Genomic DNA, 115,343 nt, shown 5'->3' with positions numbered 1-115,343 from the left:
CAGCGCGCTCACCCGCGCCTCCAGGTCGCTCAGCTCACCCTTCTCCGCACGCGCGTGGTAGGCGTCGGCGATCGCCATCGCCGCCGTCACGTGCTGCTCGAGCGTGTCCGCCAATGCACGCATCTGCACGCCGCGGCTCTCGATGCCCGCCATGATCGTCTGCGCCAACAGGCCGGCCACGACCACCGTCGTCACCATCCATACGCGCGTGTTCAGCCGCGTGCGGCCGAACCATTTTTCCACTGCCGACATACCCGTCACCCTCGATTTCCCCGTGCAGGATTTATCGGCGGTGGGGTGCAAGACTTTACGAGGGGTATGTGAAGACGCTCAGGGGGCGGTCAGGGTGTGCCGCCCCGATCCCAGCACCTTCTCCGGCAACCCCGGCAGGGCCACCACCGCCTCGGTGCCCACCGGCACCACGATGTCCGCCTCGACCTTCCCCGCCACCTTGCGCCATGCCACGGAGGCTTCGCCGTAGGGCGTCATGACCGCCGCCGACGCCCGGTCCAGGAAGGCCGTGAGGGTTGGCCGCACCTCGAAACGGCGCCATCCCGGCGCGAGTGGCCGGAGGCCCGCCACGTCGCCGTACAGCCAGTCGTCGATCGTGCCCAGGAAGTAATGGCCCCGCGAGCGCGAGGCCAGCTTCCAGTGTTCCCAGAGGCTGGTGGCGCCGTTGGCGCGCCAGAAGCCCCAGCTCGGGAAGGTGGTCTGGGTGGCGATGGCCCAGGCTTCGTCCGCGTGGCCGGTGGCGGTCAACACCGGCAGGATCGGCTTGGTCGCCAGCGCGCCGGTATCGAGATGGTCGCCACGCGCCTTCGCATCGGCCGCCACGCCGGCCGCCACGCGTGCCTCGAGGTCCTCTGGCACGAGGCCGAAGTCCAGGGCCAGCAGGTTGTGCGCCTGTCGATAGCCACGGTCGCCTTCGCCGCGATAGCGGGCGGCCGCGCGATCGAGGAAACGCTCGTTGAACGCCGCCCGCACCTTCTCCGCGCGGGCATCGAACGTGGCGGCGCCGGACGCATCGTCGACAAGTCGCAGCATCGCCGCCGTCGCACGCTCCATCCCGTACAGATAGGCCGTGGCGGCGACGCGCTTGTCCTCCGGCGCGTTCTCGCCGCCCGGATCGGTCTCCGGACTGACCCAGTCGCCCAGTTCCGTGTCGGCGATGCCACCGGGCGAACGCGCATCCTCCATCGCCACGTAGCGCGCGATGCCCTGGACGTGCTCCTCTATCGGCCGCCGGTCTCCCGCATACATCCACAGCCACCACGGGATGAACACATAGGCCGAATGCCAGGTAGGCGCGCGTACGTCGCCCCAGCCGGGGTTGGGTGCGATGAGCAGCGGCGCGCCTTGCGCGTTGCGTGCATCGGCGATGTCGCGCAGCCACTTCGCCAGCAGGCGATCCGCATCGAAGTTGCGCAGGAACATCTCCGCGCCCAGCATGCCGTCGCCCGTCCAGCCGTTCTTCTCGTACATCGGCGTGTCGGTCGGTATGCCGTGCAGGTTGTTCAGCATGGTGTCGACGGCGGCCCGGTGTATCCAGTTCAACAACGGATTATCGCTGTCGAAGCGGCCGGTCACCGCGACGTCGGTATGCACCACCTGCGCGGCGACCGCGCTGGCAGCCGGCTTGCCGCCAGGCCAGCCCTGGACCTGCACGTAGCGAAAGCCCTTGTACGAAAAACGCGGATGCCAGCGGACCCGGCCGCCGTCGAGTGTCAGGCGGTCGGTCTGGAATCCCCGCTTGAAATAATGGTGCTCATCGCGCGCGTCGACGGTACCGTCGGGCAGCAACTTCTCTCCGTAACGCGCGACGATCGTCGTGCCTGTCGGGCCGGTCACGTCGAAGCTCGCCCATCCCGCCATCACGCGGGGAAATGCGAACACGTAAGTACCCGGCACCGGCTCGGTGACGGCCGTGGCGGCGACGGTGTCCACCACGCGGATCGGCTGCTCGGTCTGTGCAACGAGCTTTCCCGCCGGCGCCGGCAATGCTGTCGCGGGGGACCATGTGCGTGGTGCGGCGAGACGCGCATCGAATGCCTCGCCGCCATACAGGTCGTCCGATCGCGTCGGCCCATCGGCCACGCGCCAGCTCGTATCGCTGACGATATTTTCGATACGGCCATCGGCATGGCGGATGCGTAGCAATGCGCGCATCCGTGGACGGCCATGCCACGGTGCCCGCTCCCAATGCCATACGTTCGGGTTGGTGAGCCCGTAGAAGCCGCGCCCGAGTTCGGCGCCGAGCGTGTGTTCGCCGGGCGCGAGGATAACGTCGTTCGCGACCACCTCCACGCGCTTTCCGTAGTCGGTGAAGCCCGGACCGAGCACGGCATCGCTTACCGGCTTGCCGTCGATCGTCATGTCGGCATAGCCACCGGCGGCGATGTACAGCGTGGCACGCGCCACGTCGCCGTCGACACGGAACGTCTTCCGCAGCAAGGGCGCGGGAAGCGTGTCGTCGCCCTTGCCGATCCAGCGCGCCCCGTGCCAGCCGGCTTCGTCCAGCGCGGTATCGAAGCGCGAGGCCACGCTGGCATCGCCGTCGGAGGTGTGGACGTCCGCGCGCCACTCGTAGCGTTCGCCGGGGGCCAGCGGGGGGCCGGCGTATTCGATGTCGAACGGACGTGCGCCGACGACGTCGCCACTGTCCCAGACCGTCGTGCCCCGGTGCGTCACGACGATGCGATAGCCCGTCTGCACGGTGCCATCGGTATCGCTGCGCACGATCCACGAGAAACGTGGCCTGGCCACGTCGACGTACCCCGGCGTATCGGTGCGTTCGACGCGGGGCGTGGTGAGGCTGACGGCGGCGTTCGCGAGCGGCGCGGTGAACAGCAGGACGCAGGCGAGATGGGAGCGAACGGGCAACGGACCTTCCTTACCGCGGAGGACACACGGGAGCATATCGGCCGGCCGTGCTTACATCCATCTAACGCATCAAGGTTTATCCCTTCCCCACCTCGAATTCCCCGGAGCCATGTCATGAAGACCCTACTCGCCGGCATCACCCTCGCCACCGCCATCGCCGCGACACCTGCGGCGGCGGTGCAACTCGACAGCCTGAAGGGCATGATGGGTGGCGGTGGCAGTTCCCTCGCTTCCGGCAGCGTGGGCAACGCCGCGGGCATCCTGCAGTACTGCATGAGCAACAACTACCTCGGTGGCGAAAGCGGCGCCGCGGGGGTGAAGGATCAGCTGCTGGGCAAGCTCGGCGGCCAGTCCGCCCAGGCCACGCCCGCCCCCACGCAGGACCCGGGCTACCTCGACGGCGCGAAGGGCCTGCTGAAGTCCAGCGACGGCAAGACCCTCGACCTCTCCGGCGGCGGCTCCAGTGCGGCCGGCACCGGCGACCTCAAGGCCCAGCTCACCCGCAAGGCCTGCGATGCGGTGCTGAAGCAAGGCAAGAAGATGGTCGGCATGGGTAAGTGACATGACGCACCGTATCGCCGACAGGGTCGGCTCCCACCAGGGCATGCATGCCTCCAGGCCATGGTGGGGGCCGACCCTGCCGGCGATGCTCCTAGCGGTCCGCGATCCGCCCGATCGCGTCCATCAGGTCGGCCACGCCATACGGCTTCACGATGATCCGCGTACGTGCATCGCATTCGACACCGTTGGCCGTATGGTCACCCGTGGCATAAATCACCGGCAGGCCGGGTTGCGTCTCGCGCAACCGCTCGGCCAGGTCCACCCCGTTCATCCCGGGTAGCCCGACATCGGCGAGAAGGACGTCGATCGGCTCGATGGCATGCACACGCAAGGCCTCGTTGCCGTCGCCGGCCTCGAAAGCGATATGGCCCCGGCTTTCGAGCATCTCGCAAATGGACATCCGTATCAGGGCGTCATCCTCGACGACCAGTACACGCAGCGAGGCCGGGGGTGCGAGCACCGTCCCCGGCACCGCCATCGGCACCGGCGCGATCTCGGCCGCCGGGCGCGGTACCCGTGCCGCCAGCACTTGGCGTACGCGCCGGGCCAACTGTTCCTTCGTGTATGGCTTGCTCAACAATTCCACACCTTCGTCGAGGCGGCCACCGTGCACGATGGCGTTCTCGGTATAGCCCGAGGTGAACATCACGGCGATCCCGGGCTGCCGTTCCATCGCCTTGCGCGCCAGTTCCGGGCTGCGCAGCGGACCGGGCATCACCACGTCGGTGAAGATCAGGTCGATCGCGATGCCGCTCTCCACGATCGACAGTGCACTCTCCGCATCGCGCGCCTTCAACACGCGGTAGCCAAGATCGCCGAGCATGCCGACCACCGTCTCGCGCACCGCGTCGTCGTCCTCGACCACCAGGATCGTCTCGTCACCGCCGCGCACGGCTTCTTCGTCGAGATCGACCAGGCGATCTTCGCTCTGCACGCAGCGCGGCAGGTAAATTTTCACCGTGGTGCCCTCGCCGGGCTCGCTGTAGATCTTCACGTGTCCGCCGGATTGCTTGACGAAGCCGTAGACCATCGAGAGCCCGAGGCCGGTGCCGCGCCCCTCGGGCTTGGTGGTGAAGAAGGGTTCGAACACCTGGTCGATGATTTCCGGGGGAATGCCTCCGCCGGTATCGGAAACGGCGATCATCACGTACTGGCCAGGACGCAAGTCGCCGTGCGCGGCGGCGTAGGCGCTGTCCAGCAACGCGTTGCCGGCCTCGATGGTGAGCCTGCCCCGCCCGTCCATCGCATCCCGGGCGTTGAGCGCCAGGTTGAGCAGCGCATTCTCCACGTTGCCCGGATCGACCAGCGTGTTCCACAGGCCGCCGGCGACGACGGTTTCGATCTCGACCGTCTCCCCGAGCGCGCGGCGCAGGAGTTCGTCCATGTCACGGATGAATCGCCCGACATTCACGACCTTCGGTGCCAGCGGCTGGCGCCGTCCGAAGGCAAGCAGTTGCGCAGCCAGCTTGCTGCCGCGGGTCACGCCGGCCATCGCATTGGCGAGGCGCCGTTCCGCACGGGCATTGCCGGTGACATCGGATGCGAGAAGCTGCAGATTCCCACTGATCACCTGCAGAAGGTTGTTGAAATCGTGGGCGACGCCGCCGGTCAGCTTGCCGATCGCGTCCATCTTCTGCGCCTGGCGCAGCTGGTCCTGGGTCAGGTCGAGCGCGAGACCATGGCCGCCGGCCGCGCTGCGCCAGCCCTGGTCCTCGCCGGCGGCGGGCTGCATGGACACGACGGCCGTGCCGTCCCACCGCTCCATCGACACCCGCCAGGACGATCCATCGACCGATCCGAGTTCCGTGGTTCGCATTCCACGGGCGACCATCTTCGGCAACTCCGCCTCGAACCAGCCTCGGCCTGCCGGGTTCCAGATGGACAGGAACTCGCCATCAGGCAGGCGTGCCCTGGCCCAGGCATTGGCGTACAAGAGTTCACCCGTGGGAGAAAGGGCGACCAAGCCGTAAGGCGCGGCGTCGAACGCCCGGGCGATCAATTCATTGTCCTGCAACGCGAATGGTGAGGGCATCGAACCTCAGTGATCCGGGATGGGGAGCGGAGTTTATCGTCGCGGGCTCATGCACTTTGTGTAGACCGTCGTCACAATTCGTGAACGGGTCGGGACTTACGCGATTTACACCATATCTTGTGTTGACCGGCCGCGCCATCGCCTATATCGTGTGTCCCGTTGGTGTCCGGAGAGGCGCGACTGCCCGTCGGACTTAATAGGGAATCCGGTGCGAATCCGGAACTGCCCCGCAGCGGTAAGTGGAAACGATCCCGTTCTATGCACTGGTCCTCGGCGACTGGGAAGCGACGGGTAGGCCGGGCCTCCAAGGCCCTCGTCCACGAGTCCGAAGACCTGCCAACAATCGGTGCCTGATCGGCACCGATTGTGGTGACGGCTTCCGCGGGGAAGCGCGTCGCGGACCGGAGCCGCCTCGGGCGCGCTCCGTCCCGGCCTTTCCCGTATTGCCTGGCCACTTCGAGCCCCGTCCGAGGGAACGGGAGTTTGAACCAGGCCTTGGGGCACGCCACACATGACCACGATGGATTCCGCAGCGCGCGAGCGCACCGAGACGGCCGACCCGGCCGCCACCCCCTCCGCAGCAACCGACAAGGCGCCCGCCGCCGGTTACAAGAACGAAGCACCGCCGGCCTTCACCCTCACCCCGCCGCACAACCCCGGCCAGATGCGCGTCACCAAGCGCAACGGTGGCCAGGAGGTCGTCGACGTCAACAAGATCGTGCGCGCGGTGACCCGCAGCGCCGACGGCCTGTACGCGGTCGATCCGATGCGCGTGGCGCTGAAGACGATCGGCGGCCTGTACGACGGCGCCACCACCCAGGAACTCGACCAGCTGTCGATCCGCACCGCCGCGGCGCTCACCGCCGAGGAACCGGAATATGGCCAGCTTGCCGCGCGACTGCTCGCGGCGTTCATCGACAAGGAAGTATCCGGGCAGGACATCCAGTCGTTTTCGCAGTCGATTTCCACGGGCTTCGAACTGGGCATCCTCAACGAGCGCCTGCGCGACTTCGTGCAGGTGAACGCGCGCAAGCTCAACGACGCCATCGACACCACCGCCTCGCGCCGCTTCGAATACTTCGGCCTGCGTACGGTCTATGACCGTTACCTGTTGCGCCACCCGACGAAACGCTTCGTCATCGAGACGCCGCAATACTTTTTCATGCGGATCGCCTGCGCGCTGGGCGGCAACGACGTGGCCGAGACGCTGGAGCTGTACCGCATGCTCTCGTCGCTGGAATACCTGGCCAGTTCGCCCACGCTGTTCAATGCCGGCACGGCGCACGAGCAGCTGTCATCGTGCTTCCTGCTCGATTCGCCGCAGGATGCGTTGGAATCCATCTACGCCAAGTATGGCGACGTCGCCCAGCTATCGAAGTTCGCCGGCGGCATCGGCCTCGCCTATTCGCGCATCCGCTCGCGCGGCTCGCTGATCAAGGGCACCAATGGTCACTCGAACGGCCTCGTCCCGTGGCTGAAGACGCTGGACGCCTCCGTCGCGGCCGTGAACCAGGGCGGCAAACGCAAGGGCGCGGCCTGTGTGTACCTGGAATCGTGGCACGCCGACATCGAGGAATTCCTCGAACTGCGCGAGAACACCGGTGACGATGCACGCCGCACGCATAACCTCAATCTCGCCAACTGGGTGCCGGATCTCTTCATGCGCCGCGTGGAGACGGACGGCGACTGGTCGCTGTTCGATCCGAAGATCGTGCCGCACTTCGTCGATACCTGGGGCGCCACCTTCGACGCGGCCTATGAAAGGGCCGAGGCCGACGGCCTGGCGGTGAAGACGATCAAGGCGCGCGAACTCTACGCGCGCATGCTTCGCTCGCTCGCGCAGACCGGCAACGGCTGGATGACCTTCAAGGATCGTTCGAACGCGACCAGCAACCAGACCGCGCGTCCCGGGAACGTCATCCACCTCTCGAATCTCTGCACCGAGATCCTCGAGGTGACCTCGGAAGGCGAGACGGCGGTGTGCAACCTCGGCTCGATCAACCTCGCCCGCCATGTGGTGGACGGCCAGTTCGACTACGAGAAGCTGTCGACCACCGTACGCACGGCCGTACGCCAGTTGAACCGCGTGATCGACCTCAACTTCTATCCGATCGCCTCGGCGAAGACGGCGAACGTGAAGTGGCGCCCGGTCGGTCTGGGCGTGATGGGCTTGCAGGACGTCTTCTTCAAGCTGCGCCTGCCGTTCGATTCCGACGAGGCCCGCGCGCTGTCCACGCGTATCGCGGAGGAGATCTATTTCCACGCGCTATCGATGTCCAACGAGATCGCGGAGCGCGACGGCCCGCATCCCGGCTTCGAGGAAAGCCGCGCGGCCAACGGCGAGCTGCAGTTCGACTACTGGCCGGCGGCCACGCCGACCGGCAAAGATGGCCGCTGGGCGGAACTGCGCGAGAAAATCAAGGCCAAAGGCCTGCGCAACTCGCTGCTGATCGCCATCGCGCCCACCGCGACGATCGCCTCGATCGCCGGTTGCTACGAATGCATCGAGCCGCAGGTGTCCAACCTGTTCAAACGCGAGACGCTGTCGGGCGACTTCCTCGTGGTGAATCGCTACCTCGTCGACGAGCTGAAGACGCTGGGCCTGTGGACCACCGAAATCCGCGACCAGATCAAGCTGGCCGAAGGGTCGGTGCAGGGTATCGCGGCCATCCCTGCGGAACTGCGCGCGGTGTATCGCACCACCTGGGAGCTGCCGCAGAAGGCCTTGATCGATCTTGCCGCCGCCCGCGGCGCCTACATCGACCAGAGCCAGTCGCTGAACCTGTTCATGGAAAACCCGAACATCGGGCAGCTTTCCTCGATGTACATGTACGCATGGAAGTCGGGCATCAAGACCACGTATTACCTGCGCTCGCGTCCGGCCACGCGCATCGCGAAGACCACGGTGAGTTCGTCATCCGCTTCCCTGCCGACGCCCGCCGCACCGGTCGCCGATGCGCAGGAGCAGGCCGAGGCCGCGGTGTTCTGCTCGCTCGAGAACCCCGAGTACTGCGAAGCCTGCCAGTAAAAGAAAGTCCATGTGGGAGCCGATTCATCGGCGAAAAGCCAACGGAGCGGTTTGGCCGAAACGCCCATCGCCGCTGAAGCGGCTCCCACGGAAGCTGCTCACATTCCCCGAGGTACCCGATGTCCGCTTCACCGATCACCCGCGATACCCACATCCTCGATCCCGGTTTCGAACTGACACTGCGGCCGATGAAGTATCCGCAGTTCTACGAGATGTATCGCGCCGCCATCCGCAATACCTGGACGGTGGAGGAAGTGGATTTCTCGCTCGACGTGACCGACCTGAAGGCCAAGATGTCCGACGCGGATCGCCACCTGATCCATCGCCTCGTCGCCTTCTTCGCCACGGGCGACACCATCGTGTCGAACAACCTCGTGCTGAACCTCTACCAGCACGTGAATTCGCCCGAGGCGCGCATGTTCCTCTCGCGCCAGCTGTACGAGGAAGCGCTTCACGTGCAGTTCTACCTCACGCTGCTGGATACCTACATTCCGGAGCCGTCGGAACGGAACAAGGCTTTCGCCGCGATCGAGAGCATTCCCTCGATCCGGCAGAAGGGTGAGTTCTGCTTCAAGTGGATCGACTCCATCCAGGACCTCAACCGGCTGGAGACGCGCGAGCACCGCCGCCAGTTCCTGCTCAACCTGATCTGTTTCGCCGCGTGCATCGAAGGCCTGTTCTTCTTCGCCGCCTTCGCTTACGTGTATTACCTGCGTTCGCGCGGCCTGCTGCACGGCCTGGCCTCGGGTACCAACTGGGTGTTCCGCGACGAGTCCGGGCACATGGCGTTCGCCTTCGAGGTGGTGCGCACGGTGCGCGAGCAGGAGCCCGACCTCTTCGACGAGGACATGCGCCAGCAGGTGGAGGCGATGCTGGAAGACGCCATCGCATGCGAAACGCAGTTCGCGGCGGACGTGCTCTCCGGTGGCGTGGCCGGGCTCTCCGTGAACGACATGCGCCAGTACCTGGAGTACTGCGCCGACCAACGCCTGGTGCAGCTCGACATGCCGAAGAAGTACGGCGCGAAGAACCCCTTCGACTTCATGGATCTGCAGGACGTGCAGGAACTGACGAACTTCTTCGAGCGGCGCGTATCGTCGTACCAGGTGGGCGTGCAGGGCGAGGTGGCGTTCGATCAGTCGTTCTAGAGGCATCGGCCGCTCCAGAAGCATCGCCGACAGGGTCGGCTCCCACCCAAGCACCGCAGCGCCGCTCTGGTGGGAGCCGACCCTGTCGGCGATGTTCTGGACCCTGTCCGCGATAGCATGGTCGCCTCACCTCCCAAGGCAGCCCCAACATGACCCCCATCGACCGCCCCACCGAGGCCCGCGTCCTCGAGATCGTCTTCCCGGACCACACCAACCACCTCGGCACGCTCTTCGGCGGCCAGGCGCTGGCATGGATGGACAAGGCCGCCTTCCTCGCCGCCTCGCGTTATTCACGTCAGATCGTGGTCACCGCTCGCTCCGAGCAAGTGGACTTCCACGTACCCGTGCGCAAGGGCCAGATGGTGGAATTGATCGCCACGGTCGTATCGGTGGGCCGCACCTCGATGAAGATCGACGTGGCGATGTATACCGAGGACCTGATCTCCGGCGAGCGTGAACTGTGCACTCGCGGCACCTTCACCATGATCGCGCTGGACAGCAATCACAAACCGACCCCGGTGCAGCCGCTGCCGGCGACCTGAGCCACGCTTCCACCCCGGCGGCACGATCCCAACGGCACCCCCACGGCATGGGCTAACGCTCAAGCTTCCGGTAGATCGTGCTACGGCTGATGCCGAGACGACGGGCCGCGGCGGCCACGTTGCCGCGACATTGGGCGATGGCCTGATCGATGGCCTGCTGTTCGATGATATCGAGGCGGCCTTCCGTCGGCACGGCGGCCGGCCGGGACTGGACGGGTGCGCGCAGCTCCGCGGGAAGATCCACGATGCCCAGCACGCGGCCGGCGTCCGCCATGACCATCATGCTGCGCAACACACCCACGAGCTGCCGCAGGTTGCCCGGCCATGGCAGGGATGCCATATGCTCCACCAGGTCGTCCGAAAGGCGCACACCGGCCTCGTCGCCGTCGATCGCGAGCCACATCGCGCGAATCGTGGCGATCACGCTGGCATGGTCGCGCAAGGCCGGCAGGCACATCGTGGCCTGAGCGATGCGGTAGTAGAGATCCGCGCGAAAGGTTCCCGCCGCCACCGCGAGGGTGAGATCCTGGTGCGTGGCGGCGATCACCGCGATGTCGACCGCGCACGGGCGCCCGCCACCCAAAGGGGTGACCTCGCGCTCCTGCAATACGCGAAGGAAGCGGCTTTGCAGAGTGAGCGGCATGTCGCCGAGTTCATCCAGGAAGAGCACGCCGCCGTCCGCATCGCGGAGCAGGCCCGCCGCGCCTTCCTTGCGAGCGCCGGTGAACGCGCCCGCCTGGTAGCCAAACAGTTCGGCTTCGATCAGTCCCTCGGGCAAGGCCGCGCAGTTCACCGCGACGAACGGCCCCGTGGCGCGCGCGCTGCGCCGGTGCAGTTCGCGCGCCACGCGTTCCTTGCCGGTGCCGGTCTCGCCTTGCAGCAAGGTGGGGATATCGGCATCGAGCAGACGAACATGACGCTCGATGGCCTGTGCGATCTCCGGGGCGAACACCGAAACCGCGTTGCGTGCCGGCTTCGCACGCGGCTGTCGCACCGGCACGCTCACCCGGGTCGATGCCTCACGGCGCGCGTGAAGCAGTTCACCCGTCTGGCAACGCATGCCGACCGTATCGCCCGGGCGCGGCAACGCCGAAGCGAACAGGTCGTCGTAGCGGGTCCGACCAAGCTCGTTCCAATCCAGACCGAGCAGGCGCAAGGCCTGCCGATTGGCCGCCACCAGCTTATGGTTCTCGAACACCACCATGCCTTCGCGCGGCGTGCCGAGCAACTCGGGGTCGTGTTGGAAGCGCACGATTTCCGCACCCGGAAACTGACGCTCGAACAAACGGTACTCGATTTGTTCAACCGCAAGCTGGACCATGCCAAGCGCGTGCAGGTGACGGATGGAAGCCTCGCCGGACAAGTCGAGGACACCGACAACAGCGCCACGGGGGTCGAAGATCGGCGACGCCGAACAGCTGAGCATGCCGTGAGGGCGATAGAAGTGTTCCTGCCCACGCACCTCCACCGCACGTCGCTCGACGATCGCGGTCCCGATGGCATTGGTGCCGGTGGCCGCCTCGCTCCACGGCACGCCCGGCTTCAACGCCACGCGTGCGGCCTTGGTCAGGAACTCCGCGTCGCCCAGCGCGTCCAGGATCAGGCCATCCGCGGCGGTGAGGATGACGATGCTACCCGCCTGGTTCGCACTGGCGTATAGCGACTCCAGCTCGGGCCGGCACAGTCGCCTCAGCTCCTCGTGACGTTCCTGCCGTTCCGACAGGGCATGACGCTCCATCGGCATGAGAACCGGCCGCGCCGCCGCATCGAGACCGCTCTCGGCGCAACGACGCCACGACGCCAGGATGTTTTCCGGTACCAGGCCATGCGGCGCCACCCCTCCATCGAAGAAGCGGCGGCGGGCAACGGTAATCGCTTCGGAGGAAGACAACTGGCGCATGGTCGATGTCCCTGTTCGATGTGTCGCAATTTGCGACACCTGTCGCGGCGGATGTCCCGATTCAAAGCACGTTCGTGTCGTCGCCGCAACACGACGTTCGGCGAGCCACGTGCTGCAGCGCAACGGCCGATCTTCCGGCCATTCTGGAAAGCATGCCAGGCGCCCCGAACGCAGCGCAGCATGGCTCGACGGGGAACGTCTTCTGGCATGTCCCGTGCTCCTCCGGTGACAACAGTCCGTCCCCGAATGGAGAACCACCCATGACCAAGCTCGAACAACAACACCTCGCCGTGCAGGTCCCCTTCAAGCAGCGCTACGGCAACTACATCGGCGGTCGCTGGGTGGAGCCCAGGAGTGGCAGGTACTTCGACAACATCACACCGATCACTGGCAAGGCCTTCTGCGAGATTCCCCGTTCCGATGCCGCCGACATCGACGCCGCACTGGACGCCGCGCACGCCGCGAAGGATGGCTGGGGCCGCACACCCGTGGCCGAGCGCGCTCGCGTCCTCAACCTGATCGCCGACCGCATGGAGCAGAACATCGACCTCCTTGCCCATGCCGAGACCTGGGACAACGGCAAGCCGATCCGCGAGACGATGGCTGCCGATGTACCGCTGGCGATCGACCATTTCCGCTACTTCGCCGGCTGCATCCGTGCGCAGGAAGGTACCCTGGGCGAGATCGACGGCGACACCGTCGCCTACCAGTTCCACGAACCGCTTGGCGTCGTCGGCCAGATCATTCCGTGGAACTTCCCGCTGCTGATGGCCGCCTGGAAGATGGCGCCCGCGCTGGCCGCCGGCAATTGCGTCGTGCTCAAGCCCGCCGAACAGACCCCGGCCAGCATCCTGGTCTGGGCGGAACTGGTCGGCGACCTGCTGCCGCCCGGCGTACTCAACATCGTCAACGGTTTCGGCCTGGAAGCGGGCAAGCCGCTCGCCTCGTCCAACCGCATCGCCAAGATCGCCTTCACGGGCGAGACGACCACCGGCCGGTTGATCATGCAGTACGCCAGCCAGAACCTGATTCCGGTGACGCTGGAACTCGGCGGAAAGTCGCCGAACATCTTCTTCGCGGACGTCGCGGCGGAAGACGACGATTTCTTCGACAAGGCGATCGAAGGCTTCGTGTTGTTCGCGCTCAACCAGGGCGAGGTCTGCACCTGTCCCAGCCGTGCGCTGATCCATGCATCGATCTATGACCGTTTCATGGAGCGGGCGCTCGAACGTGTCGCGGCGATCAAGGCGGGCAATCCGTTGGATCCTACGACGATGATCGGTGCGCAAGCGTCCAGCGAGCAGTTGGAGAAAATCCTCTCCTACATGGACATCGGCAAGCAGGAGGGCGCGAAGGTGCTCGCCGGCGGTGCGCGAGCGAACCTCGGTGGAGAACTCGCGGGCGGTTACTACGTGCAGCCAACCGTCTTTGTTGGCCACAACAAGATGCGCGTCTTCCAGGAGGAAATCTTCGGTCCAGTCGTCGCCGTAACCACCTTCGACACCGACGAAGAAGCCTTGTCCATCGCCAACGATACGCTCTACGGTCTTGGCGCGGGGGTTTGGACGCGCGACGGCAACCGTGCCTATCGCTTCGGCCGAGGTATCCAGGCCGGCCGCGTCTGGACCAACTGCTATCACGCCTACCCCGCGCATGCGGCCTTCGGCGGCTACAAGCAGTCGGGCATCGGCCGTGAAACGCACCGCATGATGCTCGACCACTACCAACAGACGAAGAACCTCCTGGTCAGTTACTCGCCGAAGAAGCTGGGCTTCTTCTGAAGTGTGGCGCATGCGTCCGTTCGGGGCCTGCGCCGCGACCGCATTGGCGACCTCCGTCGCCAATGCGGTCGATCGGGTATCGGTGAACCTCCCGGTGGTCACCGTGGTCGCCGTGGCGCCCGGCCTCTACGAATCGCGCGATGCGAGGACGATTCCCTACGACACGCGTTGGCTGGATCGACACGACACGGACCCGACGCGTTCCACCGGGTTGGCGGATGCACTGGATCGCGACATCCCCGGCATCTCGCTCAATGCCGTGCAAGGCAACCCCTGGCAGCCGGACCTGCAGTACCGCGGGTATACGGCATCACCCCTGCTCGGAACGCCGCAGGGCCTGGCCATCTACCAGGATGGCGTGCGCGTCAACGAAGTCTTCGGCGACACCGTGAACTGGGACCTCATACCATCCCGTGCCGTGGACGGCGCGACCCTGAGCGCCGGCGCCAGTCCCGTGTTCGGCCAGAACGCCCTCGGCGGAGCGATCGACCTGCGCACGAAAACCGGCTTCAGCGCACCGGGTACGCGGATAGGCCGTGAGACAGGCTCGTTCGGACGTGAAACCTCGTTCCTGGAAAGCGGCGGCAACGATGGCGGTCTGGGCTACTACGTGCTCGGCGACCGCATGGACGAACGCGGCTGGCGCGATCTCTCTCCCTCGCATGCGCGCCACTCACTGGGTGCCTTCAGCTTCCGCGGCGACAGGCTCGACCTCGACCTGCATCTCGCCCAAGCCCGGACGGATCTCACCGGAAACGGCGCCTCGCCCGCGGAACTGCTGCGCCAGCGACGCGCCGCCATATTCACCGCGCCCGACGAGACATCGAACCGGCTCAGCCAGGCCAGCCTGACTGGCACCTGGCGCCTCACCGACAGGTCCTCGCTCATCGTGACGGCCTTCACCCGCCGCGTCCGCACACGTTCCTACAACGGTGACACCAGCGAGTACGCGGCATGCAACGACGACGCGTCGATCCTCTGCGGGGAAGACGGCCGAGACGCCATTCTCGATGCGCGGGGCACTCCTGTCTCTTCCCGCTATGACGCCATCGCCAACCTCGGCATGCGGCGCCAGCGGGCACGGGGTGGCAGCGCCGTGCTCCACGGCGCCACCCGTCTCTTCGGCCGTGACAACACGTTCTTCCTTGGTGTCGACGAGCGTCGCGGTTCCGTCGGTTACACCTCCGAACAGCGCGTCGGGCTCCTCGACGAGGCCCGCCACGTCGCCGCCGACGGTCCTGCGATTCCCAGCGAGGCCGTTGCCGTGCACGCGACGACGCGCGATCGGGCCGCCTTCGTGAGCGATAGGCTGCGCCTGTCGTCCGACTGGACGCTCGATCTCGCCGCCCGCTTCAATCGGACGCGGGTTTCCATCGCCGACCGCAGCGGAAGGAATCGCGCGCTGGATGGCGGTCACACCTTCTCCCGCTTCAATCCCTCCGTGGGGCTCAGCTGGTTACTCTCCCGCCGGGTCTCGGCGTTCGCCAGCTACAGCGAGTCGACACGCGCACCCACTCCCGTCGAACTGACCTGTGCCGACGAGGAAGCGCCATGCAGGTTGCCCAACGACTTCGTCTCCGATCCGCCGCTGAAGCAGGTGGTCGCCCGCAGTGTCGAGGCCGGCCTGCGAGGCGGTGGCGCGGTGCTGCATTGGGACGCCTCCCTGTATCGGAGCACCAGCGCGCACGATATCGTTTTCCAGACCACGGGTGGCGGCCTCTCGAATCGAGGCTTCTTCGCCAACGTGGGCGATACGCGACGAGAAGGCGTCCAGGCATCGTTACGCGGTCGCTGGGCCGGTATCGACTGGCATATGGCCTATGCGTACCTGCGCGCACGTTTCCTTTCCGGCTTCGACCAGATCAGCGCCCATCATCCCGACGCCGACGCCGATGGCGTCGTCACGGTGAAGCGTGGCGACGATATTCCCGGCTTGCCCAGGCACATGCTCAAGGTCGGCGCGGACTGGTCACCGACACCGGTCGTAACGTTCGGCATCGATGGGCGCTTCAGTTCCGGCCAGTACTTGCGTGGGGACGAGATCAACGCCCTGGGCAAGACCGGCGGGTATGCGCTGTTCGACCTCGACGCACACTGGCAAGTCACCCCGCGGGTACAAATCTCGGCGCGCGTCGAGAACCTGCTCGATCGCCGCTACGTCAGCTTCGGCGTTCTCGGCAATCCATCGTCCGTACTTCCCGGGCTGAACGACCCTCGATTCCTCGGCCCCGGCGCACCACGCGCCGGATGGCTGTCCATCACGCTGTCCCTGTAATCCCACGCACCAGGAGCCCGCCATGTCGCCCATGCGAAACAGACACCTTACCGCCCTGCTGTTCGCCCTTTTGGTGAACTCGACGGGAGCGTTCGCCGCGGGCGACTATAAACCGGTGACCGATGCCCGGTTGAAGCAGGCCGCGCAGGACGACGGGTGGCTGATGTATCGCCGGGACTACACCAGTTCCGGCTTCGCCCCCTTCGACACGATCAATACCGGCAACGTAGCCAACCTGAAGACCGTGTGGGATTACAAGACCGGCTTCGACATGGGCCACGAGGCACCGCCGATCGTCAACGGCGACTATCTGTTCGTGACCACCCCGAAGAACCAGTTGATCGCCTTCCAGGCCAGCACAGGCAAGCAGCTGTGGAAGTACGAACACGACCTGTCCAATACCGGCCTGAAGACGATCTGCTGCGACGTGGTCAATCGCGGCGTCGCGCTTTACGGCGACAAGGTCTACATGGCCACGCTGGATAACCGCGTGGTCGCCCTCGATGCGAAGACCGGCAAGGTCGCCTGGAACGAACAGCTCAATGCACCGGACGTCGGCTATGCGATGACGCTGGCCCCGCTGGTGGTCAAGGGTATGGTGATCGTCGGCGTCTCGGGCGGCGAGTACGGCGCACGCGGTTTCGTGGCCGCGCTGGACGCGGAGACCGGCAAACAGGTGTGGAAGCGGCACACGATCCCCGCGCCGAATGAACCTGGCGGCGACACCTGGCCGGAAGGTGCCTACAAGACCGGCGGTGGCGCGGCATGGCTCACCGGTAGCTACGACGCCGACACCGATACCCTGTTTTGGGGCGTGGGCAACCCCGGCCCGTGGTTGGCCACACTTCGCCCGGGCGACAATCTCTATACCGATTCGGTTATCGCGATCGAACCGAAGACCGGCAAGATCAAATGGCATTACCAGTACACGCCCAACGACAGCTGGGACTACGACGGCACGAATGAAACCGTGCTCACCGACATCGACTACAACGGCGTGAAGCACAAGGCGTTGGTCACCGCCAGCCGCAACGGCTGGTTCTATGCCATCGACCGCACCGACGGCAAGCTCATCTATGCGGAGAAGTTCGCCCATGCCACGTCGGTGAGCGGATTCAAGGACGGCAAGCCACAGACGGACCCCGCGATGCGGCCCGATGTGGGCAAGGAGGTGTTCACCTGCCCGAGTTTCCTCGGCGGCAAGAACTGGTGGCCGATCTCGGTCGACCCGCAGACGCACATGGCCTATGTGCCCACGCTGCACACTTGCATGACGATGAAGGGCGCCACGGTGAACTACAAGGCCGGCTTGCCCTTCCTCGGCGAGACCTTCAAGGTCGTCGCCGATCCGGACAACAAGGACACGTGGGGTTCGGTGCAAGCGATCGACATCGATACCGGCAAACAGGTCTGGCGCCATCCGTCCGAGTTGCCGTGGAACGGCGGCATGTTGAGCACGGCCGGCGGTCTGCTGTTCTCTGGTTCCGCCGACGGCTACCTGTATGCCTTCGACGCGAAGACCGGCAAGGTACTTTGGAAGAGCCCGCAGATGAGTTCCGGAGTGCTCGGCGTACCGAGCACCTGGAAGGTCGACGGCAAGCAGTATGTCGCCGTCTACGCCGGCTGGGGCGGCGGCGTGCCGATCTGGGGCGGCGACATGGCCAAGGATCCGCGTGTGAAGAACATACCCCTCGGCGGCCATCTCTACGTGTTTTCGCTGTGAGGAGACTGGCCATGACGATCCGATCGACCCGATTCGCGCTCGCCGTGCTCTGCCTGTTCGGTGGCGGCATCCAAGCTGCCGACCTGACGTTGTGCGTGGATCGTTCCAGCCCGATGGCGCGGACCGATGTCGCCGTGGCGCAAGCCGTGGCAAGCCAGGAACACAGCCGCGCGAAAATCCATTTCTTCGACGGCAGCGGCGACGACGAGGGTTTCGACCTCAAGGAGTTCAACGCACTGGCCAAGGCTTCCTGCGACCTCGTGCTGGGGTTTCCCGTCGACGCCGATGCCCCCGGTCTCCCGGAAGGACTGAAGGCGACGGTACCGTATGGGCATACCGGTTTCGTGTTGGTGCTTCCCACCGCCAGCCACGCGACGTCGCTCGACAACCTCACCAGGGGAACGCGCGTCGCCGTAACCTACCAGACCACGCCGAACCTGTTCTTCGCCGGACATCCTGCGATCACGTCGGATGTCCACCTCACCGACGCCGAAGGACTCGCCGCGCTGGAGAAGGGCAAGGTGGGGGCCGCGATGCTCTGGGGGCCGGCCGTGGCGAAGCATCTGGCGGCAACTCGGGAAACCACGCGTTTTCGCACCCTGGAGCTGACCGAAGCACATGCCCGCTTCGACCTGGTCGCGCTCTACGATGACGACCACATCGAGGCGGCACACCGGTTCGAGAAGGCCGTCGACGCACTGGACGCCGACGGGCGACTCGGCAAGCTGCTCGCGCCGATGGCGATGGCCGGTGCGGCGAGGCGGATACCCGACCACCGCAACGCGCTCTGGCGCTCGCCACGCAGAACGCCTCCGGGCGCGATCTGCGCCTCGGGCGGCGGCAGGCCGCCTGCGCTATTCACCATCGCGCAGGCCGACGCCGGTGCGGCGAAGTACTCCGACAACTGTGCGCAATGCCACGGTCCGGCACTCGAAGGCCGGGCAGGACCGGCTCTGAAGGGCAAGCATTTCGCCAACCCAGCGGCCAACTTCCACGTGGGTGACATTTTCACCATCGTCTCGCAGAACATGCCTGCCACGCAGCCGGCCAGCCTGCCGCCGGACGACTACGTCGAGATCATGGCCTTCCTGCTGCGCGAGAACGGTTATCCCGCGGGCAATACCAAGCTCACCTTCGACGAGGCGAAGCAATCGACGGTGCCTCTGGTCTCCGACGCCGACTGAAGCCAATGAGCATCGACAAGGTCACCATCACACCGGCCGCCGTCGCTCTGATCAAACGGCTGCGCGAGCGGCACGGCGATGTGCTGTTCCACCAGAGCGGCGGTTGCGGCGACGGTTCCTCGCCGATGGGCGATTCTGAGGACCGCATGTTGACTTAGAGCGCACTCGAAGGCGTACGCTCTTCGAATGCCCCATTCGATGACCATCGCCGAGGCCGCCCTCGCCACCGGCCTGACCACCCACACGCTGCGCTACTACGAGCAGATCGGCCTGATCGACCCGGTGCCTCGGCGCAGCGGCCAGCGCGTCTACGGCGAAGCCGAGATGCGCCTCATCGACTTCGTGCTGCGCCTGCGCGGCACCGGCATGTCGATGCGCGACATCCAGGAATACGTGCGCTTGCGCCGACAGGGCGAGACCCCCGAGAGCATCCGCCTGCGTGGCGACTTGCTCGCGCGGCACGCCGCCTACATGCGCGGCCAGTTGACCGAACTGTCCGAAACGATCACGCGGCTGGACGAGAAGATCGCCCTGTACCGCTCGATCTACCCTGATGAACCCATCCCCCTCCCCGCCGAACCGCCCGTGACACGGGTGACGCCGGGGAACGCCCCCTCGAAACGAAGGAGACACGCATGATCACCCGCAAACTGGGAACGCACGGCCCCGAGGTCTCGATCCTCGGCCTCGGCTGCATGGGCATGAGCGAGTTCTACGGTATCGGCGACGAGAAGGAATCGGTCGCCACGCTGGAACGCGCACTGGAGCTGGGCATCACCTTCTGGGATACCTCCGACGCGTACGGCCCGCATACCAACGAGGAACTGCTCGGCCGTACGCTCGCCGGCCGTCGCGACAAGGTGTTCCTGGCCACCAAGTTCGGTATCGTCCGCGACCCGAACGACCCGATGAAGCGTGGCATCAGCGGCCGTCCGGAATACGTTCGCCAGTCGGTCGAAGGCAGCCTTCGCCGGTTGAAGACCGATTACATCGATCTCTACTACCAGCACCGCGTCGACCGCGCGGTACCGATCGAGGAGACCGTCGGCGCGATGGCCGACCTCGTGAAGGAAGGCAAGGTGCGCCACCTCGGCCTGTCCGAGGCTTCGGCAGAATCGATCCGCAAGGCGGCGAAAGTGCATCCGATCACCGCCCTGCAGAGCGAATACTCGCTGTGGACACGCGATCCGGAAACCACCGGCACGCTTGCCGCCTGCCGCGAGAACGGCATCGCCCTGGTGGCCTATAGCCCGCTCGGCCGCGGCTTCCTCACCGGCGCGATCACCCGGCCCGAAGACTTCGCCGAGGACGACTATCGCCGCGTCAATCCGCGCTTCACCGGCGAGAACTTCGCGAAGAACCTGGCCATCGTGGAGAAGGTGAAGAAGTTCGCCGCCGACAAGGGCTGCACCCCAGGCCAGCTCGCGCTCGCCTGGGTGATCGCCAAGGGCGGCGACATCGTGCCGATCCCGGGCACCAAGCGGGTGAAGTACCTGGAGGAGAACGCCGGCGCGGTGGAGGTGAAACTCGGTCCGGCCGAGGTGGCCGAGATCGACGCGGTGTTCCCGCCGGACTCGGCCGTGGGCGACCGCTACGCCTCCAACATGATGGGCTCCATCAACGCCTAAGTGCTTGGCTTATAATGGCGGTTTGTGTCAGCAGCAAACCGCCATGTCGTCCCCCGATCATTCGCCGCTGGGCAAGGCCACCGTCTACGCCGACCGCTACGACGCCAGCCTGCTCTTCCCGATTCCGCGCCAGGGCAAGCGTGACGAGATCGGCGTATCCGCCGACGCCCTGCCTTTCCATGGTGTCGACATCTGGAACGGTTATGAACTGTCCTGGCTGGATGCGCGCGGCAAGCCCGTCGTGGCCGTGGCGGAGTTCCGTTTCCCGGCCTCCACGCCGAATATCGTCGAGTCGAAATCCTTCAAGCTCTACCTGAACGGCTTCGCCCAGGAACGCATGGCCGATGACGCGCAGGTGCGCGCCACGCTGGTCCGCGACCTGTCGGCCGCGTCCGGCGGCCCCGTGGACGTGGTGTTACGGGCGCCGAACGACCTGGACGGCACCCCGCTGGGCGAGCCGGAGGGCATCCTGCTGGACACGCAGGCGCTGGATTTCGACAGCTACGGCCCGCCGCGTCCGGATTTCCTCGGCACGCACGACGGGGACGTGCGCGAGGTGCTCGTGTCGCACCTTTTGCGCTCCAATTGCCCGGTGACCGGGCAACCCGATTGGGGCAGCGTACAGATCGCCTACACGGGCTCGCCGATCGACCGGGCGGGGCTGCTGCGCTACCTCGTTTCCTTCCGCAGCCACACGGAATTCCATGAGCAATGCGTGGAGCGTATCTTCATGGATCTCCGTGCCCGCTGTGCGCCGCGCGAGCTCTCGGTCTATGCCCGCTACACGCGTCGCGGCGGCCTGGACATCAACCCGTTCCGCGGCACCGACCCGGCCGCCGTGCCCACCAACCCGCGCGGTGCGCGCCAATGATGAATGGCGCATTCATGCGTTCTTCATTGGTCTTGCCTTTAGTTGTGTAGCCTGTACCCTGCGGCGGCCAAGGGGATCCACCTTGACGCCCCTTTCGTTTCGAACCTGACACGCCACTCCCGGAATCCAGACATGAAGCTTTCCTTCCGCTCGTCCGCCCTCTGCACGGCCATCGTCGCCGGCCTGCTGGTCCTCACCGCCTGCGGCAAGAAGGAAGAGCAGCAGAACACCGCCCCAGCCGCCGCCTCGTCGGCTCCGGCCGCACCCGCCACCGCTCCGGCACCCGCCGCCCCGGCCCCCGCGACGACCGCCGCTGCCGCGCCCGCCGCCCAGCCGGCGGCCGCCCCGGCCACCCCGGCCGCCGTCGCCGAGTCGCTGAAGGTCGGTTCGGTCACCCTGGGCAGCACCGTGGGCGCGGACAAGAAGGTCGCCAAGGCGAAAACCGCCTTCGCCCCGACCGACAAGACCATCTACGCCTCGGTCGCCACCGAGGGCAGCACCGCCGGCGCCACGCTCAACGCGAAGTGGACCTACCAGGACGGCGACACCACCACGACCGTCAGCGACATCAGCCAGTCGATCAGTACCGATGGCCCGGCCGTCACCACGTTCAAGATCCAGAATCCGAACGAGTGGCCGGAAGGCAAGTACAAGGTCACCGTCTCGCTCAACGGCCAGGCCGTCGGCAACGAGGCGTTCGAGGTCAAGAAGAAGTAAGTCTTCCAAGATCCGGTGAACAAGAAAGGGCGCGACCTCGGTCGCGCCCTTTTCGTTTCCGGTGGGAGCCGACCCTGTCGGCGATGGGTGCTTGCAGCGACCAGGCCCGCTGCCGCGGGATCGCCGACAGGGTCGGCTCCCACCAGAGCGGACAAGGTAGGCTGCTGCAAGGCCGGCTCCCCCATCGGCGAATCTAGCCAGCCAGCAGCCCGTTCAACGTCCCGTACCCGATGTCCTTCGGCTTCGTCCCCAGGAACTCCGCGGCCATCCGCCCCGCCGTCGCATACGCCTCCAGTGACAGCGCGATACCCGCGCTGAGCCGCCGCGCACCCGCCCCGAACAGTTCCTCCCGCGACGGCAAGCCCGGTACCAGCATCACGTTCAACGGCATCGGCCGGAGCGCCGTCGCCACGCGGCGGATGTCATCCAACGCCGCGATACCCGGCACGAACATGCCGTCGGCACCCGCCTCCCGATAGAGGCCCGCACGCCGGAGCGTTTCCTCGACGGCCGCGTCGCCGGACGCCATGCCGCGCAAGTAGACATCCGTGCGTGCGTTGATGAAGAGGTCGCGCCCACCCAGCCGGGCGCGGATCGCACGGAGCTTGTCGGCCAGCGATGTGGGCGCCTTGCTGCCATCCTCGATGTTGATCCCCGCCACGCCAGTGTCGACCAGCGAGGAAACGAAGTCCGCCACCTGCGCGGGGTCGTCGGAACACCCTTCCTCGATATCCACAGTCAGCGGAACGGTTACCACCCTCGCTATGCGGCGGATGGCGGCGAGCATCTCGGCCACGGGCAACCGATCGCCATCGGGCCAGCCGCAGGACCACGCGACACCCGCACTGGTGGTGGCAACGGCCGGCGCACCGGCATGCTGTACGACGGCAGCGCTGGCACCATCCCAAGCGTTGGCGAGTACCAGCAAGGAGGCGCCGGCGTGCAGGTCACGGAAGGTCTGAGCGTTCATGCATCGGGTTCCCGCGGAGAAAGTGACGACACGATCCACCACCGAGGCGTGGACCGCAACGCCTTTTTGCCGTGTACAGGACGCCAAGGCCCGGTGAGCCGCCACCTCACTCCCCACAGACACCGCTTTCAACATCGCGATGCTCGAATGGCACCACCCTGGCACGGCGACGAGCGCCGCGCGGGCATCACCCGATCGAGGAACCGCCATGAACGAAGACACCTTCAAGGGCAAGTGGAAGCAGTTGAGCGGCAAGATGAAGGAACAGTGGGGCAAGCTGACCGATGACGATCTGAAGGTTGCCGAAGGCAATAGCGAATACCTCGCGGGCAAGGTCCAGGAACGCTATGGCGTGGCGAAGGACGAAGCGGAACGGCAGGTAAAGGATTTCCGCGACCGTATCGGTCGCACGCACTGAGCCCCTCCTTTTCCCCATTCGCCAGAGGAGACAAGCCATGCTTCATTGGGCCGTCATTTTCTTCGTCATCGCGCTGATCGCCGCCGTCTTCGGTTTCACCGGCATCGCCGCGGGCGCCGCCAGCATCGCGAAGATCCTGTTCGTGGTCTTCCTGATCCTGTTCATCCTTTCGCTGCTTTTCGGAGGCCTGCGTCGCGGCCCGAGGGTATAGCGAAGGCAAGACCCGCAGGACGGAACACACGCCCCGGTCCCGGCCCGGGGCGTTTTTCATCGCATGACGCGGTGCACGCGGCAGGCCTATGATCGTCCTTCCCCAGGAGTCCGGCCATGGCGACCGCCACGCTTTCCTTTCTCGATGCCATCCCGCGCGTAACGCTGCTGGACGGTGCGACGCCCATCCAGCGGTTGATCCGCATCGAGGAGGCTCTCGACCTTCCGGCGCGACGTATCCGGCTTTACGCGAAACGTGACGACCACATGGCGCTCGGCGGTGGCGGCAACAAGCTACGCAAGCTCGAATACCACCTCGGGCAAGCGCATACGGCCGGCGCGGATACGATCGTCAGCGTTGGCGGTTTGCAATCGAACCATGCGCGCCTCACCGCGGCCGCCGCTGCGAGGCATGGGCTTGCCTGCGAACTGTTCCTTGCGCGGCTTGTCCCGAAGGACGACGTCGACTACGAGAAGAACGGCAACGTGCTGCTGAACGACCTGTTTGGCGCGCGCACCGTATTCTTGCCGCAAGGGACCGACGCCCTGGCCCTCGCCGAGGCGCGTGCCGACGAGTTGCGTGCGAAAGGCCATTCGGTGGCCGTGATCCCGACAGGTGGATCGACGCCACTGGGTGCGCTCGGCTACGCGCGCTGCGCGCGCGAGATAGCGGAACAGGAAAGCGCGATGGACATGCGCTTCGACCGCATTATCGTGCCGAACGGGAGTGCCGGTACGCAAGCCGGGCTCGTGGCGGGTTTTGCGGCGATGGGCCGTCGGCCGGATCGTGTGAAGGGCTATGCGGTGCTGAAGCCGAGGGATGCCGCGCGGCCGGCCACGCTCGACCTGGCGAGGGAAGCGCTGCACCTGCTCGAGTCGGACGCGACACTCCACGCCGACGATATCGAGATAGACGATACGCAGCTGGGCGCCGGTTATGGCGTACCCACCGAGGACATGAAGAAGGCGGTGCGCCTCATGGCGAGCCGCGAGGGCATACTGCTCGATCCGGTGTATTCGGGGAAGGCGTTCGCGGGATTGCTGCACGACCTACGCGAAGGGCTTGTGCGGAATGGTGAGACTGTACTTTTTGTTGCGACGGGTGGCATGCCTGGGCTCTTTGCGTACCGGGCGGATCTAGCCGGGTAGCACCTTCCTGCCGTGGTGGAAGCCGCCCCTGTCGGCGATGGGGGGTACCTCACCACCCATCGCCGACAGGGTCGGCTCCCACCGAGCGTGGTTGACCTACCGCGCAGGTGTACCCGACGATCAGGTCAGGTGGTGCTTCAGGAAGGCGCGGGTGCGTGCATTCGCCGTTTCCGCGTCCGCCGCGTCGTAATGGTCGCCCTGGGGGCGGGCAAAAGCGTGGTTTCTTCCGTCGTAGACGTGGATCTCCACGTTGGGGCGGGAAGCCAGCACTTGCTTGATCTTCGCCTGTGCGTCCTTGGTCATGAATTCATCGTCGCCGGCGAGGTGCATCAGCAACGGCGTCGTCATGTTCGCGCCGCGCTCGACGAATTCCTCCGTACGGCCACCGTAGTATTCCACGGCTGCATCGACCTTGCCGCGCGCGGCGGTGAGAAACGACAACAGACCGCCGAGGCAGAAACCCATCACGCCCGCCTTGCCTGTCGATGCCGGTAGCGCACGCGCGGCCGCGATCGTCGCTTCGATGTCTTCTTCGGCCTTGGTGAGGTCGAGCTTCATGTAGTACCCCACCGCCGTCTTCCAGTCGGCCTCGCTATGTTCGGACAGAAGGATGCCGGGTTCGAAGCGCCAGAACAGGTCGGGCGCCACGGCGATGAAACCGTCGCGAGCCAGGCCATCGGCGATCGCGCGGATGCCCTCGGTGATACCGAAGATTTCCTGGACCACGACGACGACCGGCGCGGGTGTGGTGGCGGGCGTGGCGACGTAGGCGTCGAACGAACCATCCGGCGTTTTCACAGTGAGGGTGTGGGACACGATGGGACTCCGTCAGGGCAGCAGGGCGCGAACGTCGCGCCAGTAATGAGGGACGTTAGCAGGCGGCGCCCGACAGGGTCTTAGACAGAAGTGCCCTCGCCCCATCCGCGGTTATCGCGCGCCAGGCAGCACCACCGTCGCGACCAGGCCGCCCCCTTCGCGGTTGGCCAGGGTCAGGTTGCCGCCAATGGAGCGCATGAGTTGGGTGGCGATGGCCAAGCCCAGGCCCGCGCCACCCGTATCCCGGTTGCGCGAGGCTTCCAGGCGGTAGAACGGTTGCAGCACCTCGTCGAGTTCGTCCTCGGGAATACCCGGCCCCCGATCCGATACGGTGATGTAGAGACCATCACGAGCATCCTGCGAACCGCCGATTTCGGCAGACCCACCATACTTGATCGCATTGTCGACCAGGTTACCGAGGACACGACGCAAGGCCCTGGGCCGCGCCAGGCAAACACCGTGGATGCCACCAACCAGCGTCACCGGCTGGCCCGAGTCCTGATAATCGAAGACGAGGCTCTCGATAAAAGCCGCGGGATCGATGCGTACGGGAGCCTCTTCACCGCCGTGCGCGCTACGCGCATAGGCCACGCCTTCACGCACGAGATGCTCCATCTCGCGCAGGTCGTCGAGGATCCTGTCGCGGGCGGAGCTGTCGCCGAGGGACTCGGCGCGCAGGCGCATCCGCGTGATCGGTGTCTGCAAGTCGTGGGAGATGGAAGCAAGGATATGCAGGCGTTCCTTCAGGTAGCGCCCGATCCTGTCCTGCATGGCGTTGAACGCCACCGCCGCATGCGCGACCTCGGTCGGCCCATCCTCCGCGAGGCGTGGATTGTCGACCGCCGGGGTCAGGCCCTCGGCCGCACGCGCCAACCGCGCCAGCGGTCGCGTCGCCTGGCGCACGGCGATCCACGCGCAAGCCAGCAATACCACCACCTGCACGATGAGCACGAAGGGCAGCCAGTCCGCCACGGGCACGCCGCGCGGGGTGACCTCGAGCGTCAAGGGCGAACCATCGTGCAGGGTGAGATGCACCTGGTAGCGCTCCGGCGAGACCGACGTGGTTGCGCCGTGGACCTGGAAAGCTGGACCGACCTCCTTCGCGATCAGGCCGGTCACGTCGCGTGAGCGGGCCGAGACCAGTGGCCTGCCTTGGTCACCCGGCCCGAGAATGAAACGGTAATTGTCCCTTTGCAGCCGGGGCAACCACTGCGGACGTTCCGCCGCGGGCAGGCGATCGAGCACGGCCACCGACGTACCGACATCGTGCTCGAGCGTGTTCAGCATCACCGTCGTGGCACTCTGGTAACGCTCGTAGAACATCGATCCGAACGACAGGCCTTGCGCGAGCAACAGGCCGGTGAAGATGATGACGTAGATCCGGGAGGCCATGCTTCGCGGCCACCAGCGCGGCATGCGGGAGGCCTCGGCGGTGTTCATGACGCATCTCCATGCACGGTCACCGGCATGCAGAACACGTAGCCTTCGCTGCGTACGGTCTTGATATAAGCCTGCTCCTTCGCATCGTCCTTCAGACGCTGGCGAAGGCGGCTCACCATCAGGTCGATCGAGCGGTCGAACAGCTCCGCGTCACGGCCCTGCGTGAGGTTCAACAGTTGGTCGCGAGAAAGGACGCGCTGAGGATGGTCGAGCAGCACGCGCAGCAGGCGGAACTCCGCGCCGCTCAGCGAGACCACGGTGCCGTCGTCGTCGAGCAGGTGGCGTGCCGTGGTGTCGAGACGCCAGCGGCCGAACGAGATCGTCTCGCTGGATTCGGTGATGCGCAGGTTCGGCGGCAACATCCTCGTACGCCGGATCACCGCCTTGATACGCGCCAGCAGTTCGCGCGGCGAGAACGGCTTCACCACATAGTCGTCGGCGCCCATTTCCAGGCCGATGATGCGGTCGGTCTCGTCATCGCGGGCCGTGAGCAGGAGGATCGGCACCGCCCGGTGCTTGCCGCTGCGCAGGTTGCGGCAGAGCACGAGGCCGTCGTCGCCCGGCATCATGATGTCGAGCACGATGAGGTCGAAGGCCGAGGTGTCCAGCTGCGCCATCATCTCGCGGCCGTCCGCGGCGGCGGTGGCACGCAAGCCATTCTTGCGCAGGTAGTCGACGACACCCGTGCGGATGCCGTGATCGTCGTCGACGACGAGGATGTGATCGGTATGTTCCATGCGGAAAGTTCTCTCGATGGCGGTTTGCTGCGCGACGTCGGTCACATCATGCCTTTTCCAGGAGCTGGCGGACGCGCACCTCGGTCTCGTCGTAGTTTCCCTCGCCGAAATGGCTGTAGACCACCCGGCCATCGCGGTCGATCAGGTACAACGCCGGCCAGAAGCGGTTTCCATAAGCGTTCCATGTCTGGTAGCCGTTATCCATGGCCACCGGCCAGGTGATGCCATAGCGCGCGATCGCTGCCTTGACGTTGGCGGGATCTCGCTCCTCGTCGTACTCCGGCGTGTGCACACCGACTACCACGAGCCCGTCCTTGGCGTATTTGTCGTAAAGCGCCTTGGTGTGTGGCAGCACATGCAGGCAGTTGATGCATTCGTGCGTCCAGAACTCCACCAGCACCACCTTGCCGCGCAGGCCGGCGATGGTTAATGGCTGTGAATTGAACCAGTGGTCGATACCGGCGAAATCCGGGGCCGGAGCCTTGGCGGCGGAATCCTGGGCGAGCGCGGTGGAGGACCCGTTACCCGGCCATGCCGCGACGAGAGCGGCACCGATGGCCAGGGTGGCGAGGGCAAGGCGGATGGGGCGCATGGGGAATACCTCGTGGTGGCAACGGGGACCCGGTAGAGGTACCGGGCATGGTCGTATTGGACGCCCGCCGTTTATCCCGCACGTGTCCCCCACCCCGCCTTTTTGTATCGGCATGTACAAGCCGCGGACGGGTCGCCCAAAACCGCCGTGCGATCGCTTTGTATCCGAATGTGTCGAGGCGTCGCCGCGACACGGTTCGATGCACTTCCGCCGGCATCGGGACACAGCCCGGATACGCCCTCGCGGTTTCCTATGACCACCCCACAACGGAAACCAAGACCATGGCCCAGATCGAGAACGTCCTGTATACCGGCAAGACCCACACCACCGGCGGCCGCGACGGCGAATCACGCAGCTCCGACGATCGCCTCAACGTGAAGCTTTCCTCACCCGGTGGCCCGGGCACCGGCACCAACCCCGAGCAGTTGCTCGGCGCCGGCTGGTCGGCCTGTTTCATCGGCGCCATGGGCCTCGCCGCCCGCGAGCGGAAGATCGCGTTGCCTAAGGACACGGCGGTCGACGCCGAGATCGATCTCGGCACCGGCGACGGTGGCTATTTCCTGCAGGCCCGCCTCACGGCCAGTCTTCCCGGCCTCGACCCGGAGGTCGCGCACGAGCTGATCCAGTCGGCCCATCGCACCTGCCCCTACTCGAAGGCGACACGGGGGAATATCGACGTGGAGATTCATCTGGCCTGATCCGCACACGCAGCCATCGGCGCCGGGGAACATCACCGGTGCCGATATGCGAAACGAAGCGAAGGAATGGTGCGCCTGGAGGGATTCGAACCCCCGACCAATGGCTTCGGAAGCCACTACTCTATCCGGCTGAGCTACAGGCGCGTAACTGCGGATCGGCATTGTAGCGGGAATGGCCCGGGCGGCCTAGCCTCGATATCAGGCCCGGGCCGGCACCGGCCCGGCGCCCGCCGCCACGGAGCGTAGGCTTTCACGGTAGCGCCGGCTGCACGGCAGGACGCTGCCATCGGCCATGTGCAGGCGGGCCTCGCCCGCGTCCAGGGGCTCGATGGCGGTGACCTGGGCCAACTGGACGATGTAGCTGCGGTGGGCGCGAACGAATACCGCCGGGTCGAGACGGGTCTCCAGCGCGGCCAGTGTGCTGCGCAACGGGTAGTCACGCCCACGCACGCGCAGGTTCACGTAGTTGCCCGAGGCCTGCGCCCATTCGATGTCGGCGGTGGCGACGAGGAAATCACGGCCGAGCTTGCGCACGAGGAAACGCTCGGGGCGGTCCACGGGTTCCACGGGCGCCCCCTCGTCCGGCGCGTCGAGCAGGTGGGCCTCGCCCTGCACGCGCCGGCCGAACCACTCCACCATGTGCCAGAAGGCGACGATCACGAAGACCGTGCGGATGTCCTTGAGGTATTCGTAGATGAGCTGCATCCGCAGCGAACCCGGCTCGAAGGCGACGCCGGCCGATCGGTAGACAAAGAGACGCAGCAGGTCCATGCCGGCCACGTGCAGGGCGCACCACAGGATACTGCCGAGGACATACAGCGGCAGGCGGCGGCGCCAGGTATCCGCATGCAGAGGCCATCGGTCGCAGGCACGCAGAAGGAAAGGCAACATCAGCAGCGAGACGAGCACGCTGGTGAATTCGTTGGTGGCGATCTGCCAGGTGGCGGCGGAGATGCCGTAGCGATCGGCATCCATCCGTTCGGTGAGGGTATTGCCGATGGCCGCGCTGACGAAGGCCAGTATCCAGAAGACGACCATGTAGCGGCGGCGGCGGCGGTGCGCGCGGTCGAGTTCGAGGCCTGGCGGCAGAGGGGCTTGGGTCATGCCGCGGATGATAGCGCCCGGCGCCTTGTGGGAGCCGCTTCGGCGGCGATCCCGCGGAGCGGGCAAGGGTTCGGCGAGCAACCATCGCCGACAGGGTCGGCTCCCACCGGCGCGGCCCGGATCTTGCGCGGCCCCCACAGTAAGAGGGCGCCATGTGGCGCCCTCCTTTTTTACTTCGCCTTGTACAGCTCGCCCAGCCAGTCGGGCTTGCTCTTGTCCCGCTCGAGGTGCGGGTACTTGAGACCTTCGTGGTAGTCGATCTTGATCGTCTTGTACTGGTCGAAATTCTTCACCAGCAGTTCGATCGGCGCCTTATCGGTCTTCGCGGCCGTGACGGCGTCCTTCAACGCGTCACCGTCGAATTCCTTGTTGTTCACCGCGACGATATGCATGCCCGGCGACAGGCCGGCATTGAACGCGGGACCATCCCAGCGCACGTCCGAGATATCGCCCTTGGACGACACGGCGAAGCCGGCGGAATAGGTCAGGTCGGTGTAGTGGCGACGGCCCTCGATGGCCTTGAGCGCATCGGACGGCTTGTCGTTGTACACGAGCTTCCAGCCACCGCGCTCGATGCCCTCGAGGTCGCCCTTGTGGCCGTCGACGCGATCGCGCAGGTACGTGGCCCAGTCGTACGGCGCGATGCCGTTGAGCGTGGAGGCCACGTCTTCGAAGGTATATGGATTGACCTTCCAGTCACCGTCCTTCATGCCGAAGAAGGCCTTGGCGAAATCGTCGAGCGAGCGCTTGTTTTTCGTCAGCTCACGCAGTTTCGTGTCGACGTCGAGCCAGATCATCTGGCCGCCCGAATAGTAATCCTCGCTCATCTGGTAGTTGCGATACGAGAGCGGGCGACGCTGGGCGATGGTCGGGTCGTTGGTGGTGTCCTGGATGTTGCGCCAGGACAGGCCCGGGCGGCCCTTGTCATAGGTCGCGGCGACAAAGGCAAGCATGTCGCGCGCCTGGTCCTGCGAGAGCAGGCCGGCACGCGCGGCGACGACGTTGCCCCAGAACTGCGTCTGGCCTTCGTAGACCCACAGCAGGCTGTCGCCCATCGGCACGTTGAAGTTCGGCGTGGCCAGGTCGGCGCCACGGCGGTACTTGCCATCCCACGAGTGATTGTATTCGTGCGCGAGCAGGTCGCGGCCGAGCCAGCTCTTGTCCCACTCGGTGAAGTAGTTGGGCGAGGCGCTGTTCTCGGACGAACGATGATGTTCGAGGCCGATGCCGCCGAGCTTCTCGGTCAGCGCCAGCAGGAAATCGTAATGATTGTAGTGACGTGCGCCGTAGAGCTTGTCCATCTGCTGGACCAGCTTGCGGTGGATCTCGAGCGCTTCCGGCTTGATCTCCAGCGCCTTGGCATTATCGGCCACGATGTTCAGATGCACCGGCGAGCGGCCGTTGGGATCGAGGTCGACGCGCTTGAAGTAGCGGCCGGCGAAGATCGGCGAATCGACGAGGTCGTTATAGTCGATCGCCTTGAAGGTGACCGTGTCGCCCTCCTTGCCAGCCTGCTCCAGCGCCGTGCCGAACTGGAAGCCCGCCGGGAACTTCACCGACGGCTCGACCTGGATGCGATCCGCGCGATAGCCCGCCGGATACAGCGATACCTGGTTCCACTGCACGTTGACGATGTCGGGCGTCATGACGATGCGGCCCTGGCGGGCATCCTGCGGCGTCAACGTCTGGAACTCCACGTCCACCGAGGACGCACCGGCCGGCACGTCCACATGGAAGGCGTAGACATTGAATTCGTCGCGCTTCCATTCGATGCGCTTGCCGCCGGCGGTGACGATCAGGCCGGCGAACTGGTCGATCGGGCCGCTGGGGGAGTGGTGGCCCGGGATCCATTCCGGGAACAACAGGGTCAGCGGACCCGGCTGCGCGGGGATGTTCTCACGCACGCGGAAGATGCGGCGATCGAGGTCGGTGGCATCGACGACGAGCTTGAGCGTGCCGTTATAAGCGGTGTCTTGCGGTGCGGGGACATCGTCCGCGCGGACGGCGGAGGCGCCGATACCGGCCAGGGCGGCCAGCAGCGCGGAGGCGAGCATGGTGGATTTCACTGTGTTCTCCCGTGGAACGTGATGGTCGCCCGTCCATCCGTGTCGAGCGGGTCGGCGCGTTCCCCTGAGGCCCGCGCAAGCCTTCGATCCTAAACGCCGGGCTGCGGGGTTCCCTATGCCAGAGGTCACGGGCGGAGCCCATACGGGCCGTGAAACGGGAGAATCGCAGGATGCTGCCGGGTCAGCTCCGGGCGGGAATCTTCAGGCCACGCTGTACCGCGGGACGCGACATGCCGCGTTCGAGCCAGGCGATGACGTTCGGGTAAGCGTCGAAACCGACCAGTTCGCGAGCGCCATAGAAGGTCACGAGATTGTTGACCCAACCGATCGTGGCGATGTCGGCGATGGTGTATTCGCCGCCCACGATCCATTCGCGCCCTTCGAGCCGCTTGTCGAGCACGCCAAGCAGGCGCTTCGACTCCGCCACGTAACGCTGCAACGGACGCTTGTCCTCGTACTCGCGGCCGGCGAACTTGTGGAAGAAACCCACCTGCCCGAACATCGGGCCGATGCCGGCCATCTGGAAGAACAGCCACTGGATGGTTTCCCAACGGCCAGCGGCATCCGCGGGAATGAAGTGGCCCGTCTTCTCGGCGAGGTACAGCAGGATCGCGCCGGACTCGAACAGTCCGATGGGCTTGCCGCCCGGCCCATCCGGATCGATGATCGCCGGGATCTTCCCATTCGGGTTGAGCGCGACGAATTCGGGCAGCTTGCTTTCGTCCTTGCCGATGTCGACGAGGTGTGGCTCGTAAGGCAGGCCCAGCTCCTCCAGCATGATCGACACCTTCACGCCGTTCGGCGTGGGCAGCGAATAGAGCTGGATGCGCTCAGGGTGGGCCGCTGGCCATACGGCGTTGATCGGGAAGCTCGTGAGATCGGACATGGGACATTCCTTCGCGGCGTGAGCACTTGAAGGTAGGGCGTGGCTGGCGACGATTCAATGCCGGCCGCTCATGCAGGCGTACGTCCTGCTGGGCCAGCATCCCTGGGTCGACGAGGTGCCGGCTGTCGCATGACGTCGCATCACGCGCGCACCAGAACGCCCTGACGACGCATACACTGCCGCTGCCCCAAGCAACCCTCAACCAACGCCCGCAAAGGACTGCCATGGCCCCGCTACCCACCGCCGCGTTGCGGTGCACCACCTTTTTTGCCGCCGCCTGCTCGGCCGGCATCTGCGTCGCGCAACCGGCCATCACACATCCCATCACCGCCTTCGACCGGGCCATCGCCGCGGGGTTGCCTCGCACGGTCTCCCTTGCCGCATCCACGGAACGATCGCGCGGCACGGACGAAACGAACGCCCTCGTCGTCGAATCGCACCTCGATATCGGTGTTCGTTTCGCCGACGGCGAGCCTGGAGACATGTACCTTGCGACCTGGCGAGGCGAACAGGCCGTCGTCACCCGCTCCGGCGACCACCTGGACATCACGGTGGCTCGTCGCGATGGCGTGTCCGTCACAGGCTTCGACCGCGACGACGACACTCCCCACGTCGTCGAGTCCGCAGGCGCCGGTGCCGGTGCCGGCGCACGACGTGCCGCGGTGGAACACGCGAACCACGAGGGACTCTCCAAGAGGAACGCGAGCGAGCCCGGGCGCCCCCATGCGCACAAGGTTCCCACGCTGACATTCTGGATGTTCCTTCACGACGACACGCTCGGCGTGGACCGAAAGCACATACATGCCAGTTACGTCGCCTGGTGGATCGCGGACATGAAGAGGATTCTGCCCGCCCATCGGTTGTGGGCGATCTATAGCCAGCAGGTCGAGGGGCTCACCGATATGCCTTATGGACACGAGGAGTCGCTCCGCGACTGGACGACCGCGATCGACTCCTATGAGCGACGGAACAAGTTGCCGCGCATCCCGGGAAAGTTCGAATACAAGTTCATGCTCATCACGAGCAATGAACCCCTGCCCGGCGTCACCGGGCAGGCGTGGCTCGGCGGTGAAGAAGCCGTCGCTTCGCTCTCGGGCCGCTACACGATCGTCGCCCATGAATACGGACACACCCTGGGCGCGGTACACGACGACGCCGAGGTGCAATGGTCGTCCCTGTGGCCGTGCGAAACCAACCTGATCTCCGGCACCGTCGCATTGCGGTCCAATTGCTACCGCTATTCCAGGAAGAACGAACGCAACATGCGCGTTCACATGGCCCGCGAGTGGACCGTGCCGGTCAACCCCGATCCGCCGGGGATTCCGCTCTTCTGTCAATAGGGACGTCTATACCCCTATACATGTTCGTAACTTTTCGCTATAACCGCTAACAAGTGCTGCGTCGCAGCACGCGCTGTCTGCTGAACGGAAGCGACGCGTTCGCACGCGTTTATCGGCTCATCCCGTTCCGGCAACCCTTCGGTTGCCGGCGTCGGGAATGTGCCCGGGGGTCACCACAACACCGATATCCAGGTTCCGCGCCCGCGGAGCCCGGGCATGCCTTTGCCTTGAAATCGTTCCGAGGAGGCGTTTCTTCATGCTCAGCTTCAAGTCACTCAACAAGACCACCCTCGCCGTCGCGCTGGCACTCGCGTCGAGCCCCGCGGCTTTCGCCCAGTCGACGACGGGCGGCATCTTCGGACAGGCCCCCGTGGCCGCGGGCCAGACGGTGGTGGTCACCAGCGATACCGGCCTCAGCCGCGAAATCCCGGTGGACGACCGCGGCAGGTACTCCGTGGGTCAGTTGCCGCTGGGCACCTATACGGTCAGCTTGCGCGCCAATGGGCAGACCGTCGATACGCGACAGAACATCGTGCTCAAGGTCGGTGCCGGCACCGAGGTCTCGTTCGCACCCAGCGATGCCCAGACACTCAGTGGCGTGACCGTCTCCGCATCGGCCTTGCCGAAGATCGACGTCTCCACCATCGATTCCCGCACCGTGGTCACGTCCGAGCAGCTGGCCCGCCTGCCGCTGGGCCGCAATTCGGAAGCCATCGCCCTGCTCGCACCGGGCGTGGTCAACAACGGCGGCAGCTTCAAGGGCCCCACGGGCAATTCACTGGTGAGCTTCGGTGGCTCGGCGGCCAGCGAGAACGCTTATTACGTGAACGGCTTCGCCACGACCGATCCGTTGCGCGGGTTCGGCGGCCTGTCATTGCCTTACGGTGCCATCGACCAGCAGGAGGTCTATACCGGTGGCTACAGCGCCCAGTACGGGCGTTCCGACGGCGGCGTGATCAACGTGGTCGGCAAGCGAGGTACGAACGAATGGCACTTCGGCGCACAGGTGCTGTGGGAGCCAGGCTTCGCGCGCGCCAGCCAGCGCGACCGCTACTTCGAGAACGGCCTTCCCGCCTCCCCGCGCGCGGGCTCGCTGTACTCGCCGGACAGCGAGAACGACTACGACAGCACGACGGTGAGTGCCTATGCCGGCGGACCACTGATCAAGGACAAGCTGTTCGTTTTCGTCGCCGGGGAATTCCAGCGGCAGGAAGGTAATACGGTTAATCCCGTCAGCGGGTACACGAGCACCAAACCGTACGTGGACTACCGGTACAACTCGCCGCGCTGGTACGGAAAGGTCGACTGGAACATCACGGATAACAATATCCTCGAAGTGACCGGCGCATCGGACAAGTACGAAACCTCGGGCAGCATCTACAACTACGATTACAACAGCCGCACGCGTCTCGCCCGCATCGGCCAGGACGACGATATCAAGACCGGCGGCAACCTCTGGACGGCGAAGTACACCGGCTATATCACCGATGACCTCACCATCACCGCCCTCTACGGCAAGCTGCATACCACCGACTACGATGCACCGGGCGGGTACGATCCCTCGCTCACCTATGTGGACGGCCTGGTCAACCAGAATCCGGCGCTGAACGGCGGTACCGGGCGCGGCAACAGCCAGACGGTATCGAGCCTTATTCCTTCCGGGCGCGGCAACCGCACCACCAACACGCGGTTCGACATCACCTATAAGATCGGCGACCACACGATCACCGCCGGCATCGACAACCAGACCGCGACGGCACTCGACCAGGGCTCGGTCACCTCGGGCCCGGGCTACTCGTGGACCTATGGTCAGGGCGATCCCGACACGCCCATCTCCACAGGACTCGGCGTACCGGCCACGGGCGGCTTCCCCAACGGCGCCGAAGGCTATTACGTGGTGCAGAACATCAGCAGCAGCCTCGCCACCGTGCGATCGACGCAGCGCGCGCAATACATCGAGGACAAGTGGCAGATCAACGATCGCTGGCTGCTCTCGGTGGGCTTGCGCAACGATCAGTTCCAGAACTTCAATGCGGATGGCGATGCGTTCATCACCCAGCACAAGCCGCAGTGGGCGCCGCGCCTTGGCGCCAGCTGGGACGTATACGGTGACGCGACGTTCAAGGTGTACGCCAACGCGGGCCGGTATTACCTGGGCCTGCCACTCAACCCGGCGCTGAACGCCGCGGGCGGCGCACTCACCACCTCGCAATACTTCACCTACGGCGGCATCGCCGCCGATGGCACGCCGACCGGCCTTACCACCATCTCACCGCCGGTCGCGGCGAACAATACCTTTGGACAACTGCCCGATCCGAAGACGGTCACGACCAAGGGCCTGAAGTCCGAATACCAGGACGAGTTCATCCTCGGCTTCACCAAGACGCTGGGCACCGACTGGGTCTACGGCGCGAAGGCCACGCAGCGCATCCTGCGCAACGCCATCGACGACTATTGCGACATCGACCTGGTACTGGCCAAGGCCCAGTCGCTCGGCTACGACGTCACCACCGACAGCAACCCCGTGAGCTGCTGGCTGTTCAACCCGGGCAAGGCGAACACGTTCAACCTCGTCGACACCTCGGGCAACTACGTGAGCGTACCGCTCTCGAACAAGGAGTTCGGCTTCGACCGGTTGAAGCGGCGCTACTACTCGCTGGAGACCTTCCTCGAGCATCCCTTCAGCAACGGCTGGTACGGCAAGGTCAGCTACACCTTCTCGCGAAGCTACGGCAATACGGAAGGCCAGCTGCGCTCGGACCTCTACCGCGAATCGCGCGGCACGGGCCAGACTGCGGTTTCGACGACGCAGGACTGGGACAACTCGTACATCATGGTCAATACGAACGGGGTGCAGAACAACGATCACAAGCACCAGCTGAAGTTCTTCGGCTACTACGAGTTCACGCCCGAGTGGCTGGTCAGCGGTAACCTCAGCATGATCTCGGGCGCGCCGAAACCTTGCCTCGGTTATTTCGGCATCGATCGCACCGATCCCGCCGGCTACGGCAACAGCTACCACTTCTGCAATGGCCTGCCCTCGCCGCCGGGAAGCCATGGGCGCCTGCCCTGGGTGCGCCAGATCGATCTCGGCGTCACCTATCGTCCGGCCTTCGCCGATTCGAAACTGGCGTTCAACGCCAACGTGTTCAACGTGCTCAACGAACAGAAGGTGATCGGCATCTATCCCAACGCCGAATCCAATCCCAACCTGGCCAATCCGCTATATGGAACGCCGACCTCGCGTCAGCTTCCGCGCTACGTGCGGCTTAGCGTGAACTACGACTACTGACGTCGACACGCTTCGGAAACACAGCGGGGGCGGCCCTGTCGGACCGCCCCCGATATACATGGCCCGGAGCCACGCGGGTGCCGGGTTACTCCAGGTCACCCAATCGCGAATCCATCTTCGGCGCGGCCAGCCAGCCGCCAATGTCCTCACCGATCGCGTTCACGGTGCGCGACAGCACCGCGCAGTTCCCCTTGAAACCACCGAACGCTCCGCCCATCGAAGTGCGCCGCGCCTTGAAGCTGCCGACGACCTGGCCGTTGTCGTACAGCTTGCCCCGGACCGACATCGACTTGCGGTGTCCAATGAAGCCGTTGCCGTCGGCGGCGACGTCGGTGATCTCGATTTCCAGCGCGCGTCCCGCCGTGGCGCTCGTCACCTGCGGCGCGAAAGTCACCGGCACGCTGGCCTCCTTCGCCGCGGCGGCTATCGCATCGGGCAGATCCTCGTCGAGCTTGCATTCGGCACGAACGGCCTTTGGAATCTCCGCGTCCTCGTTGAAAGCCACCGGCCTCGGTACCGTCACGCCATCCGCCGCGTATGCCGCCGGCGCGACGGCCAGCATCATCAATGCGGCAAGCATCCCCTTTCCCATCTTCCTCTCCCCTGACTGATCCATGCCGATCCACGTCGGCGGGCACATTATGCCTGCGCGGGCGTCCCCTTCGATCACTTCCCGCTATTGAGGCGGCTGTGCTTCACGCCATAGGTGAAGTACACGATCAAACCGATGCCCATCCAGATGGCGAACCGCTCGAAGGTGATCCAGGGCAAGCCCCAGATCAGTGCCAGCGAGAACAGGATGCCCAGCGGCGCCACGAACCACACGGCCGGCGTGCGGAACTTGCGCTCCAGGTCCGGCTTGCGCACGCGCAGTACCAGGACCGACGCGCAAATGAGGATGAAGGCGCTGAGCGTGCCGATGTTCACCAGTTCGGCCACCTCACCGATCGGCAGCAGGCCAGCGACGATCGCGGTGAAGATGCCGAGGATCATGGTCGGCCGTGCCGGCGTACCGAAGCGCGGATGCACGCGGGCGAACCATGCGGGGAGCAGGCCGTCGCGCGAGAGCGCGAACCAGATCCGCGCCGCACCGAGCATGAAGGCGAACAGCACGCTGATCACGCCGATAACGGCGGCGACGGCGATCACGTTGCTCAACCAGGGCAGGCCGATCGCGTTGAACGCATCGGACACCGAGGCCTCGCCACTCAGCGTGGCATAGGGAACGATGCCGGTGAGCACGAGGGACACGGCAATGTAGAGCACCATGGCCACGGCCAGCGAAAGCAGCACCGCGCGCGGCAGGTCGCGTTGCGGATTCTTCGCTTCCTCGGCCGCCGTGGTGAGCGTGTCGTAGCCGAACACGGCGAAGAAGACCACGCTCGCGCCGGTGAGCACGCCGTGCCAGCCAAAATGGCCGACGCCCTTGTCGTCGAAGATCCGCTCCGGAATGAACGGGTGCCAGTTGGCCGTATTGATGAAGAAGGCACCGACACCGATCACCAGTGCCACGCCGAGCACCTTGATGCCCACGATGAGGGTGTTCAGGCGCGCGCCCCACTCCGTGCGCACCGAGAGGAGGATCGCTACCAGCAGCGAGATGCCGGCCGCGATCACGTTGAAGCGATGACCATCGGTCGGCGCGGCGACGGGCTCGGCGAACGAGACGCCCAGCGAACCCAGCCCCTGCTGCCAGAAATACTTCATGGTGTCGGCGCTCATGCTCTTCTGCGCCCATTCCGGCAGGTGTACGCCGGCGCTGGCCAGCAATACCTGCACGTAGCCGGACCAGCCGATCGCCACCACGGCGACCACCAGCGCGTATTCGAGGAGGAGATCCCAGCCGATGATCCAGGCCGCTCCCTCACCAAGCACCGCATAGCCATAGGTGTAGGCGCTGCCCGTGACCGGGATCAGGCCGGCGAACTCGGCATAGCAGAGAGCCGCGCAGGCGCTGCCGAAGCCGGCGATGATGAAGCTCAGGGCCACGGCAGGCCCCGCGTTGAGCGCGGCCTGCTGACCCGCGAGCACGAAGATGCCCACGCCGATGATGCCGCCGATACCGATCGCCGTGAGCTGCCACAGACCCAGCACGCGCCGGAAGTCCGTGCGCTGGCCGACTTCGGCCTGGAGCTGCTCGACGGACTTGTGGCGGAGGAACTTCGCTAACGACATCGGGTGGATCCCCTGGGGCTGGCTGACCGGGGATCATAGCCGGGCAAGCCCGGAGTGTCGTCAGCGCGGGCCGATGCGCCGTGTCAGCGTTCGTCGAGAGCCTTGCGCCCCAGGGCCGGGTCATCGGTGAAGAACGCATCGATGCCAGTGGCCAGGTAGGCGCGTATCTCCGCCACCGAACCGGCTTCGTTGCGCGCGGCATCGCCGGCGCCATTGCGGAAATCCGCGGCCAGGAAGCGATTTTCAGGACGGAAGGTGTACGGATGGACCTCGAGCCCTGCGGCATGCGCGTCACGAACCAGCGATGCCACGGGCGCCAGCCGGCCGTCCTTGCCCAGCGGAATGATGCTCCGCGTGGATGGACCGATCGCGTCCGCGTAAGCGGCAATGGCCTTCAGGCCTGAGGGGGTCATCATCTTGCCGTACGTGATCGACGGCTCGTCGGCCGGATGCTCCGCCGCATCGTCCATCAGCTGCAGCAGGCGGATGTTGGGATGACCCTTGCCCAGCTTCCCGCGCAGGTACTTCAGGTTGCCGACCTCGAAGGACTGGATCTCCACCGGCGCGACGCGCGTGTAGGCATGGACGTCCAGGGTTGCCAGCACCTTGTCCTCCATCGGCAGGCCAAGGCCACGGAAATAGGTGGAATGCTTGATCTCGGGAATGATGCCGATGACCCGGTGGCGGGCCGAGGCCTCGGCGGCGACGAACTCGATCATCTCGTCGAAAGTCGGCACGCTGAACTGCCCGTCGAACGCCGTGTTGGCCTTGCGGATATCGGCAAGGCGCTCCCGGGCACGCAAGGTCTTCAGTTCGGCCAGGGTGAAATCCTCGGTGAACCAGCCCGTGATCGTCACGCCGTCGACCGTCTTCGTGGTACGCCGGCCAGCGAATTCCGGATGGACGGCGACATCGGTGGTACCGCCGATCTCGTTCTCGTGGCGGACGACCAGTACGCCGTCCTTGGTCGAGACAAGGTCCGGCTCGACGAAATCCGCGCCGTCCTCGATGGCCACCGCGTACGACGCCAGGGTGTGCTCGGGCCGCAGGGCGCTGGCGCCACGATGGCCGATGACGAGGACCTTCGCGGCGAGCGGCGTCACCGGGGCGGCGGTCGTGGGCATCGGGATCGCTCCAAGGGCGAGGAACACAACGCACGAGGATAGAGCAAACGCCTTCATCAGAAATCCGCCGTCAGGGTGAGGAAGCTCTGCCGCGGCGCACTGGCGTGGAACGCCAGGGCACGGCCTTGCGGGTCCGTCGCGGCGAACGCGGTGAGGTTCGTCGCGTAGCGGTGGTCCGTGAGGTTGGTGATGTTGAGGGCCAGGGTCAGCGCCTTCAGGCTGGCGACGGGACCGAAGTCGTAGCTGGCGCCGAAGTCGAAGGAGGTCGCACCGGCCACGCTCTGGTCATTCGTATAGGTGTAGTAGCGCTTGCCGGTGTACTTGCCGCGCAGACTGGCCGACCAGGGGCCCGAGGTCCAGCTGATCTCGCTGGCGAACATGCGCCTGGGCGTGTCCACCGTGGTCTTGTCCTTCACCGGAACGACCTTGCCGTTGGCGACGTAGTTGTCGTCGTACGTGGAATCATTGAACGACGCCGAGTTATACCACTCGAAACCGCGCACGGGCTTCCAGATGAAGGTGAACTCCGCACCGCGGCTGCTCACCGAGCCGACGTTGACGAAGGCGGTATTGCATTCCGGGCGCGTACCCACCTCGATGCTCGGGCAGGGGTTGAGCGAGAGCAGGCGGTTGTCGAACTTCACGTCGTACAACGCGACCGATGCCTCGTATCCCTCGCCGACGCTGCGGAAGCCGCCGTCGATCGAACGCGACTGCTCGGGCTTCAGGTTCGATTTCGTGCCGTCGAAGGCGGCTTGCGACACCGACAACGGGCCACCCGCGCCACCGCCCTGGAAGGCGGCGATGTTCTTGGCATAGGAAAGGAAGATCTCCTGGCCCGGCGCCAGCTGGAACGCCAGCCCGGCCTGCGGCAGCAGTGACTTGCCCGCTTTCAGGGTGCCATTGGCATAGGGGCCTTCCACGCCGGGCAGTTCGACCGCTTTCATGGTGGTGTGCGGACTCTTCACGCCCACGTCGATGCTGAGACGGTCGTCGAGCGCCTTGAAGCTGTCCTGCAGGTAGGCCTGCTTGGTGGTGATCGTATAGTCCTGCGCGAACAGGCGCCGATCCGGATCGGAGAGGTAGCGATCGTCGCTGACCGGCCCGTCGATGTAGTAGAAATTGCGCTCGACGTGATGGTCGTTCTTTTCGTACCAGACGCCACCTTCCACGTGGTGGTTGCCCAGATCCCACGACAACGACGCGATGGCGCCGTTACGGTTGATCGTGTAGTTCGTGCTGCGGATCGAGATCGGCAGTTCGTCCGGCGTGCCTGGATTGGACTTCTGTCCCGGCGACCACCAGTGGCCCTGTCCGGCGTTTTCGTGGTGGTAGACCTGGGTATGCAGCGTGGCCGCGTCGGCGACGGTGAAGTCGCCCGCGAGGTAGTAGAGATCGTCGCGGCGCAACGCGCGGCTCTGGTAATAGGCGTCGTCGATGTTGTCCACGCCACCGGAGAAGCCACAACGCGGGTCGCTCACGCCACCCTTGGTATACGCGGGGGCGCAGTAGGCCGCCGCCAGTGCGCGGTTCCAGTCGGGGGCATAGAGATTCCAGTCCCAGCCGAGACCGCGCTTCAGGCCGCTCTTGGAGAGGTAGGCGTAGTCGGCCTGGCTCGTTCGCGAGGTATCGGCGAAACCGGTGATGCGATTGCCTTCACCGAACTCGTAGACGGCCTTGCCGTTGAACTGCTTGGTGTTGGTCGGCGAATCGGGGCGTGCCCACATGTCCGCATCGGCGTGGGCGCCGGACAGGTACATGGAGAAACCCTTGTAATCGCCGGTGTCGATGCGCGCATAGGTACGCCGGTTGTGGTCGCTGCCGAAGGTCTGCGCCACCTTGCCGCCGAAGGTCTTCGCCGGATCCGACGAAAAATACTGGATGGCGCCGCCGAGGTTGCTGGTGGAGGCCGTGCCGAGCGCCGCGATCCCTTCGGACAACTCGACGGTGGCCATGTTCTCCGGCAACAACGCGCGCGAGATGTTCAGGCCGTTGTAGTTGCCGTAGGCGTTGTCGCCGAGCGGCAGGCCATCGAGCGTGTAGCCCAGGCGAGTGGTGTTGAAACCACGCAAGGTGATCGATTGCGATTCCTCGTTGGCACCGAAGGCGTCGTTCGATTGCACCGATACACCGGGAAGGCGGTTGAGGATCTTCTGCGGGCTGGTCCCCGGCGGGAGCACCTTCTGGTCCTCCGGCACGATACGCTGCACCTGGCGTGTCTCGCCCTGGCCGATGACGGAAACCGCTTCCAGGTCCTGGGTCTTCGGCGGCGGCGCATCGTCGGCCTGGGCCTGGAAGGCGAGCGCGGAAGCGAGGGCGAGGAACAGGGCGCGGCGGGAGTACGTCATCGACAGGCAACTCGTCATGGGGAAGCGGACGAGAGTGACTGGCAAGTGTTTACGTTTTTTTACGGTGACGGGAAGATGTGGCGAAGCGGTGACGTGGTTCGCAGTCGGGACAGCGTCCCCGAACTGCAACATCATGGCGTCACCATTCCCCCTTTTAACCTCACGGAATCGCCCATGCGCCGACTCGCCCGACTGGCCGCCCTGTGCCTCATGGCCCTCGCCGTCGAGGCCCACGCGGCACACCGCGTCATCGTCTTCGTCTGGGACGGCATGCGGCCGGACGCGATCAGCGAGGAAGACACGCCAAACCTCGCGGCGCTGGTGAAGCAGGGCACCTACTTCGCGGACAACCACGCGACCTACCCGACCTTCACCATGGTCAACGCATCGAGTTTCGCCACGGGCTCGTTCCCCGGCACGATCGGCTTCTTCGGTAACCGCTTCTGGGCGCCGGGGGCCAGGGGCTTCGATGCCAAGGGCGCGCCAAGCGACTTCAATGCGCCCGTCTACACCGAGGACTATGCCGTCCTCCGCGCACTGGACGATCACTGGGACCATGACCTGTTGCAGGCACCGACGCTGCTCGGCAAGGCACGCAAGGCGGGCCTGAAGACGGCGGTGGTCGGCAAGTCCGGCCCGGCCTTCCTGCAGGATATCCATGAAGGCGGCACGATCCTCGACGAGAACGTCGCCTTGCCATTGGCATTCGCGAAGAAGCTTGCCGGTGCCGGCTTTCCCCTGCCCGCCAACACGGTGCACGCGTATGAACCGGATCGCTTCCAGCTCGAACCGGACAATGGCACGCCGACGGCCCCGCTCCCGCTGGTGACATTGAAGGACGGCGTCACCTCGGACGCGTCCGATGGCGCAGGGGCACCGCCGACGGCGGCCAACGCGTACCTGATGCACGCTTTCCTCGATTACGTGCTGCCGGTCGAGAAGCCGGACATCAGCTTCGTCTGGCTGCGCAATCCGGATTCCACGGAGCATGCCTATGGTGTCGGCTCGCCGAACTTCCACCTTGCACTGCGAGCGCAGGACGAGTTGCTGGGAAAGCTGCAGGCGCGATTGAAGGAGCTGGGCATGGAAGGCGACACCGACCTCGTCATCGTATCCGACCATGCCCACAGCAACGTTTCCGGGCCCGTGGACCTCTTTCCGCTACGGACCATCAACGACGGCCGAGTGGGCCACGTCGACGCCGAGTGGGGCTATGCCACCTCGGGTGCCATCCGCCTCGCCGACGAGATGAGCCGCGCGGGTTTCGTGGCTTTCGATGGGTTCGGGTGCATCTACACGCCCGTGATGTCCGGCGTGAAGGCCGATGGCAGCCCGTTGCGCCCCACCCGCTACGACGACGACGGCAGGATCTGCGGCAAGCCAGGTCCTTACACGACCCCCGCTTACAAGGTTCCGGCCGAGCTGCCGAAGGATGCCTTCGTCATCGCCCCGAACGGCGGCAGCGAATACCTCTACCAGCCCACCCACGACCGCGATCTGGTACGGAAGGCCGTTCGCTTCCTGCAGAGCCGTGAGCCCTTCGGTGCCATCTTCGTCGACACCCGCTACGGCAAGCTGCCCGGCACGCTGCCGCTGGCGACGGTGCACCTCGCCAACAAACGCGCACCGGATATCGTGGTGAGCTACGACTTCGATGCCGATGCCACGATGCAGGGATTCAAGGGCACGGAGTACACCAGCATGTCGAACGAACGAGGCATGCACGGCAGCTTCAGTCCGGTGGACGTGCACAACCTCCTCGTCGCGACCGGTCCGGATTTCCGGCAGGGCCTGCACAGCGAGCTGCCCAGCGGTAACGTGGACCTCGCGCCGACGCTGGCATCGCTGTTGAAGCTCGATCTGGGGAAGGCGGATGGGCGCGTGCTGCGCGAAGGGCTGGCCGGCCGTGGCGCCGAAGGCCTGTCGGTGAAGGCCGCCAGCGTGACCACCGACACCGCCACCGGCCTCGATATCCGCCGCGCCGACGGTTCGTCGATGAACCGGACGTCGTACCGGTTCGTCCTGAAAACCAAGCGACTCGACGACAACGGCAAGACCTACACCTATTTCGACGAAGCGAAAGCCGACCGCCAGTAACCCCTCACACCCTGTGGGAGCCGCTTCAGCGGCGGTCCCGCGGCAGCGGGCAAAGCTCCCGCAAGCACCCCATCGCCGACAAAGTCGGTTCCCACATCAGGGGCCGGTTCCAGCCTAGGGGTCGGCCCCACCGAAACGATGCTCCGGCATTTCTGCTAGTTTCCCGTCCCGAACCCCGTCTCCACCGGATACCCGCGATGTTCAAGACCCTCGCCCTGGCCACGCTCTCGGCCGCCCTGCTCGCCGCCTGCGCCGGCACCCCCGCTGGAAAGCCCGCGGCGCCCACCGGCGTGAAGGACGGGGCGACGCTCGACCTCGCCATCCTCGAGACCACCGACGTCCACTCGAACATCCTTTCCTACGACTACTACAAGCAGAAGGACGACCCGACCTTCGGCTATGAACGCGTCGCCACGCTGATCCGCCAGGCCCGCAGGGAATTCCCGAACACGGTGTTGTTCGACAGCGGGGACACCATCCAGGGTTCCGTGCTCGCCGACTACCAGGCGCTGGTGAAGCCGGTGGGTTGCGACACGGAGCTCGGCATCTACAAGGCGATGGATGCCGTGGGTTACGACGGCGGTACCGCCGGCAACCATGAATTCAACTATGGCCTGCCCTTCCTCGCCCAGGTGACGAACACTGCGATGAACGTCGATGGCGTGAGCCCGCGGCAGTGCGCCGGACCGAAGTTCCCCCTGGTGCTTTCCAACGTATACAGCGCACGCGACGGCAAGCCGATCTTCAAGCCCTGGACGATCGTCGAGAAGTCCGTCACGGCGACCGGCCCCGATGGCAAGCCGGTCACCACCATGCTCAGGATCGGCATCATCGGTTTCACTCCCCCGCCGATCCTCGACTGGGACAAGCGCAATCTCGCCGGCAAGGTCACCGTCGATGGCGTCGTCGAAGCCGCGAACAAGTACATGCCGGAAGTGAAAGCCGAGCACCCCGATCTCGTCGTGGCGATCCTGCACGGTGGACTGAACACGGCGCCCTACACGCCGCAGATGGAGAACGGTGGCTGGTACCTCGCCGGTGTTCCTGGCATCGATGCCTTGCTCCTGGGCCACTCGCACACCGAATTTCCCGGACCGCGCTATGCCGACATGAAGGACGTGGACGCGAAGCGCGGCCTCGTGCGCGGGGTGCCGGCCGTCATGGGCGGCTTCTTCGGCAAGGACCTCGGCGTGATCGACATGACGCTGAAGCGCGAGGCTGGCCGCTGGGTGGTGGACAAGGACAAGAGCCACAGCCAGGTCCGCCCGATCTGCCCGAAGAAGAACGAGTGCGTGGCCCCCGATCCGGCCATCGCGCCGATCGTGCGCGAGGCCCACGAGGCCGCCATCGCCTACGTGAACACGCCGATCGGCGCCACCGATCATCCGCTCAGCAGCTACTTCGCCGACGAAGGCAACATGTCCGCGCTGGCGGTGGTCAACGCGGCGCAGATCGACTACGCGCGTGACGACCTCGGCCGCACGCATCCGGAATGGAAGGACGTGCCCGTGCTTTCCGCCGCATCCGCCTTCCGTACGGGCTTCGGCGGCCCGGACGATTTCACCGACGTTCCCGCCGGCCCGATGACGATCCGCAACGCGGCCGACCTGTACTTCTATCCGAACACCCTCGCCGCGGTGAAGACCGATGGCGCTGGCGTGAAGGCCTGGCTGGAGAAGTCGGCGACGCGCTTCAACCGGATCGATCCAGCGAAGGAGGGCGAGCAGGCGCTGATCGGCGGCTTCCCCGGTTACAACTTCGACCAGATGCAAGGCGGCATCACCTACACCATCGACGTGAGCAAGCCCGAGGGCGAGCGCATCGTCGACCTCCGCTACAAGGGCAAGCCGGTGAAGCCGGGCCAGCCGTTCATCGTCGTGACCAACAACTACCGCGCCAGCGGTGGCGGCGGATTCCCCGGCATGGACGACGCCAACATCGTACTGAGCGCACCCGACGGCAACCGCGAAGTGGTGATCCACTGGGTGGAGGCGAAGAAGACGCTGACGCGCAAGGACGTGGACAAGCGCTCGTGGATCTTCGCGCCGCTGAAGACCAGGGGTGCGGTGACGTTCACCTCGGCCAGCGGGAAGGAAGACGTGGCGAAGTCGCTCGGCCTGCCGATCCGCCAGCTGCGCGACAACGGCGACGGCACGGCGGTTTATTCGATCGACCTGTCGAAACGCTGAGCATTACCGCGCGACCCCGCTTCCGTGGGAGCCGCTTCAGCGGCGATCCCGCGGCAGCGGGCCAGGTCGAGGCAAGTACCCATCGCCGCTGAAGCGGCTCCCACAACAGCCTCCACATACTCAGCCACGCTGCCCATCGCCCATGCCGGTGGTGGGAGCCGACCCTGTCGGCGATTCGGTCTGCCAAGCTCACCAGAAACCCCGCATAGGCCATCTGGCCGCCCCTCGCCACGCTTGACAGCCCCATCGCGCAAGGCATAACGTCGACCCATGCATCCCATCACGCCAGCGCTGCGCTCCATCACGGCCCTCACGGCCGGCGTGCTCGCGTCCCTGTCCACCACCGCGACTACAACCACCACGACCACTACCCTGGTCGGAGGATCGGAGTTCGCGCGCGCCTAGTTCCCTTGTCGCTGCCGGCCCCGACCTCCCGCAGGACGGGACCGGCGCCAGGACCATCAGCCGACAACCCACCTGACGTGATCGAAGGGCCTCTCGCCGGAGGCTTTGATCGTGTCCATCGCTATCGCACCACCCCGTTCACCACTCCGTGCCGCGCCCCTGCGCGCGGTCGTCCCGCCGTTCGCCGTCAACATCGGCATCGTCGGCCCCGGCAAGGTCGGTAGCGCCCTGCTCACCCAGCTCCGGCTGGCGGCGCCGCGCCTGCTCCGCGACTGCAACCTGGAACTCCACCTGCGCGGGGTCAGTGACAGCCGCCACATGTGGCTCGACTGCGACGACGATGCCTTGAACAGCCGCACGCACGGTGCGCAGACCTGGCGCCCGGCCGAGCTGGACGAGTTCGCCGCCTACGTGGCGGGTGAACGCGGCGAAGCGGCCGTCCTCGCCGATTGCAGCGCCAGCGATGTGGTCGCCGACCACTATGCCGGTTGGCTCGCCGCCGGCATCCATGTGGTGACGCCGAACAAACGTGCCGCCAGCGGACCACTCGAACGCTGGCGCAAGATCGGCGGCGCGGCGAGCGCCAGCGGTGCGCGCCTGCATTACGAAGGCACGGTCGGCGCCGGGCTTCCGGTCGTGCAGACGCTGCGCGACCTGATCGATACGGGCGACGAACTCACCGCCGTGGAAGGCATGCTTTCCGGCACCCTGGCATGGCTGTTCAACCGCTTCGACGGCTCGGTTCCCTTCTCGGCCCTCGTTCGCGAAGCGCATGCCATGGGCTACACGGAGCCCGACCCGCGCGACGACCTGTCTGGCACGGACGTGGCGCGCAAGCTCGTCATTCTCGCTCGCGAAGCGGGCCTGGCGCTCTCGCTCGAGGACGTTGCCGTGCGCAGCCTCATCCCCGCCGCCCTCGCTGGATGTTCGCGGGAGGAGTTCATGGAAAACCTGGAAGGCATGGATGCGCCGATGTCCGCCCTGCTTTCCGAAGCGCAGGCGTCGGGCCATGTGCTCCGCCACGTGGCGCGGCTCGATGGCCGGCAGGCGTCGGTCGGCGTCCAGGCGATCGATCGCGAGCATGCCTTCGCCCACTCGCGGCTCACCGACAACGTGGTCCGTTTCGCCACGCGCCGTTACTGCGACAATGCGCTGGTCGTCCAGGGACCGGGGGCCGGTCCGGAAGTCACGGCGGCGGCGGTATTCGCCGACCTGCTACGCGTGGCGGGCGCGATGGGAGTAAAACGGTGCGCATGCTGAAAGAAGAATCCTTGCCCTTGGCCCGCGCGGGTGTCGCCGTGGCCGAGGCCTATGCCAGTGTCGGCAACGTCGGCATCGGCTTCGATATCCTCGGCCATACGGTCGCGGGCGCCGGCGATCGCGCCGAAGTGCGCCGCATTCCAGAGCGCGAGGTTCGCATCGCTGCCATCGACGGTATCGTGACCGACCTGCCCTTGCACGCGCCGGACAACACGGCGGGCGCAGCGCTGCTGTCGATGCTGCATGCACTGGACCTGCCGTTCGGTTTCGAACTGACCCTGCACAAGGGCATCGCCCTCGGCTCCGGCATGGGCGGTTCAGCGGCATCCTGCGTGGCGGCCATCGTCGCCGCGAACGCGCTGCTCGACGAACCCCTGTCGCGCGAGGCCCTGTACCCCTTCGCCCTCGACGGTGAAGTCGTCGCCAGCGGTAGCCGCCACGGCGACAACCTGGGGCCGATGCTGATCGGCGGCCTCGTGCTGGCCACGACCTCCCGGCTGGTCCGTATCCCGGTGCCGGCGGCCTGGCACTGCGCGCTCGTCCATCCGCACGTGGTGTTGGAGACGCGGCGCGCGCGCGCCGCGCTGGCCGGTCATTACACCCTGGGCGAATTCGTGGCGCAAAGCGCCAACCTGGCTCTCGTTTTGGCGGGCTGCTACCGCGGCGAAGCGGCGCTGGTGCGCGAGGGCTTGTCCGACGTGCTCGTCGAGCCCCGGCGTGCACCCCTGATTCCCGGCTTCGCCCAGGTGAAACAGGCCGCCCTCGACCACGGCGCCTTCGGTGCCAGCATTTCCGGCGCCGGACCCAGCGTGTTCGGCTGGTTCGAGGACCGCGCCTCGGCCGAAGCGGCGGCGCTCGACATGCGCGCCGCCTTCAAGGCCGCCGGCCATGACAGCGACATGCTGGTCGCCCCGATCGACGGCCCCGCCGCGAAAGTGCTGTGAGCATGCGTTATGTCAGCACGCGCGGCGGCGCCGCGCCCGTCGGTCTTTCCGGTGCCATCGCCGCCGGCCTCGCGCCCGATGGTGGCCTGTACGTGCCCGAGACCATGCCGAGGATCGGCCTGCCCCCGCTCGACGGCTACCTCTCGGGGACGGCGCAGCGCATGCTGGAGCCGTTCTTCGAAGGCGACCCTCTCGCCGACGACTTGCCCGCCATCTGCGCCGAGGCTTTCGCCTTCCCCGCGCCACGCCGTGAGCTTCGCATCGAAGGTGCGCACCTGCTCGAGTTGTTCCACGGTCCCACTGCCGCCTTCAAGGATTTCGGCGCGCGTTTCCTCGCCGCCTGCCTCACCCGCCTGCGCCGTGACACTGCGAGGCCGTTGACGATACTCGTCGCCACCTCGGGGGATACGGGCGCCGCCGTGGGGGCCGCCTTCCACGGCTTGCCGGGCGTACGCGTGGCGATCCTCTACCCGGACAACCGCGTATCACCCCGCCAGGCGCACCAGCTCGGCAGCTTCGGTGGAAACGTGCGCGCGCTTCGCGTCGAAGGCAGTTTCGACGACTGCCAGCGGCTGGTGAAGGAAGCGCTCGGGGATACGGCCCTGCAAGCGGACGTGCCGATGTCCTCCGCCAACAGCATCAGCCTCGGCCGCTTGCTGCCACAGATGGCGTACTTCGGCCATGCCTCGTTGCACGCGGGGGAGCGCATGAACACCATCGTGCCCACCGGCAACCTAGGCAACGCCGTCGCCTGCCTCTGGGCACGGGAGATCGGCCTGCCGATCGGCGAGGTGAGCTTCGCCTGCAACGCCAACGAGACCCTGCCGGAATTCTTCGCCGGCCGCCCCTACCGTGCGCGCGATGCCATCCCGACCATCGCCAATGCCATGGACGTCGGCGCCCCGAGCAACTTCGAACGGCTCCGCCATCTTTTCGGTGACGATGCGGCGACACGTCTCAATGGCCACGCGGAAAGCGTGGACGACGCCGCCATCCGCGACACCATCCACCGCCACGCAGCCAGCGACGGCGAAGTGTTCTGCCCGCATACCGCCACCGGCATCCGCGTATTCGAGCGCAAGCGCCTGGCGGGCGACCGCAGCGGCTGGACCATCGCCGCCACGGCCCATCCGGCCAAGTTCGACACGATCGTCGAGCCGTTGATCGGGCGTCGCGTGGAGGTGCCCGCGGCGTTGGCGGCGATGCTCGCACGCGACGCATCGGCTGAACCGATGGCGGTGGATGGGCGGGTTTTTGCGGATTGGTTGCGAGGTTGGTGATCGGGCCAGGGAAACTACGTCGCCTGTGATCCAACGTGTACTTCGGGAACGCGAGGCGTAACCGGAGGGCTTTTCAGAGAAGTTCTGTTCGTACTCATGGTAAGTGTTGGCAAAACCCTTCGCCGATGAATCGGCTCCCACGAAGGGGGAATCCAGGGTTGGGGCGAGCCCGCCAACGGCGTTATTGGACACCTTCCCGGGAACCCATACCAGTTGACCAGACCCCAATCCCAAGGCGCCGCAGGCGACAAAACCACCGCCTCGGGCGTCTAGCCGTCCAAATGTCCTAGGAATAAAGTTTCTTCGGAAAGTGTTGACACACGCCAACGACCTGACATACGGTCGACAACATGACGCAGCGCAACACCCATGGCCGCTTTGCCCTGAACCGACTTACGTCGGTCGGCGGCAAGCTGCGTCCCGGCAGCGGCCTCCTTCTTCTTAGCCTTGTACTTATTACCTGCGGAGGTGCGGGCTGAGGGCAAGTGTCCAGGTGAAACAAGAAAGAACCTGAAGACTCCCAAAGAACCCCGCACCCGGTAACGGATGCGGGGTTTTTTATTGCCCGGCCCGCCTCATTCACGAGCGGAGCCAGACATGAATCCAGCAAACCAGGGCAGCACCGACGCCGTCGAAAGCGACGTAGGCGGGCGCGTGCGCATCTTCGACACCACCTTGCGCGACGGCGAGCAGGCCCCCGGCTTCTCGATGGACCGTCGCGCCAAGATGCGCATGGCGCATGCCCTGGAGGAATTGGGCGTCGACATCATCGAGGCCGGCTTTCCGCAGGCCTCGCCCGACGATTTCGCCGCGGTGGCGGAGATCGCGAGGACGTTGAAGACACCCACGATCGCCGCGCTGGCCCGATGTCAGAATGCCGACATAGACAGCGCGGGCAAGGCCTTGCAAGGCGCCAGGCACTCACGGATCCACCTGTTCCTCTCGACCTCTCCCCTGCATCGCGAACACAAGCTGGGCAAGAGCAAGCAAGAAGTCATCGATATCGCCGCCGCCGCGATATACAGGGCCAAAGCCCTCGCCCACGAAGTCGAATTCTCCGCCGAAGACGCCCTGCGTACCGAGCCGGAGTACCTCGCCGAGATCTTCTCGGTGGCCGTCGAAGCCGGCGCCAGCGTGCTCAACGCGCCCGACACCGTCGGTTATGTCACCCCCTCCGAAATCACCGAGATGTTCCAGTACCTGCGCAAGCACGTGCGCGGGGCGGACAAGGTCGTGTTCTCGGCGCATTGCCACGACGACCTCGGCATGGCCGTGGCGAACAGCCTGGCCGCCGTCGGCGCCGGCGCGCGCCAGGTGGAGTGCACGATCAATGGCATCGGCGAGCGTGCGGGCAACGCGGCGCTGGAGGAAGTGGTGATGGCGCTGCACACGCGTCGGCCGCTGTTTCGCGTGGACACGGGCATCGTCACCCGGCACCTGTATCCCACCTCGCGCCTGCTCGCCGAAGTCACCGGCCAGCCGGTACCGCGCAACAAGGCCATCGTCGGCGACAACGCGTTCGCGCATGAGTCGGGCATCCACCAGCACGGCATGCTCAAGCACCGCGGCACCTACGAAATCATGCGGCCCCAGGACGTGGGCGCGAAGACGTCACTGGTCCTGGGCAAGCACTCCGGACGCCACGCGCTGCGCCAGCGCCTGGTCGAGCTCGGCCACGAGGTCGACGAGCCGACGCTCGACGCCGTCTTCGAAAGTTTCAAAACCCTGACAGACAAGCAGCGCTCAATCACCAACGATGACATCACGACGCTGATGGACATGCATCGAAACACCACCCGGACCGCGGCCGTCGCGGTCGAGTCCTGAAGGAGAACCCATGGAAGCCCCGACCCATCTCTGGCACAACGGTCGTATCAAGACCTGGGCCGACGCCACCGTCCATGTCGGCGCGCACGCGCTGCACTATGGTTCCTCCGTGTTCGAGGGCGTGCGGGTATACGCCACGCCAGACGGCCCTCGCTACTTCCGCCTGGAAGAGCACACCGAGCGCCTGTTCCATTCCGCGCGCGTGTACGACCTGGTGATGCCGTACGACGCCGCCACGATCAATCGCGCGTGCCGCGAAGTCATCGTCGCCAACGGGCTCACCTCCGCCTACGTGCGGCCGATCGTCTTCCGCAGCGGCTTCACCTTCAGCCTCGCGCCGTCGCTGGATACGGCGGTGGACGTGGCTGTCATCGCCCTGCCCTGGGGGGCCTACCATGGTGCCGAGGCGATCGAGAAGGGCGTCGACGTGTGCGTGTCCTCGTGGAACCGCGCCGCGCCGAACACCTACCCGAGCGGCGCGAAGGCCGGCGGCAACTATCTCAATAGTCAGCTGATCGCGCGCGAGGCCGTGAACGGCGGCTTCGCCGAAGGCATCGCCCTGGGCACCGACGGCCTGCTGAGCGAGGGCGCGGGCGAGAACCTGTTCATCGTCCGCAAGGGCGTCATCTACACGCCGCCCGCCGCCTCGTCGATCCTGTGCGGGATCACCCGCGACTCCGTGCTGACACTGGCCCGCGAGCGCGGTTACGACGTGGTGGAACAGCCACTACCACGCGAGATGCTGTATTTCGCCGACGAGGTCTTCATGACCGGCACCGCGGCGGAAGTGACCGCGGTGCGCTCGGTCGACCGCAAACCCGTGGGCAGTGGTCGACCGGGGCCGGTCACTCGCCAGTTGCAAGACGATTTCTTCGGCTTGTTCGACGGCCGCACGGAGGACCGTTGGGGCTGGCTCACACCCGTCGAAGACGCCGTCGTGGGGAGGGTCGCGGCATGAGCGCACGCACCCTGTTCGACAAGCTGTGGGACACGCACCAGGTGCGGGCGGAGACCGATACCACGCCTGGCGTGTTGTACATCGACCTGCACATGGTCCACGAGGTCACGTCGCCGCAGGCCTTCGATGAACTGCGTAGCCGCGGTTTGAAGGTTCGCCGACCCGACCGCACGCTGGCCACCCTGGATCACTCGACACCCACCTTGCCGCCGGACGCGCAAGGCAAGCGCCCGTACTACACGAAGGAAGCCGAGGCCCAGGTCGCCAAACTGGAAGCGAACGTACGCGAGTTCGGCATCGACCTGATGGGGTGGGACAGCCCCCAGCGCGGCATCGTGCACGTGGCGGGTCCCGAGGTCGGCGCGACCCGGCCCGGCATGACCATCGTCTGCGGCGACAGCCACACGGCCACGCACGGCGCGTTCGGCGCGCTGGCCTTCGGCATCGGCACCACCGAGGTCGGCCACGTGCTGGCGACGCAGTGCCTGCTCCAGCGCAAGCCGAAATCCTTCGCCATCCATGTCGACGGAAGGCTGCAGGACGGCGTCACGGCGAAAGACCTGATCCTGCACATCATCGGAAAGATCGGCATCGGCGGCGGCACGGGCCACGTGCTCGAGTACACCGGCGAGGCGATCCGCGCGCTGTCGATGGAAGAGCGCATGACGGTATGCAACATGTCGATCGAAGCGGGCGCGCGCGCCGGGCTGATCGCACCGGACGAGACCACCTTCGCCTGGCTGGAAGGACGTGAGCGCGTACCGAAGGGCGAAGCATGGGACCGCGCCGTCGCGTACTGGCGCACCCTGCCCACGGACGAAGGCGCCACCTACGATCGCGAGGTCCGTATCGATGCTTCGACGATCCAGCCGTCGGTGACGTACGGTACCCATCCGGGGATGGTCGTCGGTATCCACACACCCGTTCCCGCCGCGGTGGACGCCGTGGAACAACGCGCGCTCGACTATATGAAGGTGACGGCCGGCAAGGCCATGACGGGCGAAACCGTGGATGTCGTCTTCATCGGCAGCTGTACCAATGGACGCCTGTCCGACTTGCGCGCCGCCGCGGGAATCATGCGTGGCCGCCGTGTCGCCGCCGGCGTGCGCATGCTGGTGGTGCCCGGTTCCGAACAGGTACGCCGCGATGCGGAAAGCGAAGGCCTGCACGAGGTCTTCCAGGCCGCAGGCGCCGAGTGGCGCCAGCCAGGCTGCTCGATGTGCATCGCCATGAACGGCGACCTCGCCCAGCCGGGCCAGCTCGTCGTCGCCACCAGCAACCGCAACTTCGAGGGTCGCCAGGGCAAGGGGGCACGCACCGTTCTGGCGAGCCCTCTGGTCGCCGCTGCATCGGCCGTCGCCGGGCACGTCGCCGATCCCCGCGAATACATGAACCAGGAAGTCGCCGCATGAGCCAGACCAGCCGCCCGCTCGCCTACGTGCATTCCCGCACAGCGGTGTTGCGCAACGAGAACATCGACACCGACCGGATCATTCCGGCGCGTTTCCTCACCACGACCGAACGCACCGGCCTGGGCAAGCATTGCTTCGAGGACTGGCGCTACGCCGCCGACGGCAGCGACGATCCCGCCTTTCCGCTGAACCAGCCACGGGCACGTGGATGCGCGATCCTCGTCGCCGGCCGTAACTTCGGCTGTGGATCCTCCCGCGAGCACGCGCCCTGGGCGCTGCTGGACTACGGCATCCAGGCGGTGATCTCCAGCGAGATCGCGGACATCTTCCGTGGCAACTCGCTCAAGAACGGCCTGCTCGCCATCGTCGTGAGCGAGGCGGAACACCGCTGGCTGCTCGACAACCCCGGCGTCGAGCTGCGCATCGACATCGCCGAGGGCACGATCCGCCTGCCCGACGGTGGCAGCGTCCGCTTCGATCTCGATGCCTTCTCGCGCCACTGCCTGTTGAACGGCGTGGACCAGCTGGGCTTCCTGCTTCAGCAGGGCGCCGATATCGCGGCATTCGAATCCCGCATGGAGGAAGCCGCATGAGGGCCTCGATCGTCGTATTGCCCGGGGACGGCATCGGCCCGGAAGTCGCATCGGCGGGCGTCGCCGTATTGCGCCAGGTGGCCGAGCGCTTCGGCCACGAGTTCACGTTCGCCGAACATGCGATCGGTGGCGACGCGATCGATCGCTTCGGCGATCCGCTGCCGGTGCAGACGCGCGAAGCGCTGCTCGCCGCCGACGCCATCCTGCTCGGCGCGGTCGGCGGGCCGAAGTGGTCGGACCCGAACGCCACCGTGCGTCCGGAACAAGGCCTGCTGGCGATGCGCAAGCTGCTGGGCGTGTTCGCCAACGTGCGTCCGCTGAAACTGCACCCGCGCACGGCGGCACTGTCGCCCCTGAAGCCGGAACGCACGAAGGGCGTCGATCTGGTCTTCATCCGTGAACTCACCGGCGGCATCTATTTCGGCGCCAAGACGCGCAGCGAGACCGACGCCACCGACGAATGCCGTTATACCGTCGAGGAAATCGAACGCGTCGTGCGCCATGCCTTCGAGCTGGCACGCACGCGCAAGAAGAAGGTCACCTCCGTCGACAAGGCGAATGTGCTGGAGACCTCGCGCCTGTGGCGCTCGGTGGCCACGCGCGTCGCCGCGGACTATCCGGACGTGGAACTGGAACACCAGCTGGTGGATTCCATGGCGATGCACCTGCTGACCCGCCCGGCCGACTACGACGTGATCGTCACCGAGAACATGTTCGGCGACATCCTCACCGACGAGGCGTCGGTGCTGGCGGGTTCGCTGGGCCTGTCGCCTTCCGCGTCCATCGGCGGGCCGGGTGCCGGCGTGTACGAACCGATCCATGGCTCGGCGCCGGACATCGCCGGCCAATCGCTCGCCAATCCGCTCGGCACGATCCTCTCCGCCGCCATGCTGCTGCGTCATTCGCTCGGTTTGCCCGATGAAGCCGCCGTGGTCGAGGCCGCGGTCGACCACGTGCTGGAGCACGGCAACCTCACCCGCGATCTCGGCGGCAATGCCACCACGCATGCCGTGACCCGCGCCGTCCTCGATGCCTGCAACGCGAAAGCGGAGGCCGCATGAACTCGAAGAAGATCCCGATCCGCACGCTGCGCAGCGATGCGATCAAGACCGGTCCGGACCGTGCGCCCGCACGTGCCATGCTGCGTGCCACCGGCCTCGACGACGACGCCATCGCACGGCCGATGGTCGCCATCGTGCACAGCTGGTCCAACGTCTCGCCGTGCAACCTCAACCTTCGCGATCTCGCGGAGGCCGCCGCCGAAGGCGTGCGCGCCGCCGGGGGTACGCCGGTGGAGTTCAATACCATCGCCGTCACCGACGGCATCGCCATGGGCACGTCGGGCATGCGTTCGTCGCTGGTCAGCCGCGAACTGATCGCCGACTCGATCGAGCTGGCCGTCGACGGGCATTGCCTGGACGCGATGGTCGTACTGTGCGGCTGCGACAAGACCATCCCCGCCGCCGCGATGGCCCTGGCCCGGCTCAACATTCCCGGCGTCGCCCTGTATGGCGGCAGCATCGCGCACGGCAGCCGCAACGGATGCCCGATCACGGTGCAGGAAGTGTTCGAGGCGGTCGGCGCCCATGGCGCGGGCAAGATCGACGATGCCGAACTGGACGATGTCGAACGCCATGCCTGTCCCGGCGCCGGTGCCTGCGGCGGCCAGTTCACCGCGAACACCATGGCGATGGTGTTGACCACGCTGGGCCTCTCGCCCATGGGCCTCAACGACGTTCCGGCCACGGACCCCGCCAAGCGCGATGCCGCGTTCCGCTGCGGCGAACTGGCCATGGCCTGCCTCGATGCGAACCTGCGCCCGCGCGACGTGATGAACCGCGCCGCCTTCGACAACGCCGCGCGCATGGTCGCCGCCACCGCCGGCTCGACCAATGCCGTGCTGCATCTGCTGGCCATCGCCAACGAGGCACGCGTGCCGCTGTCGATCGAGGACTTCGAGCCGGCCTCCGCGCATACCCCGGTGATCGCCGACCTGAAGCCCGGTGGCCGCTACAGCGCGGTGGAACTGACCGCCGCCGGCGGAACGGCGATCGTCGCGCGCGAGCTGCGCAAGGCCGCCCTGATCGCCGACACGCCGACCGTCACCGGCCGCACGCTGTTCGAAGAACTGGATGCCGCACCGCCGGCCACCGAGGGCCAGCAAGTCGTGCGCCCGGTCGACAACGCGTTCAAGCCGCGCGGCGGCTACAGCATCCTCTACGGCAACCTCTCGCCGGAAGGATGCATCCTCAAGCTCGCCGGTCACGGACGCACCAGCCACGCCGGCCCCGCACGCGTTTTCGAAAGCGAAGAGGACGCCTTCGCCGCCGTGCAGGCCGGGCGTATCCGCGCCGGCGACGTGATGGTGATCCGCAACGAAGGCCCCGCCGGCGGTCCGGGCATGCGCGAGATGCTGGCGGTGACGGCGGCGCTCGTCGGCCGGGGCCTCGGCAACGACGTGGCGCTGATCACCGATGGCCGCTTCAGTGGAGCGACGCACGGCTTCATGGTCGGACACGTCGCGCCGGAAGCCGCACGCGGTGGGCCGATCGGCTTGTTGCGCGAAGGCGACGCGATCTTCATCGATGCCGCCACACGCGAACTGCGCACCGATGCCGACCTGGCCTCGCGGCGCACGGCATGGCGCCCCGCCACACCGAAGGTGACCCGGGGCGTGCTCGCCAAGTACGCGCGCCTGGTCGGCTCGGCGGCGGAGGGCGCCGTGACCCAGGCCTTCGACGACACGCCCGCGACGGCCGGCCACGTCCGCCGCGAAATCGAGGACGAAGACATGACGCAGGAACTGATCGGCAACTGATCGCGGTGGCCCTGGTGGGAGCCGACCCTGTCGGCGATGCCTCCAGGCCGCGCACGAACTTGATTATCCGCAGTCCCGATCGCCGACAGGGTCGGCTTCCACCGGGCCTTCGCCTTCCACCTTATTTCGCGACATCCGCATTTTCCAAGGAGACACCCCGTGACCGATATCCAAGCCACCATCGCTCCCCTGCAAAACGCCCGTATCGCCGTGCTCGGCTACGGCAGCCAGGGCCGCGCGCACGCGCTCAACCTGAAAGACTCCGGCCTCGACGTCGTCGTCGGCCTGCGTCCGGGTGGCCCATCCTGGAGCCGTGCCTACGTGGATGGTTTCGCCGTGGCCGAGCCGGCCGATGCCGTGCGCGGCGCCGACCTGGTCGCCGTGCTCACGCCGGACATGACCCAGCCGGGCATCTACAAGGACGCCATCGAGGCGAACATGAAGCCCGGCGCGACGCTGCTGTTCGCGCACGGCTTCAACGTGCACTTCGGCCAGATCCAGCCGCGCGCCGACATCGACGTCGTGCTCGTCGCCCCCAAGGGTCCGGGTGCGCTTGTCCGCCGTGAATACGAGATCGGCCGTGGCGTCCCCTGCCTCTATGCCGTGCACCAGGATGCGACCGGCAAGGCCGCTGAACGCGCCATGTCGTATGCGGCGGGCATCGGCGGCGCACGCGCGATGCTGATCGAGACGGACTTCAAGGAAGAGACCGAAACCGACCTGTTCGGCGAGCAGGCCGTGCTCTGCGGCGGCGCATCGGAGCTGGTGATCAAGGGCTTCGAGACGCTCGTCGAGGCAGGCTACCGTCCCGAGATCGCCTACTACGAGGTGATGCACGAACTGAAGCTGATCGTGGACCTCTTCTACGAAGGCGGCATCGCGCGCATGCTCGAGTTCGTTTCCGAGACGGCGCAGTACGGCGACTACACCCGCGGCCCGCGCGTGATCGACGAGGGGACCAAGGAACGGATGAAGGCCGTGCTCAAGGATATCCAGGACGGCACCTTCGCCCGCGAATGGACGGCTGAATACAAGGCCGGCCTGCCGAACTACAAGGCCTTCAAGCAGCGCGATCTCGAACACCCGATCGAGAAGGTCGGCGCGCAGCTGCGTGCGCGCATGCCCTGGCTCGCCGCGAACCAGCCGAAGCCCGCCGTGGAACCCGCCAAGACGGAGTAAACCCGACAGGACTGGAGGTCTTGTGGGAAGGTGTTGTGGGAGCCGACTTTGTCGGCGATCCCGCGGCAGCGGGCCAGTTGGAGGCGAGCCCCCATCGCCGCTGAAGCGGCTCCCACAGGAGCCGCGGTCTCCACAGCAATGGAGCCCTCCCACAAGCCACCACTCCCAAAAACCAACGCCCCGCCAACCGTCATTCCATCGACACCCGAAAGCACCGGTTCTTCGCTTCAAAGGAAACGACACACCGTGAACGCCCAACTGGACTCCGTCGGCGACATTCGCCGCCCCCCATCGACCCACCCCCTGGCCGGCCAGACGATGACCGGCGCGGACATCGTCGTGCAGGTACTTGCCGACGAGGGTCTCGACGTCCTTTTCGGTTACTCCGGCGGCGCCATCCTTCCCGTGTACGACGCGGTATTCCGTTACAACGGCGCCCATCCGCGCGAGGATGGCGGCGAGCCCATGCCCCTGATCGTGCCCGCGAACGAACAGGGCGCCTGCTTCATGGCCGCTGGTTACGCGAGGGCCTCCGGCCGCGTCGGCGTTGCCCTGGTCACCTCCGGTCCCGGCGCCACCAACGCGGTCACACCGGTGCGCGATTCCATGGCCGATTCCATTCCCGTGGTCGTCATCAGCGGTCAGGTGCCAACCGGTTCCATCGGCACCGATGCATTCCAGGAAGCACCCATCAGCACCATCATGGGTTCGTGCGCCAAGCATGTGTTCCTTGTGACCGATGCCTCCACCCTCGAAGCCACCCTGCGCACGGCCTTCCACATCGCGCGTAGCGGCCGGCCCGGTCCCGTGGTCATCGACATCCCCAAGGACGTGCAGAACACCCCCCTGGTCTTCCATGGCAGCCGGGAACTGGCCGTGCGTGGCTATCGCACGCGCCTGCACGCGGTCGAGTCCGCCACGATCGACGACCGGGCGTGCGCCGCATTCTTCGATGCCCTGGCGAAGGCGGAGCGGCCATTGATCTATGCAGGGGGAGGCATCGTTTCAGCGGGCGCCTCCGCGGCCCTGCGTGAGTTCGCGCATGCATTCGGCGTGCCGGTGGTCACCACGCTCATGGGCATCGGCGGCTTCGACACCACCGATCCGCTGGCCCTGCACATGCTTGGCATGCACGGCGCCGCCTACGCGAACTATGCGATGGACGATTGCGATTTCGTGCTGGCCCTGGGTGCGCGCTTCGACGATCGCGTGGTCGGCGTGCCCTCGAAGTTCGCACCCGGTGCGCGCACCGTCGCGCAGATCGACATCGACCCGGCGGAGATCGGCAAGGTCAAGGCGGTCGACTGGCACCACGTGGGGGCGCTGGAGGTCTCACTGCCCCGCCTGACGGCCTACGGCAAGCGCGTCGGTTTCCGGCCCGACTACGCGGCGTGGCACGAGCACGTCGCGGCGTTGAAAGCGCGGCATGGCATGAATTTCTGCCGTGACAGCGACACTATCCAGCCTTGTGCGGTGATCGAGGCCATCAACCGCATCACCGATGGCCGCGCCATCATCAGCACGGGTGTTGGCCAGCACCAGATGTGGGCGGCGCAGTACTTCGATTTCCGCGAGCCCCGGCATTGGCTCACTTCCGGCTCCATGGGCACGATGGGTTTCGGCCTGCCCGCCGCCATCGGTGCGCAGTTCGCGCGGCGCGACCGTGTCGTGATCGACATCGACGGCGATGCCAGCATCCGCATGAATATCGGAGAGTTGGAAACCGTCACCACCTATAACCTGCCGGTGAAGGTCGTGGTGCTGAACAACAGCGGCGACGGCATGGTGCGTCAATGGCAGAAGCTGTTCTTCAAGGGCCGCTTCTCCGCGTCGGACAAGAGCCTGCACAAGAAAGACTTTGTGCGCGCGGCGGAAGCCGACGGCTTCGAGTGGGCGCGGCGCCTGGACGACCCGGCCATGATCGAGTCCACCATCGCCGACTTCCTCGCCTTCGATGGCCCCGCCTTCCTGGAAGTGGTGATCGACCCGGATGCCGGCGTCTACCCCATGGTTGGCCCGGGCGCGACCTATGCCGAGATGATCACCGGCGACTGGATTACCAGCCGCGGTAGCGCACCGGCGTTGCGCACCGCCGAACCGACAGGAATGTTCTAGTCATGCGCCACCTGGTTTCCCTCTTGCTGCAAAACGAAGCGGGCGCACTGGCCCGCGTCGCGGGACTGTTCGCATCGCGCGGATACAACATCGAGTCGTTGACTGTCGCGGCCACGCACGACATGGATGCTTCCCGCCTGACCCTCGTCGTCTTCGGCGACGATGCCGTGATCGAGCAGATCGTCAAGCAATCGGCCAAGCTCGTCGACGTGATCGAGGTGTCGCAACTGTCCGGCGACGGCTATGTGGAGCGTGAGTTGCTGGTGGCCCACGTCGAGACCCGCGACGTCCCGGCCATCGATACGTGCCTTGGTCGATTCGGCGCGCGGCTCCTGCAGCGCACCGGCGACAGGTCGGTGGTCGAGTACACGGGGCGGTCGGAGGATATCGATGCCTTCCTGGATACGCTTCGACAGGCGGGTCGCATTACAGACCACGCACGCAGCGGCATCGCGGCGATCGAATGGCCCCTGGTCGCGGCGTGATGCCACGTGCTCCGTACAATGGAGCACGTGGCATCACGTCCCGCTTCAGAAGTACCTTATTTCCAGCCCGATGTCGCTCGCGAATGCAATCCCGCCGGAGAAGTCGAGGTCATTCACCGGGTTGATCTTCGGACGGACAAGCAGGTCGACACGCAGGTTCTTGATGGTACCCGGCGCATCCGTGCTGCCCGCGTTTCTCACGAAACCGACCGCGTAGCGTCCATTGGTGATCGGCAGGTTCTCCTGGAAGGGAGTCGACGGTCCCCAGGTGGCGTTGCCAAGGTCGGTGGTGCCTTCATTCGAACCGGTCGGATAGCCTTGTGCGCTATCGATCATGGTCGACTGCGCGTCGAACAACAGGAACAACTTCCCGGGACTGGAGACACCATCCTGGTCGTACATCTTGAATACCTCCGGCAACGCGGCATCACCGCCCCTGGCTTCCGTGACCACGAAGGCGAATCGCGCCGGATGGGTGCAGTCGACCAGGGTCTTCAGGCGCCGCTCGTCCAGGCTGGTCGGCTTGGACGGCTCGGGGTTCAACATCTCGCGGGTGATCGTACCCAGGTCGATCGGGCCGCCACCGATGGTAACGTCGCAGGCGGCTCCCGGAACGATGCTTCCTTCGACGAGAAGGTCCGCACTTTCCGCGTGCGCCGCGGCCGATGCAGTCAGCAGCAGCGACGCCGATGCGAACAAGGTGGGCAGGTGTTTCATGCGCTTCTCCTCCATGATGGAACGTGATGTCAGAAGTACCGGATCTCGAATCCGAGGGTGCCGGAGAACGTGATGTCGTCAGTAAGTGCCAATTCGTTCATGGGCTTGATCCAAGGATGCACGAGCAGGTAAGTATCGAAGTGGCCGATGGGTCCGGGCGCATCGAAGCTGCCATCGGCCGTCACAAAGCCGATCACGATGGAGGCCCTGCCGATGGGCATGCTACTGAACGTGGAAGGCCCCCACGCCGCGGCACCCAGTTCCTGGCTATCCGCACTGGTGTAGTAGGCGCTGCCACCCTCGATATGAGCCGACGCACTATCCAGGCGCACGAACAGACTGCCCACGGACGATGGGTTCGCCGTCGAGAAAAGCCCGAGGTCGTAAGCGTCACCGGCTTCATCCCGTGGCGATACGTTGGTCGACACGAGGGCGTACCGCATAGGCGTGGCGCAGTCGATGTGCATCTTGACCCTGCGCATGCCGAGGTCGGTATACAACGATGGATCGGCGTTGAGCTTGTTGCGCGAGATCCGGCCGTAGTCCATTCCCTTGCCCACCGTCATGTTGCAGGCCTGGCCCGGCGTGATGCTGCCGGTGACCTGAAGATCGACGTTGGATGCGTGCAAGGAGGCGGCGAGCGACGCAAGCGCCAGGGTCGCCATCAAACTATATTTCACTTAACAACTCCTTATGGAATGACTTCAATAGATGATTTCGAAGCTCACGACGCCATCCGCCTCGATTTCTTCGCTGCGTGGAAGCACGCGCGCGGGCGCAATGTAGATCTCCGCGTCGAGCACCACGTCGAGCGTGGTCACCGCGGCGGGTCCGTCCGTCGAGCGATGCGGGCTGGCGTAGCCCATGCGCTCAGCCGGGGCATGACTGACCAACAGGTTGCCGGTCGCGGGCGCCCAGGAGCGGCCACCGTCGGGGGACCGTGACGCAAGCAATTCGCCCTGGTCAGATATGGCGGTCGCGCCCCAGCGCAGCACGTAGGAACCGATGTTCGCACCCGTGCGGTGTGTTCCGAGCCCGAACAGCTGGTCCTCCGTGTACCGCAGGCCAAGACCTGCCGGCTCGGCTACTGTTCCCGCGCGCTCATCGCGCTGAACGCGCAACGCGATCGGCATGGGCGCATCGCAATGCACCTGCAGCTCGCCGCGCTGCGTCGGATGGATGATGGTGAAGGCACTCTGGGTGTCGAGATCGGTCGAACGAAGCGTGCCGAAGGAAATGTTCCGGACGACCTCGACGCTGCAACTTCCCGCGATCGCCTCGGCATGCAGGAAAAGGTCACGCGTGGCCCCGCCCGCCGCCTCCACCCGGCCCTGGACCAACCATTGGGTCGCGTCGCCGACGACCAGAGCATCTGCATCGAGCCTCGTATCGATGTCGATGTAGGCACTGAATACCCGACCGGTGACGACGTGTCCCGCCTTCACCGGCGCAATCCCCTGCTCGGGCAGCCAGGGCAACGATGCACCTGTTCGTGCCGGTGTGGTGCCAGGCCTGTCCAACTGGCCCAGGTCCACCCGCTCGCCATCGAGCAGGCCATCGCGCAACCGGAGCGAAAACCGGCCCCGGTCCACGAAACGAAATACCCGCGCGTCCAGTGGCATGGCGCGGAAGAACACCGTCATGTCTTCCGGTTGCGAACAACTCACATCCAGCCTTGCCGTGCGCAACGGCAAGGCCAGCTCGCCGCTCTCGGCAGATACCGTGGTCGCGCGGCTGAGCCGGCCGTAATCGATCCTGGCCGTGCCCGTCGTCACCTCGCAGATGGCTTCCCGGGCATAAGCCACCGGTGCAGGCAACAGCATCGACGTCAGAACGACTCTCCTGGCCAGGCGCATCGCCAGGGAAGGGGTTCGCAGCGAAATCATGGGCCGAGCCCTCCAACCACACGACATACCGCCGCAGCCGATTCGTAATACGCACCCAGGTCGACCTGCTCTTCCAGCCGGAAGTCCAGTTCGCAACGCGGCAAGTCCGGCCCGCTCACCGACAAACGTGGCGTCGCCAACGCATTCGCGACGAACACCTGGCCGCCACCCTGCACCAGGCTGACCAACTCGCCTTTCTCGTCCGTCACGGTGGCACCTGCTGGCAAGCTTCGCCCGTCCGCCGTCACCGCGGTAAGCAGGACGCGGCGGGTCTTCGACATACCGAAAGTCAGGAAGGCGACCGCACCTCGGCCTGCCTCGACGACGGCAGCCCCATTCTCGATATCCACGTTGCGCGGCAGCGAATCGGTGGCGACTTCGATGCTGCTCTTCCCAAACGGCGCGAGCTGCGGCAGCACGGCATAACCGCGGGCATCGGTCCATACCGGGCCGCTCGGTGTCGAGACGCGGATGCCGGCACTATCGCCTGCCGACAGCACACCGAACGTGTCGCGCATGGGATACGGCGATGCTGTCAGGCCATGCGCGTGCCACAGGACGCCTCCACGCAACCCGACACCGTATGTCGTGCTATTGGCATTTCGGGTGTAGCTGCCGTCCACCTGCGCATAGCGCGGCAATAGCGATACTCCCACGTCGAGGCTGCGGCGCCGGTCGCTCGAGCGGTACTCCAACCCGGCGCGGTAGCTTGCATAGTCGTTGACCTGCTCGGAGAAATGGGCACCGTAACGTGTCTCGCCCGCATAACGGCGCACGGAACTACTCACTCGGCGGCTTTCCCCTAGCGGAACGCTGACATTGAAATACACGCTATTGCCCTGTTGGCGACGCACACGCCCAAGGTTCCACTCGGCGGATAGCGAGACCGATGCCCGGCCCAAGCGCGAACCCCATGAAGCAAGCGCGCGTCGGGTGCCGCGGCGGTTGAACAGCAAGGTTCGGGAATATCCCGCGCTGACGCTGCCCAGGCGAGGATGCGACCACGATACGCTCGCCGAGGACTGATCACGGTAACGCGACCGGCGCGAAGCGACACTCCTCACGACCGTCGCGTCCAGCAGATCCCGGAACCCCCGGCTCTGCCGCGAATGAGCGAGTCCGATGGACCAGCGGCCGTCCAGTCGTTGCGACAGGGTCAGCATGCCCTGCCACCCCCTGGCGCCCTCGCGCGTCGCGCTCGATCCCGCCAGGTTCACGTGCAACTGCGTGTCCTTGGCCACAAACGCGCCAATACCCAGTCCGATGGAGTGGTAGCGAGAGGCAGCCATGACGCCGGCACTCAGCGACATATCGCGATCGATCGATCCGCTCCAGCCGCCGCTGACGACCCAGGGCGCCTCGGTGCCACCGGCATTTCGCAACGTTCCAAGCGCAATCGCATAACCCGGCGCCGTGTCCAGTGCGCCTGCCAGGGCGCTGTTCACCGTGAACCGCTGCGCGTCGCCGTCGGCACCGGTGACGGTGACATCGAGGTCGGAGTAGCGATTGATGCGAGGGATGCCGGTCAAGGTGAACGGCCCCTGTGGCACGACCGTGGAATACACGAGCACGCCATCCTGCCTGACCTCGACGCGCGCCGGGCCCTGCGCGATCCCTTCGACCGTCGCGCCCGCGCCTTGATGGGCCAATGCCTGCTCGTTCGTCACCTGCACGCCCGTAAGTTGCGCACCGGACAGGGCGGGATTCACCACGTTGATTTCACCGACCTGGACGACGGCACGCTGTTCGGCGAACGAGCGGCTGGCATAGGTATCCAGCACTTCCATGCGCTGGCGCCCATCGGTGGACGTGGATACCTGGCGACTACGGACGACCCAGTCACCCGCATTGAAACCTACTTCGGTGTTGGCCGATCTGTAACGGCTTGCATGCGAGCCCCCGCGGCTGTCCAGCCCGACGATCTCGTAGTTCAACAGCGCCGCCGTGCCGCCACGCGCGTAACCCGACAGGTCGCGCTGCCGCGTGCGCAACGCCTCGGTTGGCACCAGCAGGGATATCGCCGCCTTGGCCGGACTCAACTCGATCTTCGACGACGGATACATCGTCACCAGATCCACGCATGGTGACGTGGTGCGATCGCGGAGGGCGGAAAGTTCCGCGTCCACTTTCGCTGCGTCCAGCAGTTCCCGATCGATACATAGCGCGCCGTGGTGATCGAAGCGTGCCTTCGCCAAGCCCATGGCCGTTCCATTGACCGTCAGGGAGACCACATGACGACCCGCCGTGAAGCGCGGAGCGCTGCGGAAGTATGCCGCGAGCGTCGGATCGATGCCGCGAAGCTTCAACATGTGCTCGTCGAACTCGATGTCGGTGTCGCTTCGTTCGGATACGGAGGGCGACATCGATGGTGCGTTAGCCGCCCCGACGTCCGCATGGGCGCCCACCATGTCCGGCGCACAAGCCAGCGGCAGGAGCGCCAGACGCAGCTGGGCGCCGCACAGGCGGCGCCCGGTCACGGGCGAATTCATGAGTACAGCCTCGCCACTCAGTCTGTGGCAATGGACAACGACGCGTCGTAAGAATCCACGGCGAAGCCGTAGACGGTCGCCGGGTACAACCGTACCGCCGTGGCGTTCCTGACGCTTTCGGGTAATGGCAGCGCGTGGCGGCTTCCGGGCAGAACGTAACCGGCCGGAACCCGCACCGAGGTCATCATCGGCAGGAGAACCACTTCCTGACCCATGCGCACCACGTAAGGGGTGTCGTTGCGAACGACGAGCTCGCCCCCGGCGATGGTCCAGGTCAGCCCCTTCCACGGTTCCCGGTTCGGGGCCAGGCCCTTGGGATGCAGGATCACCGGGAGGTTCTGCCGGATGTTCACTGAAACCGTGGCACGACCCGGCTGCAGCTTGTTCTTCGGCTGCAGCCCTTCGAATACCACCCGCTTCATGCGCTGCGTCTTGAGGGGCTCGGCGTTACGCAGGATGAACCTGACGAGCTGGCTCTCACCGGGCTCGACCCGGGACACCGGAGGCGTGACGAACAACAACGGCTCGGCGTCTTCGGGAATGTCCTGCAACATCACATGCAGCAGCGAGGGTCTCGGATCGCTGTTCCTGACATTGATCGTCGCCTCGCCCTTGTCTTCGTAGACGATGACGACGGAGGTCTCCGGCAGCATGCCATCCGCAAAGGCCGGCGCCACCGGGAACAGGCCCGACAGCGCGACGGCGAGGACACGGCGCATCAATAGAAAATTTCGATGGTGGCCCTTCCGGAAAGCGCCACGTCTTCGTTGACGACCGGATCCTTTGCCAGCACCGCGGCGATCTTCAGCGGCACCGTCAGGTCGGTCAGGGCGGCCGGCTCGGTCGCGTCGGCCTCGTTGGCGAAAGCGAATGCTTCCCCGTCATGGTCGAATGCCACCTCGCCAGTCCCGGGCGTGCCCCACGCCTGGCCCACGCCGCTGTCGATGGACTTCAACACGTACTTCGATGTCATGGCGCCGGCATCGATGCTCAGCTTGAAGTAACCATTCGGCTTGTTGCTGCCGCCCTGCTCGTTCCTGCCGAGACTGTAGTGATTGGCGCCATCGGTGGAGACGCCTTCACCGGAATCGACGGCCTTCAGGCGGAATCGCGCAGGAGTGCCCTGGCAATCGATACTCAGGTTCGCATCCTTCGTCTCAAGCGACAGATCCTGGCCCGGAGCGAAATCCGCGAGCTTCACCGGGTCGAGCTGCACTTCCGACGGACCGAGGATCGACACGCTGCACGACGCCGGCGTGATCGTACCGGAGACTTTGAGTTCAGCGCTGTCGGTGGCCATGGCGGCCAGCGGCGTCAGAAGCGCCAGGGTGACACCGGTAGACAAAGCAATATGACGCATCTCGCACGTTCTCCTTGAAGCGAGGCGGCATCATAGTGACGGCGCAGCGTTGGCCGACATAGGATTACTCCTAAAACCGATATCTACTTTGCCGGGTCGGCTAGACTTCTCCGCATGAGCCCCACGTCCCGCAAGCCTTCCCCACGTCGCAAGGCAACGCCTGCCGCCCGCAAGACCGCCACGGCGACGCCGGCAGCCCGCCCCGCCGATGCTTCGACCAACGCCGAGCGCGTGCTCGCCTTCCTCTTGAAAGGCCTGCCGCCCGCTCGGCGCGAGAAGATCCACGCCTATCTCGTGCTCACGCGCATGGACCGGCCTATCGGCGCGCTCCTGCTGATGTGGCCGACCTGGTGGGCGCTGTGGCTCGCCGCGAAAGACTTCCCGCCCATCGGCCCGCTGGTCATCTTCACCCTTGGCGTCTTCGCCATGCGCTCGGCGGGTTGCGCCATCAACGACTATGCCGACCGCAAGCTGGACCCACAGGTGGCGCGGACGGCCGGGCGTCCCATCGCCAGTGGACGCGTGACACCGCGTGAAGCGCTGGCGATCTTCGGCGGTTTGCTGCTGTTCTCGTTCATCCTGGTGCTCTTCACCAACAAGCTCACCATCCTGCTCTCCTTCGCCGGGGCGGCGCTGGCCGCGGTCTACCCGTTTACCAAGCGCTATACCAACCTGCCCCAGGTGGTGCTCGGCGCCGCGTTCGGCTGGTCGATTCCCATGGCGTTCGCGGCGGTGACGAACACCGTGCCTCCAGTGGCATGGCTGCTGTTCATCGCCAACATCCTCTGGTCGGTGATCTACGACACCGAATACGCGATGGTGGACCGCGACGAAGACATCAAGGCTGGCGCCAAGTCCACAGCCATCCTGTTCGCCGATGCCGACCTCGTCATCATCGGCATACTCATGGGCACGTTCTTGCTGGCGATGCTGCTCGTGGGGACGCGTTCAGCGCTGGATTGGCCGTACTGGATCGGCCTGGCCGCTACGGCCGGACTGTTCGCCTACCAGCAATGGATCATGCGCGACCGCGATCGCGCCGCGTGCCTCACCGCATTTCGTCATAACAACTGGGTGGGGCTGGCACTTTGGCTCGGCATCGTCATCGCCCTCGCCATGTGACCGAGATCACAGCGTGAGGCGACGGTCATCATTTTGCTCGATTGAAATGGGATCGTCATGAAACCTCAGCCGTTCCGTCATCGCTAACGCATAAGTTCCTGCGGATTGCGGGCCTCCCGCCTCCTTCCCCGGATGACCAAAATGCGTAAGACCCTGCTCAGCCGTGCCGTGCGCTCGGCGCTCGCCGGCGCGTTGCTCGTTTCCGCCGCCACCCACGCGCAAGACAGCAACCCCGAGAAGAAGACGACCGACCTCGACAATGTCGTGGTCACGGCACGCTCCGGCGTGGAAACCCGGACCAAGGCCGAGACCAGTTACTCGATCACCACGATCGACGAGGATCGCCTGCGCATGCAGGCGCCGACCAGCGTCACCGAAGCGGTGAAATCCGTTCCCGGCTTCTGGGTGGAATCGTCCGGCGGCGAAGCCTCGGGCAACATCCGTGCACGCGGCATCCCGGTGGACGGTTACGGGTCGGTGACCTTGCTCGAGGATGGCATCCCGGTACAGCACGATCCCGCGCTGGGCTACCTCAACGCCGACCAGGCCTTCCGCCTCGACGAGACGATCGAACGCGTCGAGGTGGTCCGCGGTGGCCCCTCGTCGGTGTTCTACTCGAATGCACCGGCCGGCGCGATCAACTTCATCCCACGCAAGGTTGGCGACACGGCGGAAGGCCTGGTGAAGTACACCGTCGGCAATTATTCGCTGAACCGGCTCGATTTCTGGTACGGCACACCGATCGGCGGCGGTTGGAAGCTCGGCGTCGGCGGTTTCTGGCGCGTGGACGATGGCGTGCGCCGACCACAGTTCAACGCCGATGACGGCGGCCAGTTGCGCGCGACGCTGTCGAAGGAGCTCGAGCACGGAGATATCAGCTTCGACGTGAAGCACATGGACGACAAGGTCGCCCTTTACCTCGGCATCCCGATGCGTACCAACGCCAACGGTGACATTCGCGCCGTCCCCGGCTTCAACGGCAACTACGGCACATTGGCCGGCCCCGAGACCGAGCACCTGCAGATGCGCGAAGCCGGTGGCGGTCTCTACGATTTCGACAACGCCGAAGGCACGCACGTGAAGCGTACCCAGGTGTCGTTCAAGTTCGACCACGATCTCGGCGACGACTGGAAGCTGGCTGAATCGATGCGCTACAGCACCACCGACACCCAACGCAACGGTGTTTTCCCGAACGCGTTGCAGAGCGCCGGCTCATTCATCACCCAGGACAGCAAACGCCTGTCGAGCATTCCGGGCGCCACGGCGCTGCAGTTCCGCTACGTCGACAACCCTTCGCAAGTCTTCAACGTGGCGAACCAGAACGGCAACGGGCTGGTCGTGACCGAAGGCCTTCGCGGCGTGACCTTGCCGTTGGACGAATTCATCAACGATACGCGCGTACTGCGCAAGTTCGAATTCGGCGACCAGAGCCACGACGTCACCTTCGGCTATTACCACGCCAACTTCGAGCAGGATTTCGACCGTTACTCCTCGACCGTGCTGACCGATGCCCAGGACAATGCCCGCCTGCTCGACCTCGTGGGCGTGGATGCCAATGGCAACGTCGTAGGTTCGTTGACCGACCACGGCTTCTATCGCTACGGGTACGAGTGGGAACACGCCAGCGGCAAGTCGAAGACCAACGCTTTCTACGCTTCCGACGAATGGCAAGTCACGCCGGAGTTGCGCATCGACGGTGGCGTACGTTGGGAGAAAGTGAACGTGGAGGGCTATACCGAAGGCAAGCAGACCGTCGATATCGGCGGCTCACCGGCGGCCACGCAGGTGCTCACTGGCAACGGACAGCTCGCCCACTACGACCAGTCGTTCGACAAGACGGGTTGGACCCTCGGCGCCAACTGGCAGTTCTCGCCGCGCCAGGGCCTGTTCGCGCGCTGGACCTCGGCCTTCCGGCTGCCCAACCTCAGCACGTACATCACCAACCCGACGGCCACGCCGCTACTGCAGACGATGGACCTCGCCGAGGCCGGCTGGAAGTACAGCGACCGCTTCATGGACCTGTACGCGACGGCGTTCTACACCAAGTACGACAATGTCAGTTTCACCAACAACGTGTTCGACCGTAACGGCAATACCTCCACGCCGCAGACGGGCTACGCGAACACCAAGACCTATGGACTGGAGCTCGAAGGCACGCTGTACCCGACCAAGTGGTTCGACGTGCAGTTCAATGCCACGTTGCAGGACCCGAAATACAAGGGCCTGAGCTACACCGACGTGGTCGCCGGCGCGCCGGTGCTTCGCGATTACGACGACAACCAGCTGATCCGCGTGCCCAAGGTCAGTTACCGCATCGTCCCGGGGGTGAACCTGCTCGACGGTCGCCTGCGCCTGCAAGTGTCGTATGAGCACGAGGGCAAGCGTTACGTCGACACGGCAAACTCGGTCGTGCTGCCTTCGTACCACGTCGTGGGCGCCAGCGCGCGCTATGACGCGACACCACAACTCTCGCTGTTCCTCTACGCCGACAACATCACCAATTCGCTGGGGCTCACCGAGGGCAACCCGCGCGCTGGCGAACTGGCCAGCTCCGATGCAGGCGCCAACACGTTCATCGCGCGCCCGCTGCTTGGCCGCTCGTTCCGCCTCGCCGCGATGTACCGTTTCTGATGCGGGCGCTGATCGCCCTTCTGCTGTCCTGTTTCGCCGCCGTTGCCACGGCGGCGGAGCGCGCGCCCGACCTCGTCCTCCGGGGCGAGCTTACCGGTGCCGACCAGCATACGTATCGCGAGGTGCCCTTCGACGTACCTGGCGGCACGTCGCGGATCACCATCGATGTCGAATACACGGGCCGCGAGGAACACACCACCATCGACCTGGGCCTGCTCGGGCCGGGTGGGTTCGAGGCGCAGGATGGCTTCCGTGGATGGAGTGGCGGCAGCAAGCGGCGGTTCACCGTATCCGCCACCGATGCCACGGCTTCCTTCCTCCCCGGGGCCATCGTGCCGGGACGGTGGCGGCTGCTACTGGGCATCCCGAACATCCGCCCCGCATCGAAGGCCTCCTATACGGCGCGGGTTTGGCTGTCGGGGGATGACGAAGGTTTTGGCCCGGAACATGGGCTGACCGCGCCCCTGTCCACGAGGGAGCGCTGGTATCGCGGTGATCTGCACATGCATTCGGCGCACAGCGACGGCAACTGCCTCAGCGCCTCCGGCACCAGGAAGGTACCTTGCCCCCTGTTCTTCACGGTGGCCTCGGCCGCGAAACGGGGACTGGATTTCATCGCCGTGTCCGAGCACAACACCATGTCGCAGGTATCCGGACTGCGCGAGATGCAGCCGTACTTCGACACCATGTTGCTCATCCCGGCGCGTGAGATCACCACGTTCTCCGGCCACGCCAATCTGTTCGGCGTCTCCCGTACCGTCGACTTCCGTGTAGGGAGCAAGCAGGTGCCGGACTGGAACGCGCTGCTGGCCGACGTCGCGCGCGCGCACGGGCTGATCTCGGTCAATCACCCACGCCGGCCGAACGACGAAACCTGCATGGGCTGCGGGTTCACGCCGATTGGACCGGTGGACATGCACGGATTCCAGGCCATCGAGGCCGTGAACGGCCGTGATGCCGAACGTGCAGACACAGGCATACCCTTCTGGGAAACCCAGTTGAACGCAGGGCTTCGCATCACCGCCATCGGCGGCAGCGACAGCCATGTCGGCACGGATGATCCGCGTGACCCACTCGCTGGCGTGATCGGCACGCCGACGACGGTCGTGCACGCGCGCGAACTATCGATGGAAGGCATTCTCGATGGCATTCGCGCAGGGCATGTATTCGTCGACACGGAGGGTTCGCGCGACCGGACACTGGATGTGCTCGCAAGCAACGGCTCCTCGCACGCCACGATGGGTGATGCGATCATGGTGGTGGGTGGCGCGACGCTCCATGTGGTCGTTCGCACCACGGCACTGCAGGGAAGCGACATCGCGGTGACGATCGACGGCAGGCCGTTCGACGGTGTGCCGGTGAAGCGCATACCGGCGAATGGCGAGGTGGCGTTCGATTGGACGAGCGATGGCAAGCCGCACTGGTTGCGCGTGGACGTACGCTCGGCGGAGGGCAAGCTGCTGATCCTGGGCAATCCGGTTTACGTGAATCACTAGCCGAGAGTTGGCAACGGCGTCCTCGCCAATGCCCACACGTCCACCCGCTCGACACCGGCCGCCAACAATGTGCCAACGCACTCGGCAAGCGTCGCGCCCGTGGTCATGACATCGTCGACGACGGCCACATGCTTCTGCCGCGGTACACGGCTTACCGCAAACGCAGCGCGCACGTTGTCCGCGCGAGCGGCCGCGTCGAGATCCGTCTGCGCCTGGGTCGTTCGCACGCGGCACAGCACATCGTGTGCCAGCGGCAAGCGGTAACGTCGCGCCAGCGGCCGGGCCAGTTCCAACGCCTGGTTATAGCCGCGGGCGCGCAACCGGCGTCCATGCAGCGGCACCGGCACGATCAGCTCGGGCATGAGCGGCGGCGGCCCGGCCTCCATCCAGCACTCCGAGAGCGCGCGCCCCGCCGCGAGGCTGCCGCCGAACTTGAAGCGCATCTCGATCGTGTCCAGTGGCCACGCATAGGCGAAAGGTACCCAAACGTCGGCCCAGGGCCGGGGATGCTGCCGGCATCGTCCGCACACCGTCGTCGGCTCGGCCAGCGGAACGGCGCAGCGCCCGCACGAAGACAGGTTGCGGATCAACATGGACCGGCAGCCCGCGCATAGTTCGTGGCCGCCCCGGCCCGCGGCGGCGCAAAGCAGGCAGCGCGGCGGAAGGATGAAGCCTCGCGCCGATGCGAGGCGTTCCTTCCAATGGAACGCATCCATGCGTCCGGTCCGTGCTCAGGGGCGCCGGAACATGGCCGCGTCGACGATCGACCAAAGGTGGATGATCCACCCCAGCCAGATCACCCAGAGCACCGCGGCCAGCACGAACATCACCAGCGCCTTGAAAACGCGCCCTTGCACCAGCTGGCCCAGGCCCGGGATGAAGAAACTGCAGATCGCCGCAAGCACGTTGCCGCTGCTGCCCTGTCCATCGCTCATCGGTCGCCTCCTCGTGGGGTTCGATGCCATCGTACGGCAGGGGTGGCGTATACGACGTCAACTTGCAAAAGGTCGTTAAGGTTGACAGTGGCTACCGGGGTTTCCACACTGCGCGCCTTCGCCCCCTGGGAACCCACCATGACCACAGCCATCCGCCACGACTGGTCCCGCGAAGAGGTCGAGCGCCTTTTCGCCTTGCCGTTCAACGACCTGCTCTTCAAGGCGCAGACCATCCACCGGCAGTACCACGATCCCAACGCGGTGCAGGTCTCCACCCTGCTCTCGATCAAGACCGGCGGCTGCCCCGAGGATTGCGCCTACTGTCCGCAGGCGGCGCGCTACGCAACAGGCGTGAAGGCCGAGAAGCTGATGAGCGTGGAGGCTGTCCTGGCCAAGGCGCAGGCCGCCAAGGATGCGGGCGCAAGCCGCTTCTGCATGGGCGCCGCGTGGCGCTCGCCCAAGGACCGCGACGTGGCCAAGGTGGCCGAGATCGTCAGCGCGGTGAAATCGCTGGGTCTGCAGACCTGCGCCACGCTGGGCATGCTCAGCCAGCCGCAAGCCGATACGCTGAAAGCCGCGGGACTGGATTTCTACAACCACAACCTGGACACCTCCCCGGATTTCTACGGCGAGATCATCCATACGCGCGAGTACCAGGATCGCCTGGATACGCTCGAACATGTGCGCGAGGCGGGATTGCGGACCTGTTGCGGCGGCATCGTGGGCATGGGCGAGTCGCGCGCGCAGCGTGCCGGCCTGCTGGCGACGCTGGCCAACCTGCCCGAGCACCCGGAATCGGTGCCGATCAACCGCCTGGTGCAGGTCGCGGGCACGCCCCTGGCCGGCACCGAGGCGCTCGACCCGTTCGAGTTCGTGCGCAGCATCGCAGTCGCCCGGATCCTGATGCCCGCCTCCGTGGTGCGCCTCTCCGCTGGCCGCGAAAGCATGGACGACGCGTTGCAGGCGCTGTGCTTCGCCGCCGGGGCCAACTCCATCTTCTACGGCGAAAAGCTGCTGACCACCGGCAATCCCGACGTCGAGCACGACCGCCGCCTGTTCGAACGCCTCGGCCTCAAGCCGATGGAAATCGAGATCGAGCCAGGCACGGTGCACGCCGACATCGTCGCCCACGACCACGCCACCGCGTGAACCGGCCCGATCTCCGAGCACGCATGGAAGCCGCCCGGGCCGGACGCGCACAGGCTGGCCTGCTGCGTCAGACCCGCACCTGCGACGTCCTGGGTGGCGACCGGCGTCTCGTCGACGGGCGCGTGCTGGCGGATTTCTGCGGCAACGACTATCTCGGCCTCGCCGGCCATCGCCATCTCGTCGCCGCTTTCACACGCACGGCCGCCGCCGAGGGCGTCGGTACCGGGGCGGCGCACCTCGTGGCAGGCCACCGCGGCGAGCATGCCGCGCTGGAGGAGGAACTGGCCGACTGGACCGGTCGCGAACGGGCGTTGCTATTCTCTACCGGTGTCATGGCCAACCTCGGCACCCTGCAGGCCCTGCTAAGCGCGGGAGCGATGCCAGTGCAAGGCCGGACGGGGGCCCTCTGCGTACAGGACCGGCTCAATCACGCCAGCCTCGTCGACGGTGCCCATCTGGCTGGCGCGGAGTTGCGCCGCTACCCCCATGTCGACGCACACGGTGCCGCCCGCCAGCTCGACGCCCGCCCCGGATTGCCCGCGCTGGTCGCCACCGACGGCGTATTCAGCATGGATGGCGACGTGGCGCCACTCGCCATGCTCGCCACCATCTGCCAGGAGCGTGGCGCCATGCTCTACGTGGATGACGCGCACGGCCTGGGCGTCATGGGGCCACAGGGCGCGGGTTCGGTCGCGGCGGCGGGCCTCGGCGCCAAGGACGTTCCCGTCCTCATGGGTACCCTGGGCAAGGCACTGGGTTGCGCGGGCGCGTTTGTGGCAGGCGATGCGTCCGTCATCGAGGCGATCACCCAATTCGCCCGTACCTACGTGTATACGACCGCCATGCCGGCGGCACTCGCCGCCGCCACCCGGGCAGCCATACGCCTCGTGCGTACCGATCCCGAGGGCCGCCGTGACCGCCTGGGGGCGAACATCGCGCGATTCCGCGCCGGTGCCGCCCAACTCGGCCTGCGCCTCATGCCCTCGACGACCGCCATCCAGCCCCTGCTCATCGGCTCCACCGGGGCCGCCATGGCCGCCGCCGCGACGCTGGAAGCCGCGGGATTCCTGGTCGTGGCGATTCGTCCGCCCACCGTGCCGCCGGGCGGCGCGCGGCTACGCATCACCCTTTCCGCGACGCACACGCCGAAGCGGATCGACGCCCTGCTGGACGCGCTGGGCCGCTTGCCCCGTGCCCTGGAAAGCGCGGCCGTATAATGGGCGGTCACACCCGCCGGTCATGACGATGACGATCCTCAACATCTCCGCCTACAAGTTCGTCGGCCTCGACGACCTGCACGCCCTGCGGGCGCGGATCGTCGAACGCAGCGAAGCCCTCGCCCTCAAGGGCACCATCCTGCTCGCGCCCGAAGGCATCAACCTGTTCCTGGCCGCACCCCGTGACGCCGTCACCGCCTTCATCGGTTGGTTGCGCGAGGACCCGCGCTTCGCCGACCTCGCGCCGAAGGAGAGCCTGTCCGATGCACCACCCTTCCGCCGGATGCGTGTGCGCCTGAAGAAGGAAATCATCACGATGCACGCGCCGGCCATTCGTCCCGCGGAGGGGCGGGCGCCACACGTGCTGCCTGCGGACCTGCGCCGCTGGCTCGACCGCGGTCATGACGATGCCGGCCGCGAAGTGGTCTTGCTGGACACCCGTAACGATTACGAAGTGGCGGCGGGAACGTTCGAGAACACCGTCGACTATGGCTTGTCCAGTTTCACCGGCTTTCCCACTGCCGTCGCCGCCGACCGCGAACGGTTCGAGGGAAAGACCGTGGTCTCGTTTTGCACGGGCGGCATCCGCTGCGAGAAGGCCGCCATCCACATGCGTGAGATCGGCATCGCGAACGTGTTCCAGCTCGAAGGCGGCATCCTCAAGTATTTCGAAGAGGTGGGCGGTGCCCACTGGCGCGGCGACTGCTTCGTTTTCGATGAACGCGGCGCGGTCGATCCATCGCTCGCGCCGAGCCGCAAGGCATGAGCGGCCTGCACATCGAAACCCATGGCACCGGCCCGGTACCGCTGGTGATGATCCATGGCTGGGCCATGCACGGCGGCATTTTCGCGCCACTGGTCGAGGCGTTGGCGGCACGCTGCACGATGTACGTCGTCGACCTGCCGGGCCATGGCTACTCCCGCGATTCGGATATCCCGCTTGAACCGCTCGCCTGCGCGCGTGCGATCGCCGCCGCGACGCCACCGGCCACGTGGCTGGGCTGGTCGATGGGCGGCCTCGTGGCCCTGGCCGCCGCGCTCGACGTGCCGGGAGCCGTGCATGCGGTGGTCCCCATGTGTTCCACACCCTGCTTCGTGCGGGGCGAGGACTGGCCGTACGGCAACGACGTGGCCATGGTCCACCGCCTGGCCGCCGATCTCGAGGACGACTACATGGCCACCGTGGAGCGGTTCATCGCCCTGGAGGCCATGGGCAGCGCCGATCCGCGCAGCGAGGCGCGCCGGTTGAAAGAGGAAGCTTTCGCCCGTGGTGAGCCCGACCCGCGTGTGCTGCTGGAAGGACTCCGCCTGCTCGAGGCGACGGACCTGCGACCGTCCCTGGCCCGCCTCCGACCGCCGAGCCTATGGATTGCGGGCCGTCGCGACCGCATTGTCCATCCCGAGGCGATGCGCTGGTCCGCCGGGACGGCACATGGCCATTTCGCCGAGATCGCCCATGCCGGTCACGCCCCTTTCATCGGACACGCCGCCGCCGTGGCGGATGTCCTGACACAATTCACCGACGCAGACGCATGAGCGACTTCCACTTCGATCGACGCCAAGTTCGCCGCAATTTCGGCCGCGCCGCCGGCAGCTATGAAAAGCACGATGCACTACAGCGCGAAGTGCAGACGACCCTGGTCGACCGGCTCGATATCTACGAAGCGGCGCCGGAAATCGTCCTCGACGTCGGTGCCGGCACCGGCCGAGGCAGCGCGGCACTGAAAAAGCGCTATCCGAAGGCACAGGTGATCGCCATCGACCTTGCGCTGCCGATGCTGAAGCAGGCCCGGCAGAATGCGTCGTGGTTGAAACCCTTCGGCCGCGTCGTCGCCGATGCGTACACGTTGCCGGTGCCGGATCGCAGCGTCGACGTGCTCTTTTCCAACCTCTGTTTCCAGTGGTGCGAAGACCTCTCCCGCCTGTTCGCCGAGTGCGCCCGCGTGCTGAAGCCGGGCGGGCTGCTCACCTTCTCCACGTTCGGCCCCGATACCTTGAAGGAATTGCGTGCGGCCTGGGCTGAAGCCGACCAGTACGCGCATGTGGCGCGCTTCCTCGACATGCACGACATCGGCGACGCCATGCTGGCCCAGGGCCTGCGCGATCCCGTGCTTTTCGCCGAGCGCTACACGTTGACCTACCCCACCCCTCGCGCGCTGCTGGATGAACTGAAGGGCCTGGGCGCGAACAACGCCGACGCCGACCGCCCTCGTGGACTGACCGGCAAACAGCATTACAAGCGCATGCTCGACGCCTATGAGGCCATGCGCAGCGAAGGTGTCGTCCCTTCGACCTGGGAAGTGGTCACGGCGCACGCATGGGGACCGCCCGCCGGGCAATCGCGGCGCGAAGGCGGTGGCGAGATCGCCAGTTTCCCGGTCGAGAACCTTCGTGGCTCACGGCGCAAGACCCCGTTCTGATCCCACCTGGGGACAGAGCAACGCGGCCAGGGCGTGCGCGTCGCCCGGGGCTTTCACCTTGACGTCGTTGTCGAAGTAAACGTAGATGTCGCGGGACGTGCGCCTGGGCGGCGCCGACCTGGCGATACGCGGGTCTCCGGCAGGCTGCGCGCCACGGCGCCATGCGCGAATACGCCGGGCCCAATCGGCCAGGGCCACCTCGCCATACCCACTGGCATAGAGTTCCTCGTCACCATGCAGGCGCACGTATACGAACGGTGCCGTGACGTCGAAATAGCGCGGGAACTTGCCCGCCGTATCGGCCACGACGAAGGCGATACCGTACTTGCGCAACAAGGCGATGAACGAGGGATCCACGAAGCTTTCATTCCGGATCTCCACGGCATGACGCAATCGGTGATTGCGAGCCACCTCGAGGAAGGGTTCCCGCTTCAGGTGCATGTCATGCCTGCGGCCAAGCGCCGCCGCGGCCTTCACGTTGGTCGGCAACAGCGCAAGGAAGGCTTCGAACCGCTCCGGCTCGAAGCGGAAGCTCGGGGGAAACTGCCAGAGGATGGGTCCCAGCTTCTCGCGCAGGGCGAGCACTCCCGAGGCGAAGAAATTCGCCAACGGCCTTTCGATGTCACGCAGGCGCAGGGTGTGCGTGATGAAGCGCGGGCCTTTCACGGCGAAGACGAAGCCCTTGGGCGTGGCCTCATACCATGACCGATAGCTTTCGGGCCGTTGTAAGGAGTAGAACGAGCCGTTCAGTTCGATCGTCGGAAATTGCCGCGACGCGTAGGCGAGTTCGTCCCGCTGGACGAGATCGGAGGGATAGAAAACGCCACGCCAAGGCGAGTAGCGCCAGCCGGAGATGCCGATGCGAGTGGTAGCCATGCCCCCATGTCAATGCGCCACCGGTGCAGCGATGGTGAACGCGGCGTCATCGATAACGATGACAGCCGACGACATGGTCATTGACCATGCCCACCGACTGCATCACCGCGTAGCAGATGGCCGTGCCGGCGAAACGGAACCCGCGCTTGCGCATCGCCGCGCTCATGCGGTCGGAGGCGGGGCTGCGCATCGGCACCTGTGCGTCATGTTGCCACGCGTTCTTCTGCGGAGAATCGCCGACGAACGACCAAAGGTAGGCGGATAACGAACCCACATCGTCGATAACACGCAAGCTCGCACGCGCGTTGCCGCGTATGGATTCGATCTTGAGGCGATGCCGGATCACGCCGCGATCGCGCAGCACGGTGGCGAGCTCCGCATCGGTCATCGCCGCGATGCGTGCGATGTCGAAACCATGAAAGGCGAGGTGGTAGGACTTGCGCTTGGCGAGCACCGTGCGCCAGGCCAGGCCCGCTTGAGACCCGCGCAGCGCCAGCCATTCGAACAGACCACGATCGTCATGGACGGGCACGCCCCATTCGGTGTCGTGGTAGACGCGTTCCGCGTCGCTGCGTTCGGCCCATTGGCAGCGCATCCGCCACCCCCGTATTTGCGCTTAAGGAAGGGCAAGAATAGCCACGCGAGGCCGGCGACGATGTCCGCTCGCCGCCTTGACACACGTCCGCATGCCATGACCGGTAGCGGCGCGGGACGCCGTCATCGCGTTGGGCGGCGCCGTCAGCGCGATCGTAGTGGAGAAGGGCACCACGGCAGCGCGTCCAGGTCCACGTTACCCCCGGTGAGGACCACACCGACGCGACGCCCGGCGAAGCGCGCGGGATAACGCAGCATGGCCGCGAGCACCGTCGCACTGGAAACCTCGACGACGAGGCGCAACTCGGTCCAGAGCAACTTCATTGCCTCGATGCATTCCGAGTCGCTGACGCGCAACGCGACCACGCCATGATCGCGTAGGGCGTGGAAGTTGGGTTCGCCGATCAGCGTGCGCAGGCCGTCGCAGATCGTATCGGCCACGAATGGCCCCACGCGTTCGTCCGCCTCGAGCGAGCGGGCGGCATCGTCGGCGCCTTCCGGTTCCGCGCCGAACAGCGCGATAGCCGGATCGATGCCATGCGCCGCGATCGAACAACCGGAAGCCAGCCCACCGCCGCCGATGGGAAACAGTACGGTATCCAGCCCCGGGGCCTGGCGAAACAGCTCTGGCACGAGCGTGCCTTGTCCCGCCATCACCCCTGCGTCGGCATAGGGATGGACCAGGGTCGCACCGGTGCTGGCCTGCAAGGCGGAGGCCAGCGCCTCGCGCGCCGAGGTAGTCGGCGCACACCGGTGCACGGTCGCGCCGGCGGCGACGATCGCATCGACCTTCGTTTTCACGGCGCCCTCGGGAATCACGACGTGGGCGGGAATGCCTCGCGTGCGCGCCGCCATGGCCAGCGCGTTGCCGTGATTGCCCGAGGAGTGAGTCACCACCCCACATGCCGCCTCCTCTCCGGAAAGCGACCACACGGCGTTCGTGGCGCCGCGGAACTTGAATGCCCCGCCCCGTTGCAGGTTTTCGCACTTGAATACGACGCGCGTGCCGACGAGGTCGTCGATGCGATCGCTGCGCAGCACCGGGGTGACCCAGGCGTGCGGCGCGATGCGGGCCGCCGCGTCGCGCACATCCGCGAAGCTGGGAAGGTTCACGCGTCGAACTCCACGCCACAGACGAAGCGGCGCTCCTGGCCCGGCGCCAGTGTAACGAGCGGCGCGCAATCGTCACGATTGAACGCATCCGGCATGCACTCCATCGGTTCGAGCGCCACCGACTTGCGTGCATCGCGTTCGGCCGTGTCGGCGGTGAATACCAGCATCACGCCCTTCTCCTGCCAGACGGCGATGCCCATGCCGGATTTCGGATCGCGCAGGCGCGTGCGCGCCTTGCCGTCGGGGTCCAGCTGGAGGTCCGCGTAGGTGTGGTTCAGTTGCCTGTCGCCGATGGCTTTCGTCTTGCGGAAATCCAGGCCGCGATCGGCCTTGTCGATGGCCTGCCATGCCCGCGTTCCCGGCAAGGGGATGAAATCCTTGTCCGTGGCGATCACCTTGTCGGCCGGCACGTGCAGCTCCCAGCCTTCGATCGGGTTATCCGACAAGCGGAAGTAAGGATGCCAGCCGAAGAACGTCGGGGCAGCGTGTTCGCCCACGTTGCGTGTCTTCGCCTCCACCGCTAGGCCCTGGTCACCAAGCGTGAACGTCACGCTGAAATCCAGCGCGAAGGGGTAGCCCGCGTTCGCATCGGGACGGATGGCATGAGTGACCAGCGTGATGGATGCCTTGTCGTCGTCGGCATGCTCCCGCTGCACGTCGAAGAGAACACCTCGCAAGAAGCCGTGGCGGCTGGCGCGATCGGCGCCCACGGCACCTGGCTGCAAATCGTAGGTTTTTCCTTCAAATGTATACCGTGAATCGTTAACCCGGTTTGCGAACGGCGTCATGATCGCGAAGCGGGAGCCTTTGTGGCCTACAAGCTCCTGCTCGTCGCGAAAACCATCCGCGATATCGCGCTGTTCGTCGCGCCAGCATGTGCCGATCGAGAGCACGGTGGCGCCACGCCGGGCGATACGGACCTCGCGGTCGGCGTCGGCATCGACCAGTACCACCAGCTCCTGGGCGCCAAGACGGGAACGCGTAACGCTGAAACGGGACATGGGAAACTTCCTTTTGACGATTCCGAGCGCATGTTAGCCTGCCTGCCTTACCAGACAACTGTTGTAGTGCCGCCATGAGCGATCGTTCCGACGCCCCCACCTCCGTCATCCGCCTCGCCGACTACCGCCCCCCGGCATGGTCCGTCGAGCACGTGGCCCTGGAGTTCGACCTTGGCATCGATCGTACGGAGGTCGCCGCCACGCTCGAACTCGTCCGCCAGGCGGACGAGCCGATACGACTGAACGGCGAGGGCCTGGAATTGTTGTCGCTGGGCGTGGACGGGCGGACCCTCGCCGAGGGCGAGTACATCCTGGCCGATGGCGTGCTGGAAATCGCCATCGACGCCGAGCGCTGCACGGTGAATACGCGGGTGGCCGTGCACCCGGCGGAGAACACCGCCTTCGAGGGCCTGTACCTGTCCGGCAGCCGCGACCGCGGGTTCCTGCTGACGCAATGCGAGGCGGAAGGTTTCCGCCACATCACCTTCTTTCCCGACCGGCCCGACGTGCTGTCGCGCTATACCGTGACCTTGCGCGCCGACCACGATCGCTTTCCGGTGCTGCTCGCCGGTGGCAATCCCGATGGGGAGGGCGTGCTAGCGGATGGCCGCCACTGGGCGCGCTTCGTCGACCCACATCCGAAGCCGAGCTATCTGTTCGCCGTGGTGGCGGGCCGCCTCGAGCGGATCAGCCACGACTACACCACCGCCGATGGCCGCGCCGTCGCGCTGCACATCTGGGCGGAAGCGGATGTCATCGACCGTTGCGACTACGCGATGGATTCATTGATCCGCTCGATGCAGTGGGATGAACGGACGTACGGGCGCAACTACGACCTCGACGTCTTCCATGTGGTCGCCACGCACGACTTCAACATGGGCGCGATGGAAAACAAGGGTCTCAACATCTTCAATGCGAAGTACCTGCTGGCCGACCCGGATTCGAGCACCGACGACGAGTACCGCCACGTCGAGGCCGTGGTCGCCCACGAGTATTTCCATAACTGGAGCGGCAATCGCGTCACCTGTCGCGACTGGTTCCAGCTGAGCCTGAAGGAAGGCCTCACCGTGTTCCGCGAGCAGAGCTTCTCCGCCGACATGAACTCGGCGCCGCTCAAGCGGATCGAGGATGTGGCCCTGCTCCGGCGCGCGCAGTTCCCCGAGGATGCCGGCCCCTTGTCGCATCCGGTGCGCCCCTCGCAGTACAGCGAGATAAACAACTTCTATACCGCCACCGTTTACGAAAAGGGTTCTGAATTGGTTCGCATGCTCGCCGGCCACCTCGGTCAGGAGGGCTTCCGCAAAGGCATGGACCGTTATTTCGAGCGGCACGACGGCCAGGCCGCCACGATCGAGGATTTCCTCACGGCGCTCGGCGATGCCAACGGCACCGACCTGTCGCCGTATCTCGCCTGGTACGGGCAGGCGGGCACGCCGCGGCTATCCGCCGAAGGGCGATTCGATGCCGCGCAACGGCGGTATCGTCTGACGCTTCGGCAACGCACGCCTGCCACCGCGGGCCAGACCGCGAAACAGGCGCTGCCCATTCCCGTGCGCCTGTCGCTGTTCGACCAATCGGGCAAGGCCTTGCCGCTTCGCCTCGAAGGTGAAGCCGCCGCCGGTGCGACGGAACGCACCGTGGTGCTCGATAGCGCGGAACGCGGCTTCGTATTCGAAGACGTCGATGCCTCGCCCGTACCTTCGCTCTTACGCGGCTTCTCCGCGCCGGTCATCCTCGAATGCGATTATGTTCCCGGGGAGCTGGCCATCCTGCTCCGCCACGATCCCGATGGCTTCAACCGCTGGGAGGCCGGACAGCAACTGGCCGGGCTCGCCTACGACGATTGCCGGGACGGTAACGTCGAAGGCTCGGCCTTGCGCGCATGGACCGAAGCCCTGACCCATCTGTTCAACGACAAGGGCGTGGACGACGCCCTGCTCGCCGAATTGCTGACGCCGCCGGGCGAGATCGAGCTGGTGGAGCGCCAGGCGGAGCGCGATCCGGACCGCATCCGCATCGCCCGTCAGGCCATGCTGCGCAAGCTGGCCCAGCGTATCGGGGCGGAGGCGCTGCGCGCCCGCTATGCGGGGCTGCGTTCGGAGACCACCGCGGCGCTGGATGCCCCCAGCCAGGCGCGGCGCCAGCTGAAGCGCAGGGTCCTCGATCTGTACGCCTTGATCCAGCCGGGCGAGGCGCGGGAACTGGCGCGCGCGCAGTACGAACAGGCACCCGGCATGACCGACCGCCTCGCGGCCCTGACCACGCTGGCCACGCTCGACGCCCACGCCGCCGAGGCGGCGATCGCGCATTTCCGCCAGCGGTACGACGGCAACGCGCTGGCCCTCGACAAGTGGTTCGCCATGCAGGCCTTGTTGCCCGGAGCCGACGCCCTGGCGCGGGTGCAGGCACTGGAGGACGATCAAGCGTTCATGCTGAAGAACCCGAACCGTGTCCAGTCGTTGCTGGGCAGTTTTGCCCGGGCCAATCCCACCGGCTTCCATCGCGCGGACGGAGCGGCCTATCGCTGGTTGGCGGATCGCCTGGTCGCGGTCGACTCGCTCAATCCGCAGGTGGCGGCGCGGGTCGCGACGGCGTTCAATGGCTGGAAGCGGCTGGAGCCCGTGCGACGGGAGGCGGCGCATGCCGTGGTGGCGGAACTGGCCAGCCGGAAGGACCTGTCCCGGGACCTCACCGATATCCTGGCCCGGGTCGCCCTGGGTTGAGAAAGAAATGTGCGCAGGGTCTCAATGCAGGGGAGAAACTGACGCACCGCGTCACCAATTGCCGATTTGGAGCACCTCGTTGACGAAAAAGTCACACACGGTTCATTCCGACGGTGTAATGTTCGACCCAACGAAGAAAGCCGCGGCATAGCCGCGGCTCTTTGTGCCAGTCACTCGGTTTCTGGCGCCCGGCAACACGGTCATCCTGGATTCCCCCTGTTCCTGAGACCGCCGGGCGCCAGATCTCATTCGAACCGAATGGGGCATCCCTGCCCGCATCCCGCTTCCTTCCTCCGGCACACGGCCAAACCCCTGTCGTTCGGCCTCGGCGCGCGTATCGTCGCGCTGCGTCTGCCCGGTGGAAGTGCGTGGACTGACAAGCACGAGTCATGCCACGTCGTCGCGCCCGGGCCCGGGTTCCTGTCGAGCGGCGCCCGTCCGTACCGCGTAAAATCACGCCCTGCTTCCTGCCTTCCTACGCCTGATTCCCATGCTGCATAGCGAAACCTTCGATGTCATCGTGGTCGGTGGCGGACACGCCGGCACCGAGGCCGCGCTCGCGGCCTCGCGCGCGGGTGCGCGCACGCTGCTGCTCAGCCACAACATCGAGACCATCGGCCAGATGAGCTGCAATCCCGCGATCGGCGGGATCGGCAAGGGCCACCTGGTCAAGGAGATCGATGCGCTCGGCGGCGCCATGGGCATCGCGGCGGACCGCGCGGGTATCCAGTGGCGCACGCTCAACGCATCGAAAGGCCCGGCGGTGCGCGCGACGCGCTGCCAGGCCGATCGCACCCTCTACAAGGCCGCCATCCGCGCCATGGTGGAGACGCAACCGAACCTCGTACTGTTCCAGCAAGCGGTGGACGACCTCATCCTCGTCGGAGGACGGGTCGCCGGTGTACGCACGCAGATGGGCCTCGACTTCCACGCCGCGTCCGTCGTGCTGACAGCCGGCACGTTCCTGGCCGGCAAGATCCATATCGGGCAAGCGCAGTACGCCGGTGGCCGGGCGGGTGATCCGCCAGCGTCGGCGTTGGCCGCGAAGCTGCGCGAACTACCTGTCGCCGCCGACCGGCTGAAGACAGGAACGCCGCCGCGCATCGATAGCCGCAGCATCGATTTCTCCGTGCTGGACGAGCAGCCGGGCGACGATCCCATGCCGCACTTCTCCTTCCTGGGCTCGGCGGCCGATCACCCGCGCCAGGTGAGTTGCTGGATTACCCACACGACCGAAGCGACGCATGACCTCATCCGCGGCTCGCTCGATCGCTCGCCGCTGTACAGTGGACAAATCGAGGGTGTCGGTCCACGGTATTGCCCCTCGATCGAAGACAAGGTCGTCCGCTTCGCCGATAAGACCTCTCATCAGATCTTCGTCGAACCGGAGGGCCTGGACACCTTCGAGATCTACCCCAACGGCATTTCCACGTCGCTGCCCTTCGACGTGCAGTACGCGCTGGTCCGCTCGATCCCGGGTTTCGAGCGCGCGCATATCACGCGCCCCGGTTACGCCATCGAATACGACTACTTCGATCCTCGCGGCTTGCACCCCTGGTTGGAAACCAAGGGCATTCCCGGCCTGTATTTCGCCGGCCAGATCAATGGGACGACGGGCTACGAAGAAGCCGGAGCGCAGGGGCTCATCGCCGGCATGAACGCCGCGCTCGCCATTCGTGGCGAAGCGCCGTGGTGTCCGCGCCGCGATGAAGCCTATATCGGCGTGCTCATCGACGACCTGACGACCAACGGAACGATCGAGCCCTATCGCATGTTCACCTCGCGCGCCGAATACCGGCTGCACCTGCGCGAGGACAACGCCGACCTGCGACTGACGCCGCAGGGCCATGCGCGCGGCGTGGTGTCGGACGCACGCTTCCAGCGCCTGGAAGCCAAGCGCGAGGCCACCGAGCGCGAGACCGCGCGCCTGCGTGGTTTATGGGCCGCCCCGGGCAACGCGTTGGGGGCAGCCATCGAACACGCGCTCGGCATCGCCGTCAGCCGCGAGACGCACGCCCTGGACCTGCTCCGTCGTCCCGAGATGGACTACGCGAAGCTGAGGACGGTGGCCGAGCTCGGACCTGGGGTGGACGACGCCGAGGTGGCGACGCAGGTGGAGGTGCAAGCGAAGTATTCCGGCTACCTGGAGCGCCAGCGCGAGGAGATCGAGCGCCAGCGGCGGCACGAGACCACGGCGATACCCGACGGCTTCGATTACGACCGCGTGCGCGGCCTTTCCGCCGAGGTCCTGTTGAAACTCAAACGCTCCCTGCCCGCGACGATCGGACAGGCCGCACGCATCAGCGGCGTCACGCCCGCCGCGATTTCACTGTTGCTGGTGCATCTGAAGCGCCGGGCGGCCTGAGGGGAACCCGGCGCGCCACGCGCCGTCGCCGACGTTGCATGACCACCAGCAGTCGGCGTCGTCACCGGCCATCTGGCATCATCGCTCCCATCGAGTTAGCGAGTGGAAGGACCACCATGCAAGTCTGGATCGGACGAAACGGCGAGCGCTTCGGCCCCTACGCGGACGAGGAAATCCGCCAGTGGTTGCGCGACGGCACCTGCCGCCCGGAGGAACTCGGCTGGCATGAAGGCATGACGGACTGGCGTCCGCTGGGCGAATTGTTCCCGGACGAGCGCCCCGCCGCCGGCAGCGTCCCGCCGATGCCCCCGCCCGCACCGCCGCCGTTCATGGGCGTCACCGACATCGCCGAGCCCGAGTACGCCGGCTTCTGGCTGCGTTTCGGTGCCTGGGTGATCGACTACCTGATCCTGATGGTGCCCTTCACGATCATCAGCCTGAGCATGGGCCTCGGTGCGGCGATGACGAAACTTCTCAGCCAGATGGAATCGGACCAGACGGCGGCGATCTCGGCCTATGCCATGGCCGTGCAGCCGATCACCTACGTGCTTCTGGTGATCGGCTTCGTCTACTACGCGGCCTTCGAAAGCTCGAAGTGGCAGGCCACGCCGGGCAAGATGGCGGTGGGCATCCGCGTCACCGACACGGAAGGCAAGCGCATCAGCGTGGGCCGCGCCGCCGGACGCAATGCGATTCGCCTGGTCAACGCCTTCACCTTCCTCGTCCCCATGGTCTTTTACGTCACGGCCGCCTTTACCCAGCGCAAGCAGGGCGTGCACGACCTCCTGGCCAGCACCTATGTGCTGACCGGGCGCGCCGACAAGGCCGCCGCACCCGCCCCACGTAGCGGCACGAGCGGCAGCTTCGACGCCTGACGGTTCCGCCCAACCCCGGCCTCCCGGCCGGGGTCTTCCCGTGCCTTGCTATCATCCCCGGCCCGGCCCGACGTTCGGCCGGCCGAGTCACGCACAGGAACGACATGCAGAGCATCGAACAACGTATTGCCCAGGACATCGCCGCCAAGCCCGAACAGGTGCGCGCGGCGGTGGAACTCCTCGATGGCGGCGCCACCGTGCCCTTCATCGCACGCTACCGCAAGGAAGTGACCGGAGGTCTCGACGACATCCAGTTGCGCCTGCTGGAAGAGCGCCTGCGCTACCTGCGCGAACTCGAAGACCGCCGTACGGCCATCCTCGACAGCATCGCCGAGCAGGGCAAGATGACCGACGCCCTGCGCGCCGACATCCTCGCCGCCGACACCAAGGCGCGCCTGGAGGACCTGTATCTCCCCTACAAGCCCAAGCGACGCACCAAGGCACAGATCGCCCGCGAGGCGGGCCTGGAGCCGTTGGCGATCGGCCTGCGCGAAGACCCGACGCTCGACCCGGAAACGTTCGCGGCAGGCTTCGTCGACATGGAAAAGGGCGTGGCGGACACCAAGGCCGCGCTGGATGGTGCCCGCGCCATCCTCATGGAGACGATCGCCGAGGACGCCACCCTCGTCGGCGAGTTGCGCGACTGGCTGTGGGAGAAGGGCCAGATCCGCGCGACCGTCGTTCCGGGCAAGGAAACCGAGGGTGCGAAGTTCCGCGACTATTTCGACCATGCGGAGCCCGTTTCGAAGATCCCTTCGCATCGCCTGCTCGCCCTGATGCGCGCGCGTAACGAAGGCGTGCTGGAGATCGACCTCAACCCGGGCGTCGACGCCGACCAGGGCCACGCCGAAGGCGAAGGCCGCGTCGCCGCACGCGCCGGCATCGTCGACCGCGGCCGCCGCGCCGATGCGTGGCTGCGCGAGACCGTGCGCCTCACCTGGCGCGTGAAGCTGCACCTGCACCTCACCCTCGATCTCTTCGGCCGCGTGCGCGAGTACGCGGAAGACGAAGCCATCCGCGTGTTCGGTGAAAACCTCAAGGACCTGCTGCTGGCCGCACCGGCCGGCGCCAGAACGGTAATGGGGCTGGACCCGGGCATCCGCACCGGCTGCAAGCTGGCCATCGTCGATGCCACGGGCAAGCTGCTCGCCTACGACACCATCTACCCGCACGAACCGCGCAACCAGTGGGACCAGTCCATCGCCCGCATCGCCCAGCTGACCAAGCAGCATGGCGTGAACCTCGTGGCCATCGGCAACGGTACCGCGTCGCGCGAGACCGACAAGCTCGTCGGTGAGACGATGCGCAAGCACGCCGACCTGAATCTTTCCAAGGTCGTGGTGAGCGAAGCGGGGGCGTCGGTGTACTCGGCCTCCGAACTCGCGTCGAAGGAATTTCCCGAGCTCGATGTCTCGATCCGCGGGGCCGTTTCCATCGCGCGGCGCTTGCAGGACCCGCTCGCCGAACTGGTGAAGATCGAGCCGAAGGCGATCGGTGTCGGCCAATACCAGCACGATGTGAACCAGGTGAAGCTGGCCCGTGCGCTCGACGCGCGCGTGGAAGACTGCGTGAACGCGGTGGGCGTCGACGTGAACACCGCCTCGGCCCCCCTGCTCTCGCGCGTGGCCGGCCTCTCTTCCAGCGTGGCGGAGAACGTGGTGAAGCACCGCGACGCGAACGGCCCGTTCCCGAGCCGCAAGGATCTGCTCAAGGTGCCGCGCCTTGGCGACAAGGCCTTCGAGCAGTGCGCGGGCTTCCTGCGCATCACCGGCGGCAGCAATCCGCTCGACGCCAGCTCGGTGCACCCCGAGGCATATCCGGTGGTCGAACGCATCCTCAAGCAGTGCGGCCGCGAAGTGAAGCAGGTGATCGGCGACACGTCGTTCCTGCGCGGCCTCAAGCCCGAGGATTTCACCGACCAGACCTTCGGCGTGCCGACCGTGCGCGACATCCTCAAGGAACTGGAAAAGCCGGGGCGCGACCCGCGCCCTGAATTCGTGGCGCCGAGTTTCGCCGAGGGCGTCGAAGACCTGAAAGACCTCAAGGTCGGCATGGTGCTCGAGGGACGCGTGACCAACGTGGCCGCGTTCGGCGCCTTCGTCGACATCGGCGTGCACCAGGACGGTCTCGTCCACGTCTCGGCGCTGTCGCACACCTTCGTGAAGGATCCCCGCGACGCGGTGAAGGCTGGCGACATCGTGAAGGTCAAGGTGATGGAGATCGACCTGCCGCGTAAGCGCATCGCCCTCAGCATGCGCCTGGACGATGTACCGGGCGAAGCCCGTGGCGGCCGGCCAGGGGCGCGCGACGAGGCGCCGGCAGGCGGAGGCAACCGCCGCGGGCCGCAGGGTGGCGGTCGTCCGGCACAGCCGGCCAAGCCCGCCGCCGCGCCCGCCAACAGCGCCTTTGCGGATGCGTTCTCGCGGGCCTTGAAGAAGTAGGAAGGGCCGACGCGACTAGGGGATTTCTCAAGCCGGATGCCGGACCTCACGGCGCCGGCAATGGCTCGACCACTGACGGCTTTCCTCGCGCCGCTCCCGTGCCCACAGGAGCGGCCGCCACGCGCGGCGCCCGGCCCGGCAACCCGCCATTCGCCCTACCGCAGCGCAGCATGCGCCGCCGTATGGCTTCCATTACCGTAACGTTTCTCTAACGCCCACACACGGAGTGAACCACATGCGTATTCGCCATCTTGCCGGTGCCATCGGCGCTGCCCTTCTGTTCAGTGCCGGCGCTCATGCCGACGGCTTTACGCAGGTCGTTTCCTTCGGCGACAGCCTCAGCGACAGCGGCAACGTCTCCACGCTGATCGGCTCGCCGGTGCAGCTGCGCTTCACCACCAATCCGGGCACGGTGGCGGTCGAGAACATCGCCGCCCACTACGGCTACACGCTCACCCCGTCCCTCCTGGGCGGCACCGACTACGCGTACGGCAACGCCCGCGCCGCCACGGTCAATCCCGTGACCGGCACGCCCCTGACCGTTCCGCCGACGTCGACCCAGATCCAGACCTATCTGGCATCGACCGGCGGCAAGGCCGATCCGAACGCGCTGTACACGATGTGGATCGGCGCCAACGACCTCCTCGCCGCCACCGCCAACCCGGCCACCGCCCAGGTCGTGGTCGCCACCGCGGCGACGAACGAGGTCGCGCAGATCAAGGCGCTGCAAGCCGCCGGCGCGAAGACCATCGTCGTCTTCAACCTGCCGGACGTCGGCAAGACGCCCGCCGCCATGTCGCAGGGCGCCGCCGCCTCCGCCGGCATCACCCAGCTGACCCAGGTCTACAACGGTATCCTCTCCGGCGGCCTGGCCCAGGCCAACCGCGGCATCGTGCCGATCGATACTTACGCATTGCTCAACGAAGTCATCGCAAGCCCGGGTACGTATGGCTTCACCAACGTGACGACGCCGGCCTGCACCACGTCGAGCTCGCTCACCTGCACGCCCGGCACGCTGCGTGACCCGAACGCGGCCAGCACCTACCTGTTCGCCGACGGCATCCACCCGACCACGGCGGCACATGCACTGCTCGGCCAGTACGCGATCTCGGTGATCACGGCCCCGCAGCAGATCTCGCTGCTCGGCGAGGCCGGCCTCGCCTCGAACGCCGCGCACGTGCGCTCGTTGCGCAACCAGATGATGGCCGACAACTTCGGAGCCGATTCGCGCGTCTTCGCGGCGGTCGACTACGGCCAGCAGAAGTTCAAGAGCACCGACACCTCGCCCCAGACCGATAGCGACAACGTCAACCTGACCATCGGTGCCGACGCGCGCGTCAACGATCACGTCTCGATGGGCGTGGCCATGGGCATCGCGCAGTCCAAGGCCGACTTCCAGGGCGGTGGTGGCTACAAGATGCAGGACATCGCAGGTTCGGGCTACGCCTTCTACCACAACGGTGGCGGCTACTTCGGCGGCTTCGCCAGCTTCGGCCAGCTGAGCTTCACCGATATCGACCGCCGCATCGACCTCGGCGCCGCCCGCCGCACCGAAACGGGCAAGACCGACGGCTCGCACATCGGCGGCGGCCTGACCGGCGGCTGGTGGTTCGGCAACGAGACGCTGAAGACCGGCCCGTTCGTTTCGGTGGAGTGGGAGCAGCTGCGCGTGTTCGGCTACACCGAGCGCAACGACACCAGCACGGCGATGCACTTCGACAAGCAGACGCGTAACGCCCGCATCGAAACCGCCGGCTGGCGCCTGCAGGGCTCGTGGACCTCGGGTAACACCGTGCTGCATCCGTTCGCGGAAGTGGCCTACAACCACGACGGCCGCGCCGACGACCGCTACGTGACCGCCGGCCTCACGAACATGTCGGGTGAGTTCAGCGTGCAGGGCTTCACCCCGGACAAGACCTGGGTCACCGCCGACCTCGGTGTCACCGCCGAGTTCAACCAGACCTGGAGTGGCTGGGTGAGCTACACGGGTCGCTTTGCTGATGATACGCAACGGTATAACGGGTTGAATCTGGGTGTGAAGATGGCTTTTTGATCAAGCCTCGACATTCCGCACATAAGACAACGCCGGCGAAAGCCGGCGTTGTCTTATGTGCGGAATGGAACGGGAAGATCTACGGATTCGTCCAGGTCCAACCCTTGTCGAGCAATCGGCTCGGCTCGGCGACGCCTGCGTGTTCACATTCCGCGACCCCGCATGCCGTGCTTATCGACAAGAAACCAGGCAGCGTATAGCTGGTGATGATCGTGTTTGGCACGATGTAGTCCAGGCCGGGATTACCGATGCAATTTGTTTCTTCCGTAATCAAGTAGGCCGTATGGGTGTTTCCAGCGTGGTAACTGAGGGCACTACATAGCCTGATGTCCTGACCGACGAGAGCGCCGTTTTCGTCAAAGTACTTATGCGAGGTCGCGTTCTGGGCAAGAGCGTGAGCATTACCTGCGAATCCAAGGAAAGGCAGGGCAACGAGAGCGAGCATCGGAAGCGGGTTCTTCATTGGCTTTCTCCATACGGTGAACGAACCGAGTGATGAATGTGGTCGCGCGATCTCACCTCGATACGGCGGCGACGCAACCCATGTCTCCCGGGATACGGGAAAACTGCGCCAGGGGAATCCGCCTGTCTGTCAGCGAAACCTTACATAACAGCCCTTTCTTACGTTCGTGCCGTTTTCGCTCAGTCATCGAGCGCGTTGGAGCATTCCGTGACGCATAAAAAAACGCCGACCTAAGCCGGCGTTCTTTGTCGAGTCTAGCAATGATTACTTCTTACCGCCGCCCTTCGCATACATAGCCTCGGCCTGCTTCTTCAGGTCGCCGACGGCATCATCGCTGAGGACGTCGACCTTCCCGCCGGCTTCATTCTGCTTCAGCACCAGCTCGCCGACATCGTTCCAGCCCGCGCGCTCGATGGACGTCGGCTTGCTGTCCTTGCTCGGCTTCTTTTCCTGGACGATTACCCACGGCTTGCCGTTCTTATAAGCGTAGTTCGTCGAGGTGAACCCCTTGTCACCGTAGTCGACCAGCTCAATGACGAACTGGACGTCATTACCCTTCTTGAAGATCTGCCAGCCGCGCGACTCGCCTTCCTTCAGCGCGGTGCCCTGGGTGACTTTCATGCCACCAATGTTCTTCTTCACGCTGTTGAAGCCGGCCAGTTCCTTCTCACCTGGCGTGGCTTCGCCGACGAGCTGGATGTTGGCGACGTTCTTCGCGCCCTTGGTCAGGACCGGGGTCTTCAGCGGCGAGGAGTAATGGCGCTCGCCGTCCTGCAACGACACCTCGACGATGTACATGTCGTTCGGGTTGAGATCCGACGGGTTGAAATCGAGTTGGAACTGCTGCGGCAAGGTGACCGGCTGAATCGTCTTGGACGCGAGGGGCTGCGAGCCTTCGGCCGAGACATCGACAAGCTTGAGTTCAAGCTTGGCATCCGGCGATAACTGCGCACCGGCGTCGCGAAGCGCGACCGTTCCGGTAACAGCGTTGGCGTTGGCGGGAGCGGCATTGTCGCTGCCACCGGCGGCGGCCTGCTGGCCGTTGTTGTCGGAGCCGCCGCTGCAGCCGGCAAGAGCCAGTGCGGCCACGGATGCGAGCGACAAGAAGATCCTGCGCATGGGTCGAACCTCGTTACGGAACGGAAATGTCATGGGTCACGGAAGATACGCGCGCGCATGGCGCGCAAGAACTTCCGGGGGGAATCTCCGAGGATACCGGTAAATGGGCTATGGGAAAAGTCAAGCGACAAGTCTTATGGAATGCTTATTTCGCGACGCCGCCCGCACGTCTGGACTTAAATTTGCCGAAAATCGGCAAATTATTGATTTAAAGGAGCTTTCACGATTCCGGCAGGAATGATGCCGATAGTCCTGTCGGTCGAAAAGACGCCACAGAGGGCAAAAAAACGCCACCCGAAGGTGGCGTTTCGTTCCGCCCGCTGGGAATTACCCGCAGCGGGCCAACCCGTGACTTCGTTGGATCAGAAGTCGTAGGTGATACCGAAGCGAACGTAGCGCGGGGTTTCCCACGACTGCGGCGTCTGGTAGTTACCGTCAGAGTAGTCAGAGTTCAGACGGGTCGGCTTCTGCTCATTGAGAACGTTGTACACGTTCACGTTGAACGCGAGCTTGTGGTCCGCGAACGCCGGACGGTATTCGGCATTGAGCGACAGGATGTGTGTCCAGTCGGTCGTACCCTTCGAGCCGTATGGCGACGGCACGCCATCGCACCAGTGGTAGTAATTGCCGTTGTACGCCGGGACGGTCTGGTTGGGACCATACAGACCTTCGCACGAGTTCGGCGAACCGGAGGCCATCTGCAGAATGCCGCCGATGTTCCATTCCGGGGTGATCTGCCAGGTACCGTAAGCCTTGATCTGGTGGCGATGGTCGTTCGGGAGACGGCCGGAGCCGTATTCCATGATCGACGGGTAATCCCAGTCTTGCGTCGCGGCGATGTCCTGCTGACCGATGTCGGACTTCACTTGGCCTTCCGAGTTGCCGTAGCTCTTCGAGAAGGTGTAGGTGATACGGCCCCACAGCTTGCCGTCGAACGGATGCTCGAGGTACGTATCCAGCGCGTAGTACTTACGCTTCGGCTTCGGGAAGCCAAAATCTGCATTCGTGATGTGGACCTGCTGGTAGCCACCCGTCGCGTTCGGCAGCTGGAACGTCGCCGCATTGCCCGGGTTGAAGAAGTAGCAGCCACGCAAGCCGCTCACGTCGGCACCCTGCGCAATAGCCTGGCCTTCGAGCACGTCGGTGTCACAGACGTCGTCGATGATGCGATTGAGCCTGCGGTACGTCGCTTTCATGCCGAAGTTCAGCTGGTCGTTCAGGACCTTGTCGAAGCCGAGGATGTACTCATCCTGGTTCTGAGCCTTCAGATTCTTGGCCGTCACGGTCTTCGGATCCGGCTGCTGGCCGTATTCGCGGTTAGCCGAGTAAGGCACGCCCGCACCCTGATATGTGTTGATCGGGGTCAGTCCCGTCGGATAACCATTCGCGTCGATACCCGTGTAGGTGTAGTACTCCTTGGTGTAGTAGGAGCCCGAAGCACCACGGAGTGCAACGCTGGTCGGCAGCGCCAGGTAGTAACGACCGGCGTTACCGTAGACTTTGAAGCTGGAGTCACCGAACACGTCCCAGCTGAAGCCAAGGCGAGGCGCCCACTGCGGACGGGTCTGCGTGATGTACGCATCGCCATCCGGGTTGTAGTTGGTGAACTGGTCGTTGCGCAGGCCAATCTTCACCAGCCAGCGGTCGGTCACCTGCCAGGTATCTTCGATGTACTGCGCGCGCTGCTCGACGCGGGTCGAGGCACTGGTGTACTGGACATACTTGTCCACGAAGTAACCGTTCTGGCCACCCGGATACCCGATCGGGGCATCGACTTCGCCATCAGCGATTTCACTGGCCGGATTGTTCTGGCGACCGTACTGCCAGGCGTAGCCGGCATTCGGGGCCATCAAGGTACTGTCGTTCAGATCCTGCGTACGCTGGTTATCGATACCCGCGGTGATCGTGTGATCGCCGAGCTTGTAGGTCAAGTCGATGCGGTAATTCGCGCCGCGCGTCTGGTGGCTCGGATCGGTGTACTGAATGACCTTGTTCGCGTTGGTGATCGGCGACCCACCGGTGAACGCCGGATTCTGATTGGTCGAACCGAGAATCGGGATCAAGTCAGGATAGTTGTTCACGTTCTCCTGATAGATGTCCGTGATCTGCTTACCGAACTGCGCCGACACGGTGAAATCGTCGGTGATGTAGCCGGTGTACTTCGCGATCCACATCTTCGCCGAGGTCTTGGTCGGGACGTCCTGACCGAGATACTCACCGCGGCTGAAATCGTCGTAGTTGTACTCGTAGTTCGAGCCATTGTACTCGTGCTTGGTCGAGGCAGCGGTGAGCTCGAGGATGTGGTTGTCAGTGATATTCCAGTCAACCTTGGCGTACCACTTCGGGTCCTTGAAGGTTCGCTTGGTCTGCTGGGCGGCGCTGGAGTTGACGCCTGTGTACTTGTCTTCGGTCTTGTCGGCTTCGACCGACGCGAACATGAACAACTTGTCCTTGATCAGCGGACCACCGACGTAGGCGCTTTCAACCACTTCCCAGCCCTTGTTGGCACTGCGGTTCTGGTAAAGCGTGCCGTTGAGCTCGCCACCCGGATAGCCCTTGCCGTAGTACGTGCTGGACGGCGTACCGCGCGCCCATTCCGGGGTATAGAGGATCTGCGCACCGAAGTGCCATTCGTTGGTACCACGCTTGCCGACCTGGTTGATCACGCCACCGTCGGAACGACCATAAGCGGCACCGTAACCGCCGGTCAGCACTTCCTGCTGTTCGATCGAACCATACGGCAGTTCTATACCGCCCAGGCCGTTCAGCGGGTCGGTGACGTTCATGCCGTTGATGTAGTACGCGTTCTCGGACACGCCGGCACCGCCAAACGATGAGAGACGCTGGCCATTGGACTGGTTGGTGAAGTCCGAGCTGCCCTGCACGACGCCAGGTGCCAACTGCGCGATCGCATCGGCGCTACGAGCAAGCGGGAGCTTCTGCAGCTGCTGCGCGGTGACGACCGTACGCGAGTCCACACCCGTAACGTCGATGGACGGCAGGGTGTTCGCCGAGACTGTCAGTCCCGACAGATCCTGTGCGTCGCCTGCCGCCTTGGGGTTGTTGAAGGAGACTTCAGTACCGGAACCGACGCGGATGCCGACGTTGTCGCGGCTCGAAACCGTCGCGCCATCGGAGGAGACCGACACGGTATAGGTGCCTACCGGCAGCGAACCGATCGTGTATCGACCAGATTGGTCAACGGTAACTGTACGGGTCACGCCCGAGGCGCTGGTCGCGGTGACGGTCTGGCCCGGGGTCGCGCTACCGAAGATCGTACCCACGGTGGACTGCGCGACCACCATTCCGGACCCACCGAGTCCGACGGCCAACGCGAGGGCGAGCGAAGAACGACGCAGGACAGACGCCTGCCGGGTGCTACGAGAACTCATTGCAAATCTCCCCAGATCGGCCCAACCGGGCCTGAAAACACACAAAACCGACCAAGGCCGGAAAATAGTGACCTGAGCGGGTGCACGGTTCGGGGGTTTTGCCAGCGCGCCCCTCCTCCCAGAGCGGTACGCCTCTCCCCTTTGACTTGCTCCCGACAAGCCGTCGACTCTTCACTGAACGGTAATGTGAACGTGGTTCACAAAAGTACCGCCCAGAATCGTCGATGCCGAACATAGGCGGACGCTGACCGCCATGTCAACAAATTATTTACAAGGGATCGGCAGTTTTTCTTGGCCCCCAGTGGGCCATGACCGCCCCTAAAAGGCAGTAAAACGGTCTAAATTTGGTTACAAATGAAACGCTTCCGTGCAAAAAAAGTGCCCCCGGCGGGAGACGCCGAGGGCAATCTGGGGAGACGCTTTTCCTTGCCGTCGGGGCGTAAACGCCCCGCGGCCCTTTCTTCTTTTAACCTTTCAGCGAACTACAGCGAGAAGTCGTAACGCGCCGTGAGGCGGAAGCTACGCGGCACGGAGAAGCTGAGCGGACGACCATAAGTCGGGCTGAGCGTGCCGTCGGCCGTCTGGTAGGTCTCGTCGATGTTCTGCTCGCGCTGCTGGTTGAAGAGGTTGAACACATCAACCTTCAGCGACAGGTCGTGATTGAACATGGCCGGACGGTATTCAGCGCTTAGCGCGAGCTGATAGGTCCACGGCAGGCGGCCACGCGAGCCGCGCGGCGCTTCGCCATCGCAGTAGAAGTACGACGATCCGTACTGGTACACGTCAGGATCGCGCACGCCCAGGCAGTTCTTCGGACGACCCGACATGGCGGACAGGTTCGCACCGAACAACCATTCCGGCGTCGCCTGCCAGAAACCATAGGCCTTCAACTGGTGACGGCGATCGCTGGGCAGCGGGCCATTCGATCCGATCATCAGTTCCGGATAGTCCCAGTCCTGGGTGACGGAAGGATCGAGCTGGCCGATGTCAGACTTCAGCAGGCCTTCGGAGTTACCGAAGCTGTGCGACCAGACGTACTCGGCGCGGCCGTAGAACTGGTTGTTGAACTGGTGTTCGACGTAGAGGTTGAGGGCCAGATACTTACGCTTGAGATCCGGAAAACCAAGGTCTTCCTTGGTGAGCTTGACCTGCTCGTAGCGACCGTCGGCATCCAGGTCGATCGTGAACGTATTTCCCTTGCCCGGGTTGAATAGGAGGCATCCGGGAATTTCCGCGTCGGGGCTGATAGTGACGTTGTTCTTCTCGGCCCAGGCTTCGATCGGACGGCTGTCGCAGATATCGTCGATGACGCTCTTGAGCTTGCGGTAGGTAGCCTTCGCACCGATCGTCCAATCGGTCGAGAGCTGCTTGTCGAAGCCGAGGATGTATTCGTCCTGGTAGTAGGCACTCAGGTTCTTGGCCGACAGCGTCTTCGGATCGGGAGCGCTGCCGTCGGCACCGTTCGCGTAATGGATATCGGAGATCGGCGTGGGATTGATCGGCGCGTTCGTCGTCGGATCGATGCCGCTATAGGTGAAGTACTGACGCTCGAACAACTGCGGACCCGCGCCGCGGATGGCGACGTTGGAAGGAATGGCGAGGTGGTACCGGCCCGCATTGGCGTAGATCTTCAAGGTCGAGTCGCCGAAGACATCCCAGGTGACACCCAGGCGCGGAGCAAGCTGGTGACGCTGTTTCACGAACACGACACCATCGGTGTTGAAGTTCTTGAACTGCTCGTTACGCAGGCCCAGGTAGGCCAACCAGTTCTGCGAGATCTGCCAGTGGTCTTCGATGAACTGCGCTTCCTGCTCGACCTTGACGTTGCCGGCGGCGCGGAAAATCTGGCGACGGACGATCTCGGTCGAGCCCGGCGGGATGGCCAGTTCCGGGAAGCCCGAAACGGTGCCCGAAGCGGGAGGGGTGCTATACGTCCACAACGCGCCGCCTTGCACGGCAAGGCCGCCATACGATTCCGCTGTCTGGTTGTCGATACCGACGCGCAGGTCGTGATCGCCGATGCTGTACTGCACATCGAAACGCCAGTTCTTGACCTTGTCCTGTGCACCCGGCGCGATGAGGTTGCCCTGCACCGGCGCGCAGCTGACGCGCTTCTGCGCGGCGGGAACGTTTCGGTTGTCGACGATGTTCGGGCACACGACGCCGGCGGCGCCGGACACGTTATCCACGTGATCCGTCTTGCTATGACCGTAGAGCGCGTCGATGGTCAACGAGTCGGTGATGTACCCGGTGTACTTGCCGATGTACATGATGCCGCCCGGCGTCGAATTGGCCGTGCCGATGTTCTTCTGATGTTCGGAGCCGATCAACGCCTTGCGCGAGAGGGTCTCGTAGTCATATGAGTAGATGGTGGTGTCGTTGAGGTTGGTATCGCCGATGCCGGTCAGTTCCAGGATGTGGCTATCGGTGATGTTCCAGTCGATCTTGCCCAACCAGTGGTTCGCCTTGAGCGGACCATCGAACGAGGTCTGGGTGAGGACGTTGGTGACGCCGTCGGAGCCGTCCTGGCGCACCACGTCGGCGGCTGCGTAGACGAACAGCTTGTCCTTGATCAGCGGGCCGCTGAAATACAGACCGTACAGGGTATCGGTCGTCTTGTTGCCTTTGCGGTACTGGTAAAGCGCGCCGTCGGTGACGTTACCCGAGGTTTTCGGATAATAGATATTCCTCGGGTCCGCCTTCAACGCGCGAGGGCTCCATTGCACCTGCGCGCCGAATTTCCACGTATTGCCACCGCGCTTGGTGGTCAGGTTGACGACACCGCCGGTGGAACGGCCGTATTCGGCACCGTAGCCGCCCGTCAGGATCTGCTGCTGGTCGATGGCGTCGAACGGCAAGGTAGCAAAGCCCAGGCCGGTCAGCGGGTTCGTCACCGCGAAACCGTTGATGTAGTACTGGTTCTCGGCCGCGGACGCGCCGCCGAACGAGACGACACCACCGTAGCGGGAGTCGCCACTGACGACGCCGGGCGCCAATAGCGCGGCAGCGTTGACGTTCGAGGCGACCGGAATACGCTGCAGCTGCTCGGCGGTGAGCACCGTGCGCGAATCGACTGACGACACGTCGATCGCCGGGAGTGCGGTGCCCGTTACCTGCACGCCTTCGAGGCTGGTAGCCGTGGCGGCTGAAGCGGCCGCGGCAAAGGAGACGTCGGTACCGGAACCGATGTTCACCTGTACGTCGCGCGTCGCGACGGTCGTGCCGTTGCGTTCGAGCGATACCTTATAGTGGCCGACCGGCAGCGACGTGGCGCGGAAGCGGCCGTCCGCCGGAAGCGGCACGTCACGGGACAAGCCCGTGTCCACGTTGACGATATGGACGGTAGCGCCGGCCGCATCGTCGGCATGGCCGAAGATCACGCCGGACGCGTTCGACTGCGCGTGGGCAACACCGCCACAGGCGAGGCTGACACCGAGCGCCGTAGCGAGGGCAGTGCGGCGGAAAGGCCGGCTGCCGTACTTCAAAACATTCATTTGTGACTCCCCAAGTAGACCGCACTTCCCCAGTGCGTTCGGAATGACGTGCGCACTCACCCGCCCGGCACGAAAAACGGCCGGTGGAATACGAGCGAGGTTTTGATTTGAAATCCGCGCAGCACGCTGCGCCGGCCCATGGCCGACACCGACGAAATGCGGGATTCCCCCCCTGATGCCCCTGGCGCGCGACTCTCCCCCTTAGAACGCGTCGCGCGAGATGACGTATAGCGCAGGATTTTGCGAGTCACAACAGGAAAATAACGCAAAAAATACTGTGCGTGGCAATAACTTACGCATTGATATAACTATCCGTTAGTCATCTTTGGGGTAAAGATCAACGACTTATCCACGCGATCACAATGACTAATGGCACATGACGGTTCCACGGACTAGGAAACATTCCTAGCGAAATGTCGCGTCTATTCGCGGTCACGCCTCCATCTTCCGGGGCATTCGCAGCCGAGGTAGCGAGAAAATACGGAAACTTACGGCTTGAAAGGCTTTCGAAGGCTAGTCGCTGTACACCAACCATCAGGTTCGCGCGTTGGTTGCGCGTAATCGCCGGGGGGCGGCCTTCTGAATCACGAGGTTTCAATCGCATGAACGACAATTCACGGGGATCCATCTTGGCCGACGCAGCCCAGCTGGGACTGGAAACCGGGCGCGTTGACACCGCGGTGCCTACGTCCTCGTTTGCCACCCGCGTCCGCGCGGTCATCAAGATGTGCGGCAGCGTCAGTGAGATCGCCCGCCGCTGCGGCTTCTCCGAGGGCGTCGTGCGCAGCTGGCGCGATGGCAACACTGACCCTTCCCGGGGCCGGTGCGTGACCATGGCCAAGACATTGGGCCTGTCGCTGGTCTGGCTCGCCGCCGGCGAAGGTCCGATGATGCTCGATGGCTCGGGCGACGACGCCGTCGCACGCACCGAGTCCAGCGAATCCACGCGGGGCCGCGACGGCCGCGAGATATCGGCGACCGTCGCCGGCGTGCTGGACCCGTCGCGCCTCGCCGCGGCGATGAAACTGCTGCAGTCGGACATCGAGATGACCGGCAGCCGCTTTTCACCCGTGCGCCACGCCGACCTGGTGGCCGAGATGTATTCGATCCTCAGCCGCTCGGGCGAGCAGGACTACGCGGACCGAATGGTCGCTTTCAGGCGCACGGTGGTGTCGCGCATCCACGACGACAAGGGCGTTGCCGTGGCCTGATGCCACGTCAGCGCGTTGGCGCGCGAACCACCGCGCGCCACACGTCTCAAAGCCGTGAAATGTCGGCGATCGCTCCGAAACTGGCCTTCAGCTGCGCCAGAAGCGCCAGGCGGTTGGCCCGCACCGCTGGATCGTCGGCGTTGACCAGCACGTCGTCGAAGAAACGATCGACGGGCGCTTGCAGTGCCGCCAACCGCGCGAGCGTGCCGGTGTAGTCACCACTGGCCAGCAAGGCCCGGGTGTCGGCGCGGGCGGCATCCAGCGCGGCATGCAGTTCACGCTCCGCGTCCACCTCGAAGTGCGCCGGGTCGACCGTGCCCGGGATAGGCAACGCGTTCGCTTCCTCCGCCTGCTTGCGCAGGATGTTGGCGACGCGCTTGTTCGCCGCAGCCAGGCTCGCAGCCTCGTCGCGACGGGCGAATTCGCCCACGGCGCGCAGGCGACGGTCGAAGTCGGGCAGCGTGGCCGGGGTCACGGCCAGGACGGCTTCGAACTGGTCGGCCGAATAGCCCTGGTCGGCGTAGTAGCCGCGCAGACGATCGAGAACGAAGGCGTGGACCTCGTCGCCGAGTTCGCGGCGGCGGGCGCCGATGTCGACGGCCGGGGCCTTGCCGTCCTTGCCGGGCTTCACGCCGGCGATAAGGGCGGCTTCCGGAACCAGTTCGAACGCCTCCGTCAGAGTGGCGCGCAGGTCGATGTCCAGACCACCCTCGATGAGGGTGCGCGCCAGACCGAGCGCGGCGCGGCGCAGGGCGAACGGGTCCTTGTTTCCGCTGGGCTTCAGGCCGACGGCGAAAATGCCCGCGAGCGTGTCCAGGCGCTCGGCCACGGCCAGCACCTGGCCGACCTTGCCGGCGGCGATGGCGTCGCCACCGAAACGCGGCTGGTAGAAGCTGTCGAGCGCATCGGCCACCTCGGCCGCGATACCCTGGCGCGTGGCGTAGTAACGGCCCATCACGCCCTGCAGTTCGGGGAATTCGCCGACCATGCGCGTGAGCAGGTCGCATTTCGACAGCGCGGCGGCATGGGTGGCCTGGCCGGCATCGACGCCGACCCGGTTGGCGATGACGCGCGCCAGTTCGGCGACCCGCACGGTCTTGTCCCACAGGCTGCCGAGCGACTGCTGATAGGTGACGTTCTTCAGGCCGTCCTGGTAATCGGCCAAGGGGGTCTTGAGGTCCTCGTCCCAGAAGAACTTCGCGTCGGCGAAGCGCGGACGGATCACGCGCTCGTAACCTTTGCGGATCTCAGCGGGATCGCGGCTTTCGATGTTGGCCACGCCGATGAAGTGTTCCGTGAGCCGGCCCTCGGCATCGAACACCGGGACGAACTTCTGGTTGGTCTCCATGGTGGTGACCAGCGCCTCGGGCGGCACCTCGAGGAATTCACGCTCGAACGTGCAGGCGATGGCGACCGGCCATTCGGTGAGGTTGGCGATCTCGTCGAGCAAGCCCTCGGAAAGGCGCGGGATGCCACCCGTGGCGACACGGGCGACCTCATCGCGTACGCGCTGGCGCCGCGCGGCGGGATCGGCGATGACGTGCGCATGACGCAACGCGTCGAGCCAGCTGTCGGCATCCGCCACATGCACGGGCTTGGGATGGTGGAAGCGATGACCACTGCTGAGGCGGCCGCTCTTCAGTCCGAGGATTTCACCCTCGACGATATCCGCGCCGTGCAGCATCAGCAGCGTATGCACCGGGCGCACGAAGCTGTCCTCGCGATTGCCCCAGCGCATGGCCTTGGGGATCGGCAGCGCCTTGAGCGCCTCGGTGACGATCTCGGGCAACAGCGCCGCCGTGGGCTGGCCGGGCTTCACGGCGCGGAAGACGAACCATGACCCCTTGTCGGTTTCGAGCTTCTCCAGCGCGGAGACCTCGACACCGCAGGACTGTGCGAAGCCGACCAGCGCCTTGCTGGGTTCACCATCTGCTCCCAGGCTGGCGGCCACGGCCGGACCGCGGCGTTCCACGTTCTGCTCGGGCTGGGCCACGGCGACGTCCGCGATATGGACAGCGAGACGGCGCGGCGATGCGTAGGTTCTTGCCGAAGCGTAGTCGGCGGCGACGCCGCGCTTCTCCAGGCCCTCGACGACACCGCGTGCGAAGGCTCCGGCAAGGTCGTCGAGTGCCTTCGGCGGCAGTTCCTCGGTGCCCAGCTCGATGACGAGGGGCAATCGCTTATCGGCCATGGGCGGCCTCCTTGTCTTTCTTCAGGCCCGGAAAGCCGAGCTTCTCGCGCTGTGCCACGTAGGCCTCGGCCACGCTGCGAGCCAGCGTGCGCACGCGCAGGATGTAGCGCTGGCGCTCGGTCACGCTGATGGCTCGCCGCGCGTCGAGCAGGTTGAAGGCGTGGCTGGCCTTGCAGACTTGCTCGTACGCGGGCAACGGCAGGCCCGCGGCGATCAACTTGCCGGCCTCGCCCTCGCACACGTCGAACCAGTGCAGCAGTTCGGCCACATTGGCGTATTCGAAGTTGTAGGTGCTCTGCTCCACCTCGTTCTGGTGGAACACGTCGCCGTAGGTCACCACGCCGTGGGGGGCGTGCGTCCATACGATGTCGTAGATGCTGTCGACGTTCTGCAGGTACATCACCAGACGCTCGAGGCCATAGGTGATCTCGCCCGTCACAGGGCGGCACTCCAAGCCACCGGCCTGCTGGAAGTAGGTGAATTGGGTCACTTCCATGCCGTTCAGCCAGACTTCCCAGCCGAGGCCCCAGGCACCCAGGGTCGGCGATTCCCAGTTGTCCTCGACGAAGCGCAGGTCGTGGACCAGCGGATCGATGCCCAGCGCCTTCAGCGAGCCGATGTAGCGTTCGAGGATGTCGTCCGGGTTCGGCTTGAGCACCACTTGGTACTGGTAGTAATGCTGCAAGCGGTTGGGGTTGTCGCCGTAGCGGCCGTCCGTAGGGCGGCGGCAGGGCTGCACGTAGGCGGCGGCCCAGGGTTCGGGTCCGAGCGCACGAAGGAAGGTGGCGGGGTGAAACGTACCCGCGCCGACCTCGGTGTCGAGCGGCTGGATCAGCACGCAGCCCTGCTCCGCCCAATAGCGGTTCAGGGTCTGGATCACGTCTTGGAAGGTGGGCGCGGACATGGTTCCCGAGTCCTTGAGAAAGCGGGCTAGTATAGCGGCGTAGGATTCACACAGGGTCGGACGCAATGGCAGTCAATCCGCAACCCGGCGCGCTGCTCGGCCGCCGAGGCCGGCTGGAACTGGACGAGGTGCTGGCCTCGCTCGTCGTCGACGGGTACCTCACCGGCGAGGACGCCAAGCGTGTCCGCATGAGCTCGCGCAGCGGCAAGTCCGCCATCGAGCTGCACCCCCTCGTGCTGGTCGCCAACAGCAAGCTGGAAAACCGCCGTGAGGTGGGGCGTCCACTCAGCCTGGAAACCCTGGTGGAATGGCTGGCCGGCAAAGCCAACCTGCCCTACCTCAAGATCGACCCGATGAAGGTCAACGTGGCCCAGGTCACCCAGGTGGTGAGCAGCGCCTACGCGCAGCGCCACCGCATCCTGCCGGTGGCGGCGTCCTCCGTGGAGGTCACCTTCGCCACGGCCGAGCCCTTCGACATGGGCTGGGCGAACGACCTGGGCCACATGCTCCGCCGCGATATCCGCCGCGTGGTGTCCAGCCCGATCGACATCAACCGCTACCTGCTCGAGTTCTATGGCGTGCAGCGGTCGATCCAGCTCGCCCAGGACGCCAAGGGAGGCAGCGAACCTTCGAAGATCATCAACTTCGAACAACTGGTCGAACTCGGCAAGGCCGGCGAGGTGGGAGCGGACGATCGCCATGTCGTGCATATCGTCGACTGGCTGCTGCAATACGCGTTCGAACAACGCGCGTCGGACATCCATCTCGAGCCGCGGCGCGACGCCGGACAGATGCGCTTCCGTATCGACGGCGTGATGCAGAAAGTGTTCGAGCTGCCCCCGCCGGTGATGACCGCCGTGACGGCGCGCGTGAAGATCCTCTCCCGCATGGACGTGGCGGAAAAGCGCCGCCCCCAGGATGGCCGCATCAAGACGCGGTCGGCGGGTGGCCGCGAAGTGGAATTGCGTATATCCACCATGCCGACAGCCTTCGGCGAGAAGGTGGTGATGCGTATCTTCGACCCCGACCTGGTGATGAAGGATTTCGCGCAGCTGGGCTTTTCCGCCGATGAGGACCGCCTCTGGCGAAGTATGGTCGAGCGTCCGCACGGCATCGTGCTGGTGACCGGCCCCACCGGCTCGGGCAAGACCACCACCCTCTACTCGACGCTGAAGCACCTCGCGCGGCCGGAGCTCAACGTCTGCACGGTCGAAGACCCCATCGAGATGGTCTCGCCCGAGCTCAACCAGATGCAGGTGCAACCCGGGATCGAGTTGGATTTCGCGGCCGGCGTACGCACGCTGCTGCGCCAGGATCCGGACATCATCATGATCGGCGAAATCCGCGACCTGGAAACCGCGCAGATGGCGGTGCAGGCCTCGCTGACGGGCCATCTGGTGCTGTCGACCCTGCATACCAACGACTCGCCCAGTGCGGTGACCCGCCTGCTCGACCTGGGCGTGCCGCATTATCTCATCCAGTCCACGTTGACGGGTGTCGTGGCGCAGCGATTGGTACGCACGCTCTGCCCGCACTGCAAGACTGTGGGCACGCAGGATCCCGATGCGTGGGCCGTGCTTACCCACGGCTGGGACGTCCCGGTACCGGAACACGTGTTCGAACCGGTCGGGTGCCTGGAATGTCGCAAGACGGGCTTCCTCGGCCGCACCGGCGTCTACGAGATGATGCCTGTCTCAGCGAGGCTTCGTTCGATCATTTCGTCCGAGCTCGACCTCGGCAAGTTCGGCGACGCGGCCTTGCGCGAAGGCATGAAACCGCTGCGCATCTCGGCGGCCATGCAGGTGGCCGCCGGACTCACTACCGTACGGGAAGTACTCAACGTGCTCCCACCCACCGATATCGACGACAGCATCCAACCATGAAGCCCGTTCTCATCGTTCGTACAGGGCGTGCGCCCGAGACCATCAGCGCTCGTCATGGCGATTTTCCACGCTGGTTCCGCCTTGGCTTGCGTCTTCGCGACGCGCACGTCCGCGTGATCGACGTCGAGCAGGGCGATCGCCTGCCCGAGCCGGATGATTGCGCGGGCGCCGTGATCACAGGTTCCGCGTCGATGGTGACGGAGAAATTGCCCTGGAGCGAACGCACGGCGGCGTGGATCCGCAACGCGATGGACGTGGACCTGCCCATGCTGGGCGTGTGCTACGGACACCAGCTGATGTCGCATGCGCTGGGGGGACGCGTGGATTACCTGCCCGGCGGCCGTGAAATGGGCACGCTCCGCATCGTGACCCAGGGCGATGCCGCGAAAGATGCCCTCGGCGCGGGCCTGCCACGGGAATTCCATGCCCATGCCACGCACGAGCAGAGCGTCATGGAATTGCCCCGGGGCGCGGTGTCGCTGGCGCGGTCCGACCGTGACCCACACCACCTCGTCCGCTACGGCAAGCACGCGATCAGCACGCAGTTCCACCCGGAATTCTCGGCCGAGGTGATGCGCGCCTATATCCGGCGCAAGCACGACGTGCTGCGCGAGGAAGGCCATGCTCCCGATGCGTTGCTTGCCGCCGTCGTACCTACACCCGATGCGACGATGCTGCTGCGCAACTTCGTACGCGAGCACCTGCTCGCCTCGCGCGAGATGTCAGCCGCGTAGACGGCGGGCGATGGCTCCGCGCGAGAACAGCGCGAACACGATGCCGAAGAGGAAGCCGCCGATGTGGGTCCACCAGACGACGGCACCGTAGCTGGCGCCCGCGTAGCTGAAAAGCAGCTGCACGAGGGCCCAGATGCCGATCAGCACGAAGGCGGGCACGCGGACGAATTCGAGGTACAGGCCGAGCGGTAATACCAGGCCTAGCTTCGCGCGCGGGAACAAGGTTACGTAGGCGCCGACCACCGCCGATACCGCACCGCTGCAGCCGATGATCGCCACGCGCACGCCGGTTAGCGAAATCGCACCGATAAGGTTCGCCACCACGCCACCCAGCAGGAACAGCAGCAGGAACCGCGGCGATCCGAGACTCCGTTCGGCGGGCAGGCTGAAGATCACGAGGAAGAGTAGGTTGCTCAGCAGGTGCAACCAGCCGCCATGGATGAACATGGCCGTGAACAGGCGCAGTAGCGCGGGGTCGCTCACCTGCTCCCATAACGGCAAGCCGGTGCCGAACAGGTGCGCCGGCACCGTGCCCCAATGCAGCATGATCGAGATACGCTCGGTGCGGCCACTCAGGGCCAGCGCGACGAAACTCACCACGCATACGATGACGACGAGCATCGTCGCCCAGCACAAGCGGGACCGCCGCCGGGTATCGACCTGGACGAACATGCTCAAGGCACGCCGCGGGCGAGGTGCGGCCCGTCGGCTTCCAGCGAAGACAGTGCGAACATGGTTTCCGGCCCCACCACGCCGTCGGCGGCGATGCCGAAGCGCTGTTGCAAGGCGAGCACGCGGGCTTCCACCGTGCGGTCGAAGGTGGTCGGCGCCGTGGCGCTGCCGCCGACGGTAGGATCGGGCGGCAGACGGCTGAGCAACCAGGCCATCCCGTCACCGCTGGCGCCACGGGCGAGCTTGGACGGCATCGCCGGGTCGACGCGGAACACGGCGTAGAAACGCCCGTCCCAGATTTTCTCGAAGGCGTCCCGCGTCAGCTCGACGTACTTGCCACCGAGGTACAGGCGCACGGCGTCGTCCCCCGCACCGACCAACAGGACCTGCTGTTTCGCATCGGCCTCGCCTAGCTCGAGAACGATGGGGCGGTCGAAACGCCGCAGCTGGTCAAGAGAGCCGCGGCCGCTGACGCAGGCGAACCCGGGGAAAATGACGGCGTCGCAATTGATGGCGTTGGCGACGGAGGTTTCCTTCGATGTCACCTGCCATCGGGCAAGAAGCTCGCCCCAGACGCGTACCTTGCCCACATCCGGGGTCGGCAGCGCATCGTGGAACTTGGCCAGCGCCTGCTCGGGCGTGACGGTCACGAGGTTCTTGGGCCGCGACGGGCTGTGTCCGGTGAGGAACCAGGTGGCCACCCCGCCGACGAACAAGATAGCCAACATCGCCCCGATCGCAAGGATCGGCTTGCGATAGCGCCGCAGCCAATAGCGTGCATGTTGCGGTAAGGCCTCGCGCACCACGAAACCCAGGGCGCGCTCGCCGATGGACTGTTCGCCGCGCTCCGCCGCCCTTTCCAGCGCGCGGTGGGCGAGCGTGTTCAAGCGCCGCGGATTGCCTTTGCCGTCGTCACGCAGGCTGCGCAGGCCAAGGCGGCTGAAGGGCATGCGCGAGGTTCCCGCCACGTGCAACCGATGCCGGACATACCGTTCGCTTTCTTCGGCATTGAGCGGGACGAGAGGAAGCCTGCTGCGAATATGCCCCGTCAATTCGGGAGCACCCGCTCCGGCAAAGCGCTCGCGAAGTGATGGTTCCCCGACAAGGACGATGTGAAATGGCGCGGCCGCCTTCTCGCACGCGTTGAACAGACGCCCGACGATGGCCAGGTCGTCGTCGCTGAGCTCCTCCGCATCGTCGAGGATCAGCAGGAACCGATGGTTCACGTGGTGCGCAAGCCGACCGAGCCCCGCGGCCAGGCCGTCGACGAGATGCTCTTGGGTATTGGCTTCGGCACTCAACGGCAACGGCAAGCCGAAACCGGCATAGAGGGAGCGGAGCCATGCAACGGTTTCCAAGGCATAGTCGCCCGCACCGTGACGTACGGCACGCACGCCATGGTTCGGTGCATCGGCCTCGATGAGCATGCACAGCAGGGTCTTGCCGGCACCCGGCTCCCCCGTCACCAGACTGACGCTGGAGGTGCTGGAGCCTAGCTCGTATTCGACATGCGCGAGGATCTCCCGCTCGCGCGTGAACAGGCACGCGAACCGAAGGTCCGGTGCATCGCCGAACGGAGGCTCACGCAGCCCGAAAGTCTGTAGATACATAGGCCTAATGTAGCCGATCGGCCGTGATCGGTGACATGACCGATAGCCCTTGCCCTGGTGGGGAGCCGCCCTTGCCGGGGATGGGTGCATGCGGCGGGGGCCCGCGGCCGCGGGCTCGCCGACAAGGTCGGCTCCCACCGGGCAAAGAAAAAACCCGGCCCCTGATGAGGCCGGGTTTTTGGGATAAAGCCCCTGGCGGTGACCTGTTGCGGGTCGCGCTGTGCGCCAAGAAAAAACCCGGCCTCTGATGAGACCGGGTTTTTAGGATAAAGCCCCTGGCGGTGACCTACTCTTGCATGGCTTGAGCCACACTACCATCGGCGCATGCGCGTTTCACTTCTGAGTTCGGGATGGGATCAGGTGGGACCACGCCGCTATAGCCGCCAGGGAAGGGGTGGGAGCAGCGCGTTAAGCGCCGGCTCCACAGAGGGTGTAAACGAGTGACAAGCGTCCGGGTTGTAAGTCGAACCGCGAGTAAGAGATGAAGACGGTGAAGCGTCTTGGGGTTATATGGTCAAGCCTCACGGCTCATTAGTACGCGTAAGCTCAATGCATTGCTGCACTTCCACACCGCGCCTATCAACCACCTAGTCTTGATGGTGCCTTAAGGAGAGTCAAGCTCTCGGGAGATCTCATCTTGGGGCGTGCTTCCCGCTTAGATGCTTTCAGCGGTTATCACTTCCGTTCGTAGCTACCGGGCAATGCCATGGGCATGACAACCCGAACACCAGCGGAACGTCCACTCCGGTCCTCTCGTACTAGGAGCAGCCCCCCTCAAATCTCCAACGCCCACGACAGATAGGGACCGAACTGTCTCACGACGTTCTGAACCCAGCTCGCGTACCACTTTAAATGGCGAACAGCCATACCCTTGGGACCGGCTACAGCCCCAGGATGTGATGAGCCGACATCGAGGTGCCAAACACCGCCGTCGATATGAACTCTTGGGCGGTATCAGCCTGTTATCCCCGGAGTACCTTTTATCCGTTGAGCGATGGCCCTTCCATACAGAACCACCGGATCACTAAGACCTACTTTCGTACCTGCTTGATCCGTCGATCTCGCAGTCAAGCACGCTTATGCCTTTGCACACAGTGCGCGATGTCCGACCGCGCTGAGCGTACCTTCGTGCTCCTCCGTTACTCTTTGGGAGGAGACCGCCCCAGTCAAACTACCCACCATACACGGTCCCCGATCCGGATTACGGACCTAGGTTAGAACGTCAAGCACTTCAGGGTGGTATTTCAAGGATGGCTCCACCGAAACTAGCGTCTCGGTTTCATAGCCTCCCACCTATCCTACACAGAAGAACTCAACGTTCAGTGTAAAGCTATAGTAAAGGTTCACGGGGTCTTTCCGTCTTGCCGCGGGAACGCTGCATCTTCACAGCGATTTCAATTTCACTGAGTCTCGGGTGGAGACAGCGCCGCTGTCGTTACGCCATTCGTGCAGGTCGGAACTTACCCGACAAGGAATTTCGCTACCTTAGGACCGTTATAGTTACGGCCGCCGTTTACTGGGGCTTCGATCAAGAGCTTCGCCTTGCGGCTGACCCCATCAATTAACCTTCCAGCACCGGGCAGGCGTCACACCCTATACGTCCACTTTCGTGTTTGCAGAGTGCTGTGTTTTTGATAAACAGTCGCAGCGGCCAGGTTACTGCGACCCCTCGATGCTCAGTCACGCACGTGACCACACCAAGGGGCGCACCTTCTCCCGAAGTTACGGTGCCATTTTGCCTAGTTCCTTCACCCGAGTTCTCTCAAGCGCCTTGGGATTCTCACCCTGCCTACCAGTGTCGGTTTACGGTACGGTTTTTCTACAGCTGAAGCTTAGTGGCTTTTCCTGGAAGCGTGGTGTCAGTCACTTCGTCCTCATAGGACTCGTCTCGGTGCTCGGCATAAAGATTCCCGGATTTGCCTAAGAATCATGCCTACCGCCTTTCCCCAGGACAACCAACGCCTGGTAGACCTAACCTTCTCCGTCCCCACATCGCACTGTAGAAAAGTGCAGGAATATTAACCTGCTTCCCATCGACTACGCATTTCTGCCTCGCCTTAGGGGCCGACTCACCCTGCGCCGATGAACGTTGCGCGAGGAAACCTTGGGCTTTCGGCGGGGGGGCTTTTCACCCCCCTTATCGTTACTCATGTCAGCATTCGCACTTCCGATACCTCCAGCAAGCCTTACGACTCACCTTCACAGGCCTACGGAACGCTCCTCTACCGCGCACACCTCAAAAGGTGTGCACCCCGAGCTTCGGTGCATAGCTTAGCCCCGTTAAATCTTCCGCGCAGACCGACTCGACCAGTGAGCTATTACGCTTTCTTTAAAGGGTGGCTGCTTCTAAGCCAACCTCCTGGCTGTCTATGCCTTTCCACATCGTTTTCCACTTAGCTATGACTTTGGGACCTTAGCTGCGGGTCTGGGTTGTTTCCCTTTTCACGACGGACGTTAGCACCCGCCGTGTGTCTCCCGTGTATCACGTGTTGGTATTCGGAGTTTGCCATGGTTTGGTAAGTCTCAATGACCCCCTAGCCATAACAGTGCTCTACCCCCAACAGTGTTCGCACGAGGCGCTACCTAAATAGCTTTCGAGGAGAACCAGCTATCTCCGAGTTTGTTTAGCCTTTCACTCCGATCCTCAACTCATCCCCATCTATTGCAACAGATGTGGGTTCGGTCCTCCAGTGCGTGTTACCGCACCTTCAACCTGGTCAAGGATAGATCACTCGGTTTCGGGTCTACTGCCAGAGACTATTCGCCCTATTCAGACTCGGTTTCCCTTCGCCTCCCCTATACGGTTAAGCTTGCCACTGACAGTAAGTCGCTGACCCATTATACAAAAGGTACGCAGTCACCCTTGCGGGCTTCCACTGCTTGTACGTATACGGTTTCAGGGTCTATTTCACTCCCCTCTCCGGGGTTCTTTTCGCCTTTCCCTCACGGTACTAGTTCGCTATCGGTCAGTCAGGAGTATTTAGCCTTGGAGGATGGTCCCCCCATGTTC

The 115,343-nt window shown here is 65.3% G+C and carries 85 protein-coding genes, 1 tRNA gene, 2 rRNA genes, 1 pseudogene and 1 riboswitch (2 of these 90 cut by a window edge); of the genes and pseudogenes, 50 read left to right on the top strand and 39 right to left on the bottom strand.

Annotated elements, in window-relative coordinates; all coding sequences use genetic code 11:
- Nucleotides 1-252, bottom strand: partial view of a methyl-accepting chemotaxis protein gene (locus tag J2T07_RS08665; protein ID WP_306849010.1) — the beginning only. 1,437 nt of this gene lie to the left of the window's left edge; the window shows 252 of its 1,689 coding nt (coding positions 1-252); it begins with the start codon at nucleotides 250-252; its stop codon lies off the left edge, out of view.
- A gap of 78 nt (nucleotides 253-330) precedes the next feature.
- Nucleotides 331-2,880 carry an alpha-L-rhamnosidase gene (locus J2T07_RS08660; protein WP_306849009.1) on the bottom strand — a complete coding sequence of 850 codons (2,550 nt, stop codon included), beginning with the start codon at nucleotides 2,878-2,880 and terminating at the stop codon, nucleotides 331-333.
- Nucleotides 2,881-2,994: 114 nt separating this feature from the next.
- On the opposite strand from J2T07_RS08660, the gene J2T07_RS08655 reads away from it, so the two are divergent.
- On the top strand, nucleotides 2,995-3,441 hold the full coding sequence (locus J2T07_RS08655) for a DUF2501 domain-containing protein (protein ID WP_306849008.1): 447 nt from the start codon (nucleotides 2,995-2,997) through the stop codon (nucleotides 3,439-3,441).
- Between the two features lie 91 nt (nucleotides 3,442-3,532).
- Here the strand turns inward: J2T07_RS08655 and J2T07_RS08650 are convergent, their stop codons facing one another.
- On the bottom strand, nucleotides 3,533-5,473 hold the full coding sequence (locus J2T07_RS08650) for a response regulator (RefSeq protein WP_306849007.1): 1,941 nt from the start codon (nucleotides 5,471-5,473) through the stop codon (nucleotides 3,533-3,535).
- Between the two features lie 143 nt (nucleotides 5,474-5,616).
- Nucleotides 5,617-5,828, top strand: a riboswitch (cobalamin riboswitch).
- A 156-nt stretch (nucleotides 5,829-5,984) separates the two neighbouring features.
- Between J2T07_RS08650 and J2T07_RS08645 the strand changes: the two genes are divergently transcribed.
- From J2T07_RS08645 to J2T07_RS08635, 3 genes are all read left to right on the top strand, one after another.
- Nucleotides 5,985-8,501, top strand: coding sequence for a ribonucleoside-diphosphate reductase subunit alpha (locus tag J2T07_RS08645; RefSeq protein WP_306849005.1), 2,517 nt, complete (start codon nucleotides 5,985-5,987; stop codon nucleotides 8,499-8,501).
- Between the two features lie 119 nt (nucleotides 8,502-8,620).
- A complete protein-coding gene (locus tag J2T07_RS08640) occupies nucleotides 8,621-9,649 on the top strand; it encodes a ribonucleotide-diphosphate reductase subunit beta (protein WP_306849002.1) in 1,029 nt (342 codons plus the stop codon).
- A gap of 149 nt (nucleotides 9,650-9,798) precedes the next feature.
- On the top strand, nucleotides 9,799-10,191 hold the full coding sequence (locus tag J2T07_RS08635) for an acyl-CoA thioesterase (RefSeq protein WP_306849001.1): 393 nt from the start codon (nucleotides 9,799-9,801) through the stop codon (nucleotides 10,189-10,191).
- Between the two features lie 52 nt (nucleotides 10,192-10,243).
- Here J2T07_RS08635 and J2T07_RS08630 read toward each other — a convergent pair whose 3' ends face one another.
- Nucleotides 10,244-12,091, bottom strand: coding sequence for a sigma-54-dependent Fis family transcriptional regulator (locus J2T07_RS08630; RefSeq protein WP_306849000.1), 1,848 nt, complete (start codon nucleotides 12,089-12,091; stop codon nucleotides 10,244-10,246).
- 260 nt (nucleotides 12,092-12,351) lie between these two features.
- On the opposite strand from J2T07_RS08630, the gene adh reads away from it, so the two are divergent.
- The 9 genes and pseudogenes from adh (at nucleotide 12,352) to J2T07_RS08585 (ending at nucleotide 22,270) form a co-directional block, all read left to right on the top strand.
- Nucleotides 12,352-13,872, top strand: a complete 1,521-nt coding sequence (gene adh, locus J2T07_RS08625; protein WP_306848998.1) for an aldehyde dehydrogenase — start codon at nucleotides 12,352-12,354, stop codon at nucleotides 13,870-13,872.
- A 10-nt stretch (nucleotides 13,873-13,882) separates the two neighbouring features.
- Nucleotides 13,883-16,147: a TonB-dependent receptor gene (locus tag J2T07_RS08620; protein WP_306848997.1), complete on the top strand. Its 2,265-nt coding sequence runs from the start codon at nucleotides 13,883-13,885 to the stop codon at nucleotides 16,145-16,147.
- 22 nt (nucleotides 16,148-16,169) lie between these two features.
- Complete coding sequence (locus tag J2T07_RS08615; protein WP_306848995.1) at nucleotides 16,170-17,870, top strand: methanol/ethanol family PQQ-dependent dehydrogenase; 1,701 nt, start codon at nucleotides 16,170-16,172, stop codon at nucleotides 17,868-17,870.
- 11 nt (nucleotides 17,871-17,881) lie between these two features.
- Nucleotides 17,882-19,054: a c-type cytochrome gene (locus J2T07_RS08610; protein ID WP_306848993.1), complete on the top strand. Its 1,173-nt coding sequence runs from the start codon at nucleotides 17,882-17,884 to the stop codon at nucleotides 19,052-19,054.
- A gap of 5 nt (nucleotides 19,055-19,059) precedes the next feature.
- Nucleotides 19,060-19,182: pseudogene (locus tag J2T07_RS08605) on the top strand (DUF779 domain-containing protein); the annotation flags it as partial.
- Between the two features lie 70 nt (nucleotides 19,183-19,252).
- A complete protein-coding gene (locus tag J2T07_RS08600; protein WP_306848991.1) occupies nucleotides 19,253-19,693 on the top strand; it encodes a MerR family transcriptional regulator in 441 nt (146 codons plus the stop codon).
- Nucleotides 19,690-20,682, top strand: coding sequence for an aldo/keto reductase (locus tag J2T07_RS08595; protein ID WP_306848989.1), 993 nt, complete (start codon nucleotides 19,690-19,692; stop codon nucleotides 20,680-20,682). The genes J2T07_RS08600 and J2T07_RS08595 overlap by 4 nt, the downstream gene beginning before the upstream one ends.
- A gap of 43 nt (nucleotides 20,683-20,725) precedes the next feature.
- Nucleotides 20,726-21,553: an NADPH-dependent 7-cyano-7-deazaguanine reductase QueF gene (gene queF, locus J2T07_RS08590; protein ID WP_306848988.1), complete on the top strand. Its 828-nt coding sequence runs from the start codon at nucleotides 20,726-20,728 to the stop codon at nucleotides 21,551-21,553.
- Between the two features lie 132 nt (nucleotides 21,554-21,685).
- On the top strand, nucleotides 21,686-22,270 hold the full coding sequence (locus J2T07_RS08585) for a hypothetical protein (protein ID WP_306848986.1): 585 nt from the start codon (nucleotides 21,686-21,688) through the stop codon (nucleotides 22,268-22,270).
- 193 nt (nucleotides 22,271-22,463) lie between these two features.
- On the opposite strand, the gene J2T07_RS08580 is transcribed toward J2T07_RS08585, so the two are convergent.
- Nucleotides 22,464-23,240, bottom strand: coding sequence for an isocitrate lyase/PEP mutase family protein (locus J2T07_RS08580; RefSeq protein ID WP_306848984.1), 777 nt, complete (start codon nucleotides 23,238-23,240; stop codon nucleotides 22,464-22,466).
- 208 nt (nucleotides 23,241-23,448) lie between these two features.
- Between J2T07_RS08580 and J2T07_RS08575 the strand changes: the two genes are divergently transcribed.
- The 3 genes from J2T07_RS08575 to J2T07_RS08565 all read left to right on the top strand — a co-directional run bounded on the left by J2T07_RS08575 (nucleotide 23,449) and on the right by J2T07_RS08565 (nucleotide 25,017).
- Entirely contained in the window at nucleotides 23,449-23,658 is a 210-nt protein-coding gene (locus J2T07_RS08575) for a CsbD family protein (protein ID WP_306848983.1), read from the top strand.
- Between the two features lie 37 nt (nucleotides 23,659-23,695).
- Nucleotides 23,696-23,869 (top strand): DUF1328 domain-containing protein, encoded by a 174-nt coding sequence (locus J2T07_RS08570; RefSeq protein WP_167028689.1) that lies wholly within the window; start codon nucleotides 23,696-23,698, stop codon nucleotides 23,867-23,869.
- Nucleotides 23,870-23,985: 116 nt separating this feature from the next.
- Entirely contained in the window at nucleotides 23,986-25,017 is a 1,032-nt protein-coding gene (locus J2T07_RS08565) for a D-cysteine desulfhydrase family protein (RefSeq protein ID WP_306848980.1), read from the top strand.
- A gap of 120 nt (nucleotides 25,018-25,137) precedes the next feature.
- Here J2T07_RS08565 and J2T07_RS08560 read toward each other — a convergent pair whose 3' ends face one another.
- From J2T07_RS08560 to J2T07_RS08545, 4 genes are all read right to left on the bottom strand, one after another.
- Nucleotides 25,138-25,833, bottom strand: coding sequence for a dienelactone hydrolase family protein (locus tag J2T07_RS08560; RefSeq protein WP_306848978.1), 696 nt, complete (start codon nucleotides 25,831-25,833; stop codon nucleotides 25,138-25,140).
- A 111-nt stretch (nucleotides 25,834-25,944) separates the two neighbouring features.
- Entirely contained in the window at nucleotides 25,945-27,273 is a 1,329-nt protein-coding gene (locus J2T07_RS08555) for a sensor histidine kinase (RefSeq protein WP_306848976.1), read from the bottom strand.
- Nucleotides 27,270-28,010 carry a response regulator gene (locus J2T07_RS08550; protein WP_306848974.1) on the bottom strand — a complete coding sequence of 247 codons (741 nt, stop codon included), beginning with the start codon at nucleotides 28,008-28,010 and terminating at the stop codon, nucleotides 27,270-27,272. The genes J2T07_RS08555 and J2T07_RS08550 overlap by 4 nt, the downstream gene beginning before the upstream one ends.
- 46 nt (nucleotides 28,011-28,056) lie before the next feature.
- Complete coding sequence (locus J2T07_RS08545) at nucleotides 28,057-28,602, bottom strand: thioredoxin family protein (RefSeq protein WP_306848972.1); 546 nt, start codon at nucleotides 28,600-28,602, stop codon at nucleotides 28,057-28,059.
- A 281-nt stretch (nucleotides 28,603-28,883) separates the two neighbouring features.
- Between J2T07_RS08545 and J2T07_RS08540 the strand changes: the two genes are divergently transcribed.
- Nucleotides 28,884-29,300, top strand: a complete 417-nt coding sequence (locus tag J2T07_RS08540) for an organic hydroperoxide resistance protein (RefSeq protein ID WP_306848970.1) — start codon at nucleotides 28,884-28,886, stop codon at nucleotides 29,298-29,300.
- A 67-nt stretch (nucleotides 29,301-29,367) separates the two neighbouring features.
- Here J2T07_RS08540 and J2T07_RS08535 read toward each other — a convergent pair.
- The 4 genes from J2T07_RS08535 to J2T07_RS08520 all read right to left on the bottom strand — a co-directional run bounded on the left by J2T07_RS08535 (nucleotide 29,368) and on the right by J2T07_RS08520 (nucleotide 33,356).
- Nucleotides 29,368-29,444, bottom strand: a tRNA-Arg gene (locus J2T07_RS08535).
- Between the two features lie 54 nt (nucleotides 29,445-29,498).
- Complete coding sequence (locus tag J2T07_RS08530; RefSeq protein ID WP_306848967.1) at nucleotides 29,499-30,404, bottom strand: LytTR family DNA-binding domain-containing protein; 906 nt, start codon at nucleotides 30,402-30,404, stop codon at nucleotides 29,499-29,501.
- Nucleotides 30,405-30,574: 170 nt separating this feature from the next.
- The gene (locus tag J2T07_RS08525; protein WP_430539342.1) at nucleotides 30,575-32,458 is read right to left on the bottom strand and encodes a M61 family metallopeptidase; all 1,884 of its coding nucleotides are present in this window, start codon (nucleotides 32,456-32,458) and stop codon (nucleotides 30,575-30,577) included.
- Between the two features lie 193 nt (nucleotides 32,459-32,651).
- Nucleotides 32,652-33,356: a glutathione S-transferase N-terminal domain-containing protein gene (locus J2T07_RS08520; RefSeq protein ID WP_306848964.1), complete on the bottom strand. Its 705-nt coding sequence runs from the start codon at nucleotides 33,354-33,356 to the stop codon at nucleotides 32,652-32,654.
- A 224-nt stretch (nucleotides 33,357-33,580) separates the two neighbouring features.
- On the opposite strand from J2T07_RS08520, the gene J2T07_RS08515 reads away from it, so the two are divergent.
- Both J2T07_RS08515 and J2T07_RS08510 read left to right on the top strand, forming a co-directional pair.
- Nucleotides 33,581-34,696 carry a reprolysin-like metallopeptidase gene (locus tag J2T07_RS08515; protein WP_306848962.1) on the top strand — a complete coding sequence of 372 codons (1,116 nt, stop codon included), beginning with the start codon at nucleotides 33,581-33,583 and terminating at the stop codon, nucleotides 34,694-34,696.
- Nucleotides 34,697-34,952: 256 nt separating this feature from the next.
- Nucleotides 34,953-37,988, top strand: a complete 3,036-nt coding sequence (locus tag J2T07_RS08510; protein ID WP_306848960.1) for a TonB-dependent receptor — start codon at nucleotides 34,953-34,955, stop codon at nucleotides 37,986-37,988.
- 85 nt (nucleotides 37,989-38,073) lie between these two features.
- Here the strand turns inward: J2T07_RS08510 and J2T07_RS08505 are convergent, their stop codons facing one another.
- From J2T07_RS08505 to J2T07_RS08490, 4 genes are all read right to left on the bottom strand, one after another.
- Nucleotides 38,074-38,568, bottom strand: a complete 495-nt coding sequence (locus tag J2T07_RS08505) for a hypothetical protein (RefSeq protein ID WP_306848958.1) — start codon at nucleotides 38,566-38,568, stop codon at nucleotides 38,074-38,076.
- Between the two features lie 86 nt (nucleotides 38,569-38,654).
- Nucleotides 38,655-40,163 (bottom strand): amino acid permease, encoded by a 1,509-nt coding sequence (locus J2T07_RS08500; protein ID WP_306848956.1) that lies wholly within the window; start codon nucleotides 40,161-40,163, stop codon nucleotides 38,655-38,657.
- A gap of 83 nt (nucleotides 40,164-40,246) precedes the next feature.
- Entirely contained in the window at nucleotides 40,247-41,287 is a 1,041-nt protein-coding gene (locus tag J2T07_RS08495) for a glycerophosphodiester phosphodiesterase (RefSeq protein WP_306848953.1), read from the bottom strand.
- Nucleotides 41,288-41,343: 56 nt separating this feature from the next.
- Nucleotides 41,344-43,635: a TonB-dependent receptor gene (locus J2T07_RS08490; protein ID WP_430539333.1), complete on the bottom strand. Its 2,292-nt coding sequence runs from the start codon at nucleotides 43,633-43,635 to the stop codon at nucleotides 41,344-41,346.
- A 174-nt stretch (nucleotides 43,636-43,809) separates the two neighbouring features.
- On the opposite strand from J2T07_RS08490, the gene J2T07_RS08485 reads away from it, so the two are divergent.
- The 14 genes from J2T07_RS08485 (at nucleotide 43,810) to ilvN (ending at nucleotide 63,197) form a co-directional block, all read left to right on the top strand.
- A complete protein-coding gene (locus J2T07_RS08485; protein ID WP_306848952.1) occupies nucleotides 43,810-45,732 on the top strand; it encodes an alkaline phosphatase family protein in 1,923 nt (640 codons plus the stop codon).
- A gap of 197 nt (nucleotides 45,733-45,929) precedes the next feature.
- Nucleotides 45,930-47,921: a bifunctional 2',3'-cyclic-nucleotide 2'-phosphodiesterase/3'-nucleotidase gene (locus tag J2T07_RS08480; protein WP_306848951.1), complete on the top strand. Its 1,992-nt coding sequence runs from the start codon at nucleotides 45,930-45,932 to the stop codon at nucleotides 47,919-47,921.
- A 516-nt stretch (nucleotides 47,922-48,437) separates the two neighbouring features.
- On the top strand, nucleotides 48,438-49,586 hold the full coding sequence (locus J2T07_RS08475; protein WP_430539332.1) for a homoserine dehydrogenase: 1,149 nt from the start codon (nucleotides 48,438-48,440) through the stop codon (nucleotides 49,584-49,586).
- A complete protein-coding gene (locus J2T07_RS08470; protein ID WP_306849525.1) occupies nucleotides 49,580-50,530 on the top strand; it encodes a homoserine kinase in 951 nt (316 codons plus the stop codon). The genes J2T07_RS08475 and J2T07_RS08470 overlap by 7 nt, the downstream gene beginning before the upstream one ends.
- A 2-nt stretch (nucleotides 50,531-50,532) precedes the next feature.
- Nucleotides 50,533-51,810, top strand: a complete 1,278-nt coding sequence (gene thrC / locus J2T07_RS08465) for a threonine synthase (protein ID WP_306849523.1) — start codon at nucleotides 50,533-50,535, stop codon at nucleotides 51,808-51,810.
- Nucleotides 51,811-52,407: 597 nt separating this feature from the next.
- On the top strand, nucleotides 52,408-53,637 hold the full coding sequence (locus tag J2T07_RS08460) for a 2-isopropylmalate synthase (protein WP_306848950.1): 1,230 nt from the start codon (nucleotides 52,408-52,410) through the stop codon (nucleotides 53,635-53,637).
- Nucleotides 53,638-53,647: 10 nt separating this feature from the next.
- Nucleotides 53,648-54,595: a branched-chain amino acid transaminase gene (locus tag J2T07_RS08455; RefSeq protein WP_306848948.1), complete on the top strand. Its 948-nt coding sequence runs from the start codon at nucleotides 53,648-53,650 to the stop codon at nucleotides 54,593-54,595.
- Nucleotides 54,592-56,007, top strand: coding sequence for a 3-isopropylmalate dehydratase large subunit (gene leuC, locus J2T07_RS08450; protein ID WP_306848946.1), 1,416 nt, complete (start codon nucleotides 54,592-54,594; stop codon nucleotides 56,005-56,007). The genes J2T07_RS08455 and leuC overlap by 4 nt, the downstream gene beginning before the upstream one ends.
- Nucleotides 56,004-56,600 carry a 3-isopropylmalate dehydratase small subunit gene (gene leuD / locus J2T07_RS08445; RefSeq protein ID WP_306848944.1) on the top strand — a complete coding sequence of 199 codons (597 nt, stop codon included), beginning with the start codon at nucleotides 56,004-56,006 and terminating at the stop codon, nucleotides 56,598-56,600. Before leuC ends, leuD begins: the two co-directional genes overlap by 4 nt.
- Nucleotides 56,597-57,661 carry a 3-isopropylmalate dehydrogenase gene (leuB, locus tag J2T07_RS08440; protein ID WP_306848942.1) on the top strand — a complete coding sequence of 355 codons (1,065 nt, stop codon included), beginning with the start codon at nucleotides 56,597-56,599 and terminating at the stop codon, nucleotides 57,659-57,661. Before leuD ends, leuB begins: the two co-directional genes overlap by 4 nt.
- Nucleotides 57,658-59,418 (top strand): dihydroxy-acid dehydratase, encoded by a 1,761-nt coding sequence (gene ilvD, locus J2T07_RS08435; protein ID WP_430539331.1) that lies wholly within the window; start codon nucleotides 57,658-57,660, stop codon nucleotides 59,416-59,418. Before leuB ends, ilvD begins: the two co-directional genes overlap by 4 nt.
- A 159-nt stretch (nucleotides 59,419-59,577) precedes the next feature.
- A complete protein-coding gene (ilvC, locus tag J2T07_RS08430) occupies nucleotides 59,578-60,597 on the top strand; it encodes a ketol-acid reductoisomerase (protein ID WP_306848940.1) in 1,020 nt (339 codons plus the stop codon).
- Between the two features lie 318 nt (nucleotides 60,598-60,915).
- Nucleotides 60,916-62,712 (top strand): biosynthetic-type acetolactate synthase large subunit, encoded by a 1,797-nt coding sequence (gene ilvB, locus J2T07_RS08425; protein ID WP_306849518.1) that lies wholly within the window; start codon nucleotides 60,916-60,918, stop codon nucleotides 62,710-62,712.
- Nucleotides 62,713-62,714: 2 nt separating this feature from the next.
- On the top strand, nucleotides 62,715-63,197 hold the full coding sequence (gene ilvN, locus J2T07_RS08420; protein ID WP_306848938.1) for an acetolactate synthase small subunit: 483 nt from the start codon (nucleotides 62,715-62,717) through the stop codon (nucleotides 63,195-63,197).
- A gap of 45 nt (nucleotides 63,198-63,242) precedes the next feature.
- Here ilvN and J2T07_RS08415 read toward each other — a convergent pair whose 3' ends face one another.
- From J2T07_RS08415 to J2T07_RS08390, 6 genes are read right to left on the bottom strand one after another with little or no spacing between them, the layout of a single operon-like run.
- Nucleotides 63,243-63,914 (bottom strand): hypothetical protein, encoded by a 672-nt coding sequence (locus J2T07_RS08415; protein ID WP_306848936.1) that lies wholly within the window; start codon nucleotides 63,912-63,914, stop codon nucleotides 63,243-63,245.
- Nucleotides 63,915-63,943: 29 nt separating this feature from the next.
- Complete coding sequence (locus J2T07_RS08410) at nucleotides 63,944-64,594, bottom strand: DUF1120 domain-containing protein (protein ID WP_306848935.1); 651 nt, start codon at nucleotides 64,592-64,594, stop codon at nucleotides 63,944-63,946.
- A gap of 24 nt (nucleotides 64,595-64,618) precedes the next feature.
- The gene (locus J2T07_RS08405; RefSeq protein ID WP_306848933.1) at nucleotides 64,619-65,800 is read right to left on the bottom strand and encodes a hypothetical protein; all 1,182 of its coding nucleotides are present in this window, start codon (nucleotides 65,798-65,800) and stop codon (nucleotides 64,619-64,621) included.
- Complete coding sequence (locus tag J2T07_RS08400) at nucleotides 65,797-68,289, bottom strand: fimbria/pilus outer membrane usher protein (RefSeq protein ID WP_306848931.1); 2,493 nt, start codon at nucleotides 68,287-68,289, stop codon at nucleotides 65,797-65,799. The genes J2T07_RS08405 and J2T07_RS08400 overlap by 4 nt, the downstream gene beginning before the upstream one ends.
- Before the next feature lie 17 nt (nucleotides 68,290-68,306).
- Nucleotides 68,307-69,008 carry a fimbria/pilus chaperone family protein gene (locus J2T07_RS08395; protein ID WP_306848929.1) on the bottom strand — a complete coding sequence of 234 codons (702 nt, stop codon included), beginning with the start codon at nucleotides 69,006-69,008 and terminating at the stop codon, nucleotides 68,307-68,309.
- On the bottom strand, nucleotides 69,008-69,649 hold the full coding sequence (locus J2T07_RS08390) for a hypothetical protein (RefSeq protein ID WP_306848927.1): 642 nt from the start codon (nucleotides 69,647-69,649) through the stop codon (nucleotides 69,008-69,010). Before J2T07_RS08390 ends, J2T07_RS08395 begins: the two co-directional genes overlap by 1 nt.
- A 114-nt stretch (nucleotides 69,650-69,763) precedes the next feature.
- Between J2T07_RS08390 and ubiA the strand changes: the two genes are divergently transcribed.
- The 3 genes from ubiA (at nucleotide 69,764) to J2T07_RS08375 (ending at nucleotide 74,898) form a co-directional block, all read left to right on the top strand.
- Nucleotides 69,764-70,771 carry a 4-hydroxybenzoate octaprenyltransferase gene (gene ubiA, locus J2T07_RS08385; protein WP_430539330.1) on the top strand — a complete coding sequence of 336 codons (1,008 nt, stop codon included), beginning with the start codon at nucleotides 69,764-69,766 and terminating at the stop codon, nucleotides 70,769-70,771.
- Between the two features lie 141 nt (nucleotides 70,772-70,912).
- Nucleotides 70,913-73,402 carry a TonB-dependent receptor gene (locus tag J2T07_RS08380; RefSeq protein WP_306848925.1) on the top strand — a complete coding sequence of 830 codons (2,490 nt, stop codon included), beginning with the start codon at nucleotides 70,913-70,915 and terminating at the stop codon, nucleotides 73,400-73,402.
- The gene (locus tag J2T07_RS08375) at nucleotides 73,402-74,898 is read left to right on the top strand and encodes a CehA/McbA family metallohydrolase (protein WP_306848924.1); all 1,497 of its coding nucleotides are present in this window, start codon (nucleotides 73,402-73,404) and stop codon (nucleotides 74,896-74,898) included. Before J2T07_RS08380 ends, J2T07_RS08375 begins: the two co-directional genes overlap by 1 nt.
- On the opposite strand, the gene J2T07_RS08370 is transcribed toward J2T07_RS08375, so the two are convergent.
- Together J2T07_RS08370 and J2T07_RS08365 are read right to left on the bottom strand one after the other, a co-directional pair.
- Nucleotides 74,895-75,614 carry a ComF family protein gene (locus J2T07_RS08370; protein WP_306848923.1) on the bottom strand — a complete coding sequence of 240 codons (720 nt, stop codon included), beginning with the start codon at nucleotides 75,612-75,614 and terminating at the stop codon, nucleotides 74,895-74,897. The two genes, J2T07_RS08375 and J2T07_RS08370, sit on opposite strands and share 4 nt — an antisense overlap.
- Before the next feature lie 15 nt (nucleotides 75,615-75,629).
- On the bottom strand, nucleotides 75,630-75,833 hold the full coding sequence (locus J2T07_RS08365; protein ID WP_306848922.1) for a hypothetical protein: 204 nt from the start codon (nucleotides 75,831-75,833) through the stop codon (nucleotides 75,630-75,632).
- A gap of 138 nt (nucleotides 75,834-75,971) precedes the next feature.
- Between J2T07_RS08365 and bioB the strand changes: the two genes are divergently transcribed.
- From bioB to bioC, 5 genes are read left to right on the top strand one after another with little or no spacing between them, the layout of a single operon-like run.
- Nucleotides 75,972-76,982 carry a biotin synthase BioB gene (gene bioB, locus J2T07_RS08360; RefSeq protein WP_306848921.1) on the top strand — a complete coding sequence of 337 codons (1,011 nt, stop codon included), beginning with the start codon at nucleotides 75,972-75,974 and terminating at the stop codon, nucleotides 76,980-76,982.
- A 23-nt stretch (nucleotides 76,983-77,005) separates the two neighbouring features.
- Nucleotides 77,006-78,199, top strand: coding sequence for an aminotransferase class I/II-fold pyridoxal phosphate-dependent enzyme (locus J2T07_RS08355; protein WP_306848920.1), 1,194 nt, complete (start codon nucleotides 77,006-77,008; stop codon nucleotides 78,197-78,199).
- A gap of 28 nt (nucleotides 78,200-78,227) precedes the next feature.
- On the top strand, nucleotides 78,228-78,965 hold the full coding sequence (locus J2T07_RS08350) for a sulfurtransferase (protein WP_306848919.1): 738 nt from the start codon (nucleotides 78,228-78,230) through the stop codon (nucleotides 78,963-78,965).
- A complete protein-coding gene (gene bioH, locus J2T07_RS08345; RefSeq protein WP_306848917.1) occupies nucleotides 78,962-79,735 on the top strand; it encodes a pimeloyl-ACP methyl ester esterase BioH in 774 nt (257 codons plus the stop codon). Before J2T07_RS08350 ends, bioH begins: the two co-directional genes overlap by 4 nt.
- Nucleotides 79,732-80,619, top strand: a complete 888-nt coding sequence (gene bioC, locus J2T07_RS08340; RefSeq protein WP_306848915.1) for a malonyl-ACP O-methyltransferase BioC — start codon at nucleotides 79,732-79,734, stop codon at nucleotides 80,617-80,619. The genes bioH and bioC overlap by 4 nt, the downstream gene beginning before the upstream one ends.
- On the opposite strand, the gene J2T07_RS08335 is transcribed toward bioC, so the two are convergent.
- The 4 genes from J2T07_RS08335 to J2T07_RS08320 form a co-directional block, all read right to left on the bottom strand.
- Complete coding sequence (locus J2T07_RS08335; RefSeq protein WP_306848913.1) at nucleotides 80,596-81,495, bottom strand: DUF72 domain-containing protein; 900 nt, start codon at nucleotides 81,493-81,495, stop codon at nucleotides 80,596-80,598. The two genes, bioC and J2T07_RS08335, sit on opposite strands and share 24 nt — an antisense overlap.
- Nucleotides 81,496-81,541: 46 nt before the next feature.
- Entirely contained in the window at nucleotides 81,542-82,090 is a 549-nt protein-coding gene (locus tag J2T07_RS08330; RefSeq protein WP_306848911.1) for a DNA-3-methyladenine glycosylase I, read from the bottom strand.
- Nucleotides 82,091-82,233: 143 nt separating this feature from the next.
- Complete coding sequence (locus J2T07_RS08325) at nucleotides 82,234-83,202, bottom strand: threonine ammonia-lyase (RefSeq protein WP_306848909.1); 969 nt, start codon at nucleotides 83,200-83,202, stop codon at nucleotides 82,234-82,236.
- Nucleotides 83,199-84,203 carry an aldose 1-epimerase gene (locus J2T07_RS08320; protein ID WP_306848908.1) on the bottom strand — a complete coding sequence of 335 codons (1,005 nt, stop codon included), beginning with the start codon at nucleotides 84,201-84,203 and terminating at the stop codon, nucleotides 83,199-83,201. The genes J2T07_RS08325 and J2T07_RS08320 overlap by 4 nt, the downstream gene beginning before the upstream one ends.
- 74 nt (nucleotides 84,204-84,277) lie before the next feature.
- Between J2T07_RS08320 and pepN the strand changes: the two genes are divergently transcribed.
- The 5 genes from pepN (at nucleotide 84,278) to J2T07_RS08295 (ending at nucleotide 94,660) form a co-directional block, all read left to right on the top strand.
- Nucleotides 84,278-86,926, top strand: a complete 2,649-nt coding sequence (gene pepN, locus J2T07_RS08315; RefSeq protein WP_306848906.1) for an aminopeptidase N — start codon at nucleotides 84,278-84,280, stop codon at nucleotides 86,924-86,926.
- A 490-nt stretch (nucleotides 86,927-87,416) separates the two neighbouring features.
- The gene (mnmG, locus tag J2T07_RS08310) at nucleotides 87,417-89,291 is read left to right on the top strand and encodes a tRNA uridine-5-carboxymethylaminomethyl(34) synthesis enzyme MnmG (protein WP_306848904.1); all 1,875 of its coding nucleotides are present in this window, start codon (nucleotides 87,417-87,419) and stop codon (nucleotides 89,289-89,291) included.
- A gap of 116 nt (nucleotides 89,292-89,407) precedes the next feature.
- The gene (locus tag J2T07_RS08305) at nucleotides 89,408-90,166 is read left to right on the top strand and encodes an RDD family protein (protein WP_306848902.1); all 759 of its coding nucleotides are present in this window, start codon (nucleotides 89,408-89,410) and stop codon (nucleotides 90,164-90,166) included.
- Nucleotides 90,167-90,270: 104 nt separating this feature from the next.
- Nucleotides 90,271-92,607: a Tex family protein gene (locus J2T07_RS08300; protein ID WP_306848901.1), complete on the top strand. Its 2,337-nt coding sequence runs from the start codon at nucleotides 90,271-90,273 to the stop codon at nucleotides 92,605-92,607.
- Between the two features lie 235 nt (nucleotides 92,608-92,842).
- On the top strand, nucleotides 92,843-94,660 hold the full coding sequence (locus J2T07_RS08295; RefSeq protein WP_306848900.1) for an autotransporter domain-containing protein: 1,818 nt from the start codon (nucleotides 92,843-92,845) through the stop codon (nucleotides 94,658-94,660).
- Between the two features lie 79 nt (nucleotides 94,661-94,739).
- On the opposite strand, the gene J2T07_RS08290 is transcribed toward J2T07_RS08295, so the two are convergent.
- Both J2T07_RS08290 and J2T07_RS08285 read right to left on the bottom strand, forming a co-directional pair.
- A complete protein-coding gene (locus J2T07_RS08290; protein WP_306848898.1) occupies nucleotides 94,740-95,123 on the bottom strand; it encodes a hypothetical protein in 384 nt (127 codons plus the stop codon).
- A 264-nt stretch (nucleotides 95,124-95,387) separates the two neighbouring features.
- A complete protein-coding gene (locus J2T07_RS08285) occupies nucleotides 95,388-96,242 on the bottom strand; it encodes a DUF1481 domain-containing protein (protein ID WP_306848895.1) in 855 nt (284 codons plus the stop codon).
- Between the two features lie 26 nt (nucleotides 96,243-96,268).
- On the opposite strand from J2T07_RS08285, the gene J2T07_RS08280 reads away from it, so the two are divergent.
- On the top strand, nucleotides 96,269-96,454 hold the full coding sequence (locus tag J2T07_RS08280; protein ID WP_306848893.1) for a hypothetical protein: 186 nt from the start codon (nucleotides 96,269-96,271) through the stop codon (nucleotides 96,452-96,454).
- A gap of 150 nt (nucleotides 96,455-96,604) precedes the next feature.
- Here the strand turns inward: J2T07_RS08280 and J2T07_RS08275 are convergent, their stop codons facing one another.
- Both J2T07_RS08275 and J2T07_RS08270 read right to left on the bottom strand, forming a co-directional pair.
- Complete coding sequence (locus J2T07_RS08275; RefSeq protein WP_306848891.1) at nucleotides 96,605-99,634, bottom strand: TonB-dependent receptor; 3,030 nt, start codon at nucleotides 99,632-99,634, stop codon at nucleotides 96,605-96,607.
- 482 nt (nucleotides 99,635-100,116) lie between these two features.
- A complete protein-coding gene (locus J2T07_RS08270; RefSeq protein WP_306848890.1) occupies nucleotides 100,117-103,128 on the bottom strand; it encodes a TonB-dependent receptor in 3,012 nt (1,003 codons plus the stop codon).
- Nucleotides 103,129-103,757: 629 nt separating this feature from the next.
- Here J2T07_RS08270 and J2T07_RS08265 point away from each other — a divergent pair.
- A complete protein-coding gene (locus J2T07_RS08265; RefSeq protein ID WP_306848888.1) occupies nucleotides 103,758-104,339 on the top strand; it encodes a helix-turn-helix domain-containing protein in 582 nt (193 codons plus the stop codon).
- Nucleotides 104,340-104,385: 46 nt separating this feature from the next.
- Here J2T07_RS08265 and glyS read toward each other — a convergent pair whose 3' ends face one another.
- Together glyS and glyQ are read right to left on the bottom strand one after the other, a co-directional pair.
- Nucleotides 104,386-106,530 carry a glycine--tRNA ligase subunit beta gene (glyS, locus tag J2T07_RS08260; RefSeq protein ID WP_306848886.1) on the bottom strand — a complete coding sequence of 715 codons (2,145 nt, stop codon included), beginning with the start codon at nucleotides 106,528-106,530 and terminating at the stop codon, nucleotides 104,386-104,388.
- Nucleotides 106,520-107,434, bottom strand: coding sequence for a glycine--tRNA ligase subunit alpha (glyQ, locus tag J2T07_RS08255; RefSeq protein WP_306848884.1), 915 nt, complete (start codon nucleotides 107,432-107,434; stop codon nucleotides 106,520-106,522). Before glyQ ends, glyS begins: the two co-directional genes overlap by 11 nt.
- 65 nt (nucleotides 107,435-107,499) lie before the next feature.
- Here glyQ and J2T07_RS08250 point away from each other — a divergent pair, with 65 nt between their 5' ends.
- Together J2T07_RS08250 and J2T07_RS08245 are read left to right on the top strand one after the other, a co-directional pair.
- Nucleotides 107,500-109,317: a GspE/PulE family protein gene (locus J2T07_RS08250; RefSeq protein ID WP_306848882.1), complete on the top strand. Its 1,818-nt coding sequence runs from the start codon at nucleotides 107,500-107,502 to the stop codon at nucleotides 109,315-109,317.
- The gene (locus J2T07_RS08245; protein ID WP_306848880.1) at nucleotides 109,314-110,051 is read left to right on the top strand and encodes a glutamine amidotransferase; all 738 of its coding nucleotides are present in this window, start codon (nucleotides 109,314-109,316) and stop codon (nucleotides 110,049-110,051) included. The genes J2T07_RS08250 and J2T07_RS08245 overlap by 4 nt, the downstream gene beginning before the upstream one ends.
- On the opposite strand, the gene J2T07_RS08240 is transcribed toward J2T07_RS08245, so the two are convergent.
- The 4 genes from J2T07_RS08240 to J2T07_RS08225 all read right to left on the bottom strand — a co-directional run.
- Nucleotides 110,040-110,723, bottom strand: a complete 684-nt coding sequence (locus tag J2T07_RS08240) for a rhomboid family intramembrane serine protease (protein WP_306849515.1) — start codon at nucleotides 110,721-110,723, stop codon at nucleotides 110,040-110,042. The genes J2T07_RS08245 and J2T07_RS08240 overlap by 12 nt on opposite strands.
- Before the next feature lie 2 nt (nucleotides 110,724-110,725).
- Nucleotides 110,726-112,333 (bottom strand): ExeA family protein, encoded by a 1,608-nt coding sequence (locus tag J2T07_RS08235; RefSeq protein WP_306848878.1) that lies wholly within the window; start codon nucleotides 112,331-112,333, stop codon nucleotides 110,726-110,728.
- A gap of 273 nt (nucleotides 112,334-112,606) precedes the next feature.
- Nucleotides 112,607-112,721, bottom strand: a 5S ribosomal RNA gene (gene rrf / locus J2T07_RS08230).
- 122 nt (nucleotides 112,722-112,843) lie between these two features.
- Nucleotides 112,844-115,343, bottom strand: a 23S ribosomal RNA gene (locus J2T07_RS08225) (it continues 385 nt past the right edge of the window).

Source organism: Luteibacter jiangsuensis (assembly GCF_030812295.1).
In the GTDB taxonomy this organism is placed as follows: domain Bacteria; phylum Pseudomonadota; class Gammaproteobacteria; order Xanthomonadales; family Rhodanobacteraceae; genus Luteibacter; species Luteibacter jiangsuensis_A.
This window is presented reverse-complemented; position numbering and strand designations above follow the sequence as displayed.

Coding starts and splice junctions, on each gene's coding strand:
- J2T07_RS08655 (WP_306849008.1), top strand. CDS start 2,995: ATGAAGACCCTACTCGCCGGCATCACCCTCGCCACCGCCATCGCCGCG.
- J2T07_RS08650 (WP_306849007.1), bottom strand. CDS start 5,473: ATGCCCTCACCATTCGCGTTGCAGGACAATGAATTGATCGCCCGGGCG.
- J2T07_RS08645 (WP_306849005.1), top strand. CDS start 5,985: ATGACCACGATGGATTCCGCAGCGCGCGAGCGCACCGAGACGGCCGAC.
- J2T07_RS08640 (WP_306849002.1), top strand. CDS start 8,621: ATGTCCGCTTCACCGATCACCCGCGATACCCACATCCTCGATCCCGGT.
- J2T07_RS08635 (WP_306849001.1), top strand. CDS start 9,799: ATGACCCCCATCGACCGCCCCACCGAGGCCCGCGTCCTCGAGATCGTC.
- J2T07_RS08630 (WP_306849000.1), bottom strand. CDS start 12,091: ATGCGCCAGTTGTCTTCCTCCGAAGCGATTACCGTTGCCCGCCGCCGC.
- adh (WP_306848998.1), top strand. CDS start 12,352: ATGACCAAGCTCGAACAACAACACCTCGCCGTGCAGGTCCCCTTCAAG.
- J2T07_RS08620 (WP_306848997.1), top strand. CDS start 13,883: ATGCGTCCGTTCGGGGCCTGCGCCGCGACCGCATTGGCGACCTCCGTC.
- J2T07_RS08615 (WP_306848995.1), top strand. CDS start 16,170: ATGTCGCCCATGCGAAACAGACACCTTACCGCCCTGCTGTTCGCCCTT.
- J2T07_RS08610 (WP_306848993.1), top strand. CDS start 17,882: ATGACGATCCGATCGACCCGATTCGCGCTCGCCGTGCTCTGCCTGTTC.
- J2T07_RS08600 (WP_306848991.1), top strand. CDS start 19,253: ATGACCATCGCCGAGGCCGCCCTCGCCACCGGCCTGACCACCCACACG.
- J2T07_RS08595 (WP_306848989.1), top strand. CDS start 19,690: ATGATCACCCGCAAACTGGGAACGCACGGCCCCGAGGTCTCGATCCTC.
- queF (WP_306848988.1), top strand. CDS start 20,726: ATGTCGTCCCCCGATCATTCGCCGCTGGGCAAGGCCACCGTCTACGCC.
- J2T07_RS08585 (WP_306848986.1), top strand. CDS start 21,686: ATGAAGCTTTCCTTCCGCTCGTCCGCCCTCTGCACGGCCATCGTCGCC.
- J2T07_RS08580 (WP_306848984.1), bottom strand. CDS start 23,240: ATGAACGCTCAGACCTTCCGTGACCTGCACGCCGGCGCCTCCTTGCTG.
- J2T07_RS08575 (WP_306848983.1), top strand. CDS start 23,449: ATGAACGAAGACACCTTCAAGGGCAAGTGGAAGCAGTTGAGCGGCAAG.
- J2T07_RS08570 (WP_167028689.1), top strand. CDS start 23,696: ATGCTTCATTGGGCCGTCATTTTCTTCGTCATCGCGCTGATCGCCGCC.
- J2T07_RS08565 (WP_306848980.1), top strand. CDS start 23,986: ATGGCGACCGCCACGCTTTCCTTTCTCGATGCCATCCCGCGCGTAACG.
- J2T07_RS08555 (WP_306848976.1), bottom strand. CDS start 27,273: ATGAACACCGCCGAGGCCTCCCGCATGCCGCGCTGGTGGCCGCGAAGC.
- J2T07_RS08550 (WP_306848974.1), bottom strand. CDS start 28,010: ATGGAACATACCGATCACATCCTCGTCGTCGACGACGATCACGGCATC.
- J2T07_RS08545 (WP_306848972.1), bottom strand. CDS start 28,602: ATGCGCCCCATCCGCCTTGCCCTCGCCACCCTGGCCATCGGTGCCGCT.
- J2T07_RS08540 (WP_306848970.1), top strand. CDS start 28,884: ATGGCCCAGATCGAGAACGTCCTGTATACCGGCAAGACCCACACCACC.
- J2T07_RS08530 (WP_306848967.1), bottom strand. CDS start 30,404: ATGACCCAAGCCCCTCTGCCGCCAGGCCTCGAACTCGACCGCGCGCAC.
- J2T07_RS08525 (WP_430539342.1), bottom strand. CDS start 32,458: ATGCTCGCCTCCGCGCTGCTGGCCGCCCTGGCCGGTATCGGCGCCTCC.
- J2T07_RS08520 (WP_306848964.1), bottom strand. CDS start 33,356: ATGTCCGATCTCACGAGCTTCCCGATCAACGCCGTATGGCCAGCGGCC.
- J2T07_RS08515 (WP_306848962.1), top strand. CDS start 33,581: ATGGCCCCGCTACCCACCGCCGCGTTGCGGTGCACCACCTTTTTTGCC.
- J2T07_RS08510 (WP_306848960.1), top strand. CDS start 34,953: ATGCTCAGCTTCAAGTCACTCAACAAGACCACCCTCGCCGTCGCGCTG.
- J2T07_RS08505 (WP_306848958.1), bottom strand. CDS start 38,568: ATGCTTGCCGCATTGATGATGCTGGCCGTCGCGCCGGCGGCATACGCG.
- J2T07_RS08500 (WP_306848956.1), bottom strand. CDS start 40,163: ATGTCGTTAGCGAAGTTCCTCCGCCACAAGTCCGTCGAGCAGCTCCAG.
- J2T07_RS08495 (WP_306848953.1), bottom strand. CDS start 41,287: ATGCCCACGACCGCCGCCCCGGTGACGCCGCTCGCCGCGAAGGTCCTC.
- J2T07_RS08490 (WP_430539333.1), bottom strand. CDS start 43,635: ATGACGTACTCCCGCCGCGCCCTGTTCCTCGCCCTCGCTTCCGCGCTC.
- J2T07_RS08485 (WP_306848952.1), top strand. CDS start 43,810: ATGCGCCGACTCGCCCGACTGGCCGCCCTGTGCCTCATGGCCCTCGCC.
- J2T07_RS08480 (WP_306848951.1), top strand. CDS start 45,930: ATGTTCAAGACCCTCGCCCTGGCCACGCTCTCGGCCGCCCTGCTCGCC.
- J2T07_RS08470 (WP_306849525.1), top strand. CDS start 49,580: ATGCTGAAAGAAGAATCCTTGCCCTTGGCCCGCGCGGGTGTCGCCGTG.
- thrC (WP_306849523.1), top strand. CDS start 50,533: ATGCGTTATGTCAGCACGCGCGGCGGCGCCGCGCCCGTCGGTCTTTCC.
- J2T07_RS08460 (WP_306848950.1), top strand. CDS start 52,408: ATGAATCCAGCAAACCAGGGCAGCACCGACGCCGTCGAAAGCGACGTA.
- J2T07_RS08455 (WP_306848948.1), top strand. CDS start 53,648: ATGGAAGCCCCGACCCATCTCTGGCACAACGGTCGTATCAAGACCTGG.
- leuC (WP_306848946.1), top strand. CDS start 54,592: ATGAGCGCACGCACCCTGTTCGACAAGCTGTGGGACACGCACCAGGTG.
- leuD (WP_306848944.1), top strand. CDS start 56,004: ATGAGCCAGACCAGCCGCCCGCTCGCCTACGTGCATTCCCGCACAGCG.
- leuB (WP_306848942.1), top strand. CDS start 56,597: ATGAGGGCCTCGATCGTCGTATTGCCCGGGGACGGCATCGGCCCGGAA.
- ilvD (WP_430539331.1), top strand. CDS start 57,658: ATGAACTCGAAGAAGATCCCGATCCGCACGCTGCGCAGCGATGCGATC.
- ilvB (WP_306849518.1), top strand. CDS start 60,916: ATGACCGGCGCGGACATCGTCGTGCAGGTACTTGCCGACGAGGGTCTC.
- ilvN (WP_306848938.1), top strand. CDS start 62,715: ATGCGCCACCTGGTTTCCCTCTTGCTGCAAAACGAAGCGGGCGCACTG.
- J2T07_RS08415 (WP_306848936.1), bottom strand. CDS start 63,914: ATGAAACACCTGCCCACCTTGTTCGCATCGGCGTCGCTGCTGCTGACT.
- J2T07_RS08405 (WP_306848933.1), bottom strand. CDS start 65,800: ATGATTTCGCTGCGAACCCCTTCCCTGGCGATGCGCCTGGCCAGGAGA.
- J2T07_RS08400 (WP_306848931.1), bottom strand. CDS start 68,289: ATGAATTCGCCCGTGACCGGGCGCCGCCTGTGCGGCGCCCAGCTGCGT.
- J2T07_RS08395 (WP_306848929.1), bottom strand. CDS start 69,008: ATGCGCCGTGTCCTCGCCGTCGCGCTGTCGGGCCTGTTCCCGGTGGCG.
- J2T07_RS08390 (WP_306848927.1), bottom strand. CDS start 69,649: ATGCGTCATATTGCTTTGTCTACCGGTGTCACCCTGGCGCTTCTGACG.
- ubiA (WP_430539330.1), top strand. CDS start 69,764: ATGAGCCCCACGTCCCGCAAGCCTTCCCCACGTCGCAAGGCAACGCCT.
- J2T07_RS08380 (WP_306848925.1), top strand. CDS start 70,913: ATGCGTAAGACCCTGCTCAGCCGTGCCGTGCGCTCGGCGCTCGCCGGC.
- J2T07_RS08375 (WP_306848924.1), top strand. CDS start 73,402: ATGCGGGCGCTGATCGCCCTTCTGCTGTCCTGTTTCGCCGCCGTTGCC.
- J2T07_RS08370 (WP_306848923.1), bottom strand. CDS start 75,614: ATGGATGCGTTCCATTGGAAGGAACGCCTCGCATCGGCGCGAGGCTTC.
- J2T07_RS08365 (WP_306848922.1), bottom strand. CDS start 75,833: ATGAGCGATGGACAGGGCAGCAGCGGCAACGTGCTTGCGGCGATCTGC.
- bioB (WP_306848921.1), top strand. CDS start 75,972: ATGACCACAGCCATCCGCCACGACTGGTCCCGCGAAGAGGTCGAGCGC.
- J2T07_RS08355 (WP_306848920.1), top strand. CDS start 77,006: ATGGAAGCCGCCCGGGCCGGACGCGCACAGGCTGGCCTGCTGCGTCAG.
- J2T07_RS08350 (WP_306848919.1), top strand. CDS start 78,228: ATGACGATCCTCAACATCTCCGCCTACAAGTTCGTCGGCCTCGACGAC.
- bioH (WP_306848917.1), top strand. CDS start 78,962: ATGAGCGGCCTGCACATCGAAACCCATGGCACCGGCCCGGTACCGCTG.
- bioC (WP_306848915.1), top strand. CDS start 79,732: ATGAGCGACTTCCACTTCGATCGACGCCAAGTTCGCCGCAATTTCGGC.
- J2T07_RS08335 (WP_306848913.1), bottom strand. CDS start 81,495: ATGGCTACCACTCGCATCGGCATCTCCGGCTGGCGCTACTCGCCTTGG.
- J2T07_RS08330 (WP_306848911.1), bottom strand. CDS start 82,090: ATGCGCTGCCAATGGGCCGAACGCAGCGACGCGGAACGCGTCTACCAC.
- J2T07_RS08320 (WP_306848908.1), bottom strand. CDS start 84,203: ATGTCCCGTTTCAGCGTTACGCGTTCCCGTCTTGGCGCCCAGGAGCTG.
- pepN (WP_306848906.1), top strand. CDS start 84,278: ATGAGCGATCGTTCCGACGCCCCCACCTCCGTCATCCGCCTCGCCGAC.
- mnmG (WP_306848904.1), top strand. CDS start 87,417: ATGCTGCATAGCGAAACCTTCGATGTCATCGTGGTCGGTGGCGGACAC.
- J2T07_RS08305 (WP_306848902.1), top strand. CDS start 89,408: ATGCAAGTCTGGATCGGACGAAACGGCGAGCGCTTCGGCCCCTACGCG.
- J2T07_RS08300 (WP_306848901.1), top strand. CDS start 90,271: ATGCAGAGCATCGAACAACGTATTGCCCAGGACATCGCCGCCAAGCCC.
- J2T07_RS08295 (WP_306848900.1), top strand. CDS start 92,843: ATGCGTATTCGCCATCTTGCCGGTGCCATCGGCGCTGCCCTTCTGTTC.
- J2T07_RS08290 (WP_306848898.1), bottom strand. CDS start 95,123: ATGAAGAACCCGCTTCCGATGCTCGCTCTCGTTGCCCTGCCTTTCCTT.
- J2T07_RS08285 (WP_306848895.1), bottom strand. CDS start 96,242: ATGCGCAGGATCTTCTTGTCGCTCGCATCCGTGGCCGCACTGGCTCTT.
- J2T07_RS08280 (WP_306848893.1), top strand. CDS start 96,269: ATGTCATGGGTCACGGAAGATACGCGCGCGCATGGCGCGCAAGAACTT.
- J2T07_RS08275 (WP_306848891.1), bottom strand. CDS start 99,634: ATGAGTTCTCGTAGCACCCGGCAGGCGTCTGTCCTGCGTCGTTCTTCG.
- J2T07_RS08270 (WP_306848890.1), bottom strand. CDS start 103,128: ATGAATGTTTTGAAGTACGGCAGCCGGCCTTTCCGCCGCACTGCCCTC.
- glyS (WP_306848886.1), bottom strand. CDS start 106,530: ATGGCCGATAAGCGATTGCCCCTCGTCATCGAGCTGGGCACCGAGGAA.
- glyQ (WP_306848884.1), bottom strand. CDS start 107,434: ATGTCCGCGCCCACCTTCCAAGACGTGATCCAGACCCTGAACCGCTAT.
- J2T07_RS08250 (WP_306848882.1), top strand. CDS start 107,500: ATGGCAGTCAATCCGCAACCCGGCGCGCTGCTCGGCCGCCGAGGCCGG.
- J2T07_RS08245 (WP_306848880.1), top strand. CDS start 109,314: ATGAAGCCCGTTCTCATCGTTCGTACAGGGCGTGCGCCCGAGACCATC.
- J2T07_RS08240 (WP_306849515.1), bottom strand. CDS start 110,723: ATGTTCGTCCAGGTCGATACCCGGCGGCGGTCCCGCTTGTGCTGGGCG.
- J2T07_RS08235 (WP_306848878.1), bottom strand. CDS start 112,333: ATGTATCTACAGACTTTCGGGCTGCGTGAGCCTCCGTTCGGCGATGCA.